This window comes from Rhodovulum bhavnagarense, assembly GCF_004343505.1.
Taxonomy (GTDB): domain Bacteria; phylum Pseudomonadota; class Alphaproteobacteria; order Rhodobacterales; family Rhodobacteraceae; genus Rhodovulum; species Rhodovulum bhavnagarense.
Map to the genome: position 1 here is coordinate 1 of NZ_SLXU01000003.1, position 112,612 is coordinate 112,612.

The 112,612-nt window shown below is 63.6% G+C and carries 111 protein-coding genes, 5 tRNA genes and 2 pseudogenes (1 of these 118 cut by a window edge); 84 read left to right on the forward strand and 34 right to left on the reverse strand.

All coding sequences use genetic code 11. From position 1 onward, the window contains the following. The 6 genes from EV663_RS04995 to EV663_RS05020 all read right to left on the reverse strand — a co-directional run. Positions 1-482: acetyl-coenzyme A synthetase N-terminal domain-containing protein (locus EV663_RS04995; RefSeq protein WP_165910132.1), on the reverse strand; the 482-nt coding region annotated here is incomplete at its 3' end. Positions 483-554: 72 nt separating this feature from the next. Further along, on the reverse strand, positions 555-1,310 hold the full coding sequence (locus EV663_RS05000) for an ABC transporter ATP-binding protein (protein WP_132950698.1): 756 nt from the start codon (positions 1,308-1,310) through the stop codon (positions 555-557). Between the two features lie 13 nt (positions 1,311-1,323). Next, a complete protein-coding gene (locus EV663_RS05005) occupies positions 1,324-2,082 on the reverse strand; it encodes an ABC transporter ATP-binding protein (RefSeq protein ID WP_132950699.1) in 759 nt (252 codons plus the stop codon). Between the two features lie 12 nt (positions 2,083-2,094). Then, entirely contained in the window at positions 2,095-3,312 is a 1,218-nt protein-coding gene (locus tag EV663_RS05010) for a branched-chain amino acid ABC transporter permease (RefSeq protein ID WP_132950700.1), read from the reverse strand. 4 nt (positions 3,313-3,316) lie between these two features. Beyond that, complete coding sequence (locus EV663_RS05015; RefSeq protein ID WP_132950701.1) at positions 3,317-4,348, reverse strand: branched-chain amino acid ABC transporter permease; 1,032 nt, start codon at positions 4,346-4,348, stop codon at positions 3,317-3,319. Positions 4,349-4,464: 116 nt separating this feature from the next. Next, on the reverse strand, positions 4,465-5,814 hold the full coding sequence (locus tag EV663_RS05020) for a substrate-binding protein (protein ID WP_132950702.1): 1,350 nt from the start codon (positions 5,812-5,814) through the stop codon (positions 4,465-4,467). A 219-nt stretch (positions 5,815-6,033) separates the two neighbouring features. Between EV663_RS05020 and EV663_RS05025 the strand changes: the two genes are divergently transcribed. The 11 genes from EV663_RS05025 (at position 6,034) to EV663_RS05075 (ending at position 17,971) form a co-directional block, all read left to right on the forward strand. Beyond that, the gene (locus EV663_RS05025; RefSeq protein ID WP_132950703.1) at positions 6,034-7,344 is read left to right on the forward strand and encodes a helix-turn-helix transcriptional regulator; all 1,311 of its coding nucleotides are present in this window, start codon (positions 6,034-6,036) and stop codon (positions 7,342-7,344) included. A gap of 71 nt (positions 7,345-7,415) precedes the next feature. Then, on the forward strand, positions 7,416-7,784 hold the full coding sequence (locus EV663_RS05030) for a response regulator transcription factor (RefSeq protein ID WP_132950704.1): 369 nt from the start codon (positions 7,416-7,418) through the stop codon (positions 7,782-7,784). A 3-nt stretch (positions 7,785-7,787) separates the two neighbouring features. Continuing rightward, the gene (locus EV663_RS05035; protein ID WP_132950705.1) at positions 7,788-8,045 is read left to right on the forward strand and encodes a hypothetical protein; all 258 of its coding nucleotides are present in this window, start codon (positions 7,788-7,790) and stop codon (positions 8,043-8,045) included. Then, positions 8,042-10,732: an ATP-binding protein gene (locus EV663_RS05040; RefSeq protein ID WP_132950706.1), complete on the forward strand. Its 2,691-nt coding sequence runs from the start codon at positions 8,042-8,044 to the stop codon at positions 10,730-10,732. Before EV663_RS05035 ends, EV663_RS05040 begins: the two co-directional genes overlap by 4 nt. Before the next feature lie 64 nt (positions 10,733-10,796). Further along, complete coding sequence (locus EV663_RS05045; RefSeq protein WP_132950707.1) at positions 10,797-11,780, forward strand: flagellar motor switch protein FliM; 984 nt, start codon at positions 10,797-10,799, stop codon at positions 11,778-11,780. A 121-nt stretch (positions 11,781-11,901) separates the two neighbouring features. Beyond that, complete coding sequence (locus EV663_RS05050; RefSeq protein WP_243697874.1) at positions 11,902-12,447, forward strand: YeeE/YedE thiosulfate transporter family protein; 546 nt, start codon at positions 11,902-11,904, stop codon at positions 12,445-12,447. A gap of 3 nt (positions 12,448-12,450) precedes the next feature. Further along, the gene (locus EV663_RS05055; protein ID WP_132950709.1) at positions 12,451-13,038 is read left to right on the forward strand and encodes a YeeE/YedE thiosulfate transporter family protein; all 588 of its coding nucleotides are present in this window, start codon (positions 12,451-12,453) and stop codon (positions 13,036-13,038) included. Between the two features lie 113 nt (positions 13,039-13,151). Further along, complete coding sequence (locus EV663_RS05060; protein ID WP_132950710.1) at positions 13,152-14,138, forward strand: XdhC family protein; 987 nt, start codon at positions 13,152-13,154, stop codon at positions 14,136-14,138. Positions 14,139-14,270: 132 nt separating this feature from the next. Next, on the forward strand, positions 14,271-14,756 hold the full coding sequence (locus EV663_RS05065; RefSeq protein ID WP_132950711.1) for a (2Fe-2S)-binding protein: 486 nt from the start codon (positions 14,271-14,273) through the stop codon (positions 14,754-14,756). Positions 14,757-14,802: 46 nt separating this feature from the next. Beyond that, positions 14,803-17,169 (forward strand): xanthine dehydrogenase family protein molybdopterin-binding subunit, encoded by a 2,367-nt coding sequence (locus EV663_RS05070; RefSeq protein ID WP_132950712.1) that lies wholly within the window; start codon positions 14,803-14,805, stop codon positions 17,167-17,169. A 10-nt stretch (positions 17,170-17,179) separates the two neighbouring features. Beyond that, positions 17,180-17,971, forward strand: a complete 792-nt coding sequence (locus tag EV663_RS05075) for an FAD binding domain-containing protein (protein ID WP_132950713.1) — start codon at positions 17,180-17,182, stop codon at positions 17,969-17,971. Between the two features lie 68 nt (positions 17,972-18,039). On the opposite strand, the gene infC is transcribed toward EV663_RS05075, so the two are convergent. Beyond that, entirely contained in the window at positions 18,040-18,591 is a 552-nt protein-coding gene (gene infC / locus EV663_RS05080; protein WP_341799032.1) for a translation initiation factor IF-3, read from the reverse strand. A gap of 171 nt (positions 18,592-18,762) precedes the next feature. Here infC and EV663_RS05085 point away from each other — a divergent pair, with 171 nt between their 5' ends. Beyond that, the gene (locus EV663_RS05085) at positions 18,763-19,212 is read left to right on the forward strand and encodes a hypothetical protein (RefSeq protein WP_132950715.1); all 450 of its coding nucleotides are present in this window, start codon (positions 18,763-18,765) and stop codon (positions 19,210-19,212) included. Between the two features lie 100 nt (positions 19,213-19,312). Here the strand turns inward: EV663_RS05085 and EV663_RS05090 are convergent, their stop codons facing one another. Next, the gene (locus EV663_RS05090) at positions 19,313-20,131 is read right to left on the reverse strand and encodes a ferredoxin--NADP reductase (RefSeq protein ID WP_132950716.1); all 819 of its coding nucleotides are present in this window, start codon (positions 20,129-20,131) and stop codon (positions 19,313-19,315) included. Between the two features lie 312 nt (positions 20,132-20,443). Here EV663_RS05090 and EV663_RS05095 point away from each other — a divergent pair, with 312 nt between their 5' ends. The 3 genes from EV663_RS05095 to EV663_RS05105 all read left to right on the forward strand — a co-directional run bounded on the left by EV663_RS05095 (position 20,444) and on the right by EV663_RS05105 (position 23,627). Continuing rightward, entirely contained in the window at positions 20,444-21,445 is a 1,002-nt protein-coding gene (locus EV663_RS05095) for a TRAP transporter substrate-binding protein (protein ID WP_132950717.1), read from the forward strand. Positions 21,446-21,530: 85 nt separating this feature from the next. Then, positions 21,531-22,226, forward strand: a complete 696-nt coding sequence (locus EV663_RS05100; protein ID WP_132950718.1) for a TRAP transporter small permease — start codon at positions 21,531-21,533, stop codon at positions 22,224-22,226. Positions 22,227-22,229: 3 nt separating this feature from the next. After that, the gene (locus tag EV663_RS05105) at positions 22,230-23,627 is read left to right on the forward strand and encodes a TRAP transporter large permease (RefSeq protein WP_132950719.1); all 1,398 of its coding nucleotides are present in this window, start codon (positions 22,230-22,232) and stop codon (positions 23,625-23,627) included. A gap of 75 nt (positions 23,628-23,702) precedes the next feature. Here EV663_RS05105 and tpiA read toward each other — a convergent pair whose 3' ends face one another. From tpiA to EV663_RS05125, 4 genes are all read right to left on the reverse strand, one after another. Then, on the reverse strand, positions 23,703-24,452 hold the full coding sequence (gene tpiA / locus EV663_RS05110; RefSeq protein WP_132950720.1) for a triose-phosphate isomerase: 750 nt from the start codon (positions 24,450-24,452) through the stop codon (positions 23,703-23,705). 85 nt (positions 24,453-24,537) lie between these two features. Next, positions 24,538-24,906 carry a HesB/IscA family protein gene (locus tag EV663_RS05115; RefSeq protein WP_132950721.1) on the reverse strand — a complete coding sequence of 123 codons (369 nt, stop codon included), beginning with the start codon at positions 24,904-24,906 and terminating at the stop codon, positions 24,538-24,540. Positions 24,907-25,136: 230 nt separating this feature from the next. Continuing rightward, positions 25,137-26,363: a glycerophosphodiester phosphodiesterase family protein gene (locus EV663_RS05120; RefSeq protein ID WP_132950722.1), complete on the reverse strand. Its 1,227-nt coding sequence runs from the start codon at positions 26,361-26,363 to the stop codon at positions 25,137-25,139. An 81-nt stretch (positions 26,364-26,444) separates the two neighbouring features. Further along, positions 26,445-26,807, reverse strand: a complete 363-nt coding sequence (locus tag EV663_RS05125) for an SUF system Fe-S cluster assembly protein (protein WP_132950723.1) — start codon at positions 26,805-26,807, stop codon at positions 26,445-26,447. A gap of 123 nt (positions 26,808-26,930) precedes the next feature. On the opposite strand from EV663_RS05125, the gene EV663_RS05130 reads away from it, so the two are divergent. Then, complete coding sequence (locus EV663_RS05130; protein ID WP_132950724.1) at positions 26,931-27,299, forward strand: PAS domain-containing protein; 369 nt, start codon at positions 26,931-26,933, stop codon at positions 27,297-27,299. A gap of 6 nt (positions 27,300-27,305) precedes the next feature. On the opposite strand, the gene rimK is transcribed toward EV663_RS05130, so the two are convergent. After that, a complete protein-coding gene (gene rimK / locus EV663_RS05135; RefSeq protein WP_132950725.1) occupies positions 27,306-28,718 on the reverse strand; it encodes a 30S ribosomal protein S6--L-glutamate ligase in 1,413 nt (470 codons plus the stop codon). A 72-nt stretch (positions 28,719-28,790) separates the two neighbouring features. Here rimK and tgt point away from each other — a divergent pair, with 72 nt between their 5' ends. The 5 genes from tgt (at position 28,791) to EV663_RS05160 (ending at position 33,456) form a co-directional block, all read left to right on the forward strand. Beyond that, positions 28,791-29,921: a tRNA guanosine(34) transglycosylase Tgt gene (tgt, locus tag EV663_RS05140; RefSeq protein ID WP_132950726.1), complete on the forward strand. Its 1,131-nt coding sequence runs from the start codon at positions 28,791-28,793 to the stop codon at positions 29,919-29,921. Positions 29,922-30,100: 179 nt separating this feature from the next. Further along, entirely contained in the window at positions 30,101-32,506 is a 2,406-nt protein-coding gene (lon, locus tag EV663_RS05145) for an endopeptidase La (protein ID WP_132950727.1), read from the forward strand. Positions 32,507-32,656: 150 nt separating this feature from the next. Continuing rightward, positions 32,657-33,106 (forward strand): HU family DNA-binding protein, encoded by a 450-nt coding sequence (locus EV663_RS05150; RefSeq protein WP_132950728.1) that lies wholly within the window; start codon positions 32,657-32,659, stop codon positions 33,104-33,106. Positions 33,107-33,118: 12 nt separating this feature from the next. After that, a tRNA-Val gene (locus EV663_RS05155) sits at positions 33,119-33,193 on the forward strand. Positions 33,194-33,380: 187 nt separating this feature from the next. Continuing rightward, a tRNA-Val gene (locus EV663_RS05160) sits at positions 33,381-33,456 on the forward strand. A gap of 157 nt (positions 33,457-33,613) precedes the next feature. Here EV663_RS05160 and EV663_RS05165 read toward each other — a convergent pair. Continuing rightward, positions 33,614-34,510 (reverse strand): isocitrate lyase/PEP mutase family protein, encoded by an 897-nt coding sequence (locus EV663_RS05165; RefSeq protein ID WP_132950729.1) that lies wholly within the window; start codon positions 34,508-34,510, stop codon positions 33,614-33,616. A 96-nt stretch (positions 34,511-34,606) separates the two neighbouring features. Here EV663_RS05165 and EV663_RS05170 point away from each other — a divergent pair, with 96 nt between their 5' ends. From EV663_RS05170 to EV663_RS05225, 12 genes are all read left to right on the forward strand, one after another. Continuing rightward, positions 34,607-35,338, forward strand: a complete 732-nt coding sequence (locus EV663_RS05170; RefSeq protein WP_132950730.1) for a GntR family transcriptional regulator — start codon at positions 34,607-34,609, stop codon at positions 35,336-35,338. A 140-nt stretch (positions 35,339-35,478) separates the two neighbouring features. Beyond that, positions 35,479-36,477, forward strand: a complete 999-nt coding sequence (dctP, locus tag EV663_RS05175) for a TRAP transporter substrate-binding protein DctP (RefSeq protein WP_132950731.1) — start codon at positions 35,479-35,481, stop codon at positions 36,475-36,477. Between the two features lie 13 nt (positions 36,478-36,490). Then, on the forward strand, positions 36,491-37,075 hold the full coding sequence (locus EV663_RS05180) for a TRAP transporter small permease (protein WP_165910133.1): 585 nt from the start codon (positions 36,491-36,493) through the stop codon (positions 37,073-37,075). After that, complete coding sequence (locus EV663_RS05185) at positions 37,072-38,346, forward strand: TRAP transporter large permease (protein ID WP_132950733.1); 1,275 nt, start codon at positions 37,072-37,074, stop codon at positions 38,344-38,346. The genes EV663_RS05180 and EV663_RS05185 overlap by 4 nt, the downstream gene beginning before the upstream one ends. Positions 38,347-38,522: 176 nt before the next feature. Further along, the gene (locus EV663_RS05190; RefSeq protein ID WP_132950734.1) at positions 38,523-39,716 is read left to right on the forward strand and encodes a CaiB/BaiF CoA transferase family protein; all 1,194 of its coding nucleotides are present in this window, start codon (positions 38,523-38,525) and stop codon (positions 39,714-39,716) included. 87 nt (positions 39,717-39,803) lie between these two features. After that, positions 39,804-41,099 (forward strand): TRAP transporter large permease, encoded by a 1,296-nt coding sequence (locus tag EV663_RS05195; protein ID WP_132950735.1) that lies wholly within the window; start codon positions 39,804-39,806, stop codon positions 41,097-41,099. 52 nt (positions 41,100-41,151) lie between these two features. Further along, the gene (locus EV663_RS05200; protein WP_132950736.1) at positions 41,152-42,186 is read left to right on the forward strand and encodes a TRAP transporter substrate-binding protein; all 1,035 of its coding nucleotides are present in this window, start codon (positions 41,152-41,154) and stop codon (positions 42,184-42,186) included. 15 nt (positions 42,187-42,201) lie between these two features. Further along, on the forward strand, positions 42,202-42,711 hold the full coding sequence (locus EV663_RS05205) for a TRAP transporter small permease (RefSeq protein WP_207904399.1): 510 nt from the start codon (positions 42,202-42,204) through the stop codon (positions 42,709-42,711). 15 nt (positions 42,712-42,726) lie between these two features. Beyond that, a complete protein-coding gene (locus EV663_RS05210; protein WP_243697875.1) occupies positions 42,727-43,638 on the forward strand; it encodes a hydroxymethylglutaryl-CoA lyase in 912 nt (303 codons plus the stop codon). A 295-nt stretch (positions 43,639-43,933) separates the two neighbouring features. Next, positions 43,934-44,010: transfer RNA gene (locus tag EV663_RS05215), tRNA-Asp, on the forward strand. A 29-nt stretch (positions 44,011-44,039) separates the two neighbouring features. Then, positions 44,040-44,116, forward strand: a tRNA-Asp gene (locus tag EV663_RS05220). 26 nt (positions 44,117-44,142) lie between these two features. Beyond that, positions 44,143-44,373, forward strand: a complete 231-nt coding sequence (locus tag EV663_RS05225; RefSeq protein ID WP_132950737.1) for an RND transporter — start codon at positions 44,143-44,145, stop codon at positions 44,371-44,373. Between the two features lie 19 nt (positions 44,374-44,392). Here the strand turns inward: EV663_RS05225 and EV663_RS05230 are convergent, their stop codons facing one another. Further along, positions 44,393-45,766: a M20/M25/M40 family metallo-hydrolase gene (locus EV663_RS05230; RefSeq protein WP_132950738.1), complete on the reverse strand. Its 1,374-nt coding sequence runs from the start codon at positions 45,764-45,766 to the stop codon at positions 44,393-44,395. Positions 45,767-46,255: 489 nt separating this feature from the next. On the opposite strand from EV663_RS05230, the gene hemA reads away from it, so the two are divergent. The 3 genes from hemA (at position 46,256) to ispG (ending at position 50,036) form a co-directional block, all read left to right on the forward strand. Further along, positions 46,256-47,479 carry a 5-aminolevulinate synthase gene (hemA, locus tag EV663_RS05235; RefSeq protein ID WP_132950739.1) on the forward strand — a complete coding sequence of 408 codons (1,224 nt, stop codon included), beginning with the start codon at positions 46,256-46,258 and terminating at the stop codon, positions 47,477-47,479. 118 nt (positions 47,480-47,597) lie between these two features. Then, a complete protein-coding gene (locus tag EV663_RS05240; protein WP_132950740.1) occupies positions 47,598-48,821 on the forward strand; it encodes a helix-turn-helix domain-containing protein in 1,224 nt (407 codons plus the stop codon). A gap of 87 nt (positions 48,822-48,908) precedes the next feature. After that, on the forward strand, positions 48,909-50,036 hold the full coding sequence (gene ispG / locus EV663_RS05245) for a flavodoxin-dependent (E)-4-hydroxy-3-methylbut-2-enyl-diphosphate synthase (RefSeq protein ID WP_132950741.1): 1,128 nt from the start codon (positions 48,909-48,911) through the stop codon (positions 50,034-50,036). Positions 50,037-50,100: 64 nt separating this feature from the next. Here ispG and EV663_RS05250 read toward each other — a convergent pair whose 3' ends face one another. From EV663_RS05250 to EV663_RS05260, 3 genes are all read right to left on the reverse strand, one after another. Continuing rightward, positions 50,101-50,847 (reverse strand): DsbA family protein, encoded by a 747-nt coding sequence (locus EV663_RS05250; protein ID WP_132950742.1) that lies wholly within the window; start codon positions 50,845-50,847, stop codon positions 50,101-50,103. Positions 50,848-50,936: 89 nt separating this feature from the next. Continuing rightward, the gene (locus EV663_RS05255) at positions 50,937-51,674 is read right to left on the reverse strand and encodes a DsbA family protein (protein WP_165910134.1); all 738 of its coding nucleotides are present in this window, start codon (positions 51,672-51,674) and stop codon (positions 50,937-50,939) included. Beyond that, on the reverse strand, positions 51,671-52,987 hold the full coding sequence (locus EV663_RS05260; RefSeq protein WP_243697876.1) for a M48 family metalloprotease: 1,317 nt from the start codon (positions 52,985-52,987) through the stop codon (positions 51,671-51,673). The genes EV663_RS05255 and EV663_RS05260 overlap by 4 nt, the downstream gene beginning before the upstream one ends. A gap of 93 nt (positions 52,988-53,080) precedes the next feature. On the opposite strand from EV663_RS05260, the gene EV663_RS05265 reads away from it, so the two are divergent. Beyond that, positions 53,081-54,220 carry a pyridoxal phosphate-dependent aminotransferase gene (locus EV663_RS05265; RefSeq protein WP_132950744.1) on the forward strand — a complete coding sequence of 380 codons (1,140 nt, stop codon included), beginning with the start codon at positions 53,081-53,083 and terminating at the stop codon, positions 54,218-54,220. Positions 54,221-54,224: 4 nt separating this feature from the next. Continuing rightward, positions 54,225-55,163 (forward strand): EamA family transporter RarD, encoded by a 939-nt coding sequence (gene rarD / locus EV663_RS05270; protein WP_132950745.1) that lies wholly within the window; start codon positions 54,225-54,227, stop codon positions 55,161-55,163. On the opposite strand, the gene EV663_RS05275 is transcribed toward rarD, so the two are convergent. Then, the gene (locus EV663_RS05275; RefSeq protein ID WP_132950746.1) at positions 55,085-55,663 is read right to left on the reverse strand and encodes an LOG family protein; all 579 of its coding nucleotides are present in this window, start codon (positions 55,661-55,663) and stop codon (positions 55,085-55,087) included. The genes rarD and EV663_RS05275 overlap by 79 nt on opposite strands. On the opposite strand from EV663_RS05275, the gene EV663_RS15950 reads away from it, so the two are divergent. After that, positions 55,662-57,014, forward strand: a complete 1,353-nt coding sequence (locus EV663_RS15950; RefSeq protein WP_165910135.1) for a LysM peptidoglycan-binding domain-containing protein — start codon at positions 55,662-55,664, stop codon at positions 57,012-57,014. The genes EV663_RS05275 and EV663_RS15950 overlap by 2 nt on opposite strands. A 65-nt stretch (positions 57,015-57,079) precedes the next feature. Further along, entirely contained in the window at positions 57,080-58,912 is a 1,833-nt protein-coding gene (locus EV663_RS05285) for an ABCB family ABC transporter ATP-binding protein/permease (RefSeq protein WP_132950748.1), read from the forward strand. Positions 58,913-58,919: 7 nt separating this feature from the next. On the opposite strand, the gene EV663_RS05290 is transcribed toward EV663_RS05285, so the two are convergent. Beyond that, the gene (locus EV663_RS05290; RefSeq protein ID WP_132950749.1) at positions 58,920-62,519 is read right to left on the reverse strand and encodes an efflux RND transporter permease subunit; all 3,600 of its coding nucleotides are present in this window, start codon (positions 62,517-62,519) and stop codon (positions 58,920-58,922) included. Continuing rightward, positions 62,516-63,733, reverse strand: a complete 1,218-nt coding sequence (locus EV663_RS05295; protein ID WP_132950750.1) for an efflux RND transporter periplasmic adaptor subunit — start codon at positions 63,731-63,733, stop codon at positions 62,516-62,518. The genes EV663_RS05290 and EV663_RS05295 overlap by 4 nt, the downstream gene beginning before the upstream one ends. 211 nt (positions 63,734-63,944) lie before the next feature. Between EV663_RS05295 and EV663_RS05300 the strand changes: the two genes are divergently transcribed. The 3 genes from EV663_RS05300 (at position 63,945) to der (ending at position 67,493) form a co-directional block, all read left to right on the forward strand. Beyond that, positions 63,945-64,598, forward strand: coding sequence for a hypothetical protein (locus EV663_RS05300; protein WP_132950751.1), 654 nt, complete (start codon positions 63,945-63,947; stop codon positions 64,596-64,598). A gap of 67 nt (positions 64,599-64,665) precedes the next feature. Then, complete coding sequence (locus EV663_RS05305; protein WP_132950752.1) at positions 64,666-65,979, forward strand: PQQ-like beta-propeller repeat protein; 1,314 nt, start codon at positions 64,666-64,668, stop codon at positions 65,977-65,979. Between the two features lie 50 nt (positions 65,980-66,029). Then, positions 66,030-67,493: a ribosome biogenesis GTPase Der gene (der, locus tag EV663_RS05310; RefSeq protein ID WP_132950753.1), complete on the forward strand. Its 1,464-nt coding sequence runs from the start codon at positions 66,030-66,032 to the stop codon at positions 67,491-67,493. A 58-nt stretch (positions 67,494-67,551) separates the two neighbouring features. Here the strand turns inward: der and EV663_RS05315 are convergent, their stop codons facing one another. After that, positions 67,552-68,253, reverse strand: coding sequence for a hypothetical protein (locus tag EV663_RS05315; protein ID WP_132950754.1), 702 nt, complete (start codon positions 68,251-68,253; stop codon positions 67,552-67,554). Further along, complete coding sequence (serS, locus tag EV663_RS05320) at positions 68,253-69,545, reverse strand: serine--tRNA ligase (protein ID WP_132950755.1); 1,293 nt, start codon at positions 69,543-69,545, stop codon at positions 68,253-68,255. Before serS ends, EV663_RS05315 begins: the two co-directional genes overlap by 1 nt. A 294-nt stretch (positions 69,546-69,839) precedes the next feature. On the opposite strand from serS, the gene yajC reads away from it, so the two are divergent. The 9 genes from yajC (at position 69,840) to EV663_RS05365 (ending at position 76,040) form a co-directional block, all read left to right on the forward strand. Beyond that, the gene (gene yajC / locus EV663_RS05325; RefSeq protein ID WP_132950756.1) at positions 69,840-70,169 is read left to right on the forward strand and encodes a preprotein translocase subunit YajC; all 330 of its coding nucleotides are present in this window, start codon (positions 69,840-69,842) and stop codon (positions 70,167-70,169) included. Positions 70,170-70,175: 6 nt separating this feature from the next. Continuing rightward, complete coding sequence (gene secD, locus EV663_RS05330) at positions 70,176-71,837, forward strand: protein translocase subunit SecD (RefSeq protein WP_132950757.1); 1,662 nt, start codon at positions 70,176-70,178, stop codon at positions 71,835-71,837. Positions 71,838-71,848: 11 nt separating this feature from the next. Beyond that, on the forward strand, positions 71,849-72,820 hold the full coding sequence (gene secF, locus EV663_RS05335; protein ID WP_132950758.1) for a protein translocase subunit SecF: 972 nt from the start codon (positions 71,849-71,851) through the stop codon (positions 72,818-72,820). A 20-nt stretch (positions 72,821-72,840) separates the two neighbouring features. Then, the gene (locus EV663_RS05340; protein WP_132950759.1) at positions 72,841-73,197 is read left to right on the forward strand and encodes an Mth938-like domain-containing protein; all 357 of its coding nucleotides are present in this window, start codon (positions 72,841-72,843) and stop codon (positions 73,195-73,197) included. Between the two features lie 96 nt (positions 73,198-73,293). Beyond that, positions 73,294-73,908 (forward strand): heme ABC exporter ATP-binding protein CcmA, encoded by a 615-nt coding sequence (gene ccmA, locus EV663_RS05345; protein ID WP_132950760.1) that lies wholly within the window; start codon positions 73,294-73,296, stop codon positions 73,906-73,908. Beyond that, positions 73,905-74,561 (forward strand): heme exporter protein CcmB, encoded by a 657-nt coding sequence (ccmB, locus tag EV663_RS05350; protein WP_132950761.1) that lies wholly within the window; start codon positions 73,905-73,907, stop codon positions 74,559-74,561. Before ccmA ends, ccmB begins: the two co-directional genes overlap by 4 nt. Before the next feature lie 54 nt (positions 74,562-74,615). Further along, the gene (locus EV663_RS05355) at positions 74,616-75,344 is read left to right on the forward strand and encodes a heme ABC transporter permease (RefSeq protein WP_132950762.1); all 729 of its coding nucleotides are present in this window, start codon (positions 74,616-74,618) and stop codon (positions 75,342-75,344) included. Next, on the forward strand, positions 75,341-75,499 hold the full coding sequence (ccmD, locus tag EV663_RS05360) for a heme exporter protein CcmD (RefSeq protein ID WP_132950763.1): 159 nt from the start codon (positions 75,341-75,343) through the stop codon (positions 75,497-75,499). The genes EV663_RS05355 and ccmD overlap by 4 nt, the downstream gene beginning before the upstream one ends. After that, positions 75,492-76,040: a DsbE family thiol:disulfide interchange protein gene (locus EV663_RS05365; protein WP_243697877.1), complete on the forward strand. Its 549-nt coding sequence runs from the start codon at positions 75,492-75,494 to the stop codon at positions 76,038-76,040. The genes ccmD and EV663_RS05365 overlap by 8 nt, the downstream gene beginning before the upstream one ends. A 283-nt stretch (positions 76,041-76,323) precedes the next feature. On the opposite strand, the gene acnA is transcribed toward EV663_RS05365, so the two are convergent. After that, complete coding sequence (gene acnA / locus EV663_RS05370; RefSeq protein WP_132950764.1) at positions 76,324-79,074, reverse strand: aconitate hydratase AcnA; 2,751 nt, start codon at positions 79,072-79,074, stop codon at positions 76,324-76,326. A gap of 221 nt (positions 79,075-79,295) precedes the next feature. Between acnA and EV663_RS05375 the strand changes: the two genes are divergently transcribed. After that, positions 79,296-79,994, forward strand: a complete 699-nt coding sequence (locus EV663_RS05375) for a DUF1223 domain-containing protein (protein ID WP_132950765.1) — start codon at positions 79,296-79,298, stop codon at positions 79,992-79,994. Here EV663_RS05375 and EV663_RS05380 read toward each other — a convergent pair. The 4 genes from EV663_RS05380 to purB all read right to left on the reverse strand — a co-directional run bounded on the left by EV663_RS05380 (position 79,969) and on the right by purB (position 83,747). Beyond that, on the reverse strand, positions 79,969-80,910 hold the full coding sequence (locus tag EV663_RS05380) for a lysophospholipid acyltransferase family protein (protein ID WP_132950766.1): 942 nt from the start codon (positions 80,908-80,910) through the stop codon (positions 79,969-79,971). The genes EV663_RS05375 and EV663_RS05380 overlap by 26 nt on opposite strands. Positions 80,911-80,990: 80 nt before the next feature. After that, positions 80,991-82,064 (reverse strand): FliG C-terminal domain-containing protein, encoded by a 1,074-nt coding sequence (locus EV663_RS05385; protein ID WP_165910136.1) that lies wholly within the window; start codon positions 82,062-82,064, stop codon positions 80,991-80,993. A gap of 128 nt (positions 82,065-82,192) precedes the next feature. Further along, the gene (locus EV663_RS15575) at positions 82,193-82,354 is read right to left on the reverse strand and encodes a hypothetical protein (protein WP_165910137.1); all 162 of its coding nucleotides are present in this window, start codon (positions 82,352-82,354) and stop codon (positions 82,193-82,195) included. An 82-nt stretch (positions 82,355-82,436) separates the two neighbouring features. Next, on the reverse strand, positions 82,437-83,747 hold the full coding sequence (purB, locus tag EV663_RS05390; protein WP_132950768.1) for an adenylosuccinate lyase: 1,311 nt from the start codon (positions 83,745-83,747) through the stop codon (positions 82,437-82,439). A 79-nt stretch (positions 83,748-83,826) separates the two neighbouring features. Between purB and EV663_RS05395 the strand changes: the two genes are divergently transcribed. Beyond that, positions 83,827-84,297 (forward strand): DUF6314 family protein, encoded by a 471-nt coding sequence (locus tag EV663_RS05395; protein WP_132950769.1) that lies wholly within the window; start codon positions 83,827-83,829, stop codon positions 84,295-84,297. A 6-nt stretch (positions 84,298-84,303) separates the two neighbouring features. Beyond that, entirely contained in the window at positions 84,304-84,909 is a 606-nt protein-coding gene (locus tag EV663_RS05400) for a biotin transporter BioY (protein WP_132950770.1), read from the forward strand. A gap of 412 nt (positions 84,910-85,321) precedes the next feature. On the opposite strand, the gene glnA is transcribed toward EV663_RS05400, so the two are convergent. Further along, positions 85,322-86,728, reverse strand: coding sequence for a type I glutamate--ammonia ligase (glnA, locus tag EV663_RS05405; RefSeq protein WP_132950771.1), 1,407 nt, complete (start codon positions 86,726-86,728; stop codon positions 85,322-85,324). A gap of 69 nt (positions 86,729-86,797) precedes the next feature. Continuing rightward, on the reverse strand, positions 86,798-87,136 hold the full coding sequence (locus tag EV663_RS05410) for a P-II family nitrogen regulator (protein WP_132950772.1): 339 nt from the start codon (positions 87,134-87,136) through the stop codon (positions 86,798-86,800). 359 nt (positions 87,137-87,495) lie between these two features. Here EV663_RS05410 and EV663_RS05415 point away from each other — a divergent pair. Beyond that, positions 87,496-88,323, forward strand: a pseudogene (locus tag EV663_RS05415) (NAD(P)H-hydrate dehydratase); the annotation flags it as partial. An 84-nt stretch (positions 88,324-88,407) separates the two neighbouring features. Here the strand turns inward: EV663_RS05415 and EV663_RS05420 are convergent. Beyond that, the gene (locus EV663_RS05420; protein ID WP_132950774.1) at positions 88,408-88,695 is read right to left on the reverse strand and encodes a Hint domain-containing protein; all 288 of its coding nucleotides are present in this window, start codon (positions 88,693-88,695) and stop codon (positions 88,408-88,410) included. Positions 88,696-88,870: 175 nt separating this feature from the next. Between EV663_RS05420 and EV663_RS05425 the strand changes: the two genes are divergently transcribed. The 4 genes from EV663_RS05425 (at position 88,871) to EV663_RS05440 (ending at position 92,564) form a co-directional block, all read left to right on the forward strand. After that, positions 88,871-88,955: transfer RNA gene (locus EV663_RS05425), tRNA-Leu, on the forward strand. A 169-nt stretch (positions 88,956-89,124) separates the two neighbouring features. Next, complete coding sequence (locus EV663_RS05430; protein WP_132950775.1) at positions 89,125-90,255, forward strand: THUMP domain-containing class I SAM-dependent RNA methyltransferase; 1,131 nt, start codon at positions 89,125-89,127, stop codon at positions 90,253-90,255. 281 nt (positions 90,256-90,536) lie between these two features. Beyond that, positions 90,537-91,871 carry a trigger factor gene (gene tig, locus EV663_RS05435; protein WP_132950776.1) on the forward strand — a complete coding sequence of 445 codons (1,335 nt, stop codon included), beginning with the start codon at positions 90,537-90,539 and terminating at the stop codon, positions 91,869-91,871. Between the two features lie 93 nt (positions 91,872-91,964). Further along, complete coding sequence (locus tag EV663_RS05440) at positions 91,965-92,564, forward strand: GNAT family N-acetyltransferase (RefSeq protein ID WP_341799031.1); 600 nt, start codon at positions 91,965-91,967, stop codon at positions 92,562-92,564. A gap of 71 nt (positions 92,565-92,635) precedes the next feature. On the opposite strand, the gene rplI is transcribed toward EV663_RS05440, so the two are convergent. Genes rplI through rpsF form a run of 3 tightly spaced genes read right to left on the reverse strand, consistent with a single transcriptional unit; the run spans position 92,636 to position 93,878 of the window. Further along, positions 92,636-93,253, reverse strand: coding sequence for a 50S ribosomal protein L9 (rplI, locus tag EV663_RS05445; RefSeq protein WP_132950777.1), 618 nt, complete (start codon positions 93,251-93,253; stop codon positions 92,636-92,638). Positions 93,254-93,265: 12 nt separating this feature from the next. Next, a complete protein-coding gene (rpsR, locus tag EV663_RS05450; RefSeq protein ID WP_005608650.1) occupies positions 93,266-93,493 on the reverse strand; it encodes a 30S ribosomal protein S18 in 228 nt (75 codons plus the stop codon). 25 nt (positions 93,494-93,518) lie between these two features. Further along, positions 93,519-93,878, reverse strand: coding sequence for a 30S ribosomal protein S6 (gene rpsF, locus EV663_RS05455; protein ID WP_132950778.1), 360 nt, complete (start codon positions 93,876-93,878; stop codon positions 93,519-93,521). Positions 93,879-94,129: 251 nt separating this feature from the next. Here rpsF and EV663_RS05460 point away from each other — a divergent pair, with 251 nt between their 5' ends. The 24 genes and pseudogenes from EV663_RS05460 to EV663_RS16040 form a co-directional block, all read left to right on the forward strand. Further along, positions 94,130-95,041 (forward strand): glycosyltransferase family 92 protein, encoded by a 912-nt coding sequence (locus EV663_RS05460; RefSeq protein WP_132950779.1) that lies wholly within the window; start codon positions 94,130-94,132, stop codon positions 95,039-95,041. Between the two features lie 53 nt (positions 95,042-95,094). Then, entirely contained in the window at positions 95,095-96,030 is a 936-nt protein-coding gene (gene fabD / locus EV663_RS05465) for an ACP S-malonyltransferase (protein ID WP_132950780.1), read from the forward strand. Between the two features lie 10 nt (positions 96,031-96,040). Further along, positions 96,041-96,778 carry a 3-oxoacyl-[acyl-carrier-protein] reductase gene (gene fabG / locus EV663_RS05470; protein ID WP_132950781.1) on the forward strand — a complete coding sequence of 246 codons (738 nt, stop codon included), beginning with the start codon at positions 96,041-96,043 and terminating at the stop codon, positions 96,776-96,778. Between the two features lie 182 nt (positions 96,779-96,960). Further along, a complete protein-coding gene (locus EV663_RS05475) occupies positions 96,961-97,194 on the forward strand; it encodes an acyl carrier protein (protein ID WP_132950782.1) in 234 nt (77 codons plus the stop codon). 172 nt (positions 97,195-97,366) lie between these two features. After that, positions 97,367-98,629, forward strand: a complete 1,263-nt coding sequence (fabF, locus tag EV663_RS05480; protein WP_132950783.1) for a beta-ketoacyl-ACP synthase II — start codon at positions 97,367-97,369, stop codon at positions 98,627-98,629. Beyond that, positions 98,629-99,783, forward strand: coding sequence for an endolytic transglycosylase MltG (gene mltG, locus EV663_RS05485; RefSeq protein ID WP_132950784.1), 1,155 nt, complete (start codon positions 98,629-98,631; stop codon positions 99,781-99,783). The genes fabF and mltG overlap by 1 nt, the downstream gene beginning before the upstream one ends. A gap of 172 nt (positions 99,784-99,955) precedes the next feature. Beyond that, a complete protein-coding gene (locus EV663_RS05490; RefSeq protein WP_132950785.1) occupies positions 99,956-100,309 on the forward strand; it encodes a hypothetical protein in 354 nt (117 codons plus the stop codon). Next, positions 100,236-101,579, forward strand: coding sequence for a DNA-packaging protein (locus tag EV663_RS05495; RefSeq protein WP_481883021.1), 1,344 nt, complete (start codon positions 100,236-100,238; stop codon positions 101,577-101,579). Before EV663_RS05490 ends, EV663_RS05495 begins: the two co-directional genes overlap by 74 nt. Before the next feature lie 132 nt (positions 101,580-101,711). Next, positions 101,712-102,887 carry a phage portal protein gene (locus EV663_RS05500; protein WP_132950787.1) on the forward strand — a complete coding sequence of 392 codons (1,176 nt, stop codon included), beginning with the start codon at positions 101,712-101,714 and terminating at the stop codon, positions 102,885-102,887. Then, the gene (locus EV663_RS05505) at positions 102,884-103,126 is read left to right on the forward strand and encodes a GTA head formation protein, RCAP_rcc01685 family (protein ID WP_132950788.1); all 243 of its coding nucleotides are present in this window, start codon (positions 102,884-102,886) and stop codon (positions 103,124-103,126) included. The genes EV663_RS05500 and EV663_RS05505 overlap by 4 nt, the downstream gene beginning before the upstream one ends. Before the next feature lie 14 nt (positions 103,127-103,140). Continuing rightward, a complete protein-coding gene (locus tag EV663_RS05510) occupies positions 103,141-103,704 on the forward strand; it encodes an HK97 family phage prohead protease (protein WP_132950789.1) in 564 nt (187 codons plus the stop codon). 38 nt (positions 103,705-103,742) lie between these two features. Further along, positions 103,743-104,936: a phage major capsid protein gene (locus tag EV663_RS05515; protein WP_132950790.1), complete on the forward strand. Its 1,194-nt coding sequence runs from the start codon at positions 103,743-103,745 to the stop codon at positions 104,934-104,936. A gap of 141 nt (positions 104,937-105,077) precedes the next feature. Continuing rightward, positions 105,078-105,677, forward strand: coding sequence for a head-tail connector protein (locus EV663_RS05520; protein WP_132950891.1), 600 nt, complete (start codon positions 105,078-105,080; stop codon positions 105,675-105,677). Beyond that, positions 105,674-106,015 (forward strand): head-tail adaptor protein, encoded by a 342-nt coding sequence (locus EV663_RS05525; protein ID WP_132950791.1) that lies wholly within the window; start codon positions 105,674-105,676, stop codon positions 106,013-106,015. Before EV663_RS05520 ends, EV663_RS05525 begins: the two co-directional genes overlap by 4 nt. Continuing rightward, entirely contained in the window at positions 106,012-106,422 is a 411-nt protein-coding gene (locus EV663_RS05530) for a DUF3168 domain-containing protein (RefSeq protein WP_132950792.1), read from the forward strand. The genes EV663_RS05525 and EV663_RS05530 overlap by 4 nt, the downstream gene beginning before the upstream one ends. Before the next feature lie 21 nt (positions 106,423-106,443). Then, positions 106,444-106,857: a phage major tail protein, TP901-1 family gene (locus tag EV663_RS05535; RefSeq protein WP_132950793.1), complete on the forward strand. Its 414-nt coding sequence runs from the start codon at positions 106,444-106,446 to the stop codon at positions 106,855-106,857. Next, complete coding sequence (locus tag EV663_RS05540; protein WP_132950794.1) at positions 106,857-107,192, forward strand: gene transfer agent family protein; 336 nt, start codon at positions 106,857-106,859, stop codon at positions 107,190-107,192. Before EV663_RS05535 ends, EV663_RS05540 begins: the two co-directional genes overlap by 1 nt. After that, positions 107,179-107,373 carry a rcc01693 family protein gene (locus EV663_RS05545; RefSeq protein ID WP_132950795.1) on the forward strand — a complete coding sequence of 65 codons (195 nt, stop codon included), beginning with the start codon at positions 107,179-107,181 and terminating at the stop codon, positions 107,371-107,373. The genes EV663_RS05540 and EV663_RS05545 overlap by 14 nt, the downstream gene beginning before the upstream one ends. 3 nt (positions 107,374-107,376) lie before the next feature. After that, a complete protein-coding gene (locus EV663_RS05550) occupies positions 107,377-108,039 on the forward strand; it encodes a phage tail tape measure protein (RefSeq protein WP_132950796.1) in 663 nt (220 codons plus the stop codon). 14 nt (positions 108,040-108,053) lie between these two features. After that, complete coding sequence (locus EV663_RS05555; protein WP_132950797.1) at positions 108,054-108,686, forward strand: DUF2460 domain-containing protein; 633 nt, start codon at positions 108,054-108,056, stop codon at positions 108,684-108,686. After that, positions 108,683-109,573 (forward strand): DUF2163 domain-containing protein, encoded by an 891-nt coding sequence (locus tag EV663_RS05560; protein WP_132950798.1) that lies wholly within the window; start codon positions 108,683-108,685, stop codon positions 109,571-109,573. Before EV663_RS05555 ends, EV663_RS05560 begins: the two co-directional genes overlap by 4 nt. Next, positions 109,570-110,013: a C40 family peptidase gene (locus EV663_RS05565; protein WP_132950799.1), complete on the forward strand. Its 444-nt coding sequence runs from the start codon at positions 109,570-109,572 to the stop codon at positions 110,011-110,013. Before EV663_RS05560 ends, EV663_RS05565 begins: the two co-directional genes overlap by 4 nt. 3 nt (positions 110,014-110,016) lie before the next feature. After that, positions 110,017-111,915, forward strand: a pseudogene (locus tag EV663_RS16035) (baseplate multidomain protein megatron); the annotation flags it as partial. Between the two features lie 429 nt (positions 111,916-112,344). After that, positions 112,345-112,612 carry the 5' end (the start) of a phage tail protein gene (locus EV663_RS16040; RefSeq protein ID WP_425057125.1) on the forward strand. It continues 1,799 nt past the right edge of the window, so the window shows 268 of its 2,067 coding nt (coding positions 1-268); its start codon is at positions 112,345-112,347; its stop codon lies off the right edge, out of view.

A 112,612-nucleotide genomic window follows, 5' to 3' on the forward strand; every position in this document is an offset into this window, starting at 1 on the left:
ACCGAATGGATCGCCCCGATCCGCGCACAGGCCAGCATCGCATAGGCCGCCTCGGGGATCATCGGCAGGTAGATCACCACCCGGTCGCCCCGCATCACCCCCTGGCTCAGCAGAACGTTGGCAAAGCGGTTCACCTTTTCATGCAGATCGCGATAGCTGATATGCTGCACCGGGTCCGCCGGGTCGTCGGGCACGAAGATGATCGCCGTCTGATCGCCCCGCTTCGCAAGGTGACGGTCGATGCAGTTCGCCGCAACGTTCAACGTGCCGTCCCGGAACCAGTGGATCTCGACCTCGCCAAAGTTGAAATTGGTGCTCTTGACCTCGGTATAGGGCCTGATCCAGTCAAGTCGCTTGCCATGCTCGCCCCAAAACCCCTCGGGGTCCGTGATCGAGGCGCGGTACATCTCGTCATACTTGGCCGCGTCGACATGGGCAGAACGCGAAAAATCAGCGCGCGGAGCGTAGGTCTGGTCGGTCATATTCGATATCCCCCTGGCTGGGCGGTTTGTCATGCGATTGCCCCGCCCGGGTGGGGCGGGGCGCATCCCGGCTCAGATGGCCAGGTATTCGGCGCGCAGCGCCTCGTCTTTCAGTACCTCGGCGGCACTGCCGTCGAACACGATCTGCCCCGTATCAAGGATAACGGCCCGATCCGACAGTTCCAGCGCGCGGATCGCGTTCTGTTCGACGATGACCGTGGTGATGCCCTGTTCCTTGATGTGGATCAGCGTCTTTTCGATCTCGTCGACGATGACTGGGGCAAGCCCCTCATAGGGTTCGTCGAGCAGCAGAACCTTGATGTCGCGAGCCAATGCGCGGGCGATGGCCAGCATCTGCTGTTCGCCGCCCGAGAGCGTCACGCCCTCCTGCTTGCGGCGTTCGCCGAGGCGCGGGAAGAGATCGTAGAGGCGATCCAGCGACCAGCCGATGGGCGGCGCGATCTGGGCCAGTTGCAGGTTTTCCTCGACGGTCAGCCCCGAGATGATCCGCCGGTCCTCTGGCACCAGGCCGATGCCGGCCATGCTGGCCTGGTGGGCGGACATGGTGTGCAGCGGCTGGTGATCCAGCCAGATTTCACCATAGGTAACCTGGGGATCGGCCAGTCGTGCCACCGCGCGCAGCGTCGAGGTCTTGCCCGCGCCGTTGCGCCCCAAAAGTGCGAGGATCTCGCCCTCGTGGACGTTGAAATTCACACCCTGCACGATGTAGCTTTCACCGTAATAGGCATGCAGATCGTAGACCGACAGGAAGGCCGGGGCGGTGGCCGCCTGGTTGGCATTCTTGTTGAAGTCGGGTTTGACGTTCATCTGCGGCTCCTCCTTAGCCGTGCGCCTGGCCGAGATAGGCCTCTTGCACCTTTGGGTGGCCCTTGATCTTTTCGGGGATATCCTCGACCAGTGGCGTTCCCTGGGCCAACACCGTGATCCGGTCGGCGAGGCTGAACACGACGTGCATGTCATGTTCGATGATCGCCATGGTAATGTCGCGCTTTTCCTTGATCTCGCGCAGCAGATCGATGGTGTTGTTGGTGTCGGCACGCGCCATGCCGGCGGTGGGTTCGTCCAGCAGCAAAAGCTTCGGTTCCTGCACCAGGCACATGGCCATTTCCAGCCGCCGCTTGTCCCCGCGCGACAGGCTGGCGGCGTGCATGTCCTTCTTGTCGGCCATGTTGACATCGTCGAGCATCTGCGTCGCCTTCGCGACAATGTCCCTTTCGTGGGCGACCGTTTCAAAGGCGTGCATACGGAACGCCCCGTCGCGTTTCGCGAAACAGGGGATCAGCACATTTTCCAGAACCGTGAGATCGCCGAAGATCTCGGGCGTCTGGAACACGCGGGAAATGCCCATCTGGTTGATCTCGTGCGGTTTGCGGCCCAGCACGCTTTGCCCGTCGAACATAACCGATCCGGTGTCGGGGATCAGCTTGCCGACAAGGCAATTGAGAAGGGTGGATTTACCTGCCCCGTTCGGCCCGATGATCGCGTGAACCGTGTTTTCCGCGACCGAGAGGTTGACGTCGCCAAGCGCCTGGAGCCCGCCGAAACGCTTGTTGACGCCTTTGACTTCAAGGATACCCATTCGTCACTCTCCTCACTCGGCCACGTGTGGCGCGGGTTTCGGTTGATGGTCGCGGTTGCGGCCGCCGGGGCCGGCGGTCTTTGTTTTCTTGCTGCGGAACAGCCGCGCGATGCGCTGTCCGCCCTCTACCAGCCCGCCGGGCAGGAAGATCACCACCAGCATGAACAGGATGCCCAGCGTCAGGTGCCAGCCCTTGCCGACGAAGGGGTGGATCAGTGCGACCACCAGATCCTCCAGCCCGTCGGGCAGGAATGCGAACCATGCATGCAGGACGCCATCGTTGATCTTCGAGAAGATGTTTTCGAAATACTTGATGAAACCCGCACCCAGCACCGGGCCCATAAGCGTGCCCGCACCGCCCAGGATCGTCATAAGCACCACCTCGCCCGACGCCGTCCACTGCATCCGTTCGGCGCCCGCCAAGGGGTCCATCGCGGCCAGCAGACCACCGGCCAGACCGGCATACATCCCCGAGATCACGAAGGCGGCCAGCGTGTAGGGCCGCGAGTTCAGGCCCGTGTAGTTCATGCGCGTCTGGTTGGTCTTGATCGCGCGCAACATCATGCCGAAGGGCGAGCGGAAGATCCGCAGGCTGAGATAGAATGCCAGGATCGCGATCACGGCACAGAAATAATAGCCGTTATTGAGGGTAAAGAGCCATCCGCCGACTTCGAATTGGGTCGATTCGCGCATCACGATCCCGAACAGATGCGGGCTGGTCGGGGAATTTTCGCCCATCAGGATCTGCGGGTCGTTCGAATAGACTTGCAGGCCAGTCTCGCCATTGGTGATCGGCGTGAGTACCGAATAGGCGAGGTTATAGCTCATCTGGGCAAAGGCCAGCGTCAGGATCGAGAAATAGATCCCGGACCGCCTGAGCGAGATAAAGCCGATCAAGAGTGCGAACAGGGCCGATACGATGACCGCCAGAACCAGCCCCGGCAGGACGTTGTAGCCCAGGAGTTTATACATCCAGACGACGGTGTAGCTGCCCACGCCCAGGAAAGCCGCGTGTCCGAAGGACAGGTAACCGGTCAGCCCGAACAGGATATTGAACCCGATCGCGAAGATGCCGAAAATCGCGAATTTCTGCATCAGGTCCGGGTAGCCCGCGTTGAACTGCGCCAAGCTGGAGCCTTCGGGAAAGGGTTGCAGCAAGATCGGCGTCGCCAGCGTCAGGAAGACGACGATCAATAGGAAACGGGTGTCTTTTGAACTCAGTCCGAACATTGTCTCAGTCCTCCATCACACCCTTGCGCCCCATCAGGCCGCGCGGCCGGGTCAGCAGGATGACGATTGCAATCAGGTAGATGATGACCTGGTCGATGCCGGGGATGATGCTCTTGATCTCGTTCATCGAGGCAAAGCTCTGCAGGATGCCCAGCAAAAAGCCCGCGAGGACGGCGCCGGGCAACGAGCCCATGCCGCCAACCACAACCACGACGAAGGACAGCACGAGGAAATCCATGCCCATGTGATAATTCGGGGACAGGATCGGGGTGTACATGACACCCGCCAGCCCCGCGACCGCGGCGGCCAGTCCGAACATGATTGTAAAGCGGCGGTCGATGTCGATGCCCAACAGGCCCACGGTTTCCCGGTCGGCCATGCCTGCGCGAACCACCATCCCGAAGGTCGTGAATTGCAGGAAGGCGAAGACACCCCCGATGATTACGAGTGCGAACAAGAAATACACCATCCGCCAGTAGGGGTAGATGATCACGTTCGGATCAAAGCCCATGAGAACGCCGAAATCGAAAGACCCCGCGAACATGTCCGGCGCGCCTGTCTGGATCGGGTTTGCGCCGAAAAAGTATTTCACGATCTCTTGCAAGACGATCGCCAGGCCAAAGGTCACGAGGATCTGGTCGGCATGGGGGCGCTTGTAGAAATGCTTGATCAACCCGCGTTCCATTGCAAAGCCAAGGGCGATCATCACCGGGATTGCCATGACGATTGCGATCGGTACGGACCAGTCGATTATGGCGCCGCCAACTTCCGGCCCGAACCAGCTTTCCACATAGGGCACCTGCACCTTGAGTGGATTGCCGAGAAAGTCGGTCTTGGTCGGGTCGACCTGCGAAAAGGACAGGCCAAGGATGCGCTGCATGGTTACTGCGCAGAAAGCGCCGATCATGAACAGCGCGCCATGGGCGAAATTTACCACACCCAGCGTGCCAAAGATCAGCGTAAGGCCCAGCGCGATCAGCGCGTAGGCAGAGCCCTTGTCGAGCCCGTTCAGGATTTGCAGAAGGATCGCGTCCATCGTCCCCACCCGTGATGTCGGTTTGGTTCCGGGGTGTCGGGGCCGCTTGGCAACGGACCGTGCCCCGACGGAAAACCGGCCACGCAAAGCGCGCGGCCGGCAGGTGCGTCAACGGTTCAGGCGCCGCTGTTGCACTGGCCCAGAGAGGCTTCGTCGCCACCAAACATCGGATGATTCGGTGCGTATTCGACCTGTGCGCGCGGCGTGATCTCGACCACTTCGAGAGTGTCGAAGGGGGTGGTCGGATTCTCGGCGCCCTTCATGACCAGCACATCCTTGAAGCACTGGTGATCCTCGGCGCGGTACAGCGTCGGACCATTGCCCATACCGTCGAATTCGAAGCCTTCGAGGGCTTCGGCCACGGCGCAGGGGTTGAAAGAGCCCGCACGCGCCACCGCATCGGCATAAAGCAGCGTCTGCACATAGCAGGTATGGGCCGAGTTCGAGGGCGGGCGGCCGTATTTCTGACCGAAGGACTGAACGAAAGCCTTGGTGCCCGCGTCCTGCAACTGCCAGTTCCAGTTCATCGAGCCGAACACGCCCTTGATATTCTCGCCGGCGCCCTCGGCCATCAATTCGGAATAAAGCGGCACGACGATCTCGAAATTCTTGCCGTTCACCTGCTTGTCGCGCAGCCCGAACTGGACCGCCTGGGTCAGCGAGTTGACCATGTCGCCGCCGTAGTGGTTCAAGATCAGAACGTCGGCGCCCGAGTTCAGCACCGGCGCGATATAGGACGAGAAATCGCCCGCACCGACCGGCGTGAGCACGTTGTTGACGGTCTGCCAGCCCAGCGCCTCGGTGAAGGACTGGATCGATTCCTGCTGGGTGTAGCCCCAGGTGTAGTCGGCGGTCAGGTGATAGGCGCGGCGCTCGGTTCCATAAGCCTTTTCCAGCACCGGGGCCAAGGCCGCGCCCGACATGTAGGCGTTGAAGAAATGGCGGAAGCCATTGGCCTTGCGGTCCTTGCCGGTCGTGTCGTTCGAGTGTGTCAGACCGGCCATGAAGATGATGCCGGCCTCCTGGCAAAGGCTCTGTACCGCCACGGCCACGCCCGAGGACGAGCCGCCGTTGATCATCACCACGCCGTCCTTTTCGATCATCGACTTGGCGGCGGCGCGGGCGGCGTCGGACTTGGTCTGGGTGTCGCCGGTCACGAACTGAACCTTCTTGCCCAGGATGCCGGTTCCGTCCAGCGCCTTGGAGGTGAAGGTGTTCAGCATGCCGCCGTCACCGATGCCGTTGATATGTTCGACGGCCAGTTCCTGGGCGCGCAGCTCGTCGAGCCCTTCCTCGGCATAGGGGCCGGTCTGGGGCACGTTGAAGCCGAAAGTGACCGTGTTGCCGGTCGGTTCGTTGGTAAAGGCCGATGCGGACGAGGTGAAAATCGTCGGCAGGGCCAGGCCCGCGCCGGTAACCGCACCGGTCTTGAGCACGCCGCGGCGTGTGAAAGTCGAATTCGTCATGAACATCCTCCCGTGATGCAGGGTGACCCCGAGCCTCCTCTGCCCGGTGTCATGCTTTACAAAGCACGGAAAGTATCGCGGAGGATTCGAAAATTTAGCAACAACTGCTTTCACATAAACGATTTTTTTGTAAAGGTTTGCACAGGTTGGCGCGGAGATGTGTAAAAAAATTATCTCGCTCCCGCAGAAAGCCGTTGGAAAGAAACGAGGTTTCCAAACATGGCGCGCAGCACTTTGACCGGAACCCGTATCCGTGAACGGCGGGCGGTAATGGGGATTCGCCAGGCAGACCTTGCGCGGGCGGTCGGAATCTCGGCCTCTTATCTCAACCTGATCGAACACAACAGGCGCAGAATCGGCGGCAAGCTGCTGGTAGAGATTGCCCGCGCCCTCGAGGTCGAGGCCACGGCCCTGACCGAGGGGGCAGGTGCGGCACTGGTCGAAACCCTGCGCGAGGCCGCGGCCGGGCACGAGGGCGCGTTGGCCGATCTGCCCCGGATCGAGGAATTCGCGGGCCGTTTTCCCGGCTGGGCCCAGCTTCTGGCAGACCGCCATCGTCGGGTGTCCGAACTGGAACGCACCGTCGAGATGCTGACTGATCGGATGACGCATGACCCGTTCCTGTCGGCCTCTTTGCACGAGGTGATCTCGGCCGTGACCGCGATCCGTTCCACCGCGGCGATCCTGGTCGATACAGAGGATATTGATGCCGACTGGCAGCGCCGCTTTCATCGCAATCTGTCCGAGGATAGCCGGCGTCTTGCCGACGGGGCGCAGGCGCTTGTAGCCTATCTTGACGAGGGCGCCGAAGAAACGGGCATCCAGTCCACCCCCCAGGAAGAGGTCGAGGCCTTCTTGCGGGGGCGCGCCTATCACGTGGCGGAATTGGAACGCGCCCTGCCGCCCCCACCCGAGCGTCTGGTTGCCGGCGCGCCCGAACTTTCATCGGCCCCCGCGCGCGAACTGGCACTTGCCTATCTGCGCCGCTATCGCCGCGATGCCGAACTCATGCCTTTGGCCGCCTTTGCCGAGGCCGCGCGCGCCGAGGGGCTGGATCCGGGGCGGTTGGCGCATCGGTTCGGCGTAGATCCCGGTGCCGTTTTCCGCCGCCTGGCCACATTGCCGCGAGAGATGGCGGGCGGGCCGGTGGGGCTGGTGACCTGCGATGGCTCGGGCACGTTGACCTTCCGCAAGCCGGTGGCGGGGTTCGCGCTGCCGCGCTTCGGGGCGGCCTGTCCGCTCTGGCCGCTTTACCAGGCGCTTTCGCGCCCGATGGCGCCCCTGCGCGCGGTGGTGGAACATGGCGGGCGGCGCCAAGGCCGTTTTCTGACTTATGCGCTGTGCCAGCCCACGTTGAGTTCCGGTTTTGACGGTCCGCAGGTCATGGAGGCCGCGATGCTGATCCTGCCCGAGGAAACGGCCGACTTGCCTGGCGGCGCGGGCCAGCCGGTTGGCACATCCTGCCGGATCTGTCCGCGGCGCGACTGCGTGGCTCGGCGCGAACCATCGATCCTGGCGGACGGGTTTTGACAAGCGGGTCGCTTTGCGGGGATAATTTCTGAACCAAGCGGGCGCAGCTCCGCGTCGAGGGAGGAGACGGAATGGGCAAACATGTCCTTCTGATAGAGGACGAGCCGAACATCATCGAGGCGATCCGGTTCATCCTGTCGCGCGACGGCTGGCAGGTGGACACCCACTCCGACGGCATGACCGCCTTTGACCGGGTGGGCGCGCTGCGCCCAGATATCGTGATCCTTGACGTGATGCTGCCGGGGCGCTCAGGGTTCGACATCCTGCGCGACATCCGGGCCGACCCGGAACTATGCGCGCTCCCGGTGCTGATGCTGACGGCCAAGGGCCAGGTCAAGGATCGCGAGATGGCCGAGCGGATGGGTGTCAGTCGGTTCATGGCAAAACCGTTCTCCAATACCGAGGTGTTGTCTTCGGTGCGCGAACTGACGGGTGGCTAGGCGATGGCGCGCGCGCCGCTTTTCCTGGCTCGGCAAGGCTATCGCCGTCGGCGGCTGGCCGACATGGCGCGGCTGCTGCCGCTATTCGGGCTGTGGGTGTTTCTGCTGCCGCTTCTGGATGCCGACGACGGATTGGACGCGGCGCTGTTGATCTACCTGTTCTCGGCCTGGTTCATTCTGATCGCGGCCTCGGCCCTGCTTGCGCGGCGCCTGTGTGCCGACGCGCAAACGGGTGATGCGGAAGGACCCCGGTCGCGATGATCTCTTTCGATCTCCTGGTGGCGATCTGCCTGGTCTACGTGATCTTCCTGTTCGGCGTGGCCTTTTGGGCCGAGCGGCGGGCGGCGCGTGGCCAGGGCGGCTGGCTGCGATCGCCTGCGATCTACACGCTGTCGTTATCCGTCTATTGCACGGCATGGACTTTTTACGGCGCCGTCGGCTATGCGGCGCGATCCGGCCTCGAATTCGTCACGATCTATCTCGGGCCCACGCTGATACTTGTCGGCTGGTGGTGGACGTTGCGCAAACTGGTGCGGATTGCCAAGACACAGCGTATCACCTCTATCGCGGACCTGGTCTCGTCGCGCTATGGCAAGTCCAACATGCTGGGCGTCATCGTGACACTGATCGCGGTGGTTGGCACGACGCCTTACATCGCGTTGCAACTGCAATCGGTCACCTTGTCATTCGCGGTCTTCGCGCCTGACGGGGTGGGACCATGGCGCCCGACGGATCTCGATTCGGCCGCGTTGACGGTGGCGGTGGGGCTTGCGCTTTTCACGGTTCTGTTCGGCACGCGCAACCTGGATGCCAACGAACGTCATCATGGTGTGGTGACGGCGATTGCCGTCGAGGCGGTTGTCAAGCTGGTGGCGCTTCTGGCGGTGGGGATCTTCGTGGTTTGGGGGATCGCGGGGGGCGCCTCGGCGGTGCTTGAACGGATCGACACCTCTGGCCTGTCAGAGATGCCGATCCTGCCTGGACGCTGGATGGCTCTGACTTTCCTGGCGGCTGCCGCGATCCTGACCTTGCCGCGCATGTTCCAGGTGCTGGTGGTTGAAAACGAGGATGAACGCCATCTTGCCACCGCATCCTGGGCATTCCCGGCCTACCTGTTCCTGATGAGCCTGTTCGTGGTGCCCATCGCGGTGGTGGGCCTGGCAGAGATGCCCGCGGGGTCAAATCCCGACCTCTTCGTGCTGACGTTGCCCATGGCCCATGGGCGCGAGGGTCTGGCGACGCTTGCCTTTCTGGGCGGGTTTTCCTCGGCCACCTCGATGGTGATCGTGGCGGCGATCGCGTTGTCGACGATGGTGTCGAACCATATCGTGATGCCGCTTTTCCTGCACCTGACCCGCTCGGGCGCGACGATCTCGGGCGATGTGCGCAAGCTGGTGCTACGCGCGCGTCGGGTGTCGATCGGGGCAGTTCTGTTCCTTGGCTATCTCTATTACCGGCTGACCGGCGGTTCCGAGGCGCTGGCAGCCATCGGCTTGATCTCGTTTGCCGGCGTGGCGCAGGTTCTGCCCGCGCTCCTGGGGGCGGTCCTGTGGCGGGGGGCAACCCGAACCGGTGCGATCACGGGGCTGGTGGCGGGCTTTGTCGTCTGGGCCTACACCCTGTTCCTGCCGAGTTTCGGCGAAGGCGCGGTGATGGGCGCGCGGCTTTTGGCCGAGGGTCCGTGGGGGATCGGCTGGCTGCGCCCGCAGGCCCTGTTCGGCATGGCGGGATTGGACCCGCTTGTTCACGCGGTGGTGTTTTCCATGGCTGCCAATGTCCTGGTTTTCGTGCTCGTGTCTCTGTTCGATTTCCCATCGCCGATGGAGCGGCTCCAAGGTGCGCAATTCGTCAACGTGTTCGAGCATTCGACTGCCGCGCAGGGCTGGAGCCAGGGCCGCGCCGAGGCGGAAGACCTGCTGTTGATGGCCCAGCGTATCCTGGGGGCTGAGGATGCGCAGAGCCTGTTCCAGCGCGCTGCTGTTGCGCAGGGGCTTCAGGGCTATTTGCCAGAGATCACGCCTGAATTCCTTCAAAGTCTGGAACGTATCCTTGCAGGATCGGTCGGCGCAGCCACTGCGCATGCCATGGTGGGCCAGATCGTGGGGCGTTCTTCGGTATCGGTCGAAGACCTGATGAGGGTCGCCGACGAGACCGCGCAGATGATGGAATATTCCAGCCAGCTCGAGGCCAAGTCCGAGGAACTTGCCCGCACCGCCCGACAGTTGCGAGAGGCCAATGAAAAATTGACCGAACTTTCGGTGCAAAAGGATGCGTTTCTTAGCCAGATCAGTCATGAATTGCGTACGCCGATGACCTCGATCCGCGCATTTTCCGAGATACTCATGACTGGCGCGGACCTATCGTCTGGCGAGTTTCGGAACTATTCCCGTATTATTCACGAGGAAAGCCTGCGCCTGACCCGGTTGCTGGACGACCTTCTGGATCTCTCGGTGCTTGAAAACGGGCAGGTCACGCTGAATGCCCAGCCCGTAATGTTGCACGATCTGATCGAGCGGGCGGTCGTCGCGACCGCGCGCCTGCAAGGAGGGCAGGGGCTGATGATCCACCGCGACCCGGAAGCTGAACGGGTGGAACTGGTGACCGATGGCGACCGTCTGAGCCAGGTCTTTATCAACCTGATCTCGAATGCACAGAAATATTGCGATGCCGGGGCACCGGAACTGACGATCCGCGTGTGCCGGACCGACAGTGCCGTTGCGATCGATTTCATCGACAATGGCAGCGGTATCCCGCAGAAAAGCCAGGCGATCATCTTCGAGAAATTCGCGCGCCTTTCCGATCCGCGCTCGGCCGGTGGTGCGGGGCTGGGGCTTGCGATCTGCCGCGAGATCATGGTGCGGCTGGGTGGTTCGATCGTCTACCTCTCGGCACAGGGCGGTGCGGCATTCCGGCTGACGCTGCCCTTGTCTTTGGCAGAAGCCGCCTGACGGGAACGTTTTGTCAACCCTGCCGCGGATAGACGGGGATGAACCCCGCATCCATGGGCCGACCATGATAGACGACACGCATCGCGCCATTCTCAAACGCATCACCGCGCCCCCCGCCGATACCGACCCGGCGGGGGATGCCGCGGCCTTGGCGCAGGCCCTGCGCGTGGCGGCGATGCGCGCGGGGCAGGGTGGCTATGGGCTTATGCTGTCGGTAGAGGACGCAACGGTAGACGAAACCGATCTTGCCGGTCTGGCCGGCGAGATGACGGAGAATTCCCTCGGCGTTTTGCTGGACGCTGAGAACGGGGGCGGGGGGCTGGCTGTTTTTTCGGCGGACCTGGCGCTCATGCTTGTGGAATGGCGCCTGACCGGCGCGCTGGCAGAGGTCGCACCGTCGCCGCGCCCGATGACCCCCACCGATGCGGCGATCCTGGCCGATTTCACCGACCCGTTGCTTACCGCTCTCGCGGCCGAAACCGGTGCCGATTGGGCAAGGGGCTTTGTCCAGGGGGCCGTTCTGGAGGATGCGCGGCATGTCGTCTTGCGGATGGCACGGGGCGATTATCGCGCGCTGCGCCTTTCCTTGTCGACCGTGGCGGGCGCGCGGTGCGGGACGCTTGTGCTGGCATTGCCCGGACTTCGCGCAGGCGATGGGGCCAGCCCGGCGCAGGGGGCGCCTATCTGCGGGGCGCCCGCGACGCTGGACGAGGGCGTGCTGGCCGCTGGCCTGTCGCTTCGCGCCGTGTTGTGGCGGTTGCGGATGCCTGCGGCGGCGGTCGGGCGGTTGGGGGCGGGCGATAGGCTGGTGATACCTGCCGCGGCCATCGCGCGCTTGCGACTGGAAACACCGGCGGGCCACCTGGTCGCGCGGGGACGTCTTGGCCAGTCCGCGGGAGAGCGGGCGGTGCGGATTGAAAGGCCGGATCGGGCCGGATCGGGCCTGTCGCCGTCGACAATGCAAGACGATCCATCCTTGCCCGCCGCCCCGTATGCACCGACCCCGTGCGCTCCCACCTCGCGCGCCTTGCCCGAAAGCGGCAGGTAAAAAGGCGGGCCGCGTCGTGACGCAGCCGCTCCTCCAGCGTTTTTGATCTGGATCATCCACGCTGAAGCGCGCCACTGTTACATTCAAAACCAAGAATGTAAATGGGAGGTAACCTATGGTCATGAACTGGAAATACGGCGGGCTCGCGCTCGGCCTTGTGTTTTTCCTGGCGGTGCTGCTGGTCAAACCGATCGGGGTTTCCACGCAGTTCGTCATCCTCGACGGTATCCTTTGGGACATGCAGAACCCCGATATCGTCACCCAGACCGACGAGGGCTATACATCGACGAATGCCTATCTTGCCAAGTCGGGCGGCAAGTACGCCAAATCTGTGGCCAACCCGATCAACTATTCGTTCGTATTCGTCGGCGCGATGATGCTGGGCGCGTTGATTTCGACGATCCTGCGGAACAGCGTCCCGAAAGGCGAGCGCATGGTGCCCTCGATCTGGCGGGCAAATTACGGCGGCAACGTGCTGAAACGCTGGCTGGTTGCCTTTGCGGGTGGGTTCATCGTCCTTTACGGCGCGCGCCTTGCGGGGGGCTGCACCTCTGGGCACATGATGTCGGGCATGTCACAGACCGCGGTCTCTGGATATGTTTTTGCGCTGGGTGCGTTCATCTCGGCCTTTACCACCGCCCTGATCATGTTCAAGCAGGAGGGCTGAGCCATGCTGACAATCACTCTTGCCATCGTGATCGGCGCGGCGTTCGGTTTCGTCCTGGACAGGATCGGTGCGACCAATCCCAACTGGATCGGCCGGATGCTGAACCTGACCAACCTGCACCTGATGAAAACCATCCTCCTGGCCATCGGGGTTGCCTCTGTCCTGACCTTTGGCGGACAGATGCTTGGCCTGGTCGATGTCGGTCACATGTCGGTCAAGACAGCCTATGTCGGGGTGTTCATCGGTGGTCTGATGCTGGGGCTGGGCTGGGCCGCTTCGGGCTTTTGTCCCGGAACCGGTCTTTGCGCGGCGGCCGTGGGCCGGATCGACGCGCTGTTCTTCGTGGCGGGCGGTCTGCTTGGGGCGGCGGCCTACATGCTGAGCTATCCCGTCTGGAAAGGACTGGGCCTGCTTGAGGGGCAGGCCTGGACATTGGGCACGGTGCCGGGTGCCGACTATCCGGCGGCTTTTCCGACCCTGCCTGGCGATCTCGCGGGCATCGCGATCGGTGCGGCCTTCATCGTGATTGCCTTCATCCTTCCGCGCCGTTTTTCGCGCAAGCGGGCCCCTGCGGGCGAGGCGATCGAGTAAGATCCGCAACCTGGTTCAAGACATGCACGCCGCGGAGCCTCGGGTCCGCGGCGTTTTTGCGTGCTGGCCCCGTGCCGCGCGGTAGGGCACAATCGGGAAAGGGAGGATGAGGGATGAGGCAGAGCGATCATGACGCGATCCCCGAGATCGCGTTGGCCTGGCACCGCGCCGGACAGGGTGCAGTGCTGGCTACGGTAGTGGAAACCTGGGGCAGCGCCCCCCGCGGCGTGGGTAGTCAGTTGGCCGTATCGGGGGCGGGTGACATGGCAGGATCGGTCTCGGGGGGGTGCGTCGAGGGTGCGGTTGTCGCCGAGGCGGTCGAGGCTTTGGCCGATGGTCGCTTGCGCCTACTGGAGTTCGGTGTCAGCGATCAGGATGCCTTTGCCGTAGGTCTGGCTTGCGGCGGGCGCATCCGCGTGCTGGTGGAACCCGTGGGCGTGGTTCTGCCCGAGCCGATACTGGCCGCCCTGGTCGAGGCCCGCGCCGCGCGCCGCGCCATCGCCTATCTTGTCGATCCGGCGGGAGGGGCGCGGCGGCTGGCCGGGCCGGAGGACGAAGCCCTGGGTACTGCAATCGCCCAGCGGATGCGTGCGGACCAATCGGGTTTCGAGGGGGACTGTTTCGTGCATGTGCATAATCCGCCACTGCGCCTTGCCGTCGTCGGTGCGGTCCATATCGCGCAGACGCTGGTGCCGATGGCGCGTCTCGCCGGGCTCGTGCCAACGCTGATCGACCCGCGCCCGGCCTTTGCCTCAGATGTCCGGTTTCCCGGCGAGTCGATTCTCGAAGACTGGCCCGACGCGGCGCTGGCCGCCCACGGACTGGATGCGCGCAGCGCGGTGGTGACCTTGACCCATGACCCCAAGCTCGACGATCCGGCAATCCTGGCCGCGCTCGGGTCCGAGGTCTTTTACCTGGGCTGCCTGGGATCGAGGCGCACCCATGCCGGGCGGGTGGCGAGACTGCGCGAGGCGGGCGTCGCGCCGGAACGGATCGCGCGCATTCACGCGCCCGTGGGCCTGGATATCGGGGCAAGAACGCCGGCCGAAATCGCGGTTTCGATCCTGGCCGAAATCGTCGAACGGCAGCGCAAGGGCTGATCCGGCGGGCCCTGCCGCGACCGGGCAATGGGTATTTGGGCCAAGAAGAACGGGAGGGCCGGTGCCGAAATTGAGCGGTTCTCAAACCGTACCCCCCGTGCTTTACTCTTTTGCATGACAGGGAGGAGAGCGATGACCAAGGTCACGATGACCGTGAACGGCAAGGCCGTTTGCGGGGAGGTTGAGGGGCGCACGCTGCTTGTGCAGTTCCTGCGCGAACGGCTAGGGCTGACTGGTACCCATGTGGGGTGTGATACCAGCCAGTGCGGGGCTTGCGTGGTGCATGTGGATGGCAGGGCGGTGAAATCCTGCACCATGCTTGCGCTGGAGGCCGAGGGGGCCGAGGTGACGACGATCGAGGGTATGGCGGATGCCGATGGCGGGCTGTCGTCTCTCCAGCAGGCGTTCCAGGATCATCACGGTTTGCAATGCGGGTTCTGCACACCGGGAATGGTGATGTCGGCAGCAGCACTGCTGGCGGAAAATCCTCGCCCCAGCGAGGCCGAGATCCGTGGTTACCTGTCGGGTAATATCTGCCGCTGCACGGGCTATCACAACATCGTCAAGGCGATCATGGCGGCATCGGGCCAGGACGTGAGCGCCATCGCCGCCGAATAGGCGGCCGCGCGGGCGGGGAGGTCCGCGTCAAAAGGGAGGATAAGACATGCCGAAAGATCACGGCATCGGGGCGCCGTCCAAGCGCCGCGAGGATGTGCGGTTCCTGACGGGGCAGGGCCGCTATACCGACGATATAAATCTGCACGGGCAGGCCCATGCGGTTTTCGTGCGTAGCCAGGTGGCCCATGGGCGCCTGAACGGCCTTGACACTACGGCCGCCGCGGCCATGCCCGGTGTGATCCGCGTCTTTACCGGCGCGGATTTCGCGGGGGTGGGCGGTCTGCCCTGCGGCTGGCAGGTGACCGACCGGCATGGGCAACCGATGCAGGAACCCGCCCATCCGGTGCTTGCCCAGGGAAAGGTGCGCCATGTCGGCGATCCCATCGCCGTTGTCGTCGCCGAAACGCTGGAGCAGGCGCGCGACGCCGCCGAGGCGGTCGAGGTCGATGTCGAGGAATTGGAGCCGGTTCTGGACATGAAGGCGGCGCTGTCGGATGGCGCGCCGCTGGTCCATGACGATCTGACCAGCAACCTGTGCTATGACTGGGGTTTTGTCGAAGAGAACCGCGAGGCGGTGAACGCGGCCTTTGAAAAGGCGCATCACGTCACCAAACTGGAACTGGTCAACCAGCGCCTTGTGCCCAACGCGATGGAGCCGCGGGTCGCCGTGGGCGACTATAACACGGGCACCGGCGACTCCACGCTTTATACAACCAGCCAGAACCCGCATGTTATCCGCCTGCTGATGGGCGCTTTCGTGCTGGGTATCCCGGAACACAAGCTGCGCGTCGTGGCCCCGGATGTGGGTGGGGGTTTTGGCTCCAAGATCTTCCACTATGCCGAAGAGGCATTCTGTACCTTCGCGGCCAAGGCCCTGCGGCGGCCGGTGAAATGGACCTGCACCCGGTCGGAGAGTTTCATCACCGATGCCCATGGGCGCGACCACGTTACCAGGATCGAGCTGGCGCTGGATGCAGAGGGGAATTTTCAGGCGATCCGCACCGAAACCCACGCGAATATGGGGGCCTACCTGTCGACCTTTGCGCCGTCTGTGCCAACGTGGCTGCATGGCACGCTGATGGCTGGCAATTACAAGACGCCGCTGATCTACGTGAACGTCAAGGCGGTGTTTACCAATACCGTGCCGGTCGATGCTTATCGCGGGGCCGGGCGGCCGGAGGCGACCTATCAACTGGAACGGCTTATCGACAAGGCCGCGCGCGAGCTGGGCATGGACCCGATCGAGATCCGGCGCAGGAATTTCATTACCGAGTTTCCCTACGCCACGCCCGTGGCCGTCGAATATGACACCGGCGATTACAACGCCACGCTGGACAAGCTTATCGAGATTGCCGACCTCGCCGGGTTCGATGCGCGACTGGCCGAGAGCAAGGCACGGGGCAGGCTGCGAGGCCTGGGGATCAATTGCTATATCGAGGCTTGTGGGATCGCGCCCAGCCATCTGGTGGGGCAACTGGGTGCGCGTGCGGGGCTTTACGAATCCGCCACGGTGCGTGTGAACGCGACCGGCGGGCTGGTGGTGATGACCGGCAGCCACTCGCATGGGCAGGGGCACGAGACCTCCTTCGCGCAGGTGGTGGCCGACATGATCGGCATCGACGAGAACATGGTCGAGATTGTCCATGGCGACACCGCCAACACGCCGATGGGCATGGGGACCTATGGGTCCCGCTCGCTGGCCGTGGGTGGCAGCGCCATGGTGCGCGCCACCGAAAAGATCATCGCCAAGGCGAAGAAGATCGCCGCTCACCTGATGGAGGCCAGCCCGGAGGATATCGAACTCAAGGACGGCGCGTTTACCGTGGCGGGCACCGATAGGTCGGTGGCCTGGGGTGACGTGACGCTCGCGGCCTACGTGCCCCACAACTACCCGCTGGAGGAACTGGAGCCGGGGCTGGAGGAAACCGCGTTTTACGATCCCAACAACTTTACCTATCCGGCCGGGGCCTATGCCTGTGAGGTCGAGGTGGACCCCGAGACCGGCAAGGTCACGGTCGAGCGTTTTGCCGCCGCTGACGATTTCGGCAATATCGTCAATCCGATGATCGTCGACGGCCAGGTGCATGGCGGCATCGCGCAAGGTATCGGCCAGGCGCTTCTTGAGCGGGCCGTCTATGACGAGTACGGGCAATTGCTGTCGGGGTCGTACATGGATTACGCCATGCCGCGAGCCGATGACATGCCGTTTTTCACCGTCGATCATTCCTGTCAGACCCCCTGCACCCATAATCCTCTCGGGGTGAAGGGGTGCGGCGAGGCCGGCGCCATAGGTAGCCCGCCGGCCGTGGCCAATGCCGTGGTGGATGCCTTGCAACGGGCTGGCCATGCCAGCGTCACCCATATCGACATGCCGCTGACGCCCGCGCGCGTCTGGGCGGCCATGCAGGGCTGAGGAGGACATCATGTATTCAGTCGAATTCGACCGTCCCGCGACGCTGGAGGCCGCGCTTGCCGGGCTCAAGGCAGAGGACGCGCAGGCACTCTCGGGGGGGCAGACGCTGATCCCGACACTGAAACAGCGTCTCGCGCAGCCTTCGAAACTGGTCAGCCTGACCGCCATTCCGTCCTTGCAGGGGATATGCGTGGCCGATGACGGGATGCTTTGCATCGGGGCGACGACGACGCATGCCACGGTTGCAGCCGAGGCGGGGGCGCATTACCCCGCGCTGGCCCGCCTTGCAGCGCAGATCGGCGACCCGGCGGTGCGTAACCGCGGGACCATCGGGGGCAGTCTTGCCAATAACGACCCGTCGGCCTGTTATCCGGCGGCGGTGCTGGCCTCTGGGGCGTTGATCAGGACCAACGCGCGTGACATCGCGGCCGATGACTATTTCGAGGGCATGTTCGCCACCGCCTTGCAAGAGGGCGAGATTATCACCGAGATCCGCTTCCCGATCCCCGAGGCGGCCGCTTACATGAAATTCGCGCAACCCGCCTCACGCTTTGCACTGGTGGGGGTCTTCGTGGCGAAGACCGCCGGCGGGGTCCGCGTGGCAGTAACCGGCGCCTCCGAAGAGGGCGTGTTCCGCTGGGGCGCGGCCGAAGAGGCGCTGTCGGCGGATTTCAGCGCCGGGGCCATTGCGGGGCTCAGCCTGCCCGCTGACGACATGATCGACGATCTGCACGGCACGCCCGACTATCGCGCGCATCTGGTCAAGGTGATGACCGGCCGTGCCGTAAGCGCCGCACAATAGTGCGCTGGACCAAAAAAACGCCCCGCCGGCAATCCTGGCGGGGCGTTCCTGCGCGGCGATGATCGAGCCTATTTGCTGACCGGGCCGATCATCATGATCATCTGGCGGCCTTCCATCTTGGGCATGTTCTCGACCTTGCCGATGTCCTTGACGTCCTCGGCCACCCGTTCGAGAAGTTCCCGTCCGAGATTCTGGTGCGCCATCTCGCGCCCGCGGAAGCGCAAGGTCACCTTGACCTTGTCGCCGTTTTCAAGGAACCGCATCACGTTACGCATTTTGACATCGTAATCATGCGTGTCGGTGTTTGGGCGAAACTTGACTTCCTTGACCTCGATGATCTTCTGTTTCTTGCGCGCCTCGGCCTCGCGCTTTTGTGTCTCGTACTTGAACTTGCCGAAATCCATGATCTTGCAGACCGGCGGCGTCGCGTTCGGCGAGATCTCGACCAGGTCAAGGCCAGCCTCTTCTGCAAGCGCCAGTGCCTTGGCGGGGGGGACGACCCCGATGTTTTCGCCTTCGGCGCCAATCAGACGGATTTCGGGGGCCCGGATGCGCTGGTTGACGCGGGGGCCTGTTTCGCGCGTGGGGGGCGCGTTATGGGGTCTTCGGGCTATGGGAATGCTCCTCGTGCCGTTGCGTTCAGATGGCTGACAAACTACCGCCCGCCATGATCCGTTTCAAGGCGGTATTCCGCTGTTCCCAGGGGGTGCGGCAAGGGGTGGCCTTGTCGGGCGGTCTTAGTCTGCGCACCGTTGACTGGTGAAAATTCGCAGAGTCGGAGGAAGACCGCGATGGGACGCATTCTTGCCGTGATCATCATACTAGCTGCCCTGGCGGGGGGCGGCTATTATTGGTACATGACGCAGCCGGCCGCACCGGAGGAAGCACCGGATGCGGTCACAACCCCCGAAGCCGGGGAGGCGGCGCCCGCGGCCGCCATCCAAGAGGCCGCGCAAGAGGCCACTGACCAGGCCGAGGCTGCACAGGAGGCCGCAGAGCAGGCCGCGCAAGCGGCCCAGGATGCCGCAAGCGAGGCAGCCGCAGCCATTGAGAACGCCGCCAGCGCGGCAGTCGAAGCCGCCGAAGAAGCCGCCAGCGATGCGGTCGAGGCCGCGACCGGTGCCGTCGAAGCAGCCACAGAGGCGACGCAAGACATGGCGACCGGCGCCGTCGAGGCCGTCGAAGGGGCAGCGGATGACGCCATGGAAGGCGTTCAGCAGAGCGTGACCCCGGCGGAATGAACGCGCGCCGGCCGCTGCCTGTATGCGCGCCATCTGCAACATGTAAAAAAACGCCCCGCGGGCCAGTGGCTTGCGGGGCGTTTCGTATCGCTCGGCGTTCTTAACCTACGAAGGCTTTCTCGACTACATATTGCGCGGGTTCCGAATTGGCGCCCTCGTTCAGGCCCCAGCCTTCCATGATCGCCATCACGTCCTTGTTGAAGTCGAGCGAGCCGCAAACCATCGCGCGGTCGGTGACAGGGTCCATCTGGGTGCCCTCCAGGCCGAGATCGGCGAACACCTTGCCCGAGGCCAGGTTGTCGGTGACGCGGCCCATCCACTTGCTGTCTTCGCGCGTGGTGGTGGGGTAGTATTTCAGCTTGTCGCCGACGAATTCGCCGATCAGCGGGTCTTCGGGCAGGCTTTCGACCAGTTGCCGACCAAATTCCAACTCTGCCACCTCACGGCAGGTGTGCATCATGATGACCTCGTCATACCGCTCGTAGGTATCGGGGTCGCGCATGAGGCTGGCGAAGGGGGCGATGCCGGTGCCGGTGGCCAGGAACCACAGCCGCTTGCCGGGCAGCAGCGCATCGAGCACCAGGGTGCCCACGGGCTTGGGGCGCAGGATGATCTCGTCGCCGGGCTGTATATGTTGCAGCCGCGAGGTCAGCGGGCCATCCTGCACCTTGATCGAGTAGAAATCCAAGCCCTCGTCCCAGGCGGGCGAGGCGATGGAATAGGCGCGCATGATCGGCTTGCCGTCCTCGCCGGGCAGGCCGATCATCACGAACTCGCCCGAGCGAAAGCGCAAGGATTGGGGGCGCGTCGTTCGGAAATAGAACAGCCGGTCGGTGTAATGGCGCACCTCGGTTACGGTCTGCGCGTCTGGCAGGGTTTTCTTGGTGGCGGTCTGGGGCGCGGCAGTCTGTTGGTTCATGTGGCTTCACGCAACGGGGCCGATGGTCCCGCTCCTTTCCTATAGGTGTCCTTGCAGGCAGGGGAACCCCCCTTCGCACGGCCCGGGCCGCGAGCCCGGTATGTCCCGTCTGCCCGCGTATTCCCGCACAGGGGCGCGGACCACCATGACTCAGATCAAGCATGAATGTCGCAGGGGCGGAGGCACCAGCCGAAAAAGACATCCCCCGATGTGGCGGTTTCCCTTGAGACCTGCGCGATCATCGGTGATAGTCGGGCGCCGCCGGACACTAACGGCGGATATCAACGAAGCAGCTACCTGGGAGGGTACACTATGAAATTCGTGACTGCCGCCGCCGCGGCCGTAGCGCTTTCCGTTTCCGCCGGCACCGCGCTCGCGCAGTGCGACGATGGCGAAATGGTCATCAAGTTCAGCCATGTGACCAATTCCGACAAGCATCCCAAGGGCATCGCCGCCTCGCTGTTTGCCGAGCGTGTTAACACGGAAATGAACGGCGTGGCCTGCATGGAGGTGTATCCCAACACCACGCTTTACAACGACGACCAGGTGCTTGAGGCCATGCTGAACGGTGACGTTCAGTTCGCGGCGCCCTCGTTGTCGAAATTCGAAAAATATACCAAGCAGTTCCGCATTTTCGACCTGCCCTTCATGTTCAAGAACATCGAAGCGGTCGATGCCTTCCAGGCCTCTGATGCAGGTCAGGCCATGAAGGAATCGATGGCCCGCCGCGGCCTTCTGGGCCTGGAATTCTGGCATAACGGGATGAAACAGTTTTCGGCCAACAAGCCGCTGCTGAGCCCCGAGGATGCCAAGGGCCTGAAATTCCGGGTTCAGACCTCTGACGTGCTGGTTGCCCAGATGGAGGCGCTGGATGCCAGCCCGCAGCCGATGGCATTTTCCGAGGTCTACGGCGCGTTGCAGACCGGCGTCGTCGACGGACAGGAAAATACCTGGTCGAACATCTATGGCCAGAAGTTTTTCGAGGTGCAGGACGGAACCACCGAAACCAATCACGGCGTCCTGGATTACCTCGTCGTGACGTCGGTCGAGTGGTTGGAGGGGCTTGATGCGGATGTCCGTGATCAACTGCTCACCATTCTCGCCGAGGTGAGTGCCGAGCGTAACGCCGCGGTTGGCGAGGTCGATGCCGAGGCACGCCAGGCGATCCTGGACGCCGGTGGCGAGATCCGTGAGCTGACACCCGAGCAGCGCCAGGCCTGGGTCGATGCCATGAAACCTGTCTGGGCCAAGTTCGAGGCCGATGTCGGGGCCGAGAATATCGAGGCCGCGCAACAGATCAACGCTATGAACTGAGCCACTTGAAGGTGGTTAGAGGAGGCGGCCCCTTGGGGCCGCCACCCGTCATTTCAGGATTCCGAAACAGTCAGGGAATAGCGGTATGAGCGCAACGTATCGCCCGAAAACCGCGCTGGGGCGTGCCATCCATGTTTTCGAGGAAACAGTGATCGCCGCGCTTCTGGGGCTGATGGTGCTTGTTACCTTCGTGAATGTGGTGCTGCGCTATGTGTTCAACAGCGGGCTGATCTGGGGGCTGGAACTGACCCTGATACTGTTTGCCTGGCTGATTCTGTTCGGGATCGCCTACGGTTTCAAGATCACCATGCATCTGGGCGTTGATGCCGTGCTCAACATGGTGTCGCGAGGAACGAGGCGGGTGATGGCCATCATCGCGCTGGCGATCTGCCTCGTCTACGCGGTTTTGCTGATGAAGGGGGCCTATGATTACTGGGCGCCGTTCGCCAACCTGCCTCCGACGACCGGGCATTGGTTCCCGACCGGTTTCAAGGAAATGAAACCCTGGGACTACCGGGGCTATGTCCCGACCGAGCGGATTCCGATGCCCGAGATCCTGCGCGCACCCCTTGAATTCCTGTTCCTGCCCGAGGGCGAGGATCCTTACGATAAACTTCCCGTTGCATTGCCTTACCTGATGATCCCCCTCGCGGTGGCATTGATGCTCGTCCGGCTTGTCGAGGCGGGCCTGCGTATCCTGCGTGGCACGCAGGAAAGCCTGATCGTCAGCCACGAGGCCGAAGATGCGGTCGAGGAAGTCGCCGCAAAGAAAGGCGCCTGATCCATGGATGTCATTCTTCTTTTTGCAATGGTGATCGGTTTCCTGCTGATCGGGGTGCCGATCGCGGTGTCGCTCGGCATGGCCTCGATCATCTTCCTGCTTGCCCTGTCGGACACCTCGTTGGCCTCGGTGGCGCAGTCGCTCTACCAGGCGATGGCCGGGCATTACACGCTTTTGGCGATCCCGTTCTTCATCCTTGCATCCAGTTTCATGTCTACGGGCGGCGTTGCGCTGCGGATCATCCGCTTTGCCATCGCCTGCGTGGGGCACTTGCGCGGCGGCTTGGCGATTGCGGGTGTGTTTGCCTGCATGATGTTCGCGGCGCTGTCTGGGTCGTCGCCTGCGACCGTGGTTGCCATCGGCTCGATCGTGATCGCGGCGATGCGCAAGGTTGGCTATACCAATGATTTTGCCGCCGGCGTGATCTGCAACGCGGGCACGCTGGGCATCCTGATCCCGCCCTCTATCGTGATGGTGGTCTATGCGTCGGCCACTGACGTCTCGGTGGGAAGGATGTTCCTGGCCGGGGTCATTCCGGGTCTTCTGGCGGGCCTGATGCTGATGGTATCGATCTACGTGATCGCCTTGATCCGCGACATGCCCAAGGGGCAATGGCAGGGCTGGGGCGAGATCCTTGCCAGTTTCCGCGATGCGTTCTGGGGCCTGATGCTGATCATCATCATCATGGGCGGCATCTACGGGATCCCGGGCGTGACCGGCGCCATCTTCACGCCGACCGAGGCGGCTGCGGTGGCCTCTGTCTACGCATTCGTTATTGCCGTCTTCGTCTATCGCGACATGGGGCCGTTGAAACCGGCACAGGAAGGGGGCGCGCCATTCAGCCTGGCGCGGCGGCCCCAGGCGCTGGTGACGGGGTTCTTCCACGCCGATACGCGGCGCACGCTGCTGGACGCGGGCAAGCTGACCATCATGCTGATGTTCATCATCGCCAACGCGCTGATCCTGAAACACGTCCTCACCGATGAACAGATCCCGCAGAAGATCGCCGGCGCCATGCTGGAGGCGGGCTTTGGCCCGATCATGTTCCTTGTGATGGTCAACGTGATCCTTCTGATCGGCGGCCAGTTCATGGAACCCTCTGGCCTGATCGTGATCGTGGCGCCCCTGGTCTTTCCCATCGCGATCGAACTGGGGATCGACCCGATCCATTTGGGGATCATCATGGTCGTGAACATGGAAATCGGGATGATCACGCCTCCGGTCGGCCTGAACCTGTTCGTGACCTCGGGTGTCGCGGGGATGCCGATGATGCGGGTGGTTCGGGCGGCGCTGCCGTTTCTCGCTGTTCTCTTCGTGTTCCTGATCATCGTGACCTACGTTCCGTGGTTGTCTACCGCGCTGCCGACCGCGTTGATGGGGCCCGAGATCATCGTCAAATAGGCCCGCGGCGCAGGCAAAGGAAAAGGGCCGCGCGATCCGCGCGGCCCGTGGCGACCTTTGGCTCTTTCCGGTGGCTCAGGCCGCTTCTAGTGCAGAGATGATCGCCGAGAAATCAACCGCCTTGAGCGAAGCGCCGCCAACCAGAGCCCCATCGACATTAGAGATGGCAAAGATGTCCGCCGCGTTCGCCGGTTTCACCGAGCCGCCGTAAAGAAGGCGGATGCCCTGGGCATCCTCGCCAAAGCGATCGACGAGCCCCGCGCGGATGAAATCATGAACCTCAGCGATCTGGTCCAGTGTCGGCACGCGACCGGTGCCGATGGCCCAGACCGGTTCGTAGGCGATGACGATGGTGGCGCCGTTTACGCCGTGGTCGGGCAACGATCCCTGCAACTGGGTGCCGATCACCGACAGCGTCTCGCCGGCATCCCGCTGCGTCTCGGTTTCCCCCACGCAAACGATGGCGACCAGTTTCTCGTCCAGGGCTGCCTCGGTCTTGGCGCGCACGGTCGCGTCGGTTTCGCCATGGTCCGTGCGGCGCTCCGAGTGGCCGAGGATGACATGGCTGGCACCCGCCTCGTGAAGCATATGGGCCGACACATCGCCGGTATGGGCACCGGTCCGCGCTTTATGGCAATCCTGCCCGCCCACGGCGATCGCCGTTCCGCGTGCCACCTCCGCCATGCGCTGGATCAGCGTGGCAGGCGGACAGATCAGGATATCGACCTGCGGGTTGGGATGGCCGCCGGACAATGCCGTGACCTCGGCCAAGGCTGCGCCGGTTCCGTTCATTTTCCAATTGCCCGCGGCCAGTCTTCTGCGCATGTTCACCCTCGCTGGAATTGACGTTTCCCGTCTTCCTAGGGCATTTCGGCGCGCGGCGGAACGGCCCAATTGGCGCAGGCGGCAATTAGCCGTTCGTGGCCTGGTCGGGGTCGCGGAACTTTACGGATTCGCCGCAGCCGCAAGCATCCACCACGTTGGGATTGCGAAACCTGAACCCCGATTCCAACAGCGAGACCTCGTAATCGATCTCGGTTCCTAACAGGAACATTTGCGCCATTGGCGCGATCATTACCCGCGCGCCGCCCAGTTCGACCACTTCGTCCAGGGGATCGGCCTTTGCGACCACCTCCATCGTGTATTCCATTCCTGCACAACCGCCCTTCTTGACGCCGATGCGCAGGCCCGCCGCATCCTCGCGCGCAACAAGCCGCGCCACTTGCGCGGCGGCGGCCGGCGTGAGTGTGACCGGTGCTTTCCCGGGATTTCCGAACATTTTGCACCTCTCCCTTTCCCACTTTAAAGGGTAGGTGGTCGGCGGGGGGCGCTCAAGGGGGTGGGGGCCTGCTCAGGCTGAAAGGGGCAGATTTTTTGGGTATTTTTACCAAGAAGAAGACCGAGGCGACTTCTTCTTGGTAAAAATACCCATGGCCAGACGCCGCCGCCGGGGACCAGGACAGGCAAGGGCGATAGGCTGGCCGCCCCTGCCGGCACGTGCAGCGGGGCTCAGATGCCCATGCAGTTCGCGTAGAAAGTCACCGTCGCGGGCCAGTCCGAGAACACGCCCTTTACCCCGACATCTTGTGCCAAGACATCCAGCAACTCGAAATAGACACCGTCATTGTCGGTGACATCCGCGATCGACTGGAAGTACCAGCCGCCCCCCGTTGCCAGCGGGCCCGAACGTTCCAGCGTCCAGGTGATGATGTTCAGCCCGGCCTCTTGGGCCTTCTCGGCATAGACCGACGGGACGATCTGGCCGTTTTCGACGGTGACCAGCATCCACATCGGCGGCGCGATGTAGTTGACGCCCATGTCGGCGAGCTCCTGCATGGTCGGCTTGAAGGTCGCCGGGTCCATGGGGTCGATCAGGCCCTCATCCTCGTCCGAGGCCTCGTAGCGGTCGTCGAGATAGACCGCTTGGGCGCCGAAGTCAGGCTCGTTCTCGATCCAGTAGAGAATGTCGGAGAGGTCGAAGGACTGGGCGAAGACGTCCTTGGCGGGGATGCCGGCGGCCTTGTACTCGTCGATCATCTTCTGTGCGTAATCGGCTTGGGTGAAGCCGTCAAAGGGCATGTCCACCGCAGGGCTTTTCAGTTCGGGGGTGAACCTGGCGCCAAGCGCCTTGAACAGGCGGATCGACTCGGCATGGGTCATCAGCTGCGCGCCGTTCGTGTAGAGATCGGTGCGGAACCCGGCGATGCCGCCCTGGTAGGCCTCGGGCGTGGTGGCCGACTTGTCGGCGGCGTCCATCTTGGGCTTCAGCGTCTTGAACTCGGCCAGCGTCAGTTCGGCGGTGCGGCACTCGGCGCGGGCCGGGGCATCGCCATTGGCCGGGGTGAAGGGGGTGACGCATTTCCCGGCCAGCTCGGTGGTCAGGATGTTCGTGGTGGTGTGCAGGTCGTTCTGGGCGTGACGGCAGACCAGTTCCTTGTCCTTGGTGAAGGTCACGTCGCATTCCAGGACGCCCGCGCCCATCCGCGCCGCGGCCATGTTCGATTCGACCGTGTGTTCGGGAAACATCAGCGGCGCGCCGCGATGGCCGATCGAGAAATCGGTACGCGTCGGCGTCTGGCCGATGCAGGCGGCCAGCTTTTCCTTGAGCGGGCCGTCGTCCATCTTGTCGATCAGGTAATAGGGGCGCGGGCCGTATTCCAGGCCGGTTTCGGCCAGCGCGGGCAGGGCGGTTGCGGCCAGCAGCGCGGCCGCGGCGGTCAGGCGGGTGATCGTCATCTGGATCTCCGTTCGCAGGGATGAGGCAACGGAAATCCAATGACCGCGCTCCGTGACAGGGGCGCGAAGCCTGCGTGACGCCTACATGAAGCCGAGTTCGAGCCGCGCCTCGTCCGACATCATGTCCATGCCCCAAGGCGGGTCCCAGGTGATGTCCACATCGACCTGGCGGACGCCCGGGACCGGGGCCACGGCCTCTTGCAGCCAGCCGGGCATGTCGCCAGCCACCGGACAGCCGGGGGCTGTGAGCGTCATCGTGATGAAGACGGCATTCTCGTCATCGATCTCGATCGTGTAGACCAGCCCCAGGTCGTAGATATTCACCGGGATTTCTGGGTCGTAGACGCTGCGGCATGCCTCGACGACTTGCTCGTAGAGCGGGTGGTCGGTTGAGGACGGCTTGATCAGGGGGGTGCCTTCGAGCTTTTCCTGCGGCTGGGACATGGGGGCTCCTGTAAAGCTTACAAAACATATAAGGAATGGAGCAAACGGCGTCCAGTGCGTGTTTGCCTTGTCTGGCGATCGCGGGCGGGCTAGCCATGGTCACAGGTGGAACGGAGAGAACCGATGCAGTTGTCCATGGATGAGGCGCGCGGCCTGTTGCAGGCCGAAGAGCAAGAGATGAGCGTGGTCATTTCCGATCCCAACCTGCCTGACAATCCGATGATCTATGTCAGCGAAGAATTCGAGAGGCAGACCGGTTATAGCTCGGACGAGGCATTGGGACGCAATTGCCGCTTCCTTCAGGGGGAGGGCACCGATCCCCATGCGATAGAGGCGATCCGCCACGCGTTGGCTGCGCAGACGACCTTTACGATCGATCTCCTGAACTATCGCAGGGATGGCACGCCATTCATGAACCGGCTGCGCATCCGGCCGATTTTCGACGAGGCGGGTCGACTGGTCTATTTCGCGGGGGCGCAGAACCCGGTCTGAGCGCGGTCAACTGCGCTTGCGGCCCTTGGGTACGGGCAGGGGGCGGGCGCGTTTCTCGATCTCGTCGTAAAGCAGCGCGGCGATGTTCTTGCCCGAGGCCCTTTCGATGCCTTCGAGGCCGGGCGAGGAATTGACCTCCAGCACCTTGGGGCCGTTATCCGAGCGCAGCAGGTCCACGCCCGCGAGGTTCAGCCGGAAGGCGCGCGCGGCGCGCACCGCCGCCTCGCGTTCCTCCTTGGTGATGCGCACCGCCACGGCGTGGCCGCCCTGGTGCAGGTTGGAGCGGAAATCGCCTTCGGCGCCGGTGCGTTTCATCGCGGCCACCACCTTTGAGCCGACGACGAGGCAACGGATATCTTCGCCCGCGGCCTCCTTCACGAAATGCTGAACAAGGAAGGAGGCCTTGAGGCCGCGAAAGGCCGAGATCACGGATTCGGCCGCCTTCTTGGTTTCGGCAAGTACCACGCCCTTGCCTTGGGTCGATTCCAGAAGTTTCACGATCAACGGGGCGCCACCCACGAGCGAGATCAGGTTGTCGGTATCCTTGGGCGAGGCGGCAAAGGCCGTCATCGGCATCCCGATCTTGTGGCGCGCGAGGATCTGGTGGGCGTGCAACTTGTCACGGCTGGCGGTGATGCCCTCGGAGCCGTTCACGCAATAGGTGCCGATGGTTTCGAACTGGCGGATCACGGCAGTGCCGTAAGAGGTGACCGAGGCACCGACCCGAGGGATGATCGCGTCATAGCGGGGCAGGCGCTTGCCATCGTAATAAACCTCGGGCGACAGCGCGCTGAGCGCCATGTAACAGCGCGTGGTGTCGATCACCTCGACGACGTGGCCGCGTTTTTCGCCCTCGTCCACCAGGCGGGCGGTGGAGTAGCTATGCGCCTCGCGGCTGAGGACGGCGATGCGCAGAACGCGCGCGGGGGCGACCTGGCGTACCTCGGCCGAATGGTAGACATCGTAGGACAGGCGCGGCTGGCAAAAGCTTTCGCCGGGGCTGACCACCACGTCCTCGCCTAGCGCCTGGCGCCCCAGGAGCATCCGGTAAGCCATGCCGCCCCGATGGGTCAGCGTCAGTTCGATCGGCCAGCGCCGGTTGCCGACCTCGATCTCGGAGCCGATGACGTAACGCCATTCGGATTCCCCGTTCGACGAGATGACTTCGCGCCGGTCGATCACCTCGGCCGAGCAGGGGATCGACAGATCCTCGCGACCCGGGATCGGATGAACGGCAAACCGTACCCTGGGACGAGTGGCCGGGCCGAAAGGTTCGATATCGAAGGCATGCAGCGCCGAGGTCTTTGCGCCGGTATCCACCTTGGCCTTGAGCGCGGGCAGGCCCAGGCCGGGCAGGGCGACCCATTCCTCCCACCCTAGGCGGAAAAGGGGCGTTTCGGGCACGTCGCTATCGAGCATGGGTCTGGCTCCTTGGATTCCGGGCAGAATCGCATATGAACGCGACCCTGGGTGCCTATCGCGAGAACAGATATGACGGCTGCGTTCAACTTCGAAGTTAAGGCCACCGACGGCAAGGCGCGTGGCGGGGTCATCACGACGCCGCGCGGACAGATTCGCACGCCCGCCTTCATGCCGGTGGGCACCGCGGGTACCGTCAAGGCAATGTTGCCCGATAGCGTGGCGGCCACCGGGGCCGACATCATTCTGGGCAATACCTATCACCTGATGCTGCGGCCTACGGCGGAACGGATCGACCGCCTGGGAGGTCTGCATCGTTTCATGAACTGGCGAGGGCCGATCCTGACGGATTCGGGGGGCTTCCAGGTGATGAGCCTTGCGGAACTGCGCAAGTTGACCGAGGACGGCGTTACATTCAAAAGCCATGTCGACGGTTCGCGCCACACGTTGACCCCCGAACGCAGCATGGAGATACAGCGCCTGTTGGGGTCCGACATCGTGATGTGTTTCGACGAGTGTCCCGCGCTGCCGGCGACGGACGACGAGGTGGCTCGCGCCATGCGCTTGTCGATGCGCTGGGCGGAACGGTCCAGGGCGGCGTTCGGGGATCGACCCGGCCACGCACTGTTCGGGATCATGCAGGGCGGTGTAACGCGCGAGTTGCGCGAGGAAAGCGCCGAGGCGCTGAAATCCATCGGGTTTGACGGCTACGCGGTGGGCGGCCTGGCTGTGGGCGAAGGGCAGGAGGCCATGTTCGGGGTTCTGGACTATGCCCCCGATTGCCTGCCAGCCGACAAGCCGCGCTATCTGATGGGGGTGGGCAAGCCCGACGATATCGTGGGCGCGGTGGCGCGCGGCATAGACATGATGGATTGTGTCCTTCCCACGCGGTCGGGGCGCACCGGCCAGGTCTTTACCCGCCGGGGCGTGGTCAACATCAAGAACGCGCGCCACGCCGATGATCCCCGCCCGCTGGACGAGGAGTGCGCCTGCCCGGCCTGCCGGCATTATTCCCGCGCCTATTTGCACCATGTCTTTCGCGCGCAGGAAATCATCTCGTCCATGTTGTTGACCTGGCACAACCTGCATTATTATCAGGACTTGATGGCGGGTATGCGCGCGGCTATTGCCGAGGGTCGGTTTGCCGACTGGCAGGCCACATTTCACGCCGCGCGCGCCGAGGGCGATATCGCGCCGCTCTAGGTCTGCGCCGCCCCAAAGCATGCTTGCACCCGGCAGGTGCGGCGGGCATTGTAACAACCGAGTTGCAACTAGCCTGGTTGAATGCGGGGCAGGGCGCCCCCAGATATTGCGGCCAGAGAGGAGAGGGCCGTGGTCGCCGAAACGGGGCCGGTGTCCTCCTGCCAGACCAAGGAAAACACATGACCGAGCAACTGAGCCAATCCTTCCCTGTCCTGCCGCTGCGTGATATCGTAGTCTTTCCTCACATGATCGTGCCGCTTTTCGTCGGGCGTGAGAAATCTGTGCGCGCGCTGGAAGAGGTGATGCAGGACGACAAGCAGATCCTGCTGTCGGCGCAGATCGATCCGGCGGTGGACGATCCTGACAGTTCTGGCATCTATAGTGGCGGTGTCCTGGCCAATGTGCTGCAATTGCTGAAATTGCCCGACGGCACGGTCAAGGTGCTGGTCGAGGGGCGGACGCGGGTACGCATCACCGACTATCTCGAGAACGAGGCCTTCTTCGAGGCCCATGCCGAGGTTCTGGACGAAGAGCCGGGCGACCCGGCGGCGGTCGAGGCGCTGTTGCGTTCGGTCGGGGGGGAATTCGAGCGCTACGCCAAGATCAAGAAGAACATCCCCGAAGAGGCGCTTTCGGCGGTGGCCGAAACCCATGAACCGGCCAAGCTGGCCGACCTGGTGGCGGGCCATCTGGGCGTTGCGGTCGAACAGAAGCAGGATCTTCTGGAGACGCTTTCGGTCGCGGAACGTCTGGAAAAGGTCTATGGCCTGATGCAGGGCGAGATGTCGGTTCTCCAAGTCGAGAAAAAGATCAAGACCCGCGTCAAGAGCCAGATGGAGCGCACCCAGCGCGAATATTATCTCAACGAACAGATGAAGGCGATCCAGCGTGAGCTGGGTGACGAGGATGGCCAGAACGAGATTGCCGAACTCGAAGAGAGGGTGGCTGCAACCAAGCTGTCGAAGGAGGCCCGCGACAAGGCCGAGGCAGAGATCAAGAAACTGAAATCGATGTCGCCCATGTCGGCAGAGGCGACGGTGGTGCGCAATTACCTCGACTGGATGCTGTCGATCCCGTGGGATGTGAAATCGCGCGTGAAAAAGGATCTTGGCCGGGCCGAGGCGGTTCTGGATGCCGACCATTTCGGGCTGGAAAAGGTCAAGGAACGGATCGTCGAATATCTTGCGGTGCAACAGCGCTCGCGCAAGTTGAAAGGCCCGATCCTGTGCCTTGTCGGCCCGCCGGGCGTGGGCAAGACCAGTCTTGGGAAATCCGTGGCACGGGCCACCGGGCGCGAGTTCATACGCATCTCGCTGGGCGGTGTGCGCGATGAGTCCGAGATCCGCGGCCACCGCCGGACCTATATCGGGTCCATGCCCGGCAAGATCATTCAGGCGCTGAAAAAGGCCAAGACGACGAACCCTCTGATCCTGCTGGATGAAATCGACAAGATGGGACAGGATTTCCGGGGCGACCCGGCCTCTGCCATGCTTGAGGTTCTGGACCCTGAACAGAACGCGACCTTTGTCGACCACTATCTCGAGGTCGAATACGACCTGTCGAACGTGATGTTCCTGACCACGGCCAACAGCTATAACATGCCCGGCCCGCTGTTGGACCGGATGGAGATCATCAGCGTCGCGGGTTATACCGAGGACGAGAAACGTGAGATCGCGTTGCGTCACCTGCTGCCCAAGCAGATGAAGAACCACGGCCTGCGTGAAAAGGAATTCGTGCTGACGCAGGACGCCTTGACCGCGATCATCCGCTATTACACCCGTGAGGCAGGGGTTCGGAATCTCGAACGCGAGATTGCCAAGCTCGCGCGCAAGGCGGTGACCAGGCTGATCAAGAAAGAGACCGACAAGGTCACGGTGACACCAGATGTCCTTGAGGAATACCTGGGCGTCAAGAAGTTCCGTTATGGGCTGGCCGAGAAGGAAGACCAGGTCGGTGTCGTCACCGGGCTGGCCTGGACATCTGTCGGTGGTGACCTTCTGTCCATCGAGGCGCTGAAACTGCCGGGCAAGGGCCGGATGAAGACCACGGGCAAGCTGGGCGACGTGATGAAGGAGTCGATCGACGCAGCCTCAAGCTATGTGCGGTCAATCGCGCCTGAAATCGGAGTAAAACCGCCCAAGTTCGAGAAATGGGACATCCACGTTCACGTGCCTGAGGGGGCGACGCCCAAGGATGGCCCATCGGCCGGTATCGCGATGGTGACCTCTATCGTGTCAGTCTTGACAGGGATTCCCGTGCGCAAGGATATCGCCATGACCGGCGAGGTCACCCTGCGCGGCAATGTGCTGGCCATCGGCGGGCTCAAGGAAAAGTTGCTGGCCGCGCTCAGGGGGGGCATCAAGACGGTGCTGATCCCCGAGGAAAATGAGAAGGATCTGCGCGAGATCCCCGACAATGTGAAACAGGGGCTGACAATCATCCCGGTTTCGGATGTGCGCGACGTTCTCAAGCATGCCCTCGTATCAGCCCCCGACCCCATCGAATGGGACGAAGAGGCCGAGGAAGCCGCCGCCAATGCCGCGCAGAATGCCACCGGGGACGGGGTCGGGCAAATCGCCCACTAGGTTCTGCCTGCAAGGCCCGATGACCTGACGGCGCGCCTTTCAGGGCGCGCCGCTTGTCGTTTGGCGAACGGATTTGATCGTGGCAAAGCAGCGCCAGCTTCGCTAGTGTTACTGTGAGCGAGTTTCGAAACGGCACATCCAGAGGCAGGCATGACCAAAGCCCCCACCACCACGCGCAAGCGCAGCACGACCACGGTTCGCAAAGCTCCGGCCGCGGCGCGGAGTTCGGCGGCCGCCACGTCAAGGCCCGACCCCAACCCGACCGAGACCGCGATCATCGATGCACCCATTCCGGCACCGCAGATTGATGGCAACGAGTTGCGCAAGAACGACCTCGTAGACATGGTGGTCGAGACCTCGGGCATGAAAAAGAAGGACGTCAAGCCCGCTGTCGAGGCGATGCTTGCCGTGCTGGGTCAGGTGCTGTCGGATGGGCGGACGCTGAGCCTTCAGCCGCTGGGCAAGGTGATGGTCACCAACAAGAAAGACAAGGATAACGGCGAGGTCCTGACCCTTCGTCTGCGACGTTCGCGCCAGTCCGCCGAGCAGGCTGCCGATGAGGTCAAAACCCCCCTTGCAGAGCCTTGCGAGGACGGCTAAGAAGCGCGCCACGGGTGATTAGCTCAGTGGTAGAGCGCTTCGTTCACATCGAAGATGTCGGGAGTTCGAATCTCTCATCACCCACCATTTTTCCTAGAAACACGTGGTTGTTACGTTTGTCTTGGCCGATGGCAAAGTCGGTTGCGACGCGTGGTGCATGAACTGGCCGTTTGGATCATACCCGGCCCCCCGAACCGTCGGTGCCCTGCATCTGCGCAGAAAGACGATCGGGGCTTGCGCTTTGGGTGCGGGCCGGTCTAAACCCCGCCTGTCAGGGCGATTAGCTCAGTTGGTAGAGCGCCTCGTTTACACCGAGGATGTCGGGAGTTCGAGTCTCTCATCGCCCACCAGACCTTCAATGTCTTGTCCCGCTCTTGCTGGGGACTTTACGGTTCTCTGAACCCTGCGCGGTTTGGTTGCGTCCCCTGCAACCGCCGCGTGGCATCGATGCTTAGGTTGGAACCAGGGATATCTTGGCCGCGCTTGCAGCCGCCGGGCAGTATTGGCCTAAATGTCGCGATAGCGCCTTTCGAACTCCCACACATCGTCAAAGCCCATCAGCGCGCTGAAGGCGTTGAAATCTGCCAGCCGGTCCTGGACACCGACCGATGACCCCTCCGTGCGGATCGCGTCGTAGACCGTCTCCAGGGTCTTTGCCATGGCAAGGAACCCTGTCGCGGGATAGATCGCCAGGCGGTAGCCGATCCTTTCGAGATCTTCGCGCGGCAGGATCGGTGTCTTGCCGCCCTCGACCATGTTGGCGACCAGGGGCTTGTCGACGACCCGGCCGATACGTTCCATCTGTTCGACAGTTTCCGGCGCCTCGACAAAGATGAGGTCGGCCCCTGCCTCGGCATAGGCTTCGGCGCGACGCAGCGCCTCGTCGATACCCATAGACGAAAGCGCGTCGGTGCGCGCCACGATCAGAAAGTCAGGGTCGGACCGGGTGTCGACCGCGACCTTGATCTTGCGCACCATCTCTGCGCCCGGGATGACGGGGCGGTTCGGGGTATGTCCACATTTCTTGGGAAATTCCTGATCTTCCAGTTGAATGCCCGCGACCCCGGCGGCTTCGTAGCCGCGCACGGTATGCGCGACGTTCAACAGGCCACCATAGCCGGTATCGCCATCGGCAATCAGCGCGGTACGCGTGCCATTGGCCATGGCCGATGCCCGGTTCAGCATGTCGCTATAGGTTGCCAGCCCTGCATCGGGCAGGCCCAGATATGACCCCACGGTGCCATAACCGGTCATGTAAAGGACATCGAATCCCATACGGTCGGCGATTTTGGCGGAAATCATCTCGAAAACGCCGGGGGCAGGTATCAGGCTATTCTGTGAGAGGCGGGCGCGCAGACCGCGCCGCTTTTCTTGAACGCTCGGGGTGTTACTTTCCTCGGCCATGGATGCCCTCCGTAACTTGGACGAACTGAAATTTCTTGTCGGGGGATAGCATGCGTCCATATTGCATACAATCCTGGCAGGGTAGAGGGAGGAACCATGAAATCGGACAGGGCCGGCAGAGCCGCGGAAGAGCGCGGCCGAAAATTGAAACATGGCCATGCGGCGCGGCGCGCTTACACGATCATCCGCGATGACCTGCTGCGCGATGCGTGGCCCAGCGGCACGCATCTGCCCGAGGCCGAACTTGCGCGGCGTATCGGCGTCAGCCGGACGCCAGTGCGGGATGCGTTGCGCATGCTCGTCAACGAGGGGTTCCTGGAATATTCGGCAAATGTCGGATGCCGCGTCCGCGGCTGGAGCGAGGACGAGATCGAATCACTTTTCGATTTGCGACTGGAGCTTGAATCCTATGCCGCGCGACGGGCGGCACAGCGGATGGACGACGTCGGCATACAAGAGCTGAACGCGCTGTGCGATCAAATGGAAAGTATTGCTTTCAAAGTGTTAGATGTTCCGGCGCTACGTGATGACCTCACTCCGCTGAACGATGTCTTTCACATGCGGATCATTGATGCGGCGGCCAATCCCAGGCTTGCATCGCTGATCAAAAGCGTCACTGCCGCGCCAATCGTGCTGCGCACTTATCGTCGTTATGACGCGGACGAGGTTGCACGCAGCATGAACCATCATCGCGAAATCGTCGCCGCGCTTGACGCGGGGCGCGGGGAATGGGCGGCGGCGGTGATGCGGGCGCATCTCCATGCCGGATATACGGCCATGCGCCGGGGAGGGGAAGGCAAGGTCGGTCCGATGTCGAGCGGCCGGTGACAAGGGTGGGGCTATCTCGGGGTTCGCGGCAATTGACGCATCAAAGATTGTATACTAGCGTTCTGATGCAACGCGCCACCTGACAGGCCGGCAAACGGTCGGGCGGATCGTGGCGGACTTAGACCCGGGAGGTAAGCACAATGAATAACGTGGGACGGGGCGCCTTGGCCGCCCTTGCATTTTTCGCCGCGACCACTGGTACGGCACATGCGGAACGCACCCTCCGGCTGACCCTGCAAGTTCCGGTGAACCACCCGGTCGGCCAGAATATCGTGTTTTTCAAGGACCAGGTCGAAGAGGCCTCTGGCGGCGAGATAAAGATCGAGGTCTATGACTCTGCCCAACTCTATAAGGGTAGCGAAGTGCCCCAAGCGGTTGCATCGGGCGCCATCGACATGGGGTTGGTCCTGATCGACGAATATGCAGGCACTATTCCCGCGACCGGCCTGTTCAGCGTGGCCTTCATGTTCCCCGATTACGACGCCCTTGCACGCGCGGCCAATGCCGATAGCGCCGTGCGCCAGCAGATCGACGAGTTGATCCGCCAGACCGGTACGCGGGTGATGTGGTGGCAGGATTACGGGCCGGTGCAACTTCTGTCCAAGGACGCACCCCTGCTCAGCCCCGAAGACATGAAGGGCAAGAAGGTGCGCGTGCTGGGCAAGCCGTCGGGGGATTTCATCCAGGCCGTTGGCGGCGTGCCGGTCAAGATCGGTGGTTCTGAACAGTTCCTGGCCTATCAGCGCGGCACCGTCGATATCGGCATGACCGGCACGACCGCCATCGAATCGCGCAAGCTTTACGAAGTCATGGACTGGGTGACGATCACCAACCACGCCCAGACCGAATTCCTGGTCGTGATGAACGACGCCACCTGGGACAAGATGAGCGAGGAAGAGCAGGGCTGGATGCGCCAGGCCGCACTGGCCGCCGAAGAAAAGATGCGCGCCGAGACCAAGGACAAGAACCTGGCCTCCGAGGCTTTCATCGCCGAAAATACCGACATGCAGGTGCAGAACCTGACGGCTGAGCAGATTGCCGCATGGCAGGCGGCAGCCGCTCCCGCGGTCGATGCCTATATCGCGGCGGCCGGCGAGGAGGGGCGCAAACTCGTCGAGGCGGTTCGCGCCCTCAAATGATTGCGATCCTGCCGTGAACTCTAGACACCATGACAGGCCGGACCCCGCGGGGTCCGGTAATCCCATCCTTCGGGGGGTGGATGGCGTTTCCTATGCCTGCGCGAGGCTTGGCGAGGTCATGGTGGCCGCGATCGCCGCGATGCTGTGTTTCGAGGTCGCAGCTCGTTACCTTTTTAACTCTCCGACAATCTGGGCGCAGGATATCGCGGTCGTCTGCCAGGTCTGGTTCACCTATCTGGGGATGGCCTACGTGCTGCGCCAGCGCAGCCTCATCCGCATTACCGCACTTCTGGCGCTGGCTGGCCCGGCGCTGCGGCGCATCGCGGATGGCCTGGCGCTGCTCATCATTCTCGCCTTCAGCCTCGTGGCCGTGATCTATGGGTGGGACATCGTCGCAGACTCGATCCGCCTGGGCCGGCGTCAGCCGACCATGCTGGAATTGCCGAACTGGATCGCCGAACTTCCCGTCGTGGTCGGTTTCGCCTTGCTCGCGCTTCAGGCGCTGGCCGAACTGATCCGCCTGCCATTCGCGCCCGCGCCCGATTTCTCGCCCTCGGGTGAACATGCGCCAACACATGCCGGACCCCCGATCGAATGACGCTCGTCCTGGTCATCCTCGCACTTCTTGTGCTTTTGTTTATCGGTATTCCGGTCGCCTTCGCGCTGGCGGGATTGGGAACGGTCATGCTCGCGCTCAAGGGGTTGCCCCTTGTGATGGTCGCGCAGAACCTGCACGGGGCGATCGACAATTTCGTTCTCCTGTCGGTGCCCCTTTTCCTGTTGATGTCGAACATCCTGCTGAAGGGGGGGGTCGGGCGTGACCTGTTCGACGCGCTGCAAAGCTGGGTCGGACATTGGCCCGGCGGGCTTGGGATCGCGGCGCTTGCGTCTTGCGGCATATTCTCGGCCATATCGGGCAGCTCGGTTGCAACGGCGGCGACGGTGGCAACCGTTGCGGTGCCCGAAATGACCAGCCGCGGATATGGCAAGTCCTTCACGCTGGGGCTTCTTGCGGCGGGGGGCACTCTGGGGATTCTGATCCCACCCTCGATCCCTCTGATCGTCTACGGTGTCATCACCGAGGAAAGCATCGGAAAGCTGTTCCTGGCGGGCATCGGCCCGGGGCTCGTGCTGATCGCGCTCTTTGCCATCTATTGCGTTGGTTATTCTTTCTTTTCAAAGGAGTACAAGCCCTCTGCAAAAGTCGGACGCGCGCAGCGCTGGCACGCGACAATGCGGGCGCTGCCCACCGGGGGGCTGGCCCTTCTGATGATCGGCGGCATCTATTCGGGTGTATTCACCCCGACCGAGGCATCGGCCGTCGGCGCGGTCTTTGCATTGGTCATCACCGCGCTGGTGCTGCGCTCGCTCAGTTGGGCGGGCTTCGTGCAGGCGCTGCGCGAGACAGTCACGACGACCATCGTGCTGTTCCTGATCGTGATCGGGGCCAAGATCTTTGGCAAAGCGGTGACCATCTACCAGGTGCCCGCCCAGATCTCGCAGTTGTTCGACACCCAGGTTCAGTCCGACCTCGGCTTTCTTCTGATCGTGGGCCTGATCCTTCTGTTCATCGGGCTGTTTCTTGAAAGCCTGTCCATGCTTTTGATCATGGTGCCGGTCCTGTTTCCCACGGTGCTATCTCTCGGGATCGACCCGATCTGGTTCGCGATGTATTTCGTGATCCTGATCGAGATCGCGCTGATCACTCCGCCCGTCGGGCTGAACCTCTTCGTGATACAGGCTGTCGCGCGATCTTCGCTTGGGGCCGTCGCACGTGGTGTGCTGCCGTTTATCGGGTTGATGTTCCTTGCGCTTGTCCTGCTTTGGCTGCTGCCGGGGATCGTGACCTACATCCCCTACCGCCTTTAGATCCGGTTCGGTCATGGCGCATCACGCATTCCATCTCCCTCGGTCCGGTTCCGATCACAGCCTCCTGACAGGGCGCCCTTCGGCCTGCGAGCCGCGGATCGCGCGGGGAGTGCCGGCAGGGATCGGAGCCGAACCTGCCTGCACGAGGCAAGAGAAAGTTTGAAAGGTATGATATCATGGGTCCGCTGAATTCTCTTCGCATCATAGAGCTTGGACAGTTGATCGCTGGTCCGTTCTGCGGCCAGGTGCTGGCCGATTTCGGCGCCGAGGTGATCAAGGTAGAGCCGCCAAAGGGGGGCGATCCGATGCGGCAATGGGGCCGCTCCGGCGAGGATGGCGCGCCGGTCTGGTGGTCGGTGATCGCGCGCGGCAAGCGGTCACTCACGCTGGATCTGCGCACCCCCGAAGGCCAGCAGGTGCTGCGCGACCTTGTTGCCACGGCCGATGTGCTGATCGAGAATTTCCGGCCCGGCACGATGGAACGCTGGGGTCTGGGCTATGACGTTCTGTCCGAGATCAACCCGCGGCTGGTCATGGCGCGGGTCTCTGGGTTCGGGCAGGACGGGCCCTATGCGGATCGGGCGGGCTTTGCCTCGGTCTGCGAGGCGATGGGGGGATTGCGCTATCTCAGCGGCTATCCTGACCGCCCGCCGGTGCGGGTTGGCCTGTCGCTGGGCGACACCATGGCAGGGATGAATGCCGCGATGGGCGTTTTGCTGGCACTTCAGCGGCGGCACACCACGGGGCGCGGCCAGGTTGTAGACAGCTCGATCTACGAAAGTGTTCTGGGCCTGACCGAGGCGCTGATCGCCGAATACGACGCAGGCGGCCATATCCGCGAACGGCACGGATCAACGCTGCCCGGTATCGCCCCCTCGAATGCCTATCCCACCGGTGACGGGCGCGAGATGATCATCGGCGCCAACCAAGACAACGTGTTCCGTCGCCTGTGCGAGGTGATGGGCACCCCCGAAATGGCTGACGACCCACGTTATGCCACCCATCGCGCCCGCGGCGAACATGCCGAGGAACTGGATGCACGCATCGCCGACTGGACCAGCCAGCATCCGGCCGACGAGATGATCTCTGCGCTGGCCGCGGCCGGCGTGCCGGTCGGGTTGGCTTATACCGCGCGCGAAATGATGGCAGATCCCCATTTCGCCGCGCGCGAGAGCATCGTGCGGGTGGAAGACCCGAAAAGCGGCAAGACACTGGCGATGCAGAACGTCTTTCCGCGCCTGTCCGAAAGTCCGGGTGCCGTCCGGGCGCTGGGCCCGGAACTGGGCGAGGCGACTGAAACGATCCTGCGCGACCTGCTGGGCTATACCGATGACAGGATCGCGATGCTGAGGGACGCCGGCATCATCTGACAGGGCACAGCGCGGGCGACAAGACCCGCCGCGGCCAACCAAAGGGAGGACAGACATGCACATCCCCAACGAGTGGCGCGGGCGCAGATGATCGAGCCTGTCATTGTTGTCATCGTCCTGGTCGGCCTTATCGGCATCGGTGCACCGATCTTTCTGGCGCTGGGGGCCAGCGGTCTGCTGGGGCTGTGGATGGCGCGGGGGCCGCTGGCCTTTTTCTTTGCGCCGACATCTTTCTTCGGACAACTCAACTCGTTCGAATTGATTGCCCTGCCGCTGTTCATCCTGATGGGCAACCTGCTGGGGGCCACGCCGGTGGGGCAGAACCTGTTCCGTGCCGCCGCGCTGTGGCTGCAATGGCTGCGCGGCGGGCTGGCGATTTCCACCGTCGGGGCCTCGGCCGTCTTTGGCGCGGTTTCTGGCGTGTCGGTGGCAGGTGTGGCGGCCGTTGGCTCGATCGCGGTGCCCCAGATGCTGGAGCGTGGCTATTCACGCGGGCTTGCGGCGGGGTCGGTGGCATCGTCCGGGGCGCTGGCCATGCTGATCCCGCCCTCGGTGCCATTCATCATCTATGGCGCGGTCTCGGGCGTCAGCGTCGGCGCGTTATTCATCGGGGGCATTCTGCCTGGCCTGTTGCTGGCGCTGGCGCTGGCCGTCTACATATATATCCGCGTGTCGCTTAATCCGGCCGAGGCGCCGCGCGAAACAGGCCCCATGCCGCCCTTGGGCGAACGGATGCGGGCGCTGGGCGGCATCTGGCATGCGCTGCTGCTGGTTTTCATCGTGCTGGGTGCGATCTATAGCGGCGTCGCTACACCATCCGAGGCCGCGGCGTTCGGGGCGGCGGGGGCCTTTGTTCTGGCCGCGGCCGTTTTTCGTGTGCTGACCTGGCGCAAGACGATGGAGGTGCTGGCCAGTTCGGTTAAGATTTCCGGCGCGATCCTGCTGATCATCGGCTGTGCCAAGATCTTCGGCGACTATCTGAATCTTGTCCGCGTGCCCGAAATCGTCACCGAGACGCTGACCCAGACGGCCCTGCCGGACTGGGCGATACTGCTGATCCTGATGCTGGCGCTTGTGCTTCTGGGTATGCTGGTGGATGCGGTGTCGCTGATCGTGGTGACCACGCCGATCCTGTTGCCGCTGATCACGACGATGGGCTACGATCCGCTGTGGTTCGGCATCATCCTGGTTATGAACCTAGAAATCGCGGTCGTGACACCGCCGGTCGGGTTGAACCTGTATGCCCTGCGCGGCGTCTGCCCGATGCTGAGCGTCGAAGAGATCATCCGCTCGGTGGTGCCGTTCATCTTCGTGCAGTTCTTCGTTCTGATGATCTTCGTGCTGTTCCCGGGGCTAAGCTTGTGGCTGCCTGGCCTGTTGTGACTTGCCCCCAATAACAAGAAAGACAACCGTCATATCCTTGGAGGACAAACACATGACACAGACCCGCAGACACTTTCTGCAAACCGGCGCGGCCATGGCCGGCGGCACCGCCCTGCTTGGCCTTGGCGCCGGTCCCGCCCGTGCCGAGACCACGCTGACCGGCGTCAGCTACCTGCCGCCGAGCTACAAGGCGCTGTCCTACGGTTCGGCCGGGTTCGTCGAGCGGCTGAATGCCAGCGATGCGGTGGCAGTCGACTATTACGACAGCGGCAAGCTGTTGAAGGCCGACGAGCAGTTGCCCGCCCTGCGCGCGGGCACCATCGACTTCATGTTCCACACCTCCAGCTACATCACCCGCTCGGTGCCGATCCTTGGCATCACCGGCCTGCCCGGCATCGTCGAGGCGCTCTACGAGAATCCTGGGCGGATCGCCAAGGGCAGCCCGCTGTTTGACCTGATCAACGCGGAACTGGCGAAGGAAGGTCTCTACATGGCCTCGATGATGGGCAACATCCTTGAGCCGGAATATATCTGGTCGACCCAGGCGGCCCCGATCCACTCGATTGCGGAAATCTCGGGCAAGAAGGTGCGCGTGGTCAGCTTCGAGGCGACCAAGGTGATCGAGGACTTTGGCGGTGCCTCGGTGCGCGTGCCTTCCTCGGAACTGTATCTTGCGTTGCAGCGCAACACGGTGGACGCGGCAGTGGCCAACATCTCGACCATCATCGGCCGTTCGTTGCAAGAACAGATCGACTTTGTCTACAAGTTGCCGATGACCGGGTTCGGCATCGGCCTCTTCCTGACCACCAAGCGGTGGGACGGCCTTGGCACTGATGAAAAGGCGGCCTTTGACGAGGCGGCGGCCTGGTTCGACGAAAACGGCGCGGCCTATTCCAACAACACGATTTACCCCGACGAATTCTGGCCGATGATCGCGGCCGAGGGGATCGAGGTGATCGAGCCGTCCGCAGATGACTTGGCTGCGCTGGATGCCGCCGCGTCCGAGGTGCGCACGGCATGGATCAACGAGGTCGGCACCGAGATCGGCGAACGCGCGATCGCGCTGGCGCTGGGCGACGCGTCGTAAGATCGGAGGGGTGCCGTGAGACAGGTTTTCCAAGGCGTGGGGCGGGGCCTTCGGGTCCTGGGGCAGCTTGTGCTGGCCTTCATGGTGGTGACCATCTGCTATGACGCGATCATGCGTTACGTCTTCACGGCACCCACCTCGTGGTCGCTCGAAATCAATACCTTCCTGATCATTTTCGTTGCCCTTCTCACGGCAGCGGATGCCCAGCGTAGCGATAGTCATATCCGCATCACCTTTTTCTCGGACATGGCCGGGGCGGGGGGGCGGCGGGTCATACGCGCGCTGATCGGTCTGATCGGCGCGCTGTTCTGCGCCATCATGGCATGGCGCGGCTTTCTGTTGGCCTGGCAGGCGTGGGAGTATGGCGAGAGGGTCTCGTCAGGTTTCGGCACGCCCATGGTTCTGCCCTACGGATTGTTGCCGGTCGGTTTCGGGATGCTGGCGGTTCAATTCCTGCTTGATGCGCTCGATGCGGCGTTCTGGCCTGACCGGCGTGGCGAGCGGGACGAAATTCAGAACATCTGACACGAGGGATATCCCATGAAAGACATGCGCCCCATCATCTGCGAAGTGGCGCCGCGGGACGGCTTTCAGTCGATTGCTGCCCCGATCGCGACCGATGAAAAGATCGCCATCATCCTCGATCTGATCGCGGCGGGCTGTCCGCGGGTCGAGATCGGCAGTTTCGTCAGCCCCAGGGCCGTGCCGCAGATGGCCGACATGGCCGAGATCGCGGCTGCGGTCCGGGGGACGCCCGCGCGACTGTCGGCGCTGGTGCCCAATGTGCGCGGCGCCGAGAATGCGCTGGCCGCCGGTATCGATGAACTTGTCTACGTCTTTTCCGTGTCAGAGGCACATAACCGCAACAACGTGCGCCAAGGCGTGGACCAATCGCTGGAGGGGCTGGCGCAGGTTGCGGCCGCGCTGCCGGGTGAGGCGCGGCTGAGGGTTGCCGTCGCGACCGCGTTTGACTGCCCGTTCGAAGGCACGGTTCCCCAGGCGGCGGTGATCGAGGCGGTACGCCGCGTGGCCGTCCTGGTGCCCGGGGCAGAGATAGCGCTGTGCGACACGACCGGCCGGGCCAATCCGTTTGTCGTGGGTGAACGGTTCCGCGCCGCCATGGCCCTGCCTGAGACCGCGGCGAATGGATGGGCCTTTCATGGCCATGATACCTATGGACAGGGCGTGGCAAATGCACTTGCGGCCTGGGGCGCGGGTGTGTGTGTGTTCGATACCGCGGCGGCGGGGCTGGGCGGCTGTCCGTTTGCGCCTGGCGCAACCGGGAACACCGCGACCGAAGATCTGGTCTTTGCCTTCAACGAGGGGGGGCATGACACAGGTATCGACCTGCGCGCGCTGCTGGCGGTTGCTGACCGTATCGCGAATCTGCCCGGCGGTGTGACCGGCGGCCATCTGCGGATCGTACCGCGTGATCGCGCCGCGTTCGGGTGAACCGAGGCACGTGCATCGCCTGTCTGTTCTGCCCTGCGATCCCTGTGGTCCGCCTTGCATGTGCGCTCCAGCTTTGCGTCAACGGTGTGTTCCGTGGGGGGGCGCGCCACTGACCTGCGCGCGACAGCCTGCCAATTCTGCGCGCGAGGGCGCCGATGGTGGCCGCGTGGGCGTGGCGCGCCGTACGATGGTCGGCGGGTGGGAAAACACTTGAAAATTCGTGTGAGAGGGCGCTTGACGCCGTCGGAACCGGGGCCTAAAAGGCACCTCACGCCGGGCAGACCCGGCAGGCGCTGCGGTTGTAGCTCAGTTGGTTAGAGTACCGGCCTGTCACGCCGGGGGTCGCGGGTTCGAGCCCCGTCAACCGCGCCATCGCCTGCCTGTTTCGTCCTGCGTCATGCGCGGTTGTAGCTCAGTTGGTTAGAGTACCGGCCTGTCACGCCGGGGGTCGCGGGTTCGAGCCCCGTCAACCGCGCCACTCCTTTTCCAAAGTCAGGGTGTGGAATGTTGCGCATCGTTGACGAGATGCCGCTTTGGCTGGTCCTCTTGGCGGTGCTGAGTGTCGGGCTGGCCCCGTTCGCACCCGAACCACATGTATGGCAAAAACTCCGGATGTTGGCATCGGGCGATCTGCGCCGGGGAATAGACATCCTTGACCTGTGCCTGCACGGTACTCCGTGGCTGGTATTGCTGGCCAAGCTGGGGCGCTTGGCCTTCCTTGCGTCGCGCCGCTGAGCGCGGCGCGGGCTGGCGTTCAGGCCGACAGCGCAGCAAGGATTCGGGCCCAACTGCGAATTCCGCGGTGAAAGCTGGAGAGATCGTATTTTTCGTTCGGCGAATGGATCGCGTCGTCATCCTTGCCGAATCCGATCAACATCGATTCCATCCCGAGGATCTGCTTGAAATGGCCTGCCACGGGGATCGAGCCGCCGCAGCCCACGAAAGCCGCGGGTTTCGGCCATTCGGCGGAGAGCGCGGCGCGCGCCTTTTCGAAGGCGGGATCGTCGATCGACATCCGTGCCGCGCGGGACGCGCCATGCTCGGCAAAGTCCGCCGTGCAATCGGGCGGCAGCATATCGCGCACCATCTTTCGGAACGAGCGTCGGATCTCCAGCGGGTCCTGGTCGCCGACAAGGCGGAAACTGATCTTGGCTGACGCCTTCGAGGGCAGCACCGTCTTGAACCCAGCCCCCGTATATCCACCCTGGATGCCGTTGACTTCGCAGGTGGGGCGCGACCAGATCATTTCCAGCGCCGTGCGGTCGGTCTCCCCGGCCGGGGTGGACAGCCCGACCTCGCCCAGGAATTGCCCCGCATCGAAGTTCAGGTCGTGCCACTGCTGCGCCACGGTTTCGGGCAACTCGGGCACACCGTCGTAAAAGCCGGGAACCGTCACTCGGCCGGTCTCGTCATGCAGTGCCGCGATCACATTCGTCAGAACCCGGATCGGGTTCATCGCAGGGCCGCCATACATGCCCGAGTGCAAATCCTTTGATGGGCCCGTGATCGTGACCTCTTCGCCCAGAAGTCCGCGCAGCATCGTCACGATGGCGGGGCGGTCCTCGCCGAAAAGGCCGGTGTCGCAGATCAGCGCGATATCGGCGCGCAGCTCGGCCCGATTCTGTTCGAGGAAAGGCACCAGCGAGGGCGAGCCCGATTCCTCTTCGCCCTCGAAAAACATCGTGATCCGGGCGGGCAGGGTGCCGTGGACCGCCAGCCATGCGCGGCAAGCCTCGACAAAGGTCATCAACTGCCCCTTGTCGTCGCTGGCCCCACGAGCGCGGATCACGCGCCCCTTGGACGTATCCTCGATTGCCGGATCAAAGGGATCGCGTGCCCACAAATCCAGCGGGTCCACCGGCTGCACGTCGTAATGCCCGTAAAACAGCAGGTTGGGCCCCGCATCGCCCCCCTTGCCCACGACCATCGGATGCCCGGCCGTTGCACGGGTTGCGGCATCAAGGCCCATGCTGCGCAGATCCCGCGCAAGCCAATCGGCGGCACGGGCGCAGTCGTCGGCATGGGCGGGATCAGTGGAAATCGAGGCGATTCGCAGCAGCGCCATCAGGCGTTCGGTCGCCTGCGGCAGATCGGCATCGATTCGGGACAGCACGGCATCGAGGGGCATTGGGTATTCTCCGGTCGGGGTGTGAGCGGAGCCTAACAGCCATGCAGGCCCTGTCCAGAGGTGCGGGAGAACGGAACTTGACCGAAATCAAGGCGATGACGTTGCGCCGGGTGCTTATCTGTCGATGTCGAGACGCGCGACCCGGTCGGTTTACGGCTGTCTTTTCGAGTCTTCAGCGGCGCAGGACCACGATGGAAACAGATGTTTCCTATAGGAACGCAGTCGCCGCCGGAGACCGGGAAAGAGCACATAAAATGGGCAATTGCCGCGACAAGACGCTTCGACGGGCCGCTTTTTTGAAATATCAAATGGGGCGGGAACGAAGAGCATTCAATGGCCAGCGGCTCGAAAAAAGGGGCGCAGTGCCAGGGTGCAAGACCGGCGCCGGATTGCCGGGATAAATGGGGAAAACCCCGGCCGGCCTGCTCGAAAAAACGGGGTAGGTCGGGGAGGTATCGGCCGAAAGGCCCGGAACTAAGGAGAGACCTGGTGGACTATACCGCTGCACTGGACACCGCCATCGGCAAGCTTCACGAGGAAGGCCGTTACCGCACTTTCATCGATATCGAACGGCGCAAGGGACAGTTCCCCGAGGCTGTCTGGAGCCGCCCGGATGGGGAAAAGCAGGATATCACCGTCTGGTGCGGGAACGACTACCTCGGCATGGGCCAGCACCCCGTTGTGCTGGAGGCGATGCAGGATGCGATGTTGGCAACGGGTGCCGGGTCGGGCGGCACGCGCAACATCTCGGGCACCACGGTCTATCACAAGGCGCTGGAAGCCGAGATCGCGGATCTGCACCAGAAAGAGGCCGGCCTGATTTTTACCTCGGCCTACAACGCCAATGACGCGACCCTGTCGACGCTGCCTGTTCTGTTCCCCAACCTGGTCATCGTGTCGGATGAACTGAACCACGCCTCGATGATCCAGGGCATCCGCCGCGGCCGCTGTGAAAAGCACATCTTCCGTCACAACGACGTCGCCCATCTGCGCGAGATCCTTGAGAAGATCGAAAAGGGCCGTCCGATCGTGATCGCTTTCGAATCCGTCTACTCGATGGACGGCGATTTCGGCCCGATCGAGGAAATCTGCGACCTGGCCGACGAGTTCGGCGCGCTGACCTATATCGACGAGGTACACGCCGTTGGCATGTACGGCCCCCGCGGCGCCGGTGTCTGTGAGCGCGACAACCTGATGCACCGCATCGACATCATCAACGGCACGCTGGCCAAGGCCTATGGCGTATTCGGCGGCTATATCGCGTCGTCGGCAAAAATGTGCGACGCCGTGCGGTCTTATGCGCCGGGCTTTATCTTTTCGACCTCGCTGCCGCCGGCGGTTGCGGCGGGTGCGGCGGCCTCGGTCCGCCACCTCAAGACCGACAATGCGCTGCGCGAGAAACATCAGGACCGTGCCCGTGTCATGAAGGCGCGGTTCAAGGGGCTGGGCATGCCCTGCATCGATCACGGCAGCCATATCGTGCCGCTGATTGTCGGCGACCCGGTCCATACCAAGCGTATCTCGGACATGCTGCTGGAAGGATATGGCATCTACGTGCAGCCGATCAACTTCCCGACCGTGCCGCGCGGTACCGAGCGTTTGCGCTTTACGCCGTCGCCGGTGCATACGCCCGAGCAGATGGATCACCTAATCCGCGCGATGGACGAGCTCTGGTCGCATTGTGCGCTGAATCGTGCCGAACTGACCGCCTGACCGCGCGTTCCGGGTGCATGCCCGGCGGTGCTTGTGCTAGCGTCTAGCCAGTAGGGTGGCGATTCTGTCGGGTCGCCACCCGATCTGGGGGCAGGATAACAGGCACGGGGCGGTTTTGATGATCAGGCGCAGGCAGCCGCGACATGCGGCTGAGGGCATCCAAGACACTCCCAAGGGGTTCGATGCGTTCGAACTCAAGCTCGGCGATATCATGCGCGGAGAGCGTGCCACGCTGGGCAAGTCCTTGTTGGACGTGCAGCGCGAGTTGAAAATCCGCGCAACCTATATTGCCGCAATCGAGAATTCCGATCCCACCGCGTTCGAGACGCCCGGTTTCATCGCTGGCTATGTCCGCTCTTACGCACGCTACCTCGCGCTTGATCCCGAATGGGCCTATCGCCGCTTTCGCGAAGAGGCCCGGTTCGAGACCGTGCATGGCATGGAGGCCGCTTCCGCGGTCAGGGCGCCCGTGCGCAACAAGGTCACGGAAAAACGCGATCCGCTGGCCGATCCGAATGCGATCTTCGTGCCCCGCGGCGAGGCTTTCCTGTCGCGCATCGAACCGGGGGCGATCGGGTCCAGCCTTGTGCTGGTCGCGCTGATGGCGGTGCTCGGGTTCGGCGGCTGGTCGGTGCTACAGCAGATCCAGAAGGTAAAGGTTGCGCCTCTGGACCAACAGCCCGGTCTGTTGGCTGACGTGGGGCCACTTCCGGGTGCGGCGAGGGACGATGCGTCCGCCTCTGGCCCCGGCATGCCGCCTACGACCGAGGCGCTGGATCGTCTGTACCGGCCGCAGGTCCTGGATCGTCCCGTTCTGGTGGCGCGCGATGCGCCGATCGCTACGCTGGATCCGGGGGAAATCGGCGTGCTGGCCCCCGAGCGAGGCATCGCCCGCGCAACCCCGGCCCAGCCCCCGGTTGAGATTGCCGCCGCAGAGACTGGCGTGGATATGCCAGCCATGGCGGTGGCGTCGACCCAGATGGTTCAGGTCGTGGCCGCGAATGAAACGCCCGAACTGGCGATCCTCGCGGTGCGCCCGGCCTGGGTGCGGATAACCGGGGCGGATGGTTCGGTCATCTTCGAAAAGATCCTGGACGCAGGCGAACGCTATGTCCTTCCCGACACGGAAGAACCGCCGCGCCTGCGGGCGGGCAACTCGGCCTCTGTCTATTTTGCAATCGCCGGACAGACTTATGGGCCGGTCGACCCCAAGGGACGCGTGGCCAAGAATATCGCGCTCTCTCCCGAGGCGGTGACCGGCGGCTATCAGGTCGCCGATATCACCGCCGATCCCGACCTGGCCGTGGCGCTGGCCCAGGCAGGAGAGTCCCCCGCGAGATAGCGCGGGCGCGACAGGCCGCACATTGCAGAAGGAACGGTAATCCTCTATCCATGGGGCACGCATTCTCACGCCGAACAGGTGGCCCCCATGTCGCTGAACCACGTGCGCCCGTGGCGCAATATCGAACGTCGCAAATCCCGTCAGATCCATGTCGGCCCGGTGGCCGTCGGCGGTGATGCGCCGATCTCGGTGCAGACCATGACCAATACGGTCACCACCGATATCAAGGGCACGATCGAACAAATCCTGCGAGCGGCCGAGGCGGGCGCGGACATCGTGCGCGTATCGGTGCCCGACGAGGATTCGTCGCGTGCGCTCAAGGAAATCGTCGCCGAAAGCCCGGTGCCGATCATTGCCGACATCCATTTCCACTATCGCCGCGGGATCGAGGCCGCCGAGGCAGGCGCCGCCTGCCTGCGGATCAATCCAGGCAATATTGGTGATGAAAAGCGCGTGCGCGAGGTCATCAAGGCCGCGCGCGACCACGGCTGTTCGATGCGTATCGGGGTTAATGCGGGCTCGTTGGAAAAGCACCTGCTGGACAAATACGGCGAGCCGTGCCCCGAGGCGATGGTCGAAAGCGCGCTGGAACATATCCGCATTCTCGAGGACAACGATTTCTTCGAGTTCAAGATCAGCGTCAAGGCATCCGACGTCTTCCTCGCCGCTGCCGCCTACCAGGGCATCGCCGAGGCCACCGATGCGCCGCTGCACCTGGGTATCACCGAGGCGGGTGGGTTCGTTGCCGGGACGATCAAATCCGCCGTCGGCCTGGGGAACCTGCTTTGGGCGGGGATCGGCGACACGATCCGCGTGTCACTTTCGGCCGATCCGGTCGAGGAGGTCAAGGTCGGTTACGAGATCCTGAAATCGCTTGGCTTGCGCCATCGCGGCGTCAACATCATTTCCTGCCCCTCCTGTGCGCGGCAGGGATTTGACGTGATCAAGACGGTCGAGGCGCTTGAAAAACGGCTGGAACACATAAAAACCCCGATGAGCCTTTCGATCATCGGTTGCGTGGTCAACGGCCCCGGTGAGGCGCTGATGACCGATGTCGGGTTCACCGGCGGCGGCAATGGCAACGGAATGGTCTATCTGGCCGGCAAGCAGGACCATCGCATCTCGAACGAGAAAATGATCGACCATATCGTCGAGCAGGTTGAACGCAAGGCCGCCGAGATCGAGGCCGCAGCCGAGGCCCAGGCCGCCGAATGAAAACGCGCCCCGGCCAAGGCGGGCGGGGCGCGAAGAGTTCGGGAATATGCGGGTGACGCGTCGATCAGTCTGCGCGGAGTTCGGCGACGAGTTGGCGCATCGCCTCAAGCGGCACATAGCCACGCAGCATCTCGTCCTCCAGAACGAAGGTCGGCGTTCCCGTGATCTGCAAGCGTTGGGCCAGGGCCCGGTTCGCGGCGATCACGTTGTTTACTTCGGGCGCATCCATCCGCGCCATGATCGCGGCGGCGTCGAGATCCAGGTCCTCGGCCAGCCGTTTCAGGCTTTCAGACGTCACGGCCCCGCGAAAAGCGATCAGCGCATCGCTCACCTGTTTGTAGGCCGCGTCTCCGGCCACCTGCAACGTCGCGATGGCGAAGCGTGACGAGATCACCGATTGATCACCCAGGATCGGGAATTCCTTTACAATGAACCTGATGTTCCTGTCCGTCTCGATCAGCGCGGCAACATCCTCATGCGCCTTGCGGCAATAGGTGCAGCGGTAGTCGACGAATTCGACCAGCGTCACGTCGCCCTCGGAATTGCCGCCCACCCAGGACATGGTGTCGTTGAACAAATCGTTCGCGTTCGCCGCGATCAGCGTGCCGTCATTGGCCGCCTGTGCCTCGGCCTGGCGTTGTTCCAGAACGCCGATGGCCTCCATCAGGACTTCGGGATTTTCCAGCAGGTATGCCCGCACCTCGGCGCCGAAGGCTTCGCGTTCTGCGCTGTTCATGTCGGTCAGGTCAACGGCGTGGGCCGGGACGGCAAGGGCAATTGCGCTCAGCGTGGCAGCAAGGGGGCGAAACATCGTATCTCTCCGTCTTTGGGCGGGATCGCTTGTGTCACTTTCCACCACATCGCGCGCGTCGGGCCAATGACGAAATGGAACAGGGTCGGTCAATTCTGGCGGCGTAGGGCGTCAACGATACGGGCCAGCGCCACCGCGGGCACGTCGCCGCGCACCATGGCGCGGTCCAGCACCTGCGCCGGGGCGGGTCCGAGTTCGAGCCTATCGGCTAGGGCGCGGGTGGCGTCGATATGCGCGTCGATTCGTGGGTCGGCCATTTGTGCGGCAATCCGCTCGGGTGAGAGGCCCAGATCCAGGGCGATTGCGGACAGGGTTGCCGGGCTTGCGTCGGGCGCGGCGAAAAGGGCGGCCTGTGCCTGCCGATAGACCTCGCCGCCCGCCACCCACAGCACCGCAAGGGCAAAGCGGGCGGCGCGCTCTGCCTCGGTGTTGCCGGGGGCGGGGGCCTGCTTGATCACCCAGCGCAAGGCCCCGTCCTTCGCGATCAGCGCCTGAGCGGCCTCAAGCGCGCGTGCGCTGGCCGCGTCGCGGTAGTCAATGAAACTGACAAGGGTCAAATCGCCCTTTGCCGCGCCGCCGCTCCAGTCGCCGGGGGCGTGAAACAAGGCCCGCGCATTGGCCTGCAGCAGGGCGATATCCCCGGCCGCATGGTTGGCCTGCCGCCTGGCCTCGGCCCTTTGCATCGCCTCGCCGATCACCTCGGGATGGGTCAGCAGGTAGGTGCGCACCGCCTCGCCAAAGGCGGTGCGTTCGGCCTGTGTCAGCTCAAGCGCGGGGACGGGCGATGCGGCCAGCGCGAGGATTGTCAACAGGGGCACGTATCTCATCGTTTCCTTGCCTGCTCGGCCGCGGCCAGGATGTCTTGCGCCCGCAGCCAGCCCGGTGCGCCGCGCGGTACAAGCCCCAACGCGCGGTTCGCGTGAACCGAGGCTGTATCCAGCCGGCCCATGAGCGCGTAACGCTCTGCCGTGGCGACCGAGGCCATCCCGTTATCGCCCGCCCGTGCATAGGCCAGTGCCAGGTCGCGCAGCATTCGCGGGTCATAAGGATCGCGGACCCGTGCCCGCTTGAGAACGTCGAGGGCTTGCCGGTTGGCCGCGGGCGTGTCCAGCGCCAGAAGCGCACGGCCCTGTCCGGCCAGGATCAGCGGTTCTTTCGGGGCCAGCCCCACGGCGCGGCCATACGCCTGTGCGGCGGGTGCGAACTGGCGCGATTCCAAAAGGATCTGGCCCTTGAGTTCCTGAACATAGGGATCGTTGGGGCGTCTGGTCTCAAGTCTGTTCATCTCGGCAAGCGCTCGGCCTGTGTCTGGCATCCTGTGATAGGCCACCGCCCGCCGCATCAGCGCGATGTCCGAGCCATCCCCCTTATCCACCTGGCGCAGGGTGTGGCGCGGGTTTTGCAGGAAGGCGCCCAGCTTGCCCTTGGCGCGGGCAAACCACTCTGCCGCATGAGGATCCTGCGCGGCGCGCCCGCCATAGGCGGCGGCATAGCCCTTGAGTGCTCGCATCCGTTCGGCGCTCAGCGGGTGGGTGCGCAAATAGGGGTCCTGGCGTGCGACATTAAGCGCCTCTTGCCCGCGAAAGCGGTCCAGAACATCGACCATGCCCTGCGGGTCCACGTCGGCATGCGCCATGAACCGCACGCCGGCCTGGTCGGCCGATGACTCCTCGGCGCGGGTATGGCCAAAGAATACTCGCTGCGCCGATGATGCGGTCCCCATCGCTAGACCCGCGCCTGCCTCGGCATTGCCGCCGGCAACCATCGCCATGGACATCAGCAGGCCCATTGCCGCGGCGCCGCGTGCGCCCCGCAGGTTGGCCATGCGGCGGGTGAGGTGGCCACCGGTGATATGGGCCAATTCATGCGCGATTACGCCCTGCAATTCCTCGGCCCGGTCGAGCCGCAGGATCAGGCCGGAATGGATCATCACCGTCTGGGCGTCCACGACAAAGGCATTCATGGAGCTGTCATTGATCACCAGGATGTCCAGTGTATCGGTGTTGATCCCGGCGGCGTTTGCGATGGGGCGGGTCAATTCACGCAGCGCATGTTCGATCTCGGCATCGCGGATCAGGCTTTGCGATCGGGCGGGACCCAGCGCAAGCGCGAGCAGCAGGGCCCCCAGTCCAAGACGCAATAACCAAGCCCCCGCGCGCGAAGCGGGGACCATTGACCTTGGCACGCGGCGCTGGAACAAAGCCTCCATGATAAATACCCTAAGGAGGCGGGCATGAAGGTTTCAAGCCGCGGAGAGGTCGATCCCTTTATCGTGATGGACGTCATGGCCGCCGCGTCACGGGCAGAGGCCGAGGGCCGGCGCATCATCCATATGGAGATCGGTCAGCCCGGAACGCCTGCACCCGCCGCCGCGCGCGCAGCACTGGCCCGCGCGATGGAGGAAGGGCCGCTGGGCTATACTGTGGGCCTTGGCCTGCCTGAGTTGCGCGCGCGCATCGCGCGGCTATACGGAGAGTGGTATGATGTCGATCTGAACCCCGAGCGGGTGGTGATCACACCGGGATCTTCGGGCGGTTTCACGCTGGCCTTTACCTCGCTGTTCGATACGGGCGCGAGGGTCGGGATCGGGATGCCCGGTTATCCCTCTTACAAGGCCATCCTCACCGCGCTGGATCTTGTGCCGGTCAGGATCGAAACCGCGCTTGAAAACCGGCTGCAACCCGTGCCCTCTGATCTGCCCCCCGATCTGGACGGTTTGCTGGTGGCCTCGCCGGCCAACCCGTCTGGCACGATGCTGGATCGTGCAGCGCTGGTCGACCTGATCGAGGCCGCGCGGGGGCAGGGCGCAGCCTTTATCTCTGACGAGATTTACCACGGCGTCGAATACGAGAAAAAGGCGGTCAGCGCGGTCGAGATTACCGACGAGGCCTATGTGATCAACTCGTTTTCCAAGTATTTCTCGATGACTGGCTGGCGCGTGGGCTGGATGGTGGTGCCCGAGAATCATATCCGCCGGGTCGAACGGCTTGTGCAGAACCTGTTCATCTGTGCGCCTCATGCCAGCCAGGTTGTGGCGCTTGCCGCGATGGATGCTACCGATGAGTTGGAGGCAAACATGGTCATCTATCGCCGCAACCGCGCCCTGATGATGGAGGGGTTGCCCAAGGCGGGATTTACAAAGATCGCGCCGCCCGATGGGGCGTTCTACGTCTACGCGGATGTGTCCGACCTGACCGATGACAGCCGCGCATTCGCCGCCGAAATCCTTGACAAGGCGGGGGTCGCGGTGACGCCCGGGCTGGATTTCGATCCGGCGCGCGGGCATGGCACGCTGCGCTTTTCCTATGCGCGGGCAACATCGGATATCGAGGAGGGCCTGGACCGGCTCGCCCGTTTCATGGCAGCGCGTTAAAACCGTGGGCGAGCCGCAGAAGGGCATCCTGGCCATGGCCGCGGCCTGTGTCATCTGGGGCCTGTCGGCGATGTATTACAAGCTGGTTGCGCATGTGCCGCCGCTTGAGGTGCTGAGCCATCGCACGCTTTGGTCGCTGGTTTTTTTCGGGCTCGTGCTGGCCGCGCAGGGGCGGCTGATCGAGTTGGGCCGGTTGCTGGTTCGCCCACGCGCGCTGGCGGTGGTTTTCGTCGCGGCGCTGGCCATCTCGACCAACTGGTTCTTCTTCATCTACTCGGTTCAGGTGGGACAGGCGGTTCAGGCCAGCCTGGGCTATTACATCTTTCCGCTGGTGGCGGTGGCTTTGGGGTTTGTATTTCTTGGAGAGCGGCATTCGGCGCCGAAATGGCTGGCTGTCGGCCTGGCCTTTGCCGCGGTAACCGGGCTGACCTGGGGGCTTGGAGTTGCGCCCTGGGTCTCTTTGGTTCTGGCGTTTACCTTCGGGCTTTACGGGCTGGTCAAGCGCGGAGTGCCCGCCGGTCCGGTCGTGTCCGTGACTGCCGAGGTTCTGCTGTTGGCGCCGCTCGCACTGGTCTGGCTCTGGGGGGTGCATGGTCTGGGATGGCAGGGTCTGACCGGCCGCAACCTTGGGGCGTTCGGTCAAGATCTTGGCGACAGCCTGCTGCTGGCGTTTTCAGGGCCACTTACGGCAACGCCCCTGATCTTGTTCTCTTACGCATCTAAACGGGTCAGCTATGCCACGGTCGGATTGGTGCAATACATTAATCCTACCCTGCAATTCATTGTTGCAACGTTGGTTTTTCGCGAGTCTTTTACCGGCTGGCATGCGCTGGCCTTTGCCTTGATCTGGACTGCGCTGGCGCTCTACTCGGCGGAATCGTTACGGCAGGACAGGGCCGCGCGCAGGTCTGTAATCAACGTGGGTACGTCGGGAACGCGCTGAACGAAATCGCGCAGCGATGGCTCGGCAAAGCCTTCCGCGATGAAATGGTCGATAAGGGCGGTCAGCGGGTCCCAGAAACCTTCGGTATTCAGTAACAGGATCGGTTTTTCGTGCAGCCCCAGTTGCCGCCAGGTCAAGACCTCGAAAAACTCGTCCAGCGACCCCGCGCCCCCCGGCAAGACCACGATCGCGTCAGAATTCATGAACATGACCTTTTTGCGCTCGTGCATGTTCTCGGTCACGATAAAGGTGGACAGGTCGCGCTTGCCCACTTCGCGGTCGAACAGGTGGATCGGGATAACCCCGAAAGTCTGCCCCCCTGCCGTCTGGGCTGCGCGCGCCACGCGTCCCATCAGCCCGACATCGCCCGCGCCATAGACCAGCCGCCATCCTGCCCCAGCAATGGCGTATCCCAGGGCCTCGGCCTCGGTGCCATAGGCTGGGCGATGACCGTCACGCGACCCGCAAAATACACAGACGGAAGGAATGCGCGCGGTCATGGGGGCCTCTGGGGTTGCGGCGATCTGGACCCGTGATAGCGAGGTTGCTATGGTCCCGCAAGCGCGCGGGATCGCGCGGATGCCGGGGGCCAAGGGCATGACGGGGAGGCGGAATTCGGTTGGGTGGCGCACCGGCGCGCTGGCGGCGCTGGTGCTGGCGGGGACGAGTTTGGTGGCGTTCACGCTCTGGCTTGGGGTGCCCGACCCCAAAGGCATGGCCCCTGGTATGTCCCAAGACGTCGGCACAGATGACCATTTGCCTGACGCGGCTGCCGAAATCGCGGAATCAGAGCCAGCCCCGCAGACAGCGCCGGGTCCCGTGCCGCCCAGGTTCGACGTGGTACGTGTCGAGGCCGGGGGCGATGCGCTGGTTGCCGGGCGGGCGCTTGCCGGCAGCCTTGTCGGGATAGAGGTGGCGGGCGAGCGGGTCGCGCAAACCCGGACCGGTCAGGATGGCCGTTTCGCCGCGTTCTTTACCTTGGCGCCCGCCGATACCCCCCTGCCGCTGCGGCTGATCATGGAAACGGGTGCCGGGGTGCGTGTGGTCTCGGAGGGGACTGTTCTTGTCGCCCCGGTTGCGCCCGCCCCGGCAAGGGCAAGCGAGGATACCGAGGCGGATCCCGCGCCGACTGCGACGACTGCGCCGCCGGTTTCCGGCGATCTTGCTCCGCGGCCCCCGGTCGTGCCGACGGCCGGGATCGCACCCGTCGCGCCTGCCGCTGCGCCGGCGGTTCTCATGGCCGGGGCAGAGGGGGTGCGGGTGTTACAACCCCCCGCGGGCGAGCTGCTTCCTGGGTCCGAGGTGGTGATGATCGACGCGATATCCTATGACGCCGGGGGCAGGGTGCATGTCTCGGGGCGGGGGGACGCTGGGGCGAGCTTTCGGCTTTATCTCGATAATACCGCGATCGGGCGGGCGCAGGCCGATGCGCAGGGCCATTGGCGTCTTTCGCTAAACGGCATATCGCCGGGCCTTTATACCCTCAGGGTGGACCAGATCGCCGAGGCCGGGCATGTGGGCGCGCGGTTCGAAACGCCTTTTCTGCGTGAACGGGCGGAACGGTTGGCCGACATGAGCGCCGAGATGGCGGGCAGCACGGAAACGGGCGGCGAGGCGGCAGGCTCGGGCGCGGCCGGGGCGCGGGCTGCGCCGCATACCCCTGAGATGCGCCTGGTCACGGTTCAGCCCGGCTATACGCTTTGGGGAATTGCCGACCGGGCCTATGGGCGTGGTTTCGATTACATCGCGATCTTCAACGCCAATCGCGACCAGATTCAGGACCCCGACCTGATCTATCCCGGCCAGGTTCTCGATCTGCCGCGGCAGGGGCAGGATAGCTTACCCGATTAGGGCCGCTGGCCTTCTGCGCGGTGGCGCTTTAGGGTGGTTCATCACCCATGCAGCGACGTGATACCATGCCTCCCAGACCGACCACCGCCGACTTGTCGAAATTCGATCGCGCACAGGGGATGCGAACGATCCGCAAGGTGTTGCCCTATCTCTGGCCCGATGGGCAGGGCTGGGTAAAGCGCCGCGTGGTGCTGGCGATGGCTGCGTTGATCCTGGCCAAGATCGTTTCGGTTCTGACCCCCTTTCTCTACAAGGCGGCGGTGGACAGCCTGACGGGCGAGGGTGCGCCGGACGCGATGATGATGGCCGTGGGGGCGGTTGGCCTGACCGTGGCCTATGGCATGGCGCGGCTGATGAACGTGGGTTTCCAGCAATTGCGCGATGCGCTCTTTGCTCGTGTGGCACAGCGGGCGTTGCGCCGCCTGGCGCTGGAAACCTTTACCCACATCCATCGCCTGAGCCTGCGCTACCACATCGCGCGCAAGACCGGCGGCCTGTCGCGTATCATCGAGCGTGGCGTGAAGGGGGTAGAGTTCCTCTTGCGCTTCATGCTGTTCAGTGTCGGCCCGCTGGTGATCGAGCTGACGCTGGTCGCGCTTATTTTCTTTTTTGTCTTCGATGTTTGGTACCTGGCCGTGGTCGTGGTCACCATTGCACTATACGTTCAGTTTACCTTCAAGGTGACCGAGTGGCGGGTGCAGATCCGCCGCCGCATGAACGCTCAGGATACCGACGCCAACCAGAAGGCCATAGACAGCCTGCTGAATTTCGAGACGGTCAAGTATTTCGGAGCCGAGACGCGCGAGGCCGAGCGATACGACCGTGCGATGGAGGGCTATGAAGAGGCCGCGGTCAAGACCTCGCTGTCGCTGGCTTTTCTGAATTTCGGGCAATCCCTGCTGATCACCGGCGGGTTGATCGCGGTGATGGTGATGGCGGCGCTGGGCGTTCAGGCCGGCGAGCTGACCGTGGGCGATTTCGTCATGGTCAACGCCTATATGGTGCAGATCACCATGCCGCTGAATTTTCTTGGCACGGTCTACCGCGAAATTCGCCAAAGCTTGGTGGACATGGGAGAGATGTTCGACCTGCTGGAACAGCCCGCAGAAGTGACAGACAAGCCCGGTGCGCCGGCCCTGCGCGTCAGCGGCGGCACGGTCGAGTTTCGCGATGTTCATTTCGGTTATGACGCTGCCCGGCCAATTCTGCGCGGCGTTACGCTCATGGTTCCAGCGGGCCGAAAGGTGGCCATTGTTGGTCCTTCGGGGGCCGGCAAGTCGACGATCGGGCGTCTTTTGTTCCGGTTCTACGACGTCACGGCGGGCGCGGTGGCAATCGACGATCAGGATGTGCGCGACGTGTCCCAGGACAGCCTGCACGCCCGTATCGGGGTGGTGCCGCAGGACACGGTATTGTTCAACGATACGATCCGCTACAACATCGCCTATGGTCGCCCAGAGGCAAGCCTGACCGAGATCGAGGCGGCGGCAAAGGCTGCAAGGATACACGATTTCATTGCGTCGCTGCCACAGGGTTACGAGACCCAGGTGGGCGAACGGGGGCTGAAGCTGTCCGGCGGCGAAAAGCAAAGGGTCGGGATAGCGCGCACATTGCTAAAGAATCCGCCCATCCTGCTGTTGGACGAGGCGACCTCTGCGCTCGATTCAGAGACCGAGGCGGGCATTCAGGCGCAACTCAAGGCGATGGGCGAGGGACGCACGGTCATCGCCATTGCGCACCGGCTGTCGACCATTGTGGATGCCGACGAGATCGTGGTGCTGGAAGCCGGCCGCGTTGCCGAACGCGGCACCCACGAGGCACTGGTCGCTCGCGGCGAGCGCTACGCGACGATGTGGGCGCGACAGCAGGCCGGCGAAGAGGACGACGCGGCGGCGTAAGTGCCGATTATTCCGCGGCTTTCAAAGGCGCGTGTCCACGCGTTCCGCCGGGGCCGGGCGGGGCCTTGCGGCCTTGGTCTTCGGCGTTAGCACCGTGAGGTTCTGGCCCGTCGGGGGGCAGGTCGCTCCAGATGATTTCGGTTGTGCCGAGGTTGCGTGCGGCGCGGTTGATTGCAAGATCGCGTGCCGCGGCGCTGTCGGGTCCGCCCGTCAGCGCCTTGAACCGCCTGAATGAACCATAGGCGCCGGTCCAGAACCACACCCGGATCGCCAGAAGCGATGGCGTGAAGACCAGGGTCAGAACCGTCGCGATCCCCAACCCGAAGACCACCGCCGTCGCGAGCTGTTTCCACCAAAGCGCGGTTGGGCTGTCGATGGTGTATCCGCCATTCACGAAATCAAAGCTAAGCCCGAGCATCATCGAACTGAGGCCTGCCATCGTGGTAACCGTTGTCAGCAGAACCGGGCGAAGGCGGGTTTCCACGGTGCGAATGATCGCCTCTATCCGCGGCATGTAGCGGGCGAATTCCTGGTAGGTGTCGATCAGGACGATGTTGTTGTTCACCACGATCCCGGCCAGCGAAACAATGCCCACGCCCGTCATAATGATCGAGAACGACTGATCCATCACCAGCATACCGATCAGTACGCCCGTGGTCGACAGCACCACCGCCAGAAGTACCAGGGCGGCGTTGTAAAAGCTGTTGAATTGCGCCAGCAAGATAATGAACATCAAGGCCAGCGCGGCGGCAAAGGCACTCATCAGGAAGGCCCCGGATTCTGCCTGTTCTTGCTGGTCGCCCGTCCATTCCCACTCTACACCCTCTGGAAGCGGGCCGGTTGACAGCCACTCTGTCAGGGTGGCGATCCGCTCATTGGCGTTGATCGGCATGCCATCCTCATTGGTCAGCCCCTCTGCAACCGCTGCCTTGATATCGAAATAGCGCTTGCCGTCGACACGGTTTATGCGACCTAGCTTTTCGACCGGCGTGCGGGTGATGAAATTGCCCAAGGGTACCAATCCCTCGGGCGTGCGCACCTTGAGCGTGTCCAGCGTCGTCAGAACCCGGTCGTCCTCGGGCAGGCGCACGCGGATCTCGATTTCCTCATCCGATGAGGGCACGCGCATGGTGTCCAGCAGGATGCCGCGCGTGACAAGCTGCACCATCGCGCCGACGCTTGCGGCATTGGCGCCAAAACGTCCGGCAGTCTCGACATCGACGTCGATCTGCCAGTCTATTCCAGGTAGTGGTAGCGTATCCTCGATGTCGGTCAGGCCAGGGGTGGCCTCGAACCGGGCGACGGCCATTTTCGCGGCCTCTGTAAGCGCGCCCCAATCCTCGCCCTTGAGACGCAGATGCACCGGCTTTGCCGAGGCCGGCCCGCGGCTTTGTTCCAGGATTTCAGAACGCACGCCGGGGATCTTGGCCAGGCCAGCCTCGATTTCTGCCATCACGGCATCACCGTCAAAGGCTGGATTGTCCTTGCGCGCTTCCCAGGCTATCAGCTCGATCTGGACTTGGCCCACGGTATCAAGCGGCGGGCTTGCCCCACCAGTATTCTGGTCCAGCCCACCCTCGCCGGCAAAGGCAAAGACGCTGTCGACCGCCGGATGTGCGAGCGCTATGGCCTCGGCCTGACGTACCAGCGCGTCTTTTTCGTCGAGCGAGAGGTTGCCGCGGGCGCGGACATAGATGATAGCCTGTTCCGGTTCGGTGGCGACAAAGAACTCGGTTCCGTTGTTATGCTTGCCGTAATAGGTGAACACCGCGAGCACGAGCATCAGCACCGCCGCCACGGTTACCACCGGCATCACGGGATTGCCGGCGATCAGCTTGATCAGGTGGCCGACGGGGCGCCGGCGATAGCCTGCGCTGACTGCCTGCTTGCGCGGGATGTATAGCGCGTTGACCGCGATCGAGCACAGCACCAGCCCGCCCAGGAACAACAGCACGCCGGGCAGGATCGCCAGCGTGCCGTCCAGCTTGGCGGCTCGGACCAGGTAGTTGGGGTTCAACATCTGCATCGTGCCGACATAGACGGTGGACAGTGCCAGCACCGCCAATGCAAGGCGCGCCAGGACCGGCCAGGGCCGCATGTGCGCCGTGATCCGCCACAAGATACGCGAAAACCGCCCGGCGACGCCTCCTACCACCGGCAGATAGACAAGTGCCACCATCAGGCTGGCCGTCAGCACGAAGATCAGCGTCACGGGAAGCATCCCCATGAATTCGCCCGCGACGCCGGGCCAGAACAGCATCGGCAGGAACGCGCAAAGAGTGGTCGCGGTGGAACTGACAATGGGCCAGAACATCCGCTTTGCGGCCTCGGCAAAAGCGTGCATCGGGCCTACACCCTCGGAAATGCGGCGGTCGGCATATTCGACCACCACGATGGCGCCGTCGACCAGCATGCCCACGGCCAGGATCAGGCCGAACATCACGATGTTGGACACCGTGACGTTCATGACGCCGAGTAACACGAAGCACAACAGGAACGAGGTCGGGATCGCAAAGCCGACCAACAACGCCGACCGGGTACCGAGAAAGGCCAGCACCACGATCATCACCAGCGCGATCGCGGTCAGCACCGACCCCTCGAGCTGACGTACCATCGAGGCCACGGTGTCGGACTGGTCCAGCGAGGTTTCCACGCTTATTGCCTGGCGCAGATCCTCGGGCCAGGCGGCCTGTGTCAGGGCGACCACCTCGCGCACGGTGGCAGCGGTCTGAATGATGTTGAAGCCCTTGCGCTTGACAACCTGCAAGGCAACCGTGGGCTCGCCGTTGAAACGCGCGGTCGAGGTGCGATCCTCGAAGGTCAGCCGGATTTCGGCCAGGTCGCCGAGTGTAACCACGCGGTTTCCGTTGGTCTTGACGGCCAGGTCGTAGACATCGCGCGGCTCGTCGAAAGAGGACGGGATCTTGACCGAGAACGTGCCGCCGGGCGCGTCGACCTCGCCAGCCGCGATCAACAGGTTGTTTGCGGTTACCACGTTGATCAGTTCAGTCGCCGTGATGTTGTAGGATTCAAGCTTTAGCGGGTCGATGATCACCTCGACCATCTCGTCGCGGTGACCGGCAAGGGCGACCTCAAGGACAGAATCGAGCCCCTCAAGACGGTCCTGCAACTCCTTGGCGAGATGGAGCAGCGTACGTTCGGGAAGCGGGCCTGACAGAGAGACGATGATGATCGGGAATTCCGAGAAGTTGATCTCGCTGATCGAGTATTTCTCATAGCCGTCGGGAAAGCTGGCCTCGGCCGTGTTCATCCGGTCGCGGACATCCGCGATGATCTTGGTCTTGTCCCACCCGAACTCGAATTCAAGCGCCATTCCGGCGTAATTCTCGCGCGCGGTGGCTGTCATGGAATCGAGCCCGTCCAGATCGGCAAGCTCGGTTTCCATAGGTTTGATCAACAACCTTTCCGCATCCTCGGCGGAAATCCCGGGGAAGGGGACCGAGATGAAAAGCGCAGGCACCTCGATATCGGGTTCGCCTTCCTTTGGCAGGCCGGTATAGGCCATCACGCCCGCCGCGACCGACAGCACGACGAAGGCGATAACCATTCTTGCGCGGGCGGCGGCCCAATCGACGATCCTGGTCATTGCCCGCGCTCGCGATAGGTGATGTCCAGCGGCACGCCATCAGTGACAAATTCCTGCCCGGTGACGATCACGTCGGCCCTTTCCGGCAGACCCGACACCCAGACGCCCGCCACCGTGTCGCGCAACACCTTGACCGGGGCAAAGCGGGCGGTGCCATCCGGGGCGGCCAGCCGCACGCCGAGGCGACCGTCATTGTCCAGTGTCAGAGCCGATTGTGGCAACAGGTGCGCTTGTTCTGTCGGGGTCTGGATCCTGATCTCGACGGTCTGACCGGCGCGGATCGTGCCGTCGGCATTCGCGATCTCGGCCTCGACGCGGAAGGTGCGCGTCGTTTCGTCGGCCGTGCGCCCGACAAATCGGACGCGGCCTGACACTTCTTGCCCCGAACTCAACCGGCCCGAGGCCATCGCGCCGGGCCGGATGCGGGCCAGGTCGGTTTCGGGAACGTGGCCCACCAGCCGAATCGGATCCAGTTGAATCACACGCGCGCAAAGCGCGCCGGGCTGCAACAGCGCCCCCAGTTCGGCCGCGTCGGTTTCGAGAACCCCGTCAAAGGGCGCGGCAATCGTCAGGCGCGCGATCTCGGTGCGGGCCACGGCCAGTTGCGCCTCGGCGGTCCTTATGCCGGTCTGAGCCGCCTCAAGCCCCGCGCGCGCAGAGGCCAGTGCGGCCTCGGCGCTGGACACTGCGGCGGTTGTTGCCGCGACGCGGGTTTCCGAGGCAAAGCCGCTCTCGGCAAGGCTTCGGGCGGCGCGGTCGTTCAACCGTGCCTCTTCCAGCGTGGCGGTCGCCTGGTTGACCCTCGCTTCGGCCTCGGGCAGGCGAAGCCGAGCCTCTGCCAATCCGGCCTCTGCCTGGGCCAGCGCGGCGGCGCGCGTGCCCGGATCAAGCTGACATAGCGTGTCGCCCGTGCCGACCATGGCGCCCCGGCGCAGTGGTTCGGAAATCACGCGGCCGCTGGTTTCGGCGCGTATCTCGACCTCGCGGGCGGCCGCGGTTTCGCCGCGGATCAGGACGTGGCCCTGCACCTCGCGCGCGGCGCTGTCGAGGACCATGACAGGAACACGGTGGCTGGGCGCCTTGTCGTGCAGCGCGGGGGCCGGAGGTGGGGCAGGCTCTGCCCCGGCAAAGACCATAACCCTGTCGCGTTCCATCAACAGAAGGTAAAGAGAGAGGGTCACCAGAACCGCGGTGAGCATTGAAATCCATCGCATCGGGGCGGTCCCATCCTTCGTATTCCGTGACCATGGACTCACCGGGCGGCATCGTGCCCGTGCGGACCTTGGCGCGGATCTGTTGCGATCCGGTGAACGACTTGGTTCAAACTATAGGTTGTCGGAGGCTTCGCGCAAGCGTGCCGCCGGGGGTGGCAACCGCCCGGGCGCTGCGCTAAGACATGCCGGTGCCCCGACCACGAGAGACCCCATGAGCCAGTCCGACAGTTTCATCGAGGAAGTGACCGAAGAGGTTCGCCGCGAAAAGTTGTTCGCGATGATCAGGCGGTATGGCTGGATCGCGGTTCTGGCGGTTGTTTTGCTGGTGGGTGGCGCCAGTTGGCGGGAATGGTCACAGGCGCGCGACCGGGCGGCTGCAGAGGTGCTGGGTGACACGATACTTGCCGCGCTGGAGGCCCCCGAGCCGGCCGAGCGCGTCTCTGGGCTGGACGCCCTTGCGCCCGGTGGTGAGGTGCGTGCCCTTCTGGGACTGCTGCGCGGGGGCGAGAGTGGCCCCGACATGGGGCGGGCCGATGCGGTCGCGGCCCTTGAGGCGATGGCCGATGATGCCACTCTGCCTGTACATTACACCCAGCTTGCCGCGCTCAAGCTGGTGATGCTGGGCGGTCGTGATACCCCGCCGGAGCAGCGCCTGGCGCGACTTGCCCCGTTGGCAGAGCCGGGCCGCCCCTATAGGCCGCTGGCGCTGGAGCAGATGGCGCTGGCAGAGATCGATGCGGGCAATACCGATGCGGCATTGGCGCATTTGCGCACCGCGATAGAGGACGCGGCCGCCACCGCGGGCTTGCGTCAGCGCGTCAGTCAGTTGATTGTAGCGCTGGGTGGCGATCCGGAGGCGGGTTGAGCCATCGGGGTAATTTGACCGGAGCGGACGGCGCCATGGCACTGGGTCGCAGCAGGGGGGCAGCGCAGTGAAACTGGGCAGAGCAATTGCAATCCTCGCGGTGGCCGGGACATTGGCCGCCTGTGGCCAGAAAGAGAATATCCTCGCCGGCGAAAGGCTGGGCGTGCGCGACGCGCTGGGGCTTGCAGAAGACGCGCCGGAAACGTCTTTCGATACTGCGATCACGCTGCCCGCGCCGGTCGCGCGGGCAGACATGCCCCAGATCGGCGGCAATGCCGCCCACATGCCCGAGCATGTCGCGCTTGCCCCCGTGCCACGATTGCTCTGGAGCGTCTCGATCGGCACGGGTGACAAGCGTCGACACCGGATTACCGCAACCCCGGTCGTGGCAGGCGGCGTGATCTACGCGATGGATGCCCTCAGCAAGGTCTCGGCGGTCTCGACCTCGGGACAGACCTTATGGAGCGCCGACCTGACCCTGCCGGGCGAGCGTAGCCAGGATGCCAGTGGCGGCGGGCTTGCCCATGGTGATGGGCGGCTGTTCGTGACGACGGGATTCGGCACGCTTGCCGCGTTGGACCCGGCGACGGGGGCTGTGCTCTGGACCCAGCGGACCGAGGCGCCGGTAACAGGCGCGCCCGCCTATCTCGACGGGACAGTCTATATTGTCAGCCGCGACAACCGTGTCTGGGCGGTGCGGGCCGAGGATGGGCGGGTTCAATGGCAGTTGCCGGGTACGCCGATGCGTGCGGGCCTGGTGGGAGGCGCGGCCCCTGCCGTCGCGGATGATCTCGTGGTTTTTCCCCTTGGCACCGCAGAGGTGGTGGCCGTGCAGCGCGAGACCGGGGTGCGGCAATGGGCAGCCTCGATCGCGGGTCAGCGGCGCGGGCGGGTCTATGCCCAGATCGACGATATCGCCAGCGATCCCGTGATCGTTGCCGACACGGTCTATGTCGGCAACCAGGCCGGGCGGGTTGCAATGATTTCTCTGGCCACGGGCGAGCGTGAATGGACCGCCGAGGAGGGCGCCTATGGCGCGCTCTTGCCGGTGGGAGGTTCGTTATTCCTGGTCTCGGACCAGGCACAGCTTGTGCGGCTGGATGCAGCCACGGGTGAAACGATCTGGGCCGCCACGCTGCCTTATTATACCAAGGAACGGGCGCGAAAGCTCAAGGCGATCCATGCCCATTTCGGCCCGGTGCTGGCCGGTGGGCGGTTGTGGGTGGCCTCTGACGACGGCCTGTTGCGCGCCTTCAGCCCGGAAAGCGGCGCGTCGCTGGCGGAAATCCCGCTGCCCGGCGGAGCGGCATCGCGGCCGGTGGTGGCGGGCGAGACCCTGTATGTCGTCAGCGAAGGCGGCAAACTCCATGCTTTCCGCTGAGGGCGGATTGGTGTAGGCGGGGCGCTCTGGTTTCGCGGGGAGACTCCGACATGAGCTTTAAACTGGCCATCGTGGGCCGGCCGAACGTGGGAAAATCCACGTTGTTCAACCGGCTTGTCGGAAAGCGGCTTGCGCTGGTCGACGACCAGCCGGGCGTCACGCGCGATCTGCGCGAGGGCGAGGCCCGGCTCGGAGATCTGCGCTTCACCGTGATCGATACTGCAGGTCTGGAAGAGGCCACCGATGACAGCCTACAGGGTCGAATGCGCCAATTGACGGAACGTGCGGTCGGCATGGCCGATGCCTGCCTGTTCGTCATCGATGCGCGGGCGGGGGTGCTGTCGGCCGACGAGATCTTTGCCGATATCTTGCGCCGCAAGTCGGCCCGCGTGATTCTTGCCGCCAACAAGGCCGAGGGGCAGGCCGCCGATGCGGGGGTCATGGAGGCCTATTCGCTTGGCCTGGGCGAGCCGTTGCGACTGTCGGCGGAACATGGCGAGGGGATGGCCGAGCTGTATGCCGTCCTTGCCCCGCTGATCGAGGCCAGCGAGGCGGCCGAGGATGCAGAGGCCGCGCCCGAAGTCGATGTTGACGTTGACGAGGATGGGCAGACCGCCGCCGCGCATACTCCCACACCCCAGCGTCCGCTCCAGATCGCGGTCGTTGGGCGGCCGAACGCGGGCAAGTCGACGCTGGTCAATGCAATCCTGGGCGAGGATCGCCTTTTGACCGGCCCCGAGGCCGGGATCACCCGCGATGCAATCTCGTTGCGGCTTGACTGGAACGGAACGCCGGTGCGCATATTCGACACCGCGGGCATGCGCAAGAAGGCCAAGGTTCAGGACAAGGTCGAGAAACTTTCGGTCGCAGACGGTCTGCGCGCGGTGAAATTTGCCGAGGTTGTCGTTGTCTTGCTGGATGCGCAGATCCCGTTCGAGCAACAGGATCTGCGCATCGCCGACCTGGCCGAGCGCGAGGGGCGCGCGGTGGTGATCGCGGTCAACAAGTGGGATCTCGAAACCGACCGGCAGGGCAAGCTGCGCGAGCTGAAAGAGGAATTCGCGCGGCTGTTGCCGCAGTTGAAGGGGGCCCCGCTGGTGACCGTGTCCGCCAAGACCGGGCGCGGGCTGGACCGTCTGCGCGAGGCTGTTCTCGGGGCGCACGACGTCTGGAACCGGCGGATATCGACCGCGCGGCTTAACCGTTGGCTGGCCGCGATGCTGGAAATGCACCCGCCCCCGGCGCCGGGCGGAAGACGCATCCGGCTGCGCTATGCCACCCAGGTCAAGACGCGGCCGCCGGGTTTCGTGGTGATGTGCTCGGCGCCCGAGAAGCTGCCGGAAAGCTACCGGCGCTACCTGGTCAACGGGCTGCGCGAGTCATTCGACATGCCGGGCACGCCGATCCGGCTTACGTTCCGCTCGCAGGCCGACAAGAATCCCTACAAAGGACGAAAGAAGTCGACGCCTTCGCGGTTGCGCAAGCATCTCGGCAAGCCGCCGCCGGGAGCGTAGGGGATGCGCCCTTGCGGGCGCATGCCTCCGGCAGGGGTATTTCGGCCAAGAAGAAGGCTCAGCGTGCCGCCTTGAGCGTCAGCATGCCGATCAGGACGATGCCCGTGATCGCGGCAAAGGCGACCAGCGGGTTGGAGGTGGCATTGGCCACCAGAACGCCGATCAGTGCCCAGACCAGCGTCGCGCCGTATTCGGGGGCGCGGCCCAGGCGGGTCTGGACCAGCGCGCCCGTGGCCAGCGCCCCGGCCAGCGCGATCAGCGCCCAGGCGGTCTGTCCCGGGCCGATGCCATAGCCCGCGCCCAGCAGGCCCACCGATACCCAGCCCGCCGCTGTCAGCCAGCCCGCATAGATCGCCAACGGGGCCTGGCAGAGCCAGCGGTCGGCGCGGGGGGTGCGGAACAGCGCCCAGATCGCCATGGCCAGCATCCACCAAAGCAGCACAGAGGCCCAGAGCGGCGTATTCAGCGCCACGCCGATCCAGACCGCCCCGGGGGCGAGGGACAGGATCAGGGGCAAGCGGGCGCGTTCCCAGCCTGCGTCCTGGGCCCGTTTGAACAGCCCGTAGCCCGCCGAGACCAGCAGCCAGCCGTAGATCAGCCCCCAGATCGCGAAGGCGTAGCCCGCGGGCTGGACCGGCGGGTTGTCCTGGGGTACCGGGAATTGCGCGGGCTCGAACCCGCCAAACCCCCCTGACAGCAGTGGCGACAGCACGAAGAACAGCGTTGCCACGAAGGTGAGGACGGCCTTGATCGGGTCCATCAGACCAGCACGCCGTCTGCACCCAGGCGGGTCTTGCCGCCCAGCCACGGCGCCAGTGCCGGCGGCAGGTTGACCGATCCATCCTCTTCCTGGCCGTTTTCCAGTACCGCGATCAGGCAGCGGCCCACCGCCAGGCCCGAGCCGTTCAGCGTGTGCACGTATTCGGGCTTGCCGCCATCCGCCGGACGGTAGCGGGCGTTCATCCGCCGGGCCTGGAAATCGCCGCAGAGCGAGACCGAGGAGATTTCGCGATAGGTGTTCTGGCCTGGCAGCCAGACCTCGATGTCATGGGTGCGCCGCGCGCCGAAGCCCATGTCGCCGGTGCACAGCACCACGGTGCGGTAGGGCAGGCCGAGCCGTTCGAGAATGCCTTCGGCGCATTTCGTCATGCGTTCCAGTTCGTCCCGGCCCTGGTCGGGCGTGGTGATCGAGACCATTTCCACCTTTTCGAACTGGTGCTGGCGCAGCATGCCCGCCGTGTCGCGCCCCGCGCTGCCGGCCTCGGAGCGAAAGCACAGCGAATGGGCGGTCATCCGGCGGGGCAGCTCGGCGGCGTCCAGGATGGTTTCGGATACTGTATTGGTCAGTGTCACCTCGGAGGTGGGGATCAGCCACCAGCCTTCGCGCGTCTGATAGCTGTCTTGCCCGAATTTCGGCAACTGCCCGGTGCCGTACATCGCCTCTTCGCGCACCAGAACGGGGGCGTTGACCTCGGTCAGGCCGTTATCGGTTGTGTGGGTGTCCAGCATGAACTGGGCCAGCGCCCGGTGGATACGGGCGACGGCACCCTTCAATACCACGAAGCGGGAGCCGGCCAGTTTCGCCGCCGTCTGAAAATCCATTCCGGCCTGTACGGCGGGCAGGTCGTAATGTTCTTTCGGGTCGAAGGCAAAGGCGCGCGGGGTGCCCCGGCGGTGCAGCTCGACATTGTCGGCCTCGTCTTCGCCGTCGGGGATGTCATCCAGCGGCAGGTTGGGCAGGCCCATCAGCATGTCTTGCAGGCGGGCATCCTCGGCCTTTGCGGCCTCGTTCAGCGCGGCGATCTCGGCCTTCTTGTCGGCGACAAGGGCGCGCAGGCGCTGAAACTCGGCTTCGTCGCCCGATGCCTTGGCCTTGCCTATCTCTTTCGACGCCTTGTTCTGCTCGGCCTGGGCGGTTTCGGCGGCGAGGATCTTTTCCCGCCGGGCGGCGTCGATGGCGAGGATCTGGGCGGCGACCGGTGCCAGCCCCCTGCGGGCGAGCGCGGCGTCGAAGGCGTCGGGATTTTCACGGATGGCGCGGATGTCGTGCATGATGGCCTCCCAGGGACAGTGCGTTGCCGACCGTATGCCCCACCTGACAGGGGTTTTGAACCTGCAAAACGCCGGGTAGACGGATCGACCGGGAGGCCGTTGCCAGGCGGCGGTGCGACGACCTGGGCGGCAGCCAGCCGGGGCGGGCGTTGGCGTAGTGCTCTTGTTTTGCCCGCCATGCGGGGGCATGTCAGGGCTGCGGCGTGCCTTGCCAAGCCGGGGGCCAGGCAATAGGGTGCGCCGCGACCAAGAACCGGGCGGATGCGCCGCCTGTGCAAGAACGGGGAAGTCCACATGTTTGCCACGCCTGCCTTTGCGCAAGCGGCCGGGGGCGGCGCTGCCGGCGCCTTCGGGTCGTTTGTTCCGCTGATCCTGATCTTTTTCATCATGTATTTCCTGCTGATCCGGCCGCAGCAGAAAAAGATGAAACAACACAAGGCCATGGTCGATGCGCTGCGCCGTGGTGACCAGGTGGTGACCCAAGGCGGCCTGATCGGGAAGGTGACCAAGGTCAAGGACGAGGAAGAGGTCGAGGTCGAGATCGCCGAGAACGTCAAGGTGCGTGTCGTCCGCCACACCATCACGCAGGTTCTCAACAAGACCGAGCCGGCTGAAAAGGCCTGATTGCCCATGCTGCAAATCGCGTTATGGAAACGGATGGCGATCGTCGCGCTGGTCCTGTCGGGGCTGGCGCTGGCGTTGCCCAATGCCTTCTACAGCCGGGTAGAGGGGCATAACGATGCCGTCCGGGCGATCGAGACGGGTGGTGTCACGCCCGAACTTGTCGCACAGCGCGATGCATGGCCCGGCTGGCTGCCCTCGGGGCTGGTCAATCTCGGGCTGGACCTGCGGGGCGGCGCGCATCTGTTGGCCGAGGTGCGGGTCGAGGACGTCTATGCCAACCGCATGGATGGCATGTGGCCCGAACTGCGCGACGCCTTGCGCGACAAACGCGCCCAGGTGGGCACGATCCGCCGGCAGGATGCACCGCCCGGCGAGTTGCGCGTGCGGATCTCGCGCCCCGAGGCAATGACCACCGCGGTCGAGGCGGCGCGCGCGCTGGCGCGTCCCTCGGTGACATTGACCGGGGTGGGGGGCAGCGACATCGAGGTGCGTAGCTTGGGCGACACGCTGATCGTGCAATTGTCCGAGGCCGAGAAGTTGGCCACCGATGATCGCACCATTCAGCAATCGCTGGAAATCGTGCGCCGCCGGGTCGACGAGGTCGGCACGCGCGAACCCACGATCCAGCGCCAGGGCGCGGACCGCATCCTGATCCAGGTGCCGGGTATCGGATCGGCCGAGGAACTGAAGGCGCTGATCGGCACGACGGCGCGGCTGACCTTCAACCCGGTGGTTTCCCGCACCACCAATCCCGACGAGGCGCCGGGGGCAGGCAACGTGCTGCTGCCAGATATCGAAGCGGATGGAACCTATTACATCCTCGAAAAGGCGGCCGTGGTATCGGGCGAGGATCTGACCGATGCCCAACCGGCCTTTGACCAGAACGGGCAACCATCGGTCACGTTCCGGTTCGACCCTGCCGGGGCGCGCAAGTTCGGGCAATACACGGTCGAAAACGTGGGGCAACCCTTTGCGATCGTTCTGGATGACGAGGTGATATCGGCCCCCGTGATCCGCGAGCCGATCCTGGGGGGATCGGGCCAGATCACGGGGAATTTCACGGTCGAGGATTCCACGCAACTTGCCGTTTTGCTGCGTGCGGGGGCGTTGCCGGCCGAGATGATTTTCCTCGAAGAACGCACCATTGGGCCTGAACTGGGCGCCGACAGTATCGCGGCCGGGCAGGTCGCCAGTATAGTGGCCTTCGTTGGCGTGCTGGTCTTCATGTGGGCGAGCTATGGTCTGTTCGGGCTGTTTGCCAACATCGCCCTTCTGATCAACGTGGGGATGATCTTTGGCCTGCTCTCGGCGATCGGTGCCACGCTGACGCTGCCGGGTATCGCGGGGATCGTGCTGACCATCGGCATGGCAGTGGATGCCAATGTCCTGGTATTCGAGCGTATCCGCGAAGAGCTGAAATCGGCGCGTGGTCCGGCGCGCGCGATCGAACTGGGCTATCAAAAGGCGCTATCGGCGATTCTGGATGCCAACATAACCACATTCATCACGGCGGCCATCCTGTTCATGCTCGGGTCTGGCCCGGTGCGCGGGTTTGCGGTCACGCTTGGGCTAGGGATCATCACCTCTGTCTTTACCGCGATCTTCGTGACGCGGCTGATGATCGTGACCTGGCTCGACCGCCGCCGTCCGAAAACCATTTCGTTGTGAGGCTCTGACCGATGCGCCTGAAACTCGTCCCGCAGGAAACGAACTGGGATTTCTTTCGCGCCGCGCGCCTGACCTTTGGCGCCTCGCTGGTGGCCATGGTGGCATCTCTGCTGGCCTTTGCGGTGCTCGGCCTGAATTTCGGTATCGACTTTCGCGGCGGAACGACGATCCGCACCGAAAGTACCCAGGCAGTCGATGTGGGTGCCTACCGTGACGCGCTGGTGGCACTGGAACTGGGCGATGTGACGATCACCGAGGTGTTCGATCCGGGATTCGGGCCCGAAAAGAACGTCGCCCAAGTCCGCATCCAGGCCCAGGACGGGCAGGAAAGCGTGACGCCAGAAACAATTGCCGCGGTCGAGTCGGCCTTGCAACAGGTCGCGCCCGACATCACCTTTCCCTCGGTGGAAAGCGTCGGGCCCAAGGTGTCGGGCGAGTTGATCCGTACTGCGGTCCTCGCGGTCGCGCTCGCGATCTTCGCGGTTCTCGTCTATATCTGGCTTCGTTTCGAATGGCAGTTCTCAGTAGGCGCCGTAGCCGCCCTGATCCATGACGTGACGTTGACCGTCGGCGTCTTTGCGTTGTTCCAGATCAAGTTCGACCTGGCCATCATCGCGGCGCTTCTGACGATTGTCGGCTATTCCCTCAACGATACGGTCGTGGTGTTCGACCGGGTTCGCGAGAACCTGCGCCGCTACAAGAAGATGGACATGAAAGAGGTACTGAACCTGTCGATCAACGAGACGCTGTCGCGCACGATGATGACCTCGATGACCACGCTGTTGGCGTTGATCGCGCTGTTCGTTCTGGGCGGGGATGTCATCCGCGGTTTCGTCTTCGCGATGATCTGGGGCGTGGTCGTGGGCACCTATTCTTCTGTCTTCGTCGCCTCGAACATCCTCTTGATACTCGGGGTAAAGCGCGACTGGTCAGCCGATGGCGATGGTGGCGCGGGAACGCAATTCGCCAAAGTCGATAGCTGAACCGGTAGGAAGGCGCGCCCTTGAAAGTTACCGAGATGCATTTCCCAGAGGGTCTGCCAGTGGATGGCTACGGCCCCGGTTTCTTTCGCGTGGGCGGCAAGATCCACGATGGGGGGGTGCTGGTGGCCGAGGGCGCTGTGCATCATTGGGGCGGTGCGCCAGACGAGGCGCCATTGCTGGCGCTGATCGGCCGGGTCGACGTGTTGCTGGTGGGTACGGGCGACAGCCTGGCGCCCCTGGCCGGGGGCTTGCAGGAGCGGCTGGAGGCCAGGGGCCTGGGCGTTGAGATTATGGCAAGTCCTTCTGCCGCGCGCAGTTATAACGTTTTGCTTGCCGAGGGGCGGCGGGTGGCTGTTGCCCTGATGCCCGTGAGCTGAGCGCGTTTCTGTGCGTGCCTCGCGGTTCGGATCGCGCGCGATGCCGATGCGAGAATTCGGTTTGCCGCGCGGCGGCGATCGGCTATGCGTCGCGTCATGGAAATGGTGGTTGAAAATCTGGCCTGCGCGCGTGGCGGCGTGCCGGTTCTAGAAGGGGTCAGCTTCGGCCTGCGCGGGGGGCAGGCGCTGATGCTGCGTGGGCCCAACGGGATCGGCAAGACCACGCTGTTGCGCACGCTTGCGGGGCTGCAACCCGCGCTGGAGGGGCGGATTTCGGTCCCGCCCGAGGCGATGGCTTATGCCGCCCATGCCGATGGGCTCAAGGCGACGCTGAGTGTTGCGGAAAACCTCGCCTTCTGGGCGCGGATCTTTGGGCAGAGGGACGTGGACACGGCGCTGACGGATTTCAACCTTGGCGATCTGGCACAGCGGCAGGCCCAGAACCTGTCGGCGGGGCAGAAGCGGCGGCTGGGTCTGGCGCGGTTACTGGTGACCGGGCGGCCGATCTGGGTACTTGATGAACCGACCGTATCGCTTGACGTGGCCTCGGTTGCGCTCTTTGGCCAGGCGGTCCAACGCCACCTCGAGGGTGGCGGTGCGGCGTTGATCGCAACCCATATCGATCTCGGGTTCGAGGCCGATGAGTTGGATGTTACCCCGTTCAGGGCGGTTCCCCGCGAGATCGACAGTTTCGACGAGGCATTTGCATGATCGCTCTGCTGCTGCGCGACCTGACGCTGGCGATCCGGGCCGGGGGCGGGTTCGGCCTGGCACTTACGTTTTTCCTGATCGTCGTTGTCCTGGTCCCGTTCGGTGTCGGCCCGGACAGCACGATTCTGTCGGCCATCGCACCGGGTATCCTTTGGGTTGGGGCGCTGTTAGCCTGCCTGCTGTCGCTTGATCGTATCTTTGCGCTGGATCACGAGGATGGATCGCTTGACCTGTTGGCCACCGCGCCGATTCCCCTCGAGGGGGTCGTGGCCATGAAGGCGGCGGCGCATTGGGTGACTACGGGTCTGCCGCTGACGCTGGCGGCACCCGGCCTGGGAATGCTTCTCAGCCTTGAACCTGCCGCCTTTCGCTGGCTGGTTCTCAGTCTCGCGCTGGGAACCCCCGCGCTGAGCATGATCGGTGCGTTCGGGGCGGCTCTGACGGTGGGGCTGAAACGGGGTGGGCTGTTGCTGTCGTTGTTGGTTCTGCCGCTTTATGTGCCAACGCTGATTTTCGGAGCCGAGACGGTGGCGCGCGGGGCCGATGGGATGGCCACCGCCACGCCGCTGATGATGCTGGCCGCGATCACGCTGGCCGCCGTGGCGCTGTTGCCCTTTGCCGCGGCTGCGGCAATCCGCATCAACCTGCGCTAGAGGTTCACGCGCTCGTGCCTTGAGACACTCGTGAAAGCCAACTAGGAAACGCTCATGTCGCTTTGGGAATACGCCAACCCTACCAGATTCATGCGCACCAGCGGGGTGCTTTTGCCCTGGCTTTGGGGGCTGACGGGGCTGTCGCTTGTCGTCGGGCTGGTCTGGGGATTTTTTCTGACGCCAGAGGCGGAAAATTTCGGCTCTACCGTCAAGATCATCTATGTTCACGTGCCTTCGGCGCTGATGGCGATCAATGCTTGGTTGATGATGCTGGTGGCCAGCCTGATCTGGCTTGTGCGCCGCCACCATGTCAGTGCCCTGGCCGCGCGCGCAGCCGCGCCTATCGGGCTGACCATGACCCTGATTGCGCTGGTTACCGGCGCGATCTGGGGCGAGCCGATGTGGGGCACCTACTGGGCGTGGGACCCTCGGCTGACCTCTTTCCTGATCCTGTTCCTGTTTTATCTCGGTTACATGGCGCTGTGGGAGGCGATCGAAAACCCGGATGCCGCGGCTGACCTGACCAGCGTGCTTTGCATGGTGGGATCTGTCTTTGCGCTGTTGTCGCGCTATGCCGTTAATTTCTGGAACCAGGGCCTGCACCAGGGCGCGACGATGTCGCTCGATAAGGAAGAGAACATCGCCAACGTGTACTGGCTGCCGTTGGTGATCACCATGGTTGGGTTCGGCTTGCTGTTCGTGACGCTGGTCCTGGTGCGGACCCGTACAGAGATCCGGGCGCGCCGCATCAAGGCGCTTATCGCACGGGAGCGGATGGTATGATTCCTGAACTTGGAAAGTATGCCGGTGCGGTGCTGTCCTCTTACGGGTTGTCGCTTGCGCTGATGGCGGGGCTTGTAATCCTGTCGCTTTGGCGCGGTGCAAGGGTGCGCCGTCAACTTGCCGAAATCGAGGCGCGGGGAAAGAAGCATGACTGACAAGAAGAAGATTTCCCCCCTGATGTTCTTGCCGCCACTGATTTTCGCTGGGCTTGCCGTTCTGTTTTATATCGGGGTGACGCGTGACGATCCCAACGCGTTGCCCTCGACATTGATCGGGCGCGAAGCCCCCGCGATGCAGCTTGAGCCGATTGGTGAGATGACACTGCTGAAAGATGCGGTGCTGCGCGAACCGGGCGTCAAGCTGGTGAATTTCTGGGGGACATGGTGTGTGGCCTGCCGCCAAGAGCATCCGCAGCTGCTGCACATGGCCAATGAACTGGGCCTTGATATCCATGGCGTCAACTATGACGACACCCAGGCGCGTGCGCTAGCCTACCTGGAGCGGGAGGGTAACCCGTTTTCAACCTTGGGTGAGGATATTAGCGGTCGCACCAAGATCGACTGGGGCGTTTACGGCGCGCCCGAAACCTTTGTCGTGGATGGGAAGGGTGTGATCCATCTGCGCTATGCGGGCCCGATCACCGACAAGGTCCTGAACGATGTTATTCTGCCTGCTATTCAGGCGGCATCGCGCTAGGTCGCGACCAACCCCGATACCGGCGTTTCTGATCGTACCATGGTATGGCGATCAGGACATCCGCTCCATAACGTAGATGAATGTGCAGAAGGCCGCTGCCTCGAACAGGGGCATCGACAGGACTGCGCATATGGAAACTCGATCCCGCATGGCTGGACGATACACGTTTTTCAGGACTGTGCCGAGGCCGGCGGCACATCCGTTCGGAAAAGGACTGTTTCCATAACAAGGGTGCCCCGATCCGAATGGATCGGGGCACCGTCATTTACGATCTGCCTGGGTGTCAATTCAGGCGGGCGAGGTTGCGTAGTACGTAGTGCAGCACGCCGCCATGTTCGACGTATTCCTTTTCGATCGCGGTATCGATCCGGCATTTCAGCGTGATCGTTTTCTCGTGCCCATCGGCATAGCGAATTACGCAAGGCACTTCGGCAAGCGGTTTGAGGTCTGCCGACAGTTCCGTGATCGAGAAGGTCTCTGTTCCGCTCAGCCCAAGTGTCTTGCGGTTGGTGCCACCGGTGAACTCGAACGGGATTACGCCCATACCGACAAGGTTGGAGCGGTGGATACGCTCATAGCTCTCGGCGATCACCGCCTTGACGCCCAACAGCGCCGTACCCTTGGCCGCCCAGTCGCGCGAACTTCCCGCGCCATACTGTTCGCCCCCGATCACCACAAGCGGCACGCCCGCCTCTTGCCAGGCCATTGCCGCATCGAAGATCGAGGTTTGCGTGCCATCTGGCCCCACCGTGTAACCGCCCTCTACGCCGGATAGCATCTCGTTGCGGATACGGATATTGGCAAAGGTACCGCGCATCATCACCTCGTGATTGCCGCGCCGCGAACCATAGGAATTGAACTCGCGCTGTGGCACCTGCCGCTCGGTCAGGTAGCGCCCTGCCGGGGTGGTGTCCTTGAAAGATCCGGCCGGGCTGATGTGGTCGGTGGTCACCATGTCGCCGAGAACGGCCAGCGGCCGGGCGTCGAGGATATTGGTGATCGTCCCCGGTTCCATTCCCATGCCTTGGAAATAGGGGGGATTGCGCACATAGGTTGATGCCTCGGGCCAGTCATAGGTTTCGGAATCGGTGGTCTCGACGGTCTGCCATTTCTCGTCGCCCTTGAACACGTCGGCATATTTCGATTGGAATGCCTCGCGGGTTACGGTCTGTTCCACCAATTCGGCTATTTCCTTCTGGGTTGGCCAGATGTCCTTCAGGTAGACATCGTGTCCGTCACGGTCGGTGCCGATCGGTTCGCAGGTCAGGTCGATGTTCATGTCACCCGCGATGGCATAGACCACCACCAGCGGCGGGCTGGCCAGGTAGTTCGCGCGCACGTCCGGGGAAATCCGGCCCTCGAAGTTGCGGTTGCCCGACAGCACGCTGGTCGCGATCAGGTCGTTGTCGTGGATCGCGCTGGAAATTTCGGGCGCCAAGGGCCCCGAGTTGCCGATGCAGGTGGTGCAGCCATAGCCGACCAGGTTGAACCCGAGCGCATCAAGATCTTCTTGCAGGTTGGCGGCCTCCAGGTAGGCGCTGACGACTTGGCTACCGGGTGCGAGCGAGGTCTTGACCCAAGGCTTGGCGGTCAGGCCCAGCGTACGCGCCTTGCGCGCCACGAGCCCCGCCCCGATCATCACGTAGGGGTTCGATGTGTTGGTGCAGGAGGTGATCGAGGCGATCACCACCGCGCCGTCGCGCAAGGTATAGTCCTGTCCCGCGACCTCGGCCGTCCTGCGCGGATCGACCAGCGCATCGGGTGCCGGGCCTTCGGAGGCCATTTCGGTTGCGGCATGGCTTTCATCCTCGCCGCGATATTCGGCCACGACGTTGAAAAAGCTCTCGGCCGCCTTCCCAAGCTCGACGTGATCTTGCGGACGCTTGGGACCTGAAATTGCCGGCACCACCTCGCTCATGTCCAGGTCCAGCCGGTCGGTATAGACAGGATCGTAATCGGGTCCACGCCACATGCCGTTTTCGCGGGCATAGGCCTCGACAAGGGCGACGCGGTCCTCGTCGCGACCAGTCTGGCGCAGATATCGGATGGTTTCGTCGTCCACCGGGAAGAAGCCGCAGGTCGCGCCGTATTCGGGCGCCATGTTGGCGATGGTCGCGCGGTCGGCCAGGGGCAGGTGATCCAGCCCCGGCCCGTAGAATTCCACGAACTTGCCGACCACGCCCTTGTCGCGCAGCATTTTCACGACCTTCAGCACCAGGTCGGTGGCGGTGGTGCCCTCGACCATTGCGCCGGTCAGCTTGAAGCCGACGACCTCGGGGATCAGCATCGACACGGGCTGGCCCAGCATCGCGGCCTCGGCCTCGATGCCGCCCACGCCCCAGCCCAGCACGCCGAGGCCGTTGACCATGGTGGTGTGGCTGTCGGTGCCCACCAGGGTGTCGGGGTAGGCCACGGTTTCGCCGTTCTGGTCGGTGTCGGTCCAGACCGTCTGGGCAAGGTATTCCAGGTTTACCTGGTGGCAGATGCCGGTACCCGGTGGCACGACGCGAAAATTGTTGAACGCCTTCTGACCCCATTTGAGGAAAGTGTAGCGTTCGATGTTGCGCTCGTATTCCCGGTCGACATTCATCTGGAAGGCGCGGGGATTGCCGAACTCGTCGATCATGACCGAGTGGTCGATCACGAGGTCGACGGGGTTCAGCGGATTGATTTTTTGCGGGTCGCCGCCAAGCGCCTTGATCCCGTCGCGCATTGCGGCCAGGTCGACCACGGCGGGGACGCCGGTGAAATCCTGCATCAGGACACGTGCGGGGCGGTAGGCGATCTCGCGCAATGTCTTGCCGCCATTCGCGGCCCAGTCGGAAAACGCCTTGATGTCATCGATCGTGACCGTCTTGCCGTCTTCGAACCGCAAGAGGTTTTCCAGCACAACCTTAAGCGCGGCGGGCAGGCGGCTGAAATCGCCAAGCCCCGCGGCCTGGGCCGCCGGGATCGAGTAATAGGCGACGCTGGCGCCCCCGGCGGAGAGTATTTTTCGGGTCTGGGCGGTGTCCTGTCCAACGGTGATCGGCATGAAGGTCGGTCTCCATCAAGGTTTAAACGCGTCTCTTGCCACGCTCTTGCCCGATTGGTCGGGGGCGATCAAGGGGGCGTGGTATATTTTCGTATACCACGGTGCACTGAATGGTGTGCCCAATAGCGGCACATGCGCACGGCAGGCTCCCGAAACCTTGATTGGCGAGGCCTTCGAGGGTTGGTTAAGACCGGGGTGGGAACGGATCAAGGGCAGGCAGCATGAATCGCATCATCGCGGGGCTTCTGGCGGCGAGCTTGGGCTTCAACTCCCCGGCTCTGGCGGATGAGGCCCCGGTAGTGGTGGAGTTGTTCACCTCGCAGGGCTGTTCGTCCTGCCCGCCGGTTGACGCGCTGATCGCGGAACTGGCCAAGCGTGACGACGTGATCCCGCTGGCGCTGCATGTCGATTACTGGGATTATATCGGCTGGAAAGACGTTTTCGCCGATCCTTCCTTTACCCGCCGCCAGAAAGCCTATGCGCGTGCCGCTGGCGCGCGGTCGATCTATACGCCGCAGCTTGTGGTCGGGGGGGTCGATCACGTTGTCGGTTATCGTCCCATGGTGTTGGCGCAATTGATCGAGACACATCGTGACACCGAACGCCCGGTACATCTGAGCATGGTGCGCGAGGGTGCGGATGTGATCATAACCGCGCGCTCGGAACGGACCTTTGACGAGGATGTCGTCTTGCAGGTGGTGCGTTTCCGGCCCGAAGAGGTGGTCGAGATCAAGCGCGGCGAGAATGCCGGCCGCACGCTGAGCTATGCGAATGTGGTCGAGGCGTGGAAGGCTGTCGCGCGCTGGAACGGGGCAGAGCCGTTATCGGTGACGGTAGACGATACCGAGGGCAAGCCGATCGCCGTGATCGTCCAGCGTCCCGGCCCCGGCGCGATCATTGCCGCGGCGCAGCTCCGCTGACGTGTTTCGCGCCCTGGCGGGACGCGGTGTCGAGTCCCGGTTTCCAGCGTCGATGCACCCAGAACCATTGTTCGGGTCGGGCCCGAACTCGGGCCTCAAGGCTGTCGTTCAGCGCCTGCATCATCTCGTCGGGGGTGGTGTGGGGGATCGGCGCCTCGATGGCGATATCAAAGTTCAGACCGTCGGGCAGGCGCGTGGCGTAGAACGGGATCAGTGCCGCGTCATAGCGCAGCGCGAGTTCCGCAGCCGAGGGGGCTGTGCGCGCAGGATGCCCCATGAAGGTCAGGTAGCTGCCCGCGGCATGATGCTGATCGGTCAGGATCACCAGCATCCCGCCCTGTTTCAGATGTCGAACGAAACCGGCCGTTCCGCGCCGTCCCTGGGGAAATACCGGGCCGCCAAAGGCCTGCATGGTCCGTTCGTAATGGGTGTTGAAATAGGCGTTTCGCATGGGACGATAAAGCCCACCAATGGCATAGCCGCGCGCCACCAGCGCGGCGCGCGCAGCCTCGTAATTGCCGAAATGCCCAGTCACCAGGATCACCGGGCGACCCTTGGCGCGGGCTTGTTCCAGCGTGGCAAGACCGGGGCCATGGGGGGCGACCTTTGCCATGCGGGCGAGAAAGTCGCGGGTAGAATAGTTCTCTATCAGGGTGCGTCCGGCATTGTCGCAGACGGCTGCCGCGATACGGCGGCGTTCGCGTGCGGGCATGTCGGGATAGATCAGTTCGAGATTTGATCGGGCGCGGCGCATGTAGCCGGCCAGCGGCGCCACGATCCTGCGCGTGGCCCAGCCTGCGAACCGAATCCGCGTCGCGTAGGGCAGGGCCAGCGCAAGGGCGATCAGGCCACGAACGGCACGGTCGCCCAGCCATGCGGCCGGTCCGCGCCCGCGCTTGTCTGCCGTCTTGCCCATTCCACCTGTCCCGCTATGGTCGCTGGCTGCCCGCCCGCACCGTGGCCATAGCCGGCAGACATAAGCCCCGTCTTTTCCGATCACAAGCGCGGGTCGCGCGCCCGGTCCCCGGTGGGCGGGGCGATCAGCGTTATCTCGCCATCGGCCTCGAGTTGGCGCAGGGCGGCGGTGATCCGGGCCTGTGCGGCCTCTACCTCTTCGGCGGGGGGGGACGAAACGCGTTCGCAGACTGCGTCGCGCAACTGGTCGGCAAGCCTTTGGGACATGTTGGCAAGGATGAACTCGACCGTTTGAGCGTCGGTTTCCCCGGCCCCCGCGATGGCGGCAACCAGTGCGTCCTGGTCCACGCTGCGGATCAGGGCGGCAACGTCGCGCGGCGACAGACGCATGGGAATATCGGAAAAAGTAAAGACCGCGCGCCGGACTTTTCGGGCAAGCTCTGCATCGGTTTCGGCCAAGCTCTCAAGGACCGAATCGCGCGTGCTTGCCGGGGCGATGTCCAGGATCGACCCCATCCGTGTTTCGGCCGGGGTGTCAAAGGCGCGCAAAGGTGCGGCTGCCTGCCGGGCCAACAGCGCCGCGCCGATCCTGTCAACTGCCGCAGGCGCGACATTGCCAGTGCGCGATACGGCCAGTGCGATCTGGCGGGCTTGCCGGGCGGGCATCGCGCCGAGCACCGCCGCCGCCCGTTCGCGCGGGAGTCTGGACAGGGCCACCGCAGCGATTTCGGGGCTTTCGCCGGATAACAGGCCGGCAAGTTCGGGGGCCTCCGCCCGCGCGAGGTCTGACCAGGGATCCGGGTGGGCCCCCGTCTTGCGGCGTGCGTCGATGCGCGCGGCGGCCTCCGGGCTGAGATGCTTGCCGATCAGATCCATCGCGCCATCCAGCCCACCCGGAAAGGTCAGGCCGACCTGGTCTAGTTCGGCCAGAAACTCCTGCACCACCTCGCGCAGCGTTGCACCGTCTACGTGATGCATCGTGGCGATGTCGTCGGTCAGCGCCGCCTGCAACGCGGGAGGCAGCCTGTCGATCGGCAGGGCGATGCCATCGCCCAGAAGAAGGCGCACGATAATCGCGGCCTTGCGCCGCCGGGTCAGCCTGTAGGCAGGGACGAGCCCGCCACCGGGCATATCTGGAGAACAGGGCAGGGTCACGCGGGCCTCCGGTCTGACGGGGACAATTTGCGGCCCTTCGGTAAACAGGCGGTTAGCACGGTGCATTCGACAAAAAAACGGCGCGGAACACCTCCGCGCCGTCGAAGGGTGCAGTCCGAAAAGGCACCCTAGCTGGTGGCCTGATTCACGCAAGCGCCCGATGCCGCGTCCAGAACCTGGCCTTCGGGGCATTGACTGGCGTTCATCTTCTTTTCCCAGCCGCATTCGGCCAGTGCGAAAGTCGGCGCGAGCGCCAGCACCGACGCGGCCATGATGGTCTTGATGGTCATGCTGCTTCTCCCTTGTGACGTGTGACACAAGGTAGCACAGGCCGGACGATTTCCAAATCCCTGCCGCAGCGGCGGCGCTGGATCAGGCCGGTTCGCCGAAAACCCGAGCAAAAATCGTATCGACATGCTTCGTGTGATAGCCAAGGTCGAATTTCTCTTCGATCTCGGCCGGGCTGAGCGCGGCGACGACTTCGGCATCTGCCAGAAGTTCCTGTTTGAAATCGCGCCCTTCTTCCCAGACTTTCATGGCGTTGCGCTGTACCAGGCGATAGGCATCTTCGCGTGATATGCCAGCCTGGGTCAGGGCCAGAAGAACCCTCTGCGACATAACCAAGCCTTTGAACTTGTTCATGTTGTTCAACATGTTCTCTGGGTAGATCACCAGCTTGTCGATCACGCCGGCCAAACGGTTCAGCGCAAAATCCAGTGTTACGGTCGCATCGGGCGCGATTCCGCGTTCGACCGAACTGTGCGAGATGTCGCGTTCGTGCCAGAGGGCGACATTTTCCATCGCCGGGATCACCGTCATACGCACCAGCCGCGCCAGCCCGGTCAGGTTCTCGGTCAGCACTGGGTTGCGCTTGTGCGGCATCGCGCTCGATCCCTTCTGGCCGGCTGAAAAGAACTCTTCGGCCTCCAGGACCTCGGTGCGCTGCATGTGCCGAATCTCGATCGCGATATTTTCCATGCTGCTGGCGATCACGCCGAGCGTGGCAAAGAACATCGCGTGGCGGTCGCGCGGGATGACCTGGGTGGAAATGGGTTCGGGCGTGAGGCCCATCATCTTGCAGACATGTTCCTCGACGCCCGGATCGATATTGGCAAAGGTGCCGACGGCCCCGGAAATCGCGCCGGTAGCGATTTCCGCCCGCGCGGCCAGAAGGCGGGCCTTGCCGCGCGCCATCTCGGCATAAAATCGAGCGAAAGTCAGGCCCATCGTGGTGGGTTCGGCATGGATACCGTGGCTGCGCCCGATCCTCACGGTTTCCTTGTGCTCATAGGCGCGACGTTTGAGGGCCGCCAGAACCTTGTCCATATCTTCAAGCAAGATATCGGCAGCGCGCGTCAGTTGGATATTCAGACAGGTGTCCAGCACGTCGGAAGAGGTCATGCCCTGGTGTACGAAACGGGCCTCGTCGCTGCCGACATGTTCGGCCAGGTGAGTGAGGAAGGCGATCACGTCATGCTTGGTGACCGCTTCGATCTCATCGATGCGGGCGACGTCGAACTGCACGTTGCGGGCTTTCCAAACCGCTGCTGCGTTTTCTTTCGGGATCACCCCCAACTCTGCCATCGCGTCGCAGGCATGGGCCTCGATCTCGTACCAGATGCGGAACTTGGTGGCAGGCTCCCAGATGGCGGTCATCTCGGGGCGGGCATAGCGGGGGATCATGGGCGTTCGCCTTCGCTTGGACTGTTGTTGCCGCGTCTGATAACGCTTGGGGCAGGGCGCGGCAAGCGATGGGGGCAATGTGCCGGGACTTGAGGACTTCGCAGGACGCTGGGCCATCGAGCGACGGATCGAGGATGCCCGTGCGGCACAGATTGTGCGTTTTACCGGGCAGGCGGTACTGCGACCCGCCGCGATGGGCGGGCTGGACTACGTGGAAAGCGGCGTGCTTGCCATGCCAGGGCAGAGGCCAATCACGGCCAGGCGCCGTTACCTGTGGCGACAGGCGCGTGAGGCCGTGGAAATCTTCTTTGACGATGGCAGGTTCTTCCACAGCATCAATCCGGGACCAAGGCCCAGGGCGCGCCACGTTTGTCCTCCCGATACCTATGAGGTTGGGTATGACTTTACGTCCTGGCCGGCCTGGTGCGTGGTCTGGCAGGTCAAGGGACCGCGCAAGGACTATCGCCTGAGATCGGCCTTCACCCCGCTCGGGGCTTGCACGGGGCGCGAGGGTGGGGCAGAAGATGCGGGACGAATGCAACAGGAGTGATGGACAATGGCCCAGGCCCTGACCGACAAGGTTCTTGCCGAAAACCTGCTGGCTGGCAACGGCGCGGCGCTGCGTGTGAAACAGGTATTGCTTGTGATCCTCGGCATTGCCGCGCTTGCGGTGGCCGCCAAGATACGGGTGCCGATGTGGCCCTCGCCGGTCCCGGTGACCATGACCACCTTCGCGGTGCTGACGATCGGCGCAGCCTATGGCCCGCGATTGGGGCTTGCGACGATCCTGGGCTACATGACGATCGGTGCGCTGGGCTTCGATGTGTTCGCTTCCTCCTCGGCCGAACTGAACGGCATGAACTACATGCTTGGCGGTACGGGTGGGTATTTGCTGGGTTACGTTCTGGCGGCGCTTGTGCTTGGTATCGCCGCGCGGCGTGGTCTGGACCGTTCGGTTCTGGGTATGGGCGCGGCGCTGCTGCTTGGCAACGCGCTGATCTACGTGCCGGGTCTGCTCTGGTTGAACCAGTTCACTGCGGGCTGGACACAAACACTGGATTGGGGTCTGATCCCCTACCTTGTTGGCGACTTGGTTAAGCTGGGACTTGCAGCCCTTCTGATCCCCGCGGCCTGGAAGCTCGTAGGGCGCGCCCGCGGCTGATTTTTTCACGGGCAATCCGTAGCAACAGCACAGGGGCGTGGCCTGCCGGGGCGCGCTCCTTTCTCGTTTCTTCACTTTGGAAAGAGTCTGAACGGGTATTTTGACCAAGAAGAAGCAAGGCGTACCCTCGGCCTTCTTCGTGGTCAAAATACCCCCCGCCGGAGGCGTCGGCTCGCATCCGGGCGCGGCGTATGGGCGGATTTCCGGGTGCTCTCCGGCGTAGTGCCGTTTCAATTGGGCGCACTGTCTGATCCCTGCTTTCCGGCGGGCTTTGATTTGCTCGTACGCACGAGCCGGCATGATTGTTGTCGGTCTCGAAAGGGACAAGGAACGCAACCTTTGCCGCAGGAAATGAAAAGAGGCGCCCCTAGGGGCGCCTTCCTGTTTTGTTTCTGGCGTTCCAGCCGCTGCGTCAGCAGCTGTAATACATCTTGTATTCCACCGGGTGCGGGCAATGTTCGAAGGCATAGACCTCTTCCCATTTCAGCGCGAGGTAGCCCTCGATCTGGCTCTTGGTGAACACGTCGCCGGCCAGCAGGAAGTCGTGATCGGCCTCCAGTGCCTGAAGGGCCTCGCGAAGCGAGCCGCAGACGGTCGGGATGCCTTCCAGTTCCTCGGGGGGAAGGTCGTAGAGGTTCTTGTCCATCGCCTCGCCCGGATCGATCTTGTTCCTGATCCCGTCGAGACCGGCCATCAGAAGCGCGGCGAAGCACAGGTAGGGGTTTGCCGAGGGGTCGGGGAAGCGAGCCTCGACGCGCTTGGCCTTCGGGCTTTCGGTCCACGGGATCCGCACGCAGCCCGAGCGGTTGCGGGCCGAGTAGGCGCGCAGGACCGGGGCCTCGAAGCCGGGGATCAGGCGTTTGTAGGAGTTTGTGGAGGGGTTGGTGAAGGCGTTCAGCGTTTTGGCATGCTTGAGCAGGCCACCGATGAAATAGAGAGCCTCCTGGCTGAGGTCGGCATACTTGTCGCCGGCGAAGAGCGGCTTGCCGTCCTTCCAGATCGACATGTTGACATGCATGCCCGAGCCGTTGTCGCCCTGCATCGGTTTCGGCATGAAGGTGGCTGAGCGGCCATAGGCAAGCGCCACGTTGTGGATGACGTATTTGTACTTTTGCAGGTTGTCGCCCTGCTTGGTCAGGCTGTCGAAGATCATGCCCAGTTCGTGCTGGCTGGTGGCCACCTCGTGATGATGCTTGTCGACATTCATGCCGATACGCTTCATCGTCGAGAGCATTTCGGACCGGATGTCCTGGCCGTCATCGGAGGGGTTCACCGGGAAATAGCCCCCCTTGAAATCGGGACGGTGACCCAGGTTGCCCATCTCGAACTCGGCATCGGTGTTCCAGGCTGCGCCGTCGGCGTCGACCTCGAAGGAGACCTTGTTGGGGGTGACCGCGTAACGCACATCATCGAACAGGAAGAATTCGGCCTCGGGGCCGAAATAGGCAACGTCGCCGATGCCCGATGATTTCAGGTAGGCCTCGGCCTTTTCGGCTGTACCGCGCGGGTCGCGATCATAGGGTTCGCCGGTGTCCGGTTCGACGATCGAGCAGTGCACGCACATCGTCTTTTCCGCGTAGAACGGATCGATATAGGCGCTTTCGGTGTCGGGCATGAGTTTCATGTCCGAGGCTTCGATCGACTTCCAGCCGGCGATTGACGAGCCATCGAACATGAAACCCTCGTCGAGGAAATCCTCGTCGACGAGATGGGCCATGATGGTCACGTGCTGAAGCTTGCCGCGCGGGTCGGTGAAGCGGATGTCGACATATTCGACATCTTCGTCCTTGATGGTCTTGAGAAACTTGTCCTTGCTCATCTGACCTTGATCCCTCTTTTTAGGTATGGTCGCTTGCCGGCCGCGCTGCGGCCGGAATTTCGTGAAATCCTAGAGTGCGTCCTCGCCGGTCTCGCCGGTGCGGATGCGGATCGCCTGTTCGACGGGCGAGACGAAAATCTTGCCGTCGCCGATCTTGTCGGTCTTGGCGGCGTTGACGATGGCCTCGATCGCGGCCTCGACCTGGTCTTCGGGCAGGACGACCTCGATCTTTACCTTGGGCAGGAAATCCACAACGTACTCGGCGCCGCGGTAAAGCTCGGTATGGCCTTTCTGGCGCCCGAAGCCCTTGACCTCTATCACGCTGAGGCCTTGAACCCCGGCGTCCTGCAAAGCTTCCTTCACCTCGTCGAGCTTGAAGGGCTTGATGATCGCCTCGATCTTTTTCACGGCACGCGACTCCTTCTTCGTGCGGTTCGATGCCCGACAGATCACTTTCCCTGCGCGCAGACAATTGGCTAGGATGAGAGGGCGGGGGGTGCCCTCGTGAATCCGCGTCTAATGCCTAAAATTTAATCGTTACGCCCGTGAGAGCGGCGCTTTGTGAACTCTGGAGGGGCGGTACATGATCCGGGCTTTTGTTTCTGCACAAATCCGCGCCACCGGGGGTGCGGTGCACCAGTGCATCTGGCGCAGTGTGGCGCTGTCGGTTCGGTGCGTCCTTCGTGCCGCCGGGACGAGGCGCGAGGGCCGCCGCGATGTGGGGTGAGCCGCGGCGGATCTCGGGTGGGCCTGCGCTGCGCGAGCGGCTGGCCAAGCGGGTAGACGCCCATAAATACGCCCATGGGCATGCCCTTGTCTTGGCCGGGGGCCTGGGGCGGACGGGGGCGGCACGGCTGGCGGCGCGTGGCGCGTTGCGGGTCGGCGCGGGGCTGGTGACGGTGGCTGCGCCGCCCGAGGCAATGGCGGAATGTGCTGCGCAATTAACCTCCGTCATGCTGCGCCAGGTCGAGGGCGGCGAGGGGCTTGTCGACGTGTTGAAAGATCGGCGGGTGACGGCGCTTTGCCTCGGGCCGGGGCTGGGTTGCGATGCCACGACGCGCGACCTGGCCGCACGGGCGCTGGCGACGGGGCGAGCCGCGGTTCTGGATGCCGATGCGTTGGGCGCCTTCGAAGAGGACGTTGAGGGTTTGTTTTCAAGGTTGCACCCGCGCGTGGTCTTGACGCCCCATGGCGGGGAGTTCGCACGCCTTTTCCCTGACCTCGTCGCCGATGGCGCGACAGCACCGGACCTGCCGCTTGCCCTGCGTGTCGGGCTGGTGCGCGCGGCGGCCAGGAGGGCGGGGGCGGTGGTGGCTTTGAAGGGGCCAGAGACGTTCATCGCCGCGCCTGACGGTCGATGCATGGTGCACGATGCGGCGCTTGCCCGCCGCGCGCCGTGGCTGGCGACCGCCGGGGCAGGCGACGTGCTGGCCGGAATGATCGCGGGGCTGATGGCGCGTGGGTTCGATCCGATAGACGCATCGGCTGACGCCGTCTGGCTTCACGTTGAGGCCGCGCGCCATGTCGGGCCGGGGTTGATCGCCGAAGACCTGCCAGAGGCCCTGCCGGCGGTGTTCCGCGCGCTTGGGCTGTGAACTGTATGTTGCTGGCACGCGTCGGGAGGGCGTGCGACCCGATGGGATCACACGGGTTCCCGGACCCGTGTCCGTGTCACGCGATCAGGGCAAGGGGGCGATGGTGATCTGTTTGCCGTCGGCATAGATCACCTCGGACCTGTCAAAGCCGAGGTGGTAGCCAGCGGTGCCCTGCGCGTCGTCGCGCCGGATGTCGCGCAGAATGCGGGCGCCGGCACGGGTAATGATCCGATCGCCAACCGAAAGGAATTCGACGGGCAGCGCGCCATCGAGGGTCAGGACGATAGTGCCCTCGCAAAGCGCTTGGTCCGGTGGCCGGACGGCACCACGACGTAAACGCGCCCCGGTCGGCGCAATAGAGAGGTCCAGCATGATCTTGCTCGTTTTTTGCCTGCACTTGTTTTTTATCGCGAACAATATGGCAAAATTGCGTTAACGACGAGCGATTTCTGTAGTGTGTTTTTTCCTCGCATCGTTCTTGACCCTTTGCTAAGAGGATGCGGCTATCGCCGACTGGTCGCTAGAACGGGAAGGGCGGCGTGGCCTTGCGGGTGTGGCGGAACTGGTAGACGCACCAGATTTAGGTTCTGGCGCCGTAAGGCGTGGGGGTTCGAGTCCCTTCACCCGCACCATTATTCGAGTTCAGATCTCGTGTCATGACCTAGACCCGTTGCCATTACGATGTCGCCGGTTGGACCCGTTCCAAACGCTTGGTGTCTGGGCCTCTTGGCGGGGCGGACACGGTGCGCGAGAACGCATTTTCCCGTCGCGGCCCGTTCGATTGGTCGTTAGGTAGATGGAATGGAACACCCCTTCGAGATATTCCTCACCGTTCCGCCCGGGATGGAGCAAGTATTGGCGGACGAGGCACAGGTCCTGGGCTTTGCCTCGCCGGTGATCGCGCCGGGTGGGGTCGCTGTCCGGGGCGATTGGCCAGATGTCTGGCGCGCAAATCTCGAATTGCGCGGCGCCGGCCGGGTGTTGGCCCGGATCGGGGCCTTCCGGGCGTTTCACCTGGCCCAGCTCGACAAGCGCGCGCGACGTTTTCCCTGGGCCGAGGCTCTGCGAACGGATCAGCCTGTCAGGGTCGAGGCAAGCTGTAGTGGGTCAAGGATCTATCACGCAGGCGCGGCCGCGCAGCGTATCGCGCGGGCCATTTCCGAGGAACTGGGCGCGCCCCCGGCGGGGGATACGGCACAGGATGCGATCCGTGTCATGGCGCGCATCGAGGATGATCTTTGCACCCTCAGCGTCGATACTTCCGGCGATCTGCTGCACAAGCGCGGGTTCAAGGAAGCGGTCGTAAAGGCGCCGATGCGCGAGACGCTGGCCGCGCTGTTTCTGCGGCAATGCGGGTATCGCGGGGATGAACCGGTTGTCGACCCGATGTGCGGATCGGGTACTTTCGTTCTGGAGGCCGCCGAAATCGCCGCCGGTCTCGCGCCGGGCCGTGCACGCGGTTTCGCGTTCGAACGTCTGGCCAGTTTCGATGCTGTCGCGTGGGAAATGCTGCGTGCTGCCCGGCGCGACCGCCAACGCACGCCCGACGCGCGTTTCTACGGCTTTGATCGGGACCGCACCGCCATTGCCGCAAGTCGGGCCAATGCCGAGAGGGCGGGCATCGACGATCTGACCGCGTTTGCAGAACAACCCGTGAGCGCGCTTGTCCCGCCAGTGGGGCCGCCAGGCCTTGTGATCGTCAACCCGCCCTATGGGGGGCGGATTGGCAACAAGAAACTTCTTTACGCGCTTTACGGCACATTGGGCGCGGTTCTGCGCAGCCGCTTTGTGGGCTGGCGCGTCGGAATCGTGACCAGCGAGGCCGGTCTTGCGCGGGCGACGGGCCTGACCTTTGCCGAGATCGGGCCGCCCATTGACCATGGCGGGATCAAGGTGCGCCTGTTTCGCACGGGGCTGTTGCCGCAGAACTGAGATGGGGGCGGTGGTTATTGCCGGGACGGTCGCACGTCCCTGCCGGTGTCGGTCGGGTCCGGCCGGGCTGGGTGCCGCTCCGTTTTCTGTGGCTGCTTCTGTCATTCGACGGACGCATTCGCTTGCATTCAAGCGGATTCGACGGGTATAGGCGGGGGCTGAGACGGTTTGCAGAGAAAACTGGGGATGCGGGCGCCGAAGCGCGACGATTTCTTTTCAATAAATCAAACGGTTGCCCCGGCTCTACCCGCAATAGCGATGGATGAAAAGGACAAGATAAGATGCAGGTCACCGAGACCCTGAATGACGGCCTGAAGCGCGGCTATACCATCACCGTGACCGCGGGCGAGCTGGATGAGAAGGTCAACGAAAAGCTTGCCGAGGCCCAGCCTCAGGTTGAACTCAAGGGCTTCCGCAAGGGCAAAGTGCCGATGGCCCTTCTGAAAAAGCAGTTTGGCCAGCGCCTTATGGGTGAGGCCATGCAAGAAGCCATCGATGGCGCGATGGGCGAGCATTTCGAAAAGACCGGCGACCGGCCCGCGATGCAGCCCGATGTCCGCATGGTGGGGGAAGACTGGAAAGAGGGTGACGATGTCGTGGTCGAGATGACCTACGAGGCGCTGCCCGAGATCCCCGAGCCCGACCTCAAGGCGATCAAACTTGAAAAGCTGATCGTCAAGGCGGCAGACGCTGATATCGACGAGGCGCTGGGCAAGTTGGCCGAAAGCGTGCAGAATTTCGAAAGCCGCCGCAAGGGGTCCAAGGCCAAGGAAGGCGACCAGGTCGTCATCGACTTCGTCGGCAAGCTTGACGGCGAGCCCTTCGAAGGCGGCGCGGCCGAGGATTACCCGCTGGTGCTGGGCTCGGAAAGCTTTATCCCCGGTTTCGAGGACCAACTGGTCGGTGTGAAGGCCGGCGAGGAAAAGACCGTCGAGGTTACCTTCCCCGAGGAATACGGCGCCGAAAACCTCAAGGGCAAGGCCGCGACCTTCGATGTGACGGTAAAGGACATCAAGGAACCGAAACCGGCCGAAATCGATGACGAGCTGGCCAAGCAGTTCGGCGCAGAGGACCTGGCCGCGCTGAAGGCGCAGGTGGCCGAGCGGCTGGAGGCCGAGTTCGGCGGTGCAGCGCGCGCGGTGATGAAGCGCGCATTGCTGGACGCGCTGGATGAAGCGGTCAAGTTCGACCTGCCGCCGAGCCTTGTCGAGGCCGAGGCAAAGCAGATCGCGCATCAGCTTTGGCACGAAGAGCACCCCGAGGTGCATGGCCATGATCACGGCGCGATCGAGCCGACCGAAGAGCACAACACGCTGGCCGAACGCCGGGTTCGGCTAGGCCTGTTGCTTGCCGAGATCGGGCGCAAGGCCGAGATCGAGATCACGGATGCCGAGATGACTCGGGCGGTAATGGCGCAGGCACGTCAATATCCCGGCCAAGAGCAGCAATTCCTCGATTTCATCCGTCAGAACCAGGCGATGCTTCAGCAATTGCGAGCACCGATTTTCGAGGACAAGGTGGTCGATCATATCTTTGATCTTGCCGAACTCACCGACAAGGAAGTCACCAAGGACGACCTGCAAAAGGCCGTCGATGAACTCGAAGACGACGCATAATCGCTGCGCGGGTTCACGTGATGCGGACGGCAGCCTTGGGGCTGCCGTTTTGCGTTTCGGCTATCGCGCCGCGGCGGCAAAAGGAGAACGGCAATGATGTTGGAAGAAGGATTTTACGAGGTTCCCGCAGGCCATGTGGCCGCGGTCGTCACCTATCTGGAGATGCACGCGCCCGTTCCAGAACAGCCCGCGCCCGTCTCCGAGGGGCTGAGCCTTGTTCGGATCGAAGAGCCGGACCCTGATTGGTACCGAGCATTGTTCGCCCGTGTCGGAGCCGGCGAATGGCTGTGGTTTTCTCGTCTGTTGCTGGAAGACGACGCGCTGGCCGATATTCTGGAAAACCCGGATGTCGAGATTTATGTCCTGCGGCGCGACGGGCTGGATATCGGGTTGCTCGAATTGGATTTTCGAACCTCTGGGGCTTGTGAGCTGGCATTTTTCGGGCTGGTCGGCTCGGCGGTCGGCACCGGCGCGGGCCGTTACCTTATGAATGCCGCTCTTCGGCGGGCCTGGGAGGCGCCGATCACTCTGTTGCATGTGCATACTTGCACGATGGATAGCCCGCGAGCCCTACCGTTCTACCTGCGCAGCGGCTTTGTGCCGGTCCGTAGGGAGGTGCAGATCGCACAGGACCCACGTCTAAGCGGTGTGATCGATCCGGCCGCCGCGCCGCAGGTTCCGATTTTGAAATGAAAATCGCGCGGGGGATGTTCTACCCCGCGCGGTGTCGTTGTTTTTGTACGGCCCGCCGGGGCCGATTGTCGTCAGGCGTCGCGCCGGGCCCTGTCCTCTGCGACTTCGACCAGGTTGTCGTCGTCGTCTGAGGCAGCAGAGCCGATATCGTCGAACAGTTCCGAGATTTCGAACTCAGCGGCGGCCTCTTCCTCGGCTGCCAGTTCCTGGATCGACTTGCCCGAGGCTTGCAACTGGGCCTCTTCGGCAGAGCGGGCGACGTTGATCTGCACGGTCGCGGCGACCTCGGGATGCAGGTGGACGCTCACGTCATGCAGGCCCAGCTCCTTGATCGGGCCGTTCAGCACCACCTGCTTGCGATCAACCGAGAACCCGTCGGCAGTTGCCGCGTCTGCGATGTCGCGCGGTGTGACCGAGCCATAGAGCGCGCCACTGTCCGAAGCCGAACGAATCACGATAAACTGCTGACCGTCGAGCTTTTCGGCCAGCGCCTCGGCCTCTTTCTTCGTCTCGAGGTTGCGCGCCTCGAGCTGCGCCTTCTCGGCCTCGAAACGGGCGATATTAGCCTCATTGGCGCGCAGCGCCTTGCCCTGCGGCAGCAGGAAGTTGCGGGCGTAGCCGTCCTTGACGGAAACCACTTCGCCCATCTGGCCCAGCTTGGCCACGCGTTCCAGAAGGATCACTTGCATTGAATCGACCCCTTATTTCACGGCGTAGGGCAGCAGGGCGAGGAAGCGGGCGCGCTTGATTGCGCGGGCCAGCTCACGCTGCTTCTTGGCGGATACGGCAGTGATGCGCGAGGGCACGATCTTGCCGCGCTCGGAAATATAGCGCTGAAGAAGCCGAGTGTCCTTGTAATCGATCTTGGGCGCGTTCTCACCCGAGAAGGGGCAGACCTTGCGGCGGCGGAAAAACGGTTTTGCGGCCATGGGTTGGACTCCTTTACTCAGGGGATCAGCGACGTTCGCGGCGGTCGCCGCGGTCACGCTCGTCACGCTTTTGCATCTGGACGGAGGGACCTTCCTCGTGGGCGTCGACCTTGATGGTCAGAACGCGCATCACGTCCTCGTGCAACCGCATCAGGCGTTCCATTTCCTGGACGGCCGGCGCGGGAGCGTCGGTGCGCAGGTAGGCGTAATGGCCCTTGCGGTTCTTGTTGATCTTGTAGGCCATCGTCTTGACGCCCCAGTATTCGCTGTCGACGACCTTGCCGCCGTTGTCAGCCAGTACCGTGGAGAAATGTTCGACAAGGCCCTCGGCCTGCGCGTTGGAAAGGTCCTGGCGCGCGATGAAGACATGCTCGTAAAGCGGCATGTGAACTCCAGTTCTGTTTGCGGGTGCATTTCATAGGGCGGGGTCTTTACATGACTTCCGCATCCCGTCCACGAGAGGCTGCACCGGGTCGTTGCACGGCGGAAGATCGGCGCCTTATACAGTGCGCGCAAGCAAATGCAAGCCCGCGCCGCGGGGGGCGGCATTTGACCAGATCGGGGTGGGTCTCTTAGGCGCTGGCCTCGGCGGGGGCAGCGGGCTAGGGTGGCGTGACCAACTGCCCAGGCCCCAGGATGCCAAGCCTTTTTTCGCGTAAACCCATAACCAAGCTGGCCTTTCGTCCGCCCGCCCCCGAGCCGGGACGGGATGGTGTGGCGCTTGTGCTGATCGTGCGCAACGAGGAACGCCATATCGCAGAATGGGCGTCTTTTCACCGGGCGGCCGGTGCGACGCATGTCTTTGTCTACGATAATGGCTGCACCGATACGACCTTGCCTTGCCTGCGTGAGGTGCTGGGCGATTGCCTGACGGTGTTGCCATGGAACCAGAGACTCGCCGATGCCAGCACGGGGCGCGAGATTCACAACCAGGTGCTGGCCTATGCCCACGCAATGCGCAATTTCGGCGGGGCGTTCCGCTGGATGGCCTGTATCGACGCCGATGAGTTCCTGGTGCCAAAGCGGACCGAAAGTATTGGCGCTGCGCTTTCGCACCTGGGCGATATACCGAGCGTGACGCTGCCTTGGCACAATTTCGGCCGCAACGCGCACCGGGTGCCGCCCGAGGGAGGTGTGATCGCCAATTACACCCGCCGCGCCGCCGACCCGATGAGCGGGGCCAGAGGGGTGACCAATTTCAAGACAGTGGTCGATGCGACCCGCGTTAGCGCAGTGAGGGTGCACAGCGTCGATATCGACGGCAAGGCCGTGACCTGGAACGACCGGGGAGAGAGGTCGGATCTCAAGGGCCGGAGCGCGCGCCGATTTTATTCCGCCGAACATCTGCAATTGAACCATTACTACACGCGTTCGGAGGCCGAGCTGGCCGCAAAGATCGCGCGGGGGTCCAATCAACGCGTCGCGGCCGAGCGCCATGCCGCACGGGTTCGGCGCAACGTGGCCAATATCGAGGCGGCCGAGATCGAGGATCGTGCGGCGATCGACTTTCTTGCCCGCTTGGAAACTACCGATTCTGCCCGCTTGTAGAGCGTGGTTGGAGCGGCTAGACCACCCGGAACGGTCGCGACGAGAGGGACAATATGCTTGCATTCGTGTTTCCGGGGCAGGGGGCGCAGACCATCGGCATGGGCCGTGCGCTTGCCGAGGTCTATCCGCAGGCCCGCGAGGTCTTCGAAGAGGTGGACGAGGCGCTGGGCGAGAAGCTGTCGGCGCTGATCTGGGAGGGCGATCAGGATACGCTGACGTTGACCCGTAACGCCCAACCCGCGCTGATGGCGACCTCGATCGCGGCGATGGCCGCGCTGGGGGCCGAGGGGGTGACGGTGCATGCGGCCTCTTTCGTCGCGGGGCATTCGCTGGGTGAGTATTCGGCCTTGTGCGCCGCCGGTGCGATCAGCCTGGCAGATACGGCGCGGCTGTTGCGTATCCGTGGCGAGGCAATGCAGGCGGCGGTGCCCGTGGGTGTTGGCGCCATGGCGGCGATCCTGGGGCTGGATTACGCCGCGGTGGATGCCATTGCGCAGCAGGCGGCCGGCGATGAGGTGGTGCAAGCCGCCAATGACAACGATCCTGGTCAGGTGGTAATCTCTGGGCATGTCGCGGCGGTGGAGCGCGCGGTCGAACTGGCCAAGGCGCAGGGCGCCAAGCGGGCGGTGATGCTGCCGGTTTCCGCGCCGTTCCACTGCGCATTGATGGCCCCGGCCGCTGTAGCGATGGCTGAGGCGCTGGACGGTGTGGTCATCGAGGCACCGCAGGTTCCGGTGGTGGCCAATGTGCGCGCCGAGGCGATCAGCGATCCCGATGCGATCCGCGCCTTGCTGGTCGAGCAGGTCACCGGATCGGTCCGCTGGCGCGGCTCTGTGACGTGGATGGCGGGGCAGGGCGTGGCCGAGACCTGGGAAATCGGCGCGGGCAAGGCCCTGTCAGGCATGGTGCGTCGGATCGAGAGGTCGCTGGCCACGCGCCAGGTAGGCACCCCCGAAGAGGTGACAGCCGCCGTGGACAGCATGAACTGAGGAGGGAACGATGTTCGATCTGACTGGAAAATGTGCGCTGGTGACCGGCGCATCGGGCGGCATCGGAGGCGAGATCGCGCGGGCGCTGCATGCGCGGGGGGCGACGGTGGGCCTGTCGGGGACGCGCGAGGCGCCGCTCTCTGCGCTGGCCGGGGAATTGGGGGAACGGACCCATGTGCTGTCTTGCGACTTGTCCGACCCCGCTGCGGTGGACGCGTTGCCCAAGGTGGCAGCCGATGCGATGGGAAGCCTGGATATCCTCGTGAACAATGCGGGCATCACGCGCGATACGCTGTTCATGCGTCTGAAAGACGAGGATTGGCAGGCAGTTCTTGACGTGAACCTGACCGCGGCGATGCGGCTGTGCCGGGGCGCAATGCGGCCCATGATGAAGGCACGCTGGGGCCGGATCGTCAATATCACCTCGGTGGTCGGCACGACCGGCAATCCTGGGCAGGCGAACTATTGCGCGGCCAAGGCCGGGCTGGTGGGCATGTCAAAGTCGCTGGCCCAGGAGGTCGCGGCACGCGGCATCACCGTGAACTGTGTCGCGCCTGGTTTCATCGAAACCGCGATGACCGACAAGCTGACCGATGAACAAAAGACCGGGATCCTGGGCGCGGTGCCGATGGGCAAGATGGGAACGCCCAGCGATATCGCCGCCGCGGTGGTTTACCTGGCCAGCGCCGAGGCCGGCTATGTGACAGGCGCCACGCTGCATGTGAATGGCGGGATGGCAATGGTCTGAGGGGGGGCTGGCCTGCGACCGGAAAGCGTTTGCCAAGCGGGGACGATGTGCTATAGGCGGCGCAGTTTCTGCCGGGGGCATCCCGCGCTTGGAATTTCCCCGCGCCCGCGGGAGACAGAGCGGCCCTGCGGGCCAATAGCAAAAGACGGGCACGCTGCCTGAGCAATATGTGAGGAACGGACATGAGCGACATCTCTGATCGCGTTAAGAAGATCGTGGTCGAGCATCTGGGCGTCGAAGAGGACAAGGTGAACGAGAACGCGTCGTTCATCGATGACCTCGGCGCCGATAGCCTGGACACGGTCGAACTGGTCATGGCTTTCGAGGAGGAGTTCGGCATCGAGATCCCTGACGACGCGGCCGAGACGATCCAGACCTTTGGCGACGCGGTGAAGTTCATCCAAGACGCCGCCTGAGGCGAGCAGTTCCCGACCGGACAGGACGGCGCCCCCATCGGGCGCCGTTTTTCGTTTGAGGGCCGGATACGGCTGAATGCATCCCACAGGGGCGGGGCTCTATTGCCCCCGCCCGTCAAACCACTGTATCAGGAGCGCCGGAACGGGCGAGTTATCCAGCGAGGAGCATCAGATGCGTCGAGTGGTGATCACGGGCATGGGGATGGTTTCCCCGCTGGCCTGCGGGGTAGAGCAAACCTGGAAGAGGCTGCTCGACGGGCAATCGGGGATCGGTCCGATCACGCGGTTTGACGCCTCGCGCGTGGCGACGACCTACGCCGCGGAGTTGCCCCTTGGCGATGGCGGCGATGCGACCTTCAACCCCGACGACTGGATGGAGCCCAAGGAGCGGCGCAAGGTTGACGATTTCATCCTCTACGCGATGGCCGCGGCCATGCAGGCGGTGGAGGATTCTGGATGGGTCGCCGAGACCGACGAGCAGAAAGAGCGCACCGGCGTGATGATCGGTTCGGGCATCGGCGGGCTGTCCGCGATTGCCGACACGGCGCTGCTGATCAAGGAAAAGGGACCGCGGCGGGTGTCACCCTTTTTCATCCCCTCGGCGCTGATCAACCTGGCCTCCGGGCAGGTGTCGATCCGGTTTGGGTTCAAGGGGCCGAACCACGCCGTGGTGACGGCCTGTTCGACGGGGGCGCACGCTATCGGCGATGCCTCGCGGCTGATCAAGTATGGCGATGCGGACGTGATGGTCGCGGGCGGCGCCGAAAGCCCACTGTCGGAAATCGGCGTGGCCGGTTTCAACGCGGCGCGGGCGCTGTCGACCAAGCGGGGCGACGATCCGCAATCGGCCTCGCGCCCCTGGGATGCGGATCGCGACGGCTTCGTGATGGGCGAGGGCGCGGGTGTGGTCGTGCTGGAGGAATACGAGCATGCCAAGGCCCGCGGCGCCAAGATCTATGCCGAGGTTCTGGGCTACGGCATGTCGGGAGATGCCTATCACATCACGGCGCCGGCCGAGAATGGCGACGGTGGCTATCGCTCGATGCGGGCGGCGCTGCGCGACGCGGGGCTGACCCCGGCGGATGTTGACTACATCAACGCGCATGGCACCTCGACCATGGCCGACACGATCGAGTTGGGCGCGGTGGAGCGGCTGTTGGGCGACGCGGCGGAAGCGACCACGATGTCGTCGACCAAATCCTCGGTCGGGCATTTGCTGGGGGCTGCGGGCGCAGTCGAGGCGATCTTCTGTGTGCTCGCCCTGCGTGACCAGATCGCGCCGCCGACACTGAACCTGGACACGCCCCCCGAGGGCACGCGCATCGACCTTGCCCCGCACAAGGCGGTCAAGCGCAAGATCGATGTGGCCTTGTCGAATTCGTTCGGTTTCGGGGGCACCAATGCCTCTCTCGTGTTGGGGCGCGGTGAAGTCTGATGTGGCGTTCGCTTGCCTCTAATGCGCTGACGCTGTTTGTGGTGCTCTTGGTACTGGCAGGCGGTGTGGTGATGTGGGGCAAGCGCCAGTATACCACGTCCGGCCCGCTTGAATCCGCGATATGCCTGCGCGTCGAGCCGGGCTCCAACATGACACGACTGTCCGGTGAACTGGCCGCGTCGGGGGCGATTTCCAACCCGACGCTATTTCGGCTGGGTGCTGATTACACTGACAAGGCCCATCTGTTGAAAGCGGGCAGTTTCCTGGTTCAGCCCGGCGCATCGATGGAAGAGATCGTCGATATCGTCACCCGCGGCGGGCGTTCGACCTGCGGGACCGAGTTGAACTTTCGCATCGGTGTGACGCGCGCCGAGGTGATGATACGCGAACTTGACCCCGAGACATCGCGCTATGTCGAGGTCCTGGCATTCGATCCGGCGGATGAGAAAGCCCCGGACGAATACCAGCGCTATCGCGGCCTTGACGATCTGCGCTACCGGATAACCCTGGCCGAGGGCGTGACCAGTTGGCAGGTGATCGAAGAACTGAAATCGGCCGATTTCCTTTCCGGTGAGGTGTCCTTATTGCCCGCCGAGGGCAGCTTGGCCCCCGATAGCTACGAGGTGGCCGAGGGCGATGATCGGGCTGAACTTATTGCCGAGATGCAGGCGCGACAGGCCGATACCCTTGACCGGCTTTGGGCGACGCGGCGGGAGGGCCTTCCGCTTGCCAGCAAGCAAGAGGCACTGACGTTGGCCTCGATCGTCGAGAAGGAAACCGGTATCGCCGAAGAGCGGCCCCTGGTGGCAAGCGTTTTCATAAACCGCTTGCGGCAAGGTATTAGGCTTCAGACCGATCCTACGGTGATCTATGGCCTGACCCAGGGTAAGGCGCCACTGGGCCGGGGCATCCGGCAAAGCGAGCTGCGCCGCCAAACGCCATATAATACTTATGTCATCGATGGGTTGCCGCCGACCCCTATCGCGAATCCGGGCTCGGCCTCGATCGCGGCGGTTCTTGATCCCGCACGAAGCGAGTACCTGTTCTTCGTTGCCGATGGTACCGGCGGGCATGCCTTTGCCGAAACCCTGGCCGAGCATAACCGCAACGTCGCGCGGTGGCGTCAGATCGAGGCGGAGCGAGGCGCGCAATAGGGCAAGGGGTTTGTTAACCTCTTGTTAAGAATAAACTTCTTGACTCTGCGCACGGTCTGGAGTATCCCTTCAGGCAAGCTGGAAGACGTGGGTAAGCGGCCCGGGGGTGTCCCCGAGGCCGCTTTTTCATGTCTTCCGCCGCGGCGGTCAGGCGAGGCAGGCAAATAACGACATGGCATTGATAACGACCTCCACAGGGGGGCACTCGGCGGCGCAGGCGGTGCTTGAAGAGGCGGAAGAGCATTACCGGCGTACGATCCGTGCGCTGCACGATCTCATGGCAGAAATCCAGGCCGGTCAAAGTGGCCGGGCGCGCGAGCTTCGCGGTGCGCTGGGCGATCTTGGCAAGGCGGCTCAGACAGCGTTCGATGAAAGGGTACGAGTTGAAAAGCGTCTCAGAAGCGAATCCGGTATCGTCAACGACTATGCGATCGACCTTGACGGGGCCCGTGCTGAAATCGGGCGCCGACTGGATCGCCTGCGCACCGCGCGCGGATCAGGAGAAGTTCCTGGAAGGGCTGAGTGAAGGTGCGTTGCTGGCGCTGCCCTATCTTTTCGAGTTCTGGGCGTTGCCGCATCAGCTTCCGCCCGAGGGTGAATGGCGGTCTTGGGTGATCATGGGCGGGCGCGGTGCGGGCAAGACGCGTGCAGGGGCTGAATGGGTCCGTGCGCAGGTCGAGGGCGCGCGGCCTATGGATGTCGGGTCTGCCCGTCGTGTCGCACTGGTTGGTGAGACGGTGGACCAGGTCCGCGAGGTCATGGTTTTGGGCGATAGCGGGCTATTGGCCTGTTCGCCCCCTGACAGGCGCCCCAAATGGGAGGCCACGCGAAGACGCCTGGTCTGGCCGAACGGGGCAGTGGCGCAGGTGTTTTCCGCCCACGACCCCGAAAGCCTGCGTGGCCCACAATTCGATGCGGCCTGGTCGGACGAACTGGCCAAGTGGAAAAAGGCCGAGGAGACATGGGATATGCTTCAATTTGGGCTCCGGCTCGGGGCCAATCCCCGGCAGTGCATCACGACGACCCCGCGCAATGTGGGCATTTTACGAACCATCCTTGCCAGTCCATCAACGGTGGTGACCCATGCCCCTACCGAGGCCAACCGGGCAAACTTGGCCGAGAGCTTCCTGGAGGAGGTGCGTGCCCGCTATGCCGGATCGCGCCTGGGGCGGCAGGAACTGGACGGTGTGCTGCTGGACGAAGCGGAAGGAGCGTTGTGGACGCCGAAGGGACTGGATCGTATCCGGATGGAGGCGCCACCCGGTTTTGACCGTATCGTGGTCGCGGTCGATCCGCCGGTGACCGGCCATCGCGGATCGGATGAATGCGGCATCGTGGTGGCCGGGGCAATCACGAGGGGCGCGGCGTCGCAGTGGCGGGCAGTGGTTATCGAAGATGCAAGCGTGACGGGGGCTGCCCCTGCCGTATGGGCAGAGGCGGCGATTGCCGCGATGGAGAGGCACGGAGCGGAACGGTTGGTCGCCGAAGTCAACCAGGGGGGCGACCTGGTGGAAAGTGTGATCCGGCAGATCGACCCCTTGGTGCCGTTTCGCGCTGTTCGCGCGTCGCGAGGTAAGGTCGCGCGCGCCGAACCGGTGGCCGCGCTTTACGAACAGGGTCGTGTTGGGCATCTTCGCGGGCTGGAGACTTTGGAGGAACAGATGTGCCGGATGACCGCGCGTGGTTACGAGGGGCGGGGGAGTCCTGATCGCGTGGATGCGCTGGTATGGGCCATCCATGACCTGATGATCGCGCCGGCGGCGCAGTGGCGGCGTCCCCGCGTGCGCGGGCTGTAGGTCGCGGCACCGGGCCTTTGCGCCCGGCTGACATGAAAAAAGAGCGAAACCCGCCCCGGGGCATCCCGGCGGCGGGTTTTTTCTGGCCTCCCGCCGGGGCGCGCGGGCCAAGACAACCGAGGGAGTTGCTGCATGAATCTCAATATCTTTCGTCGTGCAGACCAAGATGTGCCCGAGGTCAAGGCCTCGGCTACGGGACCGGTGATCGCCTGGGCGGGGGGCGTGCGGGTGGCCTGGACGCCACGCGATGCGGTCTCGTTGACGAAAAGCGGCTTTAGTGGGAACCCGATCGGGTTTCGCGTCGTCAAGCTGATCGCCGAAGCAGCGGCCGCGCTGCCGCTGGTCTGCCAGGATGCCGAGCGGCGTTACGATACCCATCCGGTGCTGGACCTGATCGCGCGGCCCAACACCGCGCAGGGCCGTGCTGAGCTGTTCGAGGCCCTTTATGGTCAGCTTTTGTTGACCGGGAATGCCTATCTTGAGGCGGTCGGAGGAGAGGGTGGACTGCCGTTTGAGTTGCATGTCCTCCGCTCGGACCGGGTGCAACTGGTGCCCGGGCCTGATGGCTGGCCGGTGGCCTATGATTACGCGGTTGGCGGGCGCAAACACCGGTTCGCGATGACAGGCGAGGCGCCGCCGATCTGTCATATCAAGAGCTTTCATCCGCAAGACGATCATTACGGGCTGTCGCCGATGCAGGCGGCGGCGGTGGCGGTGGATGTGCATAACGCTGCGGCGCGATGGTCAAAGGCGTTGTTGGACAACGCGGCCCGACCCTCTGGTGCGATCGTCTATCGCGGCAGTGACGGGCAAGGTGCGCTGTCCGAGGAACAATATTCCCGGTTACAGGACGAGATGATCGCCTATCACCAGGGGGCGGCCAATGCCGGGCGGCCGATGCTGCTGGAGGGCGGGCTGGACTGGAAGCCGATGGGCTTTTCGCCCTCGGACATGGAGTTTCAGAAGACCAAGGAGGCGGCCGCGCGCGAAATCGCGGTGGCCTTCGGGGTGCCGCCGATGCTGTTGGGCATTCCGGGCGATGCGACCTATGCAAATTATCAGGAGGCTAACCGCGCCTTTTATCGGCTGACGGTGCTGCCGCTGGTGTCGAAGGTTACGGCGGCTTTGGCCGGTTTCCTCGGCCGCTTTGCAGGGCGGGACGTGGCTCTTGCCCCGGATCTGGACCATGTGCCGGCGCTGGCCATCGAGCGCGAGGCGCAATGGCGGCGTGTCGCGGCGGCGGCTTTCCTGACCGAGGATGAAAAGCGCGCGCTGCTGGGGCTGCCACCCCGGCCGGAGGGCGCATGAGCGCCGCGGCAGAGCGGACCGGTTCGCGCTTTCTCTATGCGCCTTTCGAGGTGGCGAACGAACGGATCGACGCCAACCAGCGGGTGATGGAGGCGCGCTGGGCGGCGCTGGAATTCCGGCTAGCGCGGATCGAGGAGACGCTGGAGCGACTGGAAAAACGGATGTGGCTGACCGTCTACGGCGTGGTGGCGGTCATCCTGGCAGAGGGCGCGGCATCGGTGCTGGCGCTGACGCCATGACAAGGGGAGATGCGATGATCCAAAACGATTTGGGCGCCGGGCTGGAACGCAAGTTCTGTACGCCTGGTGCGCCCTTGCGCCTGAGCGATGGCGCGGTGATCGCAGGTTATGCCTCGCTGTTCGGCACGCCGGACCAGGGCGGCGATATCGTGGAGCGGGGGGCCTATGGCGCCAGCCTCAAACGGCTGGCTGCCGATGGGCGCCAGGTCAAGCTGTTATGGCAGCACGATCCGGCCCAGCCGATCGGCGTCTGGGACGAGGTGCGCGAAGACGATCGCGGGCTGTTCGTAAAGGGCCGCCTTTTGATCGAGGTCGAACGGGGCCGAGAGGCGGCCGCGCTGATATCGGCTGGTGCGATTGACGGGTTGTCGATCGGCTATCGGACCCGGCGCGCGGGCAAGGATGCAAGCGGGCGCAGGCTCTTGTCGGAACTGGAGCTTTGGGAGGTGTCCGTGGTGACCTTTCCGATGCTTGCAGAGGCGCGCGTCGGGGCCAAGGCCGAAGACGGGGCCGAGGCGCTGTGGCGCGAGATGGCGCAGGCGTTGGACGGCGCCCGCCGCGTGCTGGCGGGCGCATGAGCGCCGGCCGAACCGGATCGATCCCAGGGGAGAAGGACATGACGCAACATCAGACGAGGGCCATCGCAGGAGATGAGCCCACGATGGAAATGAAACAGGCTTTAAACGGGTTTCTGAATGATTTCAGAAAGTTCCAGGCCGATATGAAATCCAGGATTCAACAACAGGAAGAGCGATTGACCATGCTGGACCGTAAAACCCACCTCAAGGCCACCGCGGGGCGTCCTGCGCTGTCGGCGGCGGTTGCCCATGATGTGCCGCATCTCAAAGCTTTTGGCGCATACCTGCGCACCGGTGACGACGATGGGTTGCGCAGCCTCGAATTCGAGGGCAAGGCGCTGTCTTCTGCGGTGGCAGCCGATGGCGGCTATCTGGTCGATCCGCAGACGGCAGAGACGATCCGCTCGGTTTTGACATCGACCGCCTCTCTGCGCGCGGTGGCGCAAGTTGTGACGGTCGAGGCGACCTCTTATGACGTGCTGGTCGATCATAGCGACATTGGCTCGGGCTGGGCCAGCGAGACTGCGGCCCAGATCGAGACCGACACCCCGCAGATCGAACGTGTCACGATCCCGCTCCACGAGCTATCGGCGATGCCAAAGGCCAGCCAGCGGCTGCTGGATGACAGCGCCTTCGATATCGAGGGCTGGCTTGCGGGCCGGATCGCTGATCGTTTCGCACGGGCTGAGGCGGCTGCCTTTATCCTGGGCGACGGTGTGGACAAGCCCACCGGCATACTGGCCCATCCTCAGGTGGAAGACAGCGCCTGGGATTGGGGGGCGCTGGGCTATATCGCGACCGGCACGGTAGGCGATTTCGATGCGGTCAACCCCGCCGATGCGGTCCTTGACCTGGTTTATGCGCTGGGAGCCGAATACCGGGCGAATGCAAGCTTCGTGATGAATTCCAAGACCGCGGGCACGGTGCGCAAGATGAAGGATGCCGATGGCCGCTTCTTGTGGTCGGACGGTCTGGCTGCGGGGGAACCCGCGCGGCTTCTGGGCTATCCGGTTCTGGTTGCCGAGGACATGCCCGATATCGCTGCGGGCTCGGTTGCGATTGCCTTTGGCGATTTTCGTGCGGGCTATACCGTGGCCGAGCGCCCCGATCTGCGGGTGCTGCGCGATCCGTTCTCGGCCAAGCCGCACGTTTTGTTCTATGCCACCCGGCGGGTTGGCGGCGATGTCAGCGATTTCGCCGCGATCAAGCTGCTGAAATTCTCGGCGAGCTAGGCCGCAAGGCTCGCGCCGCTCCGTCAGGACGTGGTGCTGCCACGCGCCGGTAAACCGGTCCGTTGCGTTTTTCCCCTTTTCGGGGCGGCCGGACCGGCGCGTGTTTCCAAATCGCCAAAGGGGGAGCGGAGAATGTGCAACATGATGCTGATCGAGCAGACCACTGTGCCCATGGAGGCACTGCCGCTGAAGCGTTTCAAGGACCATTTGCGATTGGGCACCGGGTTTGCCGATGACGATGCGCAGGATCTCTTGCTCGAGGCGTTATTGCGTGCCGCGATCGGGGCGATAGAGGGGCGCACGGGCAAGGTGCTGCTGGTCCGGAGTTTCACCTGGACGGTGATGGCCTGGCGCGAGGCTGGACGCCAATCGCTGCCGGTTGCCCCGGTGAGCGCGATTACCGAGTTGCGAGTTCTTGACCGCCTTGGGGCTGCGCAGGTGATTGACCCGGAGGCCTATCTGATGGTGCGGGACACACACCGCCCGCGGCTGGCTGCAAGCGGTATGCTCTTGCCACAGATACCGCTTGGGGGCCGGGCAGAAGTCGATTTCGAGGCCGGGTTCGGAGTGGATTGGGCAGCGGTACCCGCGGATCTCGCCCAAGCGGTTTTTCTGCTGGCGGCACACTACCACGAGCACCGCCACGAGGCCGCGCTTGGCGATGGCGCAATGCCTTTCGGGGTCATGGCGCTGCTGGAGCGCTGGCGCACGGTGCGCGTTCTGGGCGGGGGCGCGACATGAGTCCCCCGCGCAGCCTGAGCCGACGATTGATTCTGGAAATGCCTGAAAGTGTCGCCGACGGGGCAGGTGGTTATCGGCAGATCTGGATCAAATGCGGCACGCTGTGGGCCGAGGTGACGCCGGGTTCCGGGGGCGAGCGTGCCGGTCAGGAAGTAACGCTTGCGCGGGTGGCTTACCGGATCGTGGTGCGGGGGGCACCGGTCGGGGCGGCCTCGCGCCCGGCTCCGGGGCATCGGTTTCGTGAAGGCGCGCGCGTCTTCCTCATCCAGGCGGTGACCGAGGCCGACCCGATGGGGATGTACCTAACCTGTTTTGCCGAAGAGGAGTGCGCGGCATGAGCTATCGCACAGGGGCCGCGTTGCAGGCGGCCATCTACGAGCGGTTGGCCGGCGATCCGGGGCTGGGCGCGCTGATCGGGGAGGCGATCTATGATGCGCTACCCCGGGGAAGCCTGCCGCGCACCTATGTGAGCCTTGGTCCCGAGGACGTGCGCGATGCCTCGGATGCGACGGGGGCGGGTGCCCTGCATCGCTTCACCGTCTCGGTGATCAGCGATGTGGGTGGGTTTGAAACCGCGAAGGCCGCGGCTGGCGCGGTGTCCGATGCGCTGACCGGTCAGGGGTTGGAACTGAGCCGCGGTTACCTGGTGCGGCTGAGTTTCGATAGGGCGCGGGCCCGGCGCGTGGGCGCCAAGGACCGCCGCCGCATCGACCTGCGCTTTGTTGCGCGGGTTGCCGAGGACTGATTTCCATCTGGAGGAAAACTCATGAGCGTGCAGAGCGGCAAGGATCTACTGATAAAGCTTGACCTGACTGGTGATGGCCAGTTCGAGACCATCGCAGGGTTGAGGGCCACCAGGATCAGCTTCAATGCCGAGACGGTGGACGTGACAAGCCTGGAAAGCCAGGGCGGCTGGCGCGAACTTCTGGCTGGCGCCGGTGTGAAAACGGCTGCGATCTCGGGGTCGGGCGTGTTTCGCGATGCGGGAACGGATGAACGCGCGCGGCAGGTTTTCTTTGACGGTGAAACGCCGGATTTTCAGGTCATCATCCCTGATTTCGGCGTCGTTGAAGGAGCGTTCCAGGTCAGCAGTCTTGAATATTCAGGCAGCCATGATGGTGAGGCGACTTACGAACTGTCGTTGGCCTCGGCTGGTGCGATCAGTTTCAGGGCGCTGTGATGGCCAACCCTCATGCCGGAGAGGTGGCGCTGTTGCTGAATGGCGAACGGCACGTTCTCAAGTTGACGCTGGGGGCCCTTGCCGAGCTTGAGGCGGCATTGGGCGCAGAGACGCTCGTCGAATTGATCGCGCGGTTCGAGGAGGGCCAATTTGCCACGCGCGATATGCTGGCACTGGTTCTGGCGGGGCTGCGCGGCGGCGGTTGGCAGGGTAGCACGGCCGATCTGGCCCGTGCCGAGATTGGCGGCGGGCCGGTGGCAGCCGCGCAGGCGGCGGCGCAGCTCTTGGCGCGGTCATTCACAGTGCCGGAGGCAAAGACGCATGACGGGCTTTGACTGGGGTGCGCTCATGCGGGCGGGTATCCGGGGACTGGGACTCAAGCCCGCCGAATTCTGGGCGCTGACCCCGGCCGAGTTGATGCTGATGCTGGGGGCTGGCGGTGGCTCCACGCCGATGACCCGCGCGCGGCTGGAGGAACTGGCCCGCGCCTTTCCCGACCACATGCATAAAGGATAGGCCATGGCGGTGGATGAAGATATCGACGGGTTCGCAGCGCAGGTCGAGGCGCTTGAAAGCACCTTGGAGGTTGCGCGGGGCACCACTACGGCCTTTGACCTTGAGCTTTTGCAGATGCGCAAGAGCCTGACCTTGACCAATGCAGAGGTGGGATCGTTGTCGCGGTCCATCGGGCGGGATTTGCGCAGCGCCTTCGACGGGCTGGTTTTTGACGGTGTGAAGCTGTCGGATACGTTGCGTGACCTTGCCAGTTCGATACTCGATGCGACCTATTCTGTGGCCGTCAAGCCGGTTCAGGACAGGCTGGGCGGGCTGGTTGCGGGTGGTATCGAGGGTCTGATCGGGGCGGCAATTCCTTTTGAGAAGGGGAGCGCCTTTACCCAAGGTCGGGTGATGCCCTTTGCCGATGGCGGCGTGGTCCGTCGGGCGACCTATTTCCCGATGCGCGGCGGTAGCGGGCTGATGGGCGAGGCCGGGCCAGAGGCCATCCTGCCGCTGGCGCGTGGCGCTGACGGGCGGCTTGGGGTCAGTTCCGGGGGCGGAGGACGTCCGATCCAGGTGACCATGAACATCTCTACCCCTGATGCAGAGAGCTTTTCCCGAAGCCGCAGCCAGATCGCGGCCGAGATGGGGCGGGCGCTGGCCCGCGGACAGCGCAACCGATAACGAAAGGGACGATCATGGGGTTTCACGAGGTTCGCTTTCCCGCAAGCCTGAGCTTTGGCTCTATCGGCGGGCCGGAGCGGCGCACCGAGATCGTGGCGCTTGCCAACGGTTTCGAGGAACGAAATACGCCGTGGGAACATGCACGTCGGCGCTATGACGCTGGCGTGTCGATGCGATCGCTTGATGATATCGAAGCGTTGATCGCGTTCTTCGAGGCACGGCGTGGTCAGCTTTACGGGTTTCGTTGGAAAGACTGGTCCGACTACAAGTCCTGTCCGCCTTCGCGTCAGGTTGCCTTTGACGACCAGGTGATCGCGCTGGGGGATGGCTCAACGCGAGTTTTCCAGTTGTCCAAGACATATTCGTCTGGCGCTCAAGGCTATGTGCGCCCCATCGCAAAGCCCGTGGCGGGCACCGTGCGAGTGGGTTTGGATGGGGTCCAACTGACAGATCGGGTGCATTTCTCGACCGAACCCGCAACCGGACAGGTGACGCTAAAGGATGCGCCCGATATCGGGGCCGAGGTTACAGCAGGGTTCGAATTCGATGTTCCGGTGCGGTTCGATACCGACCGAATCCTGACCTCGGTTGCCTCTTTCCGGGCGGGCGACGTGCCCTCGGTACCTGTGGTGGAGTTGAGACTGTGAGCGCGCTTGGCGAGGCGTTGCAGGCGCATCTGGATGGTGGCGTAACCACGCTGGCGCGAGCATGGGCGATCGAGAGGCATGATGGCGTGGTTCTGGGTTTCACCGATCACGACCGGTCACTGGATTTTGACGGTATTACCTTCGAGGCGGAAACCGGCATGAGCGCGCAGAGTTTGAGCCAGACAACGGGTCTGTCGGTTGACAATTCGGCGGCCGTGGGAGCGGTTTCTTCGTCCGCGATTACGGAGGAGGACATCGCGGCGGGACGTTACGATGGAGCACGGCTGCGGATATGGCTGGTCAACTGGGCCGATGTCGCCCAGCGGGTGCGCCTGTTTTCAGGATCGCTGGGCGAATTGACACGGCGTGGTGGTGTCTTTGAGGCGGAACTGCGCGGATTGTCCGAGGTGCTCAACCGGCCCGTTGGGCGGGTATATCACATGCGCTGTTCTGCACGGTTGGGGGATGGATCCTGCGCCATGGATCTTGGCCAACCTGGCTACCGTGCCCTCGCCATGCCCGTCAAAGTCGAAGATCGGCGGCGTTTTCGCTTTGTCGATCTGCCAGGTTTCGCGCCGCGATGGTTCGAACATGGACGGCTTGAGGTGCTGTCGGGACCTGCGACAGGACAGACGGGGATGATCCGGGCCGATCGGATTGAGAGAGATGAGCGGGTGATCGAGCTGTGGGCGGAATTGCGTGCGCCGGTCGGGCCAGGCGACGAGGTTCGGCTAACCGCGGGCTGTGACAGATCCGCAGAGAGTTGTCGGTTGAAATTCAATAATTTCATGAATTTCAGGGGGTTTCCCCACATCCCCGGAGAAGACTGGTTGATAAGCTATCCAACGCAAGGATCGCTGAACGACGGCGGGAGCCTTTTCGAATGAGCACCCTTGGCGATACGGTCGTTGCAGAAGCGCGACGCTGGATCGGCACGCCCTACGTGCACCAGGCCTCGGCCCTTGGGGCAGGGGCGGATTGCCTTGGGTTGCTGCGTGGCGTGTGGCGGACGGTATTCGGGAACGAGCCTGAAGATATCCCTCCCTATACGCCAGACTGGTCCGAGCCGCAGGGCGATGAAGCCTTGTGGCGTGCAGCGGAGCGGGTTCTGAGCCCGAAACCGGTTTTTGCGGCTGCGCCCGGCGATGTGGTGCTGTTTCGGATGCGCATAGGGGCGGTGGCCAAACATCTGGGGGTACAGGGGCGCATCGGGGCGCGGGCGAGTTTCATCCATGCCTATTCGGGCCGCGGCGTGGTTGAAAGCCCGCTTTCCGATCCGTGGGTCCGGCGCATCGTGGCGCGCTTTGAATTTCCCGAAAGGACGTGAACCATGGCGACAATCCTGTTTTCGGCGGTTGGCGCGGCGGCAGGTGCCGCGTTTGGCGGGGCGGTCATGGGCCTGTCATCGGTCGTGATCGGGCGTGCGGTGGGGGCCACGATTGGGCAGGCCCTTGACCAGCAGTTGCTGGGGAGCGGCTCGGAGCCGGTCGAGACGGGCAAGGTGGAACGTTTTCGTCTGACCGGGGCGAGTGAGGGTGCTGCGGTTGCCCGTTTGTGGGGACGGTCGCGCGTGGCGGGCCAAGTTATTTGGGCCTCGCGCTTCAAGGAAAGCACCGCCACGCATGATGGAGGAAAGGGAACGCCCGCGACACCCGAGGTGACCGAGTACAGCTATTCGGTCAGCTTGGCGATTGCCTTGTGCGAGGGTGAAATCGCTCGGGTCGCGCGTATCTGGGCCGATGGCTGCGAGATTGCGCCAGGTGATGTGACGTTACGGGTATATAAGGGCACCGAAGACCAGTTGCCTGACCCTCTGATCGAGGCAACTGAGGGGGCGGGACAGGCGCCGGCCTATCGCGGGATCGCCTATGTCGTGATCGAGGATCTGCCGCTGGCGCCCTATGGAAACCGGGTGCCGCAGCTTTCCTTTGAGGTCATGCGCCCTGCCGATAGTCCGGTAAACACGCTTTCCGATCTGATCCGTGGGGTTGCGCTGATCCCCGGAACTGGCGAATACGCACTGGCAACGACACCTGTTCACTACCAGCTCGGGTTCGGCCAATCGAAAAGCGCCAATGTCAACGCGCCGAGTGGCAAGACCGATCTGGCGACCTCGCTCGACGCGCTTCGGGGGGAGTTGCCGGAGGTGAGATCGGTCACCTTGGTGGTCAGTTGGTTCGGATCGGACCTGCGCGCGCCTTTCCTCGAATTGGAGCCGAAGGTGGATGAGGAGAATGCCGAGGGCGCCCCGATGCCATGGCGCGTGGCCGGGTTAACGCGTGCGGAAGCCAAGACGGTGCCCTTTCATGAAGGGCGCGCGGTCTATGGAGGCACCCCGGCCGATGCAAGCGTTGCCGAAACCATCGCGGCGCTGCGCGAGGGTGGTCAAGATACTGTTTTCTATCCCTTCATCTTGATGGACCAGATGGAGGGCAACACGCTTGCCGATCCTTACAGCGGTGAAAGTGGACAGCCGCACCTGCCTTGGCGGGGGCGGATCACGCTGTCCCATGCGCCCGCCCATCCTTTGTCCAGCGATGGAACTTCCGCCGCCGTTGAAGAGATTGCAGAGTTTTTCGGGACGGCCACCCCAGGGGATTTCACGCTTGAGGGCGTTCCGGGTGATCCCGCGGGCTTCAGCGTCGTCTATTCCGGGGTAGACGGTTGGAGTTATCGCCGTTTCATCCTGCACTATGCCTGTCTTTGCAAGGCGGCGGGGGGCGTGGCGGGGTTTTGCATCGGTTCGGAATTGAGGGGGCTGACAACGATCCGGGGACCGCAGGGCCGGTTTCCTTTCGTGGAGCAGTTGCGTGCGCTGGCCGCCGATGTCCGCGCGATCCTGGGGCCGGAATGCAAGATAGGCTATGCTGCGGATTGGAGCGAGTATTTCGGTTATCATCCAGACGATGGTTCGGGTGCGGTCTATTTCCACCTAGATCCGCTCTGGTCCGATCCGAACATCGACTTCGTCGGTATCGACAATTACATGCCGTTGTCGGATTGGCGCGATGGCGACGATCATCTCGATGCCGAATGGGGCACGATCTATGATCTGGGCTATCTTCGTTCGAATATCGAAGGTGGAGAGGGATATGATTGGTATTATCCCGGCGATGAGGCTCGTCTTGCACAGCGCCGCGTACCGATCTCGGACGGCGCGCAGGGTGAACCTTGGGTTTTCCGATACAAGGACATCCGTTCCTGGTGGGAAAACCGGCATGTCAACCGGCCGGCCGCGATTGTCGACTCGCTGACACCGCAGGGACATCGCACGAGTCTCTATACAGTCGGCGCCGCGACCACCGTCACGCCCGCACCCCATATCGCGTTCGGTGCCTTCGACGATACATGCGAGGTCAGGCGTGATGCGGAAGGGGGTGCGATTGCGCGTATCGAAAGCCACGAGGCGGCCCCGGTTGCACAAGAACGCCGCTATCGGGTGACGATATGGTATGCCCCTGGCCGTTCGGACCAGGTCGCGCACTGGTTGCTTCATCCGGCCGGATCGCTGTGTTTCCTCGGGAGTGCTGGTGCGGTCGGGGTGCAGGAGGATGGAGGGCACAGGGTCTCTGAGGTTGAAAATACCCGGCTTGGCGGATCTTTCCACAAACTGTCATACGAGGTTGTTTTCACGGAAGTCGGGACCGCTCGGGTGGCCGTGGGGCCGGGGCTTGATGGCGAATCACTCTACGTCATCGCCTCTGAAATCCTGGATCTCGACGCGCAACAGACGGCATGGCAACCGCAGAGCAAACCGATATGGTTTACCGAGCTGGGCTGTCCGGCCATCGACAAGGGCACAAATGCGCCGAACCTGTTTTTTGATCCCAAATCCTCGGAAAGCGCGTTCCCGCCTTTTTCGAGCGGGGCGCGCGATGACCTGATCCAGCAACAATATCTGCGCGCGGTTCTGGAATACTGGAAAA

Bases quoted from the DNA above. Each gene is read 5' to 3' on its own strand.
- EV663_RS05505 (WP_132950788.1), top strand. From the start codon at position 102,884: ATGAGCGCCGCGGCAGAGCGGACCGGTTCGCGCTTTCTCTATGCGCCT.
- der (WP_132950753.1), top strand. From the start codon at position 66,030: ATGAGCTTTAAACTGGCCATCGTGGGCCGGCCGAACGTGGGAAAATCC.
- secD (WP_132950757.1), top strand. From the start codon at position 70,176: ATGCTGCAAATCGCGTTATGGAAACGGATGGCGATCGTCGCGCTGGTC.
- EV663_RS15575 (WP_165910137.1), bottom strand. From the start codon at position 82,354: ATGACCATCAAGACCATCATGGCCGCGTCGGTGCTGGCGCTCGCGCCG.
- EV663_RS05300 (WP_132950751.1), top strand. From the start codon at position 63,945: ATGAGCCAGTCCGACAGTTTCATCGAGGAAGTGACCGAAGAGGTTCGC.
- EV663_RS05285 (WP_132950748.1), top strand. From the start codon at position 57,080: ATGCCTCCCAGACCGACCACCGCCGACTTGTCGAAATTCGATCGCGCA.
- EV663_RS05535 (WP_132950793.1), top strand. From the start codon at position 106,444: ATGAGCGTGCAGAGCGGCAAGGATCTACTGATAAAGCTTGACCTGACT.
- EV663_RS05420 (WP_132950774.1), bottom strand. From the start codon at position 88,695: ATGCTGGACCTCTCTATTGCGCCGACCGGGGCGCGTTTACGTCGTGGT.
- rimK (WP_132950725.1), bottom strand. From the start codon at position 28,718: ATGCTCGATAGCGACGTGCCCGAAACGCCCCTTTTCCGCCTAGGGTGG.
- EV663_RS05185 (WP_132950733.1), top strand. From the start codon at position 37,072: ATGACGCTCGTCCTGGTCATCCTCGCACTTCTTGTGCTTTTGTTTATC.
- EV663_RS05150 (WP_132950728.1), top strand. From the start codon at position 32,657: ATGACCAAAGCCCCCACCACCACGCGCAAGCGCAGCACGACCACGGTT.
- EV663_RS05065 (WP_132950711.1), top strand. From the start codon at position 14,271: ATGACCAAGGTCACGATGACCGTGAACGGCAAGGCCGTTTGCGGGGAG.
- rpsF (WP_132950778.1), bottom strand. From the start codon at position 93,878: ATGCCGCTTTACGAGCATGTCTTCATCGCGCGCCAGGACCTTTCCAAC.
- EV663_RS05120 (WP_132950722.1), bottom strand. From the start codon at position 26,363: ATGACGATCACCCGCCTGACCGCCGCGGCCGCGCTGCTGGCCGCAACC.
- EV663_RS05050 (WP_243697874.1), top strand. From the start codon at position 11,902: ATGAACTGGAAATACGGCGGGCTCGCGCTCGGCCTTGTGTTTTTCCTG.
- EV663_RS05290 (WP_132950749.1), bottom strand. From the start codon at position 62,519: ATGACCAGGATCGTCGATTGGGCCGCCGCCCGCGCAAGAATGGTTATC.
- fabF (WP_132950783.1), top strand. From the start codon at position 97,367: ATGCGTCGAGTGGTGATCACGGGCATGGGGATGGTTTCCCCGCTGGCC.
- EV663_RS05460 (WP_132950779.1), top strand. From the start codon at position 94,130: ATGCCAAGCCTTTTTTCGCGTAAACCCATAACCAAGCTGGCCTTTCGT.
- EV663_RS05515 (WP_132950790.1), top strand. From the start codon at position 103,743: ATGACGCAACATCAGACGAGGGCCATCGCAGGAGATGAGCCCACGATG.
- EV663_RS05060 (WP_132950710.1), top strand. From the start codon at position 13,152: ATGAGGCAGAGCGATCATGACGCGATCCCCGAGATCGCGTTGGCCTGG.
- EV663_RS05015 (WP_132950701.1), bottom strand. From the start codon at position 4,348: ATGGACGCGATCCTTCTGCAAATCCTGAACGGGCTCGACAAGGGCTCT.
- EV663_RS05095 (WP_132950717.1), top strand. From the start codon at position 20,444: ATGAAATTCGTGACTGCCGCCGCCGCGGCCGTAGCGCTTTCCGTTTCC.
- EV663_RS05085 (WP_132950715.1), top strand. From the start codon at position 18,763: ATGGGACGCATTCTTGCCGTGATCATCATACTAGCTGCCCTGGCGGGG.
- EV663_RS05020 (WP_132950702.1), bottom strand. From the start codon at position 5,814: ATGACGAATTCGACTTTCACACGCCGCGGCGTGCTCAAGACCGGTGCG.
- EV663_RS05430 (WP_132950775.1), top strand. From the start codon at position 89,125: ATGGAACACCCCTTCGAGATATTCCTCACCGTTCCGCCCGGGATGGAG.
- EV663_RS05055 (WP_132950709.1), top strand. From the start codon at position 12,451: ATGCTGACAATCACTCTTGCCATCGTGATCGGCGCGGCGTTCGGTTTC.
- fabG (WP_132950781.1), top strand. From the start codon at position 96,041: ATGTTCGATCTGACTGGAAAATGTGCGCTGGTGACCGGCGCATCGGGC.
- serS (WP_132950755.1), bottom strand. From the start codon at position 69,545: ATGCACGACATCCGCGCCATCCGTGAAAATCCCGACGCCTTCGACGCC.
- dctP (WP_132950731.1), top strand. From the start codon at position 35,479: ATGAATAACGTGGGACGGGGCGCCTTGGCCGCCCTTGCATTTTTCGCC.
- EV663_RS05355 (WP_132950762.1), top strand. From the start codon at position 74,616: ATGTCGCTTTGGGAATACGCCAACCCTACCAGATTCATGCGCACCAGC.
- EV663_RS05000 (WP_132950698.1), bottom strand. From the start codon at position 1,310: ATGAACGTCAAACCCGACTTCAACAAGAATGCCAACCAGGCGGCCACC.
- EV663_RS05525 (WP_132950791.1), top strand. From the start codon at position 105,674: ATGAGTCCCCCGCGCAGCCTGAGCCGACGATTGATTCTGGAAATGCCT.
- fabD (WP_132950780.1), top strand. From the start codon at position 95,095: ATGCTTGCATTCGTGTTTCCGGGGCAGGGGGCGCAGACCATCGGCATG.
- EV663_RS05040 (WP_132950706.1), top strand. From the start codon at position 8,042: ATGATCTCTTTCGATCTCCTGGTGGCGATCTGCCTGGTCTACGTGATC.
- ispG (WP_132950741.1), top strand. From the start codon at position 48,909: ATGTCGCTGAACCACGTGCGCCCGTGGCGCAATATCGAACGTCGCAAA.
- EV663_RS05295 (WP_132950750.1), bottom strand. From the start codon at position 63,733: ATGCGATGGATTTCAATGCTCACCGCGGTTCTGGTGACCCTCTCTCTT.
- EV663_RS05315 (WP_132950754.1), bottom strand. From the start codon at position 68,253: ATGGACCCGATCAAGGCCGTCCTCACCTTCGTGGCAACGCTGTTCTTC.
- lon (WP_132950727.1), top strand. From the start codon at position 30,101: ATGACCGAGCAACTGAGCCAATCCTTCCCTGTCCTGCCGCTGCGTGAT.
- tpiA (WP_132950720.1), bottom strand. From the start codon at position 24,452: ATGCGCAGAAGACTGGCCGCGGGCAATTGGAAAATGAACGGAACCGGC.
- secF (WP_132950758.1), top strand. From the start codon at position 71,849: ATGCGCCTGAAACTCGTCCCGCAGGAAACGAACTGGGATTTCTTTCGC.
- EV663_RS05125 (WP_132950723.1), bottom strand. From the start codon at position 26,807: ATGTCCCAGCCGCAGGAAAAGCTCGAAGGCACCCCCCTGATCAAGCCG.
- ccmB (WP_132950761.1), top strand. From the start codon at position 73,905: ATGATCGCTCTGCTGCTGCGCGACCTGACGCTGGCGATCCGGGCCGGG.
- EV663_RS05230 (WP_132950738.1), bottom strand. From the start codon at position 45,766: ATGCCCCTCGATGCCGTGCTGTCCCGAATCGATGCCGATCTGCCGCAG.
- EV663_RS05530 (WP_132950792.1), top strand. From the start codon at position 106,012: ATGAGCTATCGCACAGGGGCCGCGTTGCAGGCGGCCATCTACGAGCGG.
- EV663_RS05550 (WP_132950796.1), top strand. From the start codon at position 107,377: ATGGCGGTGGATGAAGATATCGACGGGTTCGCAGCGCAGGTCGAGGCG.
- tgt (WP_132950726.1), top strand. From the start codon at position 28,791: ATGACGGCTGCGTTCAACTTCGAAGTTAAGGCCACCGACGGCAAGGCG.
- ccmD (WP_132950763.1), top strand. From the start codon at position 75,341: ATGATTCCTGAACTTGGAAAGTATGCCGGTGCGGTGCTGTCCTCTTAC.
- EV663_RS05100 (WP_132950718.1), top strand. From the start codon at position 21,531: ATGAGCGCAACGTATCGCCCGAAAACCGCGCTGGGGCGTGCCATCCAT.
- EV663_RS05380 (WP_132950766.1), bottom strand. From the start codon at position 80,910: ATGGGCAAGACGGCAGACAAGCGCGGGCGCGGACCGGCCGCATGGCTG.
- EV663_RS05500 (WP_132950787.1), top strand. From the start codon at position 101,712: ATGAATCTCAATATCTTTCGTCGTGCAGACCAAGATGTGCCCGAGGTC.
- EV663_RS05520 (WP_132950891.1), top strand. From the start codon at position 105,078: ATGATGCTGATCGAGCAGACCACTGTGCCCATGGAGGCACTGCCGCTG.
- EV663_RS05400 (WP_132950770.1), top strand. From the start codon at position 84,304: ATGGCCCAGGCCCTGACCGACAAGGTTCTTGCCGAAAACCTGCTGGCT.
- EV663_RS05475 (WP_132950782.1), top strand. From the start codon at position 96,961: ATGAGCGACATCTCTGATCGCGTTAAGAAGATCGTGGTCGAGCATCTG.
- EV663_RS05555 (WP_132950797.1), top strand. From the start codon at position 108,054: ATGGGGTTTCACGAGGTTCGCTTTCCCGCAAGCCTGAGCTTTGGCTCT.
- purB (WP_132950768.1), bottom strand. From the start codon at position 83,747: ATGATCCCCCGCTATGCCCGCCCCGAGATGACCGCCATCTGGGAGCCT.
- EV663_RS05045 (WP_132950707.1), top strand. From the start codon at position 10,797: ATGATAGACGACACGCATCGCGCCATTCTCAAACGCATCACCGCGCCC.
- yajC (WP_132950756.1), top strand. From the start codon at position 69,840: ATGTTTGCCACGCCTGCCTTTGCGCAAGCGGCCGGGGGCGGCGCTGCC.
- EV663_RS05070 (WP_132950712.1), top strand. From the start codon at position 14,803: ATGCCGAAAGATCACGGCATCGGGGCGCCGTCCAAGCGCCGCGAGGAT.
- EV663_RS05115 (WP_132950721.1), bottom strand. From the start codon at position 24,906: ATGTTCGGAAATCCCGGGAAAGCACCGGTCACACTCACGCCGGCCGCC.
- rplI (WP_132950777.1), bottom strand. From the start codon at position 93,253: ATGCAAGTGATCCTTCTGGAACGCGTGGCCAAGCTGGGCCAGATGGGC.
- EV663_RS05030 (WP_132950704.1), top strand. From the start codon at position 7,416: ATGGGCAAACATGTCCTTCTGATAGAGGACGAGCCGAACATCATCGAG.
- EV663_RS05265 (WP_132950744.1), top strand. From the start codon at position 53,081: ATGAAGGTTTCAAGCCGCGGAGAGGTCGATCCCTTTATCGTGATGGAC.
- acnA (WP_132950764.1), bottom strand. From the start codon at position 79,074: ATGCCGATCACCGTTGGACAGGACACCGCCCAGACCCGAAAAATACTC.
- EV663_RS05440 (WP_341799031.1), top strand. From the start codon at position 91,965: ATGATGTTGGAAGAAGGATTTTACGAGGTTCCCGCAGGCCATGTGGCC.
- glnA (WP_132950771.1), bottom strand. From the start codon at position 86,728: ATGAGCAAGGACAAGTTTCTCAAGACCATCAAGGACGAAGATGTCGAA.
- EV663_RS05365 (WP_243697877.1), top strand. From the start codon at position 75,492: ATGACTGACAAGAAGAAGATTTCCCCCCTGATGTTCTTGCCGCCACTG.
- EV663_RS05010 (WP_132950700.1), bottom strand. From the start codon at position 3,312: ATGTTCGGACTGAGTTCAAAAGACACCCGTTTCCTATTGATCGTCGTC.
- EV663_RS05210 (WP_243697875.1), top strand. From the start codon at position 42,727: ATGAAAGACATGCGCCCCATCATCTGCGAAGTGGCGCCGCGGGACGGC.
- EV663_RS05510 (WP_132950789.1), top strand. From the start codon at position 103,141: ATGATCCAAAACGATTTGGGCGCCGGGCTGGAACGCAAGTTCTGTACG.
- EV663_RS05375 (WP_132950765.1), top strand. From the start codon at position 79,296: ATGAATCGCATCATCGCGGGGCTTCTGGCGGCGAGCTTGGGCTTCAAC.
- EV663_RS05255 (WP_165910134.1), bottom strand. From the start codon at position 51,674: ATGAGATACGTGCCCCTGTTGACAATCCTCGCGCTGGCCGCATCGCCC.
- EV663_RS05170 (WP_132950730.1), top strand. From the start codon at position 34,607: ATGAAATCGGACAGGGCCGGCAGAGCCGCGGAAGAGCGCGGCCGAAAA.
- EV663_RS05005 (WP_132950699.1), bottom strand. From the start codon at position 2,082: ATGGGTATCCTTGAAGTCAAAGGCGTCAACAAGCGTTTCGGCGGGCTC.
- EV663_RS05035 (WP_132950705.1), top strand. From the start codon at position 7,788: ATGGCGCGCGCGCCGCTTTTCCTGGCTCGGCAAGGCTATCGCCGTCGG.
- EV663_RS05540 (WP_132950794.1), top strand. From the start codon at position 106,857: ATGGCCAACCCTCATGCCGGAGAGGTGGCGCTGTTGCTGAATGGCGAA.
- EV663_RS05565 (WP_132950799.1), top strand. From the start codon at position 109,570: ATGAGCACCCTTGGCGATACGGTCGTTGCAGAAGCGCGACGCTGGATC.
- EV663_RS05090 (WP_132950716.1), bottom strand. From the start codon at position 20,131: ATGAACCAACAGACTGCCGCGCCCCAGACCGCCACCAAGAAAACCCTG.
- EV663_RS05200 (WP_132950736.1), top strand. From the start codon at position 41,152: ATGACACAGACCCGCAGACACTTTCTGCAAACCGGCGCGGCCATGGCC.
- EV663_RS15950 (WP_165910135.1), top strand. From the start codon at position 55,662: ATGGGGGCCTCTGGGGTTGCGGCGATCTGGACCCGTGATAGCGAGGTT.
- EV663_RS05025 (WP_132950703.1), top strand. From the start codon at position 6,034: ATGGCGCGCAGCACTTTGACCGGAACCCGTATCCGTGAACGGCGGGCG.
- ccmA (WP_132950760.1), top strand. From the start codon at position 73,294: ATGGAAATGGTGGTTGAAAATCTGGCCTGCGCGCGTGGCGGCGTGCCG.
- EV663_RS05165 (WP_132950729.1), bottom strand. From the start codon at position 34,510: ATGGCCGAGGAAAGTAACACCCCGAGCGTTCAAGAAAAGCGGCGCGGT.
- mltG (WP_132950784.1), top strand. From the start codon at position 98,629: ATGTGGCGTTCGCTTGCCTCTAATGCGCTGACGCTGTTTGTGGTGCTC.
- EV663_RS05225 (WP_132950737.1), top strand. From the start codon at position 44,143: ATGTTGCGCATCGTTGACGAGATGCCGCTTTGGCTGGTCCTCTTGGCG.
- EV663_RS05130 (WP_132950724.1), top strand. From the start codon at position 26,931: ATGCAGTTGTCCATGGATGAGGCGCGCGGCCTGTTGCAGGCCGAAGAG.
- tig (WP_132950776.1), top strand. From the start codon at position 90,537: ATGCAGGTCACCGAGACCCTGAATGACGGCCTGAAGCGCGGCTATACC.
- EV663_RS05490 (WP_132950785.1), top strand. From the start codon at position 99,956: ATGGCATTGATAACGACCTCCACAGGGGGGCACTCGGCGGCGCAGGCG.
- EV663_RS05275 (WP_132950746.1), bottom strand. From the start codon at position 55,663: ATGACCGCGCGCATTCCTTCCGTCTGTGTATTTTGCGGGTCGCGTGAC.
- EV663_RS05195 (WP_132950735.1), top strand. From the start codon at position 39,804: ATGATCGAGCCTGTCATTGTTGTCATCGTCCTGGTCGGCCTTATCGGC.
- EV663_RS05075 (WP_132950713.1), top strand. From the start codon at position 17,180: ATGTATTCAGTCGAATTCGACCGTCCCGCGACGCTGGAGGCCGCGCTT.
- EV663_RS05105 (WP_132950719.1), top strand. From the start codon at position 22,230: ATGGATGTCATTCTTCTTTTTGCAATGGTGATCGGTTTCCTGCTGATC.
- EV663_RS05250 (WP_132950742.1), bottom strand. From the start codon at position 50,847: ATGTTTCGCCCCCTTGCTGCCACGCTGAGCGCAATTGCCCTTGCCGTC.
- EV663_RS05545 (WP_132950795.1), top strand. From the start codon at position 107,179: ATGACGGGCTTTGACTGGGGTGCGCTCATGCGGGCGGGTATCCGGGGA.
- rpsR (WP_005608650.1), bottom strand. From the start codon at position 93,493: ATGGCCGCAAAACCGTTTTTCCGCCGCCGCAAGGTCTGCCCCTTCTCG.
- EV663_RS05240 (WP_132950740.1), top strand. From the start codon at position 47,598: ATGATCAGGCGCAGGCAGCCGCGACATGCGGCTGAGGGCATCCAAGAC.
- EV663_RS05190 (WP_132950734.1), top strand. From the start codon at position 38,523: ATGGGTCCGCTGAATTCTCTTCGCATCATAGAGCTTGGACAGTTGATC.